This window comes from Tropicimonas sp., assembly GCF_047971885.1.
Classification (GTDB): Bacteria; Pseudomonadota; Alphaproteobacteria; order Rhodobacterales; family Rhodobacteraceae; genus Tropicimonas.
Genome location: NZ_JBKEAE010000027.1, coordinates 1 through 112,912, shown reverse-complemented (window position 1 = coordinate 112,912; position 112,912 = coordinate 1). Strand labels below are relative to the sequence as shown.

Genomic DNA, 112,912 nt, shown 5'->3' with positions numbered 1-112,912 from the left:
GTTGTGACAAATGCATGAGCACCGAGCCGGGCCGAGTGCTGCCAGCCGTTGCGGGAACGACATTCCGCGCGACCGAGCGGCGGAGCGTCCGGATGCCCTTTCCTCAAACCCGCTACAGAAAGGCGTCCGCCATCGACGCCTTTTTCCGTTCCACGAATTCGTCGAGCGCCTGACGTATCGACGGGTCCATTTCCGGCTCGCGATACTCCGCAAGCAGCCGCTGGACACGTGCCGAGGCAAGCGCGGCCGTGTCGCGCGCGCCCTCTTCCTCCCAGGTTTCGTAGGGTTTGTAATCGAGCAGTTCGGTACGCCAGAACGCATCCTTGAAGTTGCGCTGCGTGTGGGCGCAGCCGAGGTAGTGCCCGCCCGGCCCGACCTCGCGCAGCGCATCCATCGCCTGCGCCTCGTCATCGGCGCTCACCCCCGCCGCGAGCCGGTGCAGAACGCCAAGCTGGTCGGCGTCCATGACGAATTTCTCGAACGACGCGACCAGCCCGCCTTCGAGCCAGCCACAGGCGTGCAGCATGAAGTTCACCCCCGACAGCAGGCCGGTGTTGAGCGAGTTGGCCGTTTCATAGGCCGCCTGCGCATCGGGCAGCTTCGAGCCGGTGAACGCCCCGGCCGAGCGATAGGGCAACCCCATCCGCCGTGCAAGCTGCCCCGCGCCATAGGTGATCTGCGCCGCTTCGGGGGTGCCGAAGGTCGGCGCGCCGGAATTCATGTCGATCGAGGTGACGAAGGCGCCGAAGATCACCGGCGCCCCGGGACGGACCAGTTGCGAATAGGCGACGCCGGCCATGACCTCGGCCAGAACCTGCGTCAGCGTGCCGGCCACCGAAACCGGCGCCATCGCACCGCCGACGATGAAGGGCGAGACGATACAGGCCTGATTGGCTGCCGCGTAGACCTCGAGCGCGCCCATCATCGTCGCGTCGAAGGTCAGCGGCGAATTGACGTTGACCAGCGATGTCATGACCGTCCGGTCGTTCAGGCCGCCAAACAGGATTTCGCACATCTCGACCGAATCCGCCGCCCGCGACGGTTCGGTCACCGACCCCATGAACGGCTTGTCGCTGAGCGTCATGTGGGCGTGCAGCATGTCCAGATGGCGCTTGTTCACCGCGATATCGGTGGGCTCGCAAACGGTTCCGCCCGAATGGTGCAGCCATTTCGACATGTAGCCGAGCTTCACGAAGGTCCGGAAATCCTCCATCGTCGCATAGCGGCGGCCGCCCCCCTGCCCGCGCACGAAGGGCGGGCCGTAGACCGGGGCGAGCACCAGCGACCGACCGCCGATCTCGACCGAGCGTTCGGGGTTGCGCGCATGCTGGGTGAAACGCGACGGCGCGGTGGCGCACAGCCGGCGCGCGAGGCCGCGCGGGATGCGCACCCGCTCGCCCTCGATATCGGCCCCGGCCAGCCGCCAGCGTTCCAGCGCGGCGGGATTTTCGACAAAGGCGACACCGATTTCTTCCAGCACGGTTTCGGCGTTGACCTCGACGATATCGAGCACCTCGTCCGACAGCATGTCGACATCGGGGATGTTGCGCTCGATGAAGCGGGCACATTCGATACGCAGCGCCGTCCGCTCCGCCCGGCGAGCCGCACCGCCGCCGCCGCGCCGTCTTGCCGTTGCCTCAGTCATCTCGCGCACTCCATCCGGTCCCGGTTGCTGAACCGGATTAAATCACAGCCTGCGCCGGCCGGCTGCAAATAACGGCCTTCCTTGGTCCAACAGCGACATCGCGCGCCGCCGTGCGAAACCGGCATCCGGCCCATCGCGAACGGCGCGGCGCCCCTTGCGCGCGCCATCGGCCCAACCTATCAGACGGGCATGACAGAACCTTCCCACGATCGCCTTCTCATCATCGACTTCGGCAGCCAGGTCACGCAGCTTATCGCGCGGCGCCTGCGAGAGTTGAACGTCTATTGCGAGATACATCCCTACCAGAACGTGACCGACAGTTTTCTGGCCGGATTCGCGCCCAGGGCGGTGATCTTCTCGGGCGGGCCGGCCTCTGTCATCGACGATGGATCGCCCCGCCCGCCAGCGTCGGTTTTCGACCTCGGCGTTCCAATCCTCGGCATCTGCTACGGCCAGCAGGTGATGATGCAGGAGTTGGGCGGCAAGGTCGAGCGCGGGCATGGCACGGCCGAATTCGGCCGCGCCTATGTGACCTCGACCGGGAAAACGCTCGATCTGCTGGACGGCTGGTTCAGCGACAGGACCGAACAGGTGTGGATGTCGCACGGCGACCATGTGAGCGCGATCGCCCCGGGATTCGAGGTGTTCGGCACCTCGCCCAACGCCCCGTTCGCCATCACCGCCGATCCGGCGCGCCATTTCTACGCGGTGCAGTTCCACCCCGAGGTTCACCACACGCCGAACGGCCCGAAGCTCTACGAGAACTTCGTCAGGCTGGCGGGGTTCCGGGGCGACTGGACGATGGGCGCCTATCGCGATGAGGCCATCGCGCGGATTCGCGAACGGGTCGGCAAGGCCAGGGTGATCTGCGCGCTTTCGGGCGGGGTCGACAGTTCGGTCGCCGCCGTGCTGATTCACGAGGCCATCGGCGATCAGCTGACCTGCGTTTTCGTCGACCACGGGCTGCTGCGCAAGAACGAGGCCGAGGAAGTCGTCGGCATGTTCCGCAAGCATTACAACATGCCGCTGATCCACGCCCGTGAAAGCGATCTGTTCCTGTCCGCGCTCGAAGGCGTTTCCGACCCCGAAACAAAGCGCAAGATCATCGGCAAGCTTTTCATCGACGTTTTCCAGCGCCATGCCGACGAGATTCCGGGGGTGGAATTTCTTGCGCAGGGAACGCTTTACCCCGACGTGATCGAATCGGTCAGCTTCTCGGGCGGCCCGTCGGTCACCATCAAGTCGCACCACAATGTCGGCGGCCTGCCGGAAAAGATGGGGCTGAAGCTGGTCGAGCCGCTGCGCGAACTGTTCAAGGACGAGGTGCGCGCACTGGGGCGCGAACTTGGCCTGCCGCAGAGCTTCATCGGCCGCCACCCCTTCCCCGGGCCGGGCCTCGCCATCCGCTGCCCGGGCGAAGTGACGCGCGACAAGCTGGAAATCCTGCGCGAGGCCGATGCGGTCTATATCGACCAGATCCGCAAGCACGGGCTCTATGACGAGATCTGGCAGGCCTTCGTCGCCATCCTGCCGGTGCGCACGGTCGGCGTGATGGGCGACGGACGGACCTATGATTATGCCTGCGCACTGCGCGCGGTAACCAGCGTCGACGGCATGACCGCCGATTACTACCCGTTCGGCCACGAGTTCCTCGGCGAAACCGCCACCCGGATCATCAACGAGGTCAGGGGGATCAACCGCGTCACCTATGACATCACCTCGAAACCGCCGGGAACCATCGAATGGGAGTGACCCTGCCCCGGCATGCGGCGGAGATCCGGGCGTGAGCGCCGGCACACCGCATTTCGTCTATTTCTTCGACCAGAGCTTTGCCCCCTGCACCCTGGTCTCGGTGAACTCGGTATTGCGCCGCACGCCAGGGCCTCTCCGGATCACCCTGCACCCGACCTTCGAAAGCGACGGGCTCGGCGGTGACGTGGCGGCCTTCTCAAGGGCGTTTCCCGATGCCGATCTGCGGATCCGCATTGTCGACCTGTCGGCCTGGCGCCATCTGCCGCGCGGCCGTCTGCCGCTGGCCGCGCGTTCGCGGCTGCTGATGCCCCGGCTGCACAGCGGCCGGGTGGTCTATCTCGATGGCGACGCTCTGGCGCGGCGCGACCTGACGCCGCTCTGGCAGACCGACCTGCAAGGCAATTGCATCGGCGCGGCGCTGGCCCCCGGCGTTCAGGCCATTCTCGAACGTTACCAGAACACAACCTCGGCCGCAGGACGCAGGGACGGAGAGAAGACCCTGCGCCGGGGCGAACGGCTCGACGGGCTCGACATGCGCGCCTATTTCAACTCCGGCGTGATGGTCCTCGATCTCGACCGCATCCGCACCGGGGGGCTGGCCGGGCAGATGATGGACATCGCGGCAACGGCACAATACACCTCGCGCGATCAGGACTGGCTCAACATGGTGTTTCGCGACGCGACCTTTCGGCTTGACCCGGCGTGGAATTCGGGCTGGGGCAACCCGCGCACCGCGCGACCCTATGTTTCGCCGGCGCTGCGCGCGTATTTCCGCGAAAGCCGCGAGAACCCTGCGATCGTTCATTACACCGGCTTCGAAAAGCCGTGGCAGGCGCCGAGGCCGCCCTTCCGGCTGCACCTGCTGGCAAAACCGCTGGAACGGCGCCAGCGCGCCCGCTTCTGGGCGGAATTCGGGGCGGAGCGCGCTTCCTGCGAGGCCCTGCTCGGGCGCAGGCTCTGGCAGTAAACGCCGGGGCGCGGAAATCGACAGCGACGAGAGGGCAGATCTGTGTTTCAGCGTAACGTCATGCTTGCGGCCTTGTGGATGGCCGGCGCCATCGCCTCGTTCTCGCTGATGGCGGTAGCGGGGCGCGAGGTCTCGTTCGACCACGATACCTTCGAGATCCTGTTCTATCGCTCGCTGGTCAGCTTTTCGATCGTTCTGGTCGTCGCCGGCAGCACCGGCGCGCTGCGTCAGGTCAATTCACGCCAGTTCGGGCTGCATTTCGTGCGCAACCTGTGCCATTTCACCGGCCAGAACCTGTGGTTCTACGCCCTCGCCCTGATACCGCTGGCGCAGGTCATGGCGCTGGAGTTTACCTCGCCGATCTGGGTCGCGCTGCTGGCACCGCTGGTTCTCGGCGAGCGGCTGACCCCGGTGAACGCGATTGCCGCGGTCGTCGGCTTTGCCGGCGTGCTGATGGTGGTGCGCCCCGAAGCTGGCAACATCAGCCCGCCGATGATGGCCGCCGCCGCATCGGCCATCTGTTTCGCCGCATCGGCGCTGTTCACCCGCAAGCTTTCGCGCACGGCAACCATCACCTGCATCATGTTCTGGCTGGCGCTGATGCAGGCCGTCATGGGGTTTCTCGGTGCCGCCGCCGATGGCGATATCGCCCTGCCCGCCGCGCGTTCGGTACCGTGGCTGGTCCTGATCGGGGCGACCGGGCTTTCGGCGCATTTCTGCCTTTCGACCGCGCTGTCGCTCGCCCCGGCGGCCATCGTCATGCCGATGGACTTCCTGCGCCTGCCGGTGCTGGCCATTGTCGGCGCGGTTTTCTACGCCGAACCGATCGACGCGACGATGATTCTCGGCGCGGCGGTAATTTTCCTCGCCAACTGGCTGAATATCCGCGACAGCATGCGAAGCGCGAAACACAGGTCCATCTGACAACTTCCAGTTGCATCCCGGAGCGCCACAAAGCTGTTGCCCTGCTGTGACGGTGCGTCAAAATTGACGCCGCCGCCAAGGAATTCCTAGGGTTTCAGTTGCAAGAGCGGAAACAATCGGCGGAGGGACAGGTGCCGAGTTCTGCATGTCTTCAGGGGAGGGAAAGATGAAACGTCTTGTTGCGAGTGTATCTCTGATTGCGACGGCGGCGACCGGCGCCCTTGCCGGCGGGCTGGACCGGACCGGCCAGCCGATCCAGCCGCTCTTCGAGCCGGGCGGCGCCAACGGCGGCTATCTGGAGCTTGCCTTCGGCCGGACATGGCCGTCAGTGGACGGGTCCGGTGTGGGCATCGCGCCATTTCTTTCGGGCGGTTCGTCCTACGACATCGGCAATGCCTTCAATTCCATCGGTGCCGCGTACAAGGTCGACCTCAACGATCAATGGTCGCTGGCGCTGATCTACGAACAGCCCTATGGCGCGGACGTCGACTATGGCGGCAACGCCTATGCCACCGAACTGGGCGGCACCTCGGCCCTGGCCGATACGCATGCGCTCACCGCATATCTGCGTTACAGGTTCAACGACCGCTGGAGCGTGCATGGCGGCATCCGGGCGCAGCGGATCGATGGCGAGATTTCACTGAGCGGGCTGGCTTATGGCCCCAACCCCGCCGACGCCCCCTATATCCCGGTCGAACTGGGCGGGCCGCGCGGCACGGTGAACGGCTACGACGTCGATCTCGACGGCGATACAGCCTATGGATACGTGATCGGCGGCGCCTTCGAGATCCCCGAAATCGCCGCCCGGATATCGCTGACCTACAATTCCGAGATCACCCACACCATGGACACGACCGAATCCGGCCCGGATGTGCTGATCGGTTTTGCCGGGGCTCCGATAGTCGGGCCTGCACTCAACGGGAAATCGGAAACCGAGGTCAAGACCCCGCAATCGGTCAATCTGGAGTTTCGCACCGGCATTGCCGCCGATACGCTGCTGTTCGGCTCGGTTCGCTGGGTCGACTGGAGCGCATTCAGGATCGACCCCGAACTGTTCACGAACTACACGGGCGATGGTCTGGTCGACCTTGAGGATACGACGACCTATGCGCTTGGCGTGGCGCGGCGCTTCAACGAGCAGTGGGCCGGATCGGTGGCGATGAGCTACGAGGATGCGGGCGACAGGCTGGTCTCGCCGCTGTCGCCGACCACGGGGCATTTCGCGGTCACGCTCGGCGCCTCCTACACGATGGACGCCTTTACCATCAGCGCCGGGGCCCGGCACACCTGGCTTGGCGATGCCTATGCCGAAACCGGAACGCCCGATACCAAACGGGCCGATTTCAGCGACAACACGGCAACCTCGTTCGGCGTGCGGATCGGCTACAACTTCTGATCCGGACAATGCACGACCGGCGGCAGACCCTGCCGCCGGACCGGCTTCGCCGGAGGCGGGGGAAAATGCGCTGGAAGATCGCCCCCGCCGCGGATACGACACGCCCATGAGTTTTGCACCGCTTCTATATCCTGACTCGGAATCGTGGCGCGCCGCCCCCCGCAAGCGGATCCTGCTTTTCGGCATGTCGGGTCTCGGCAAGACGCATGTCTCGAACATGCTGCGGGCGAGCGGCGCGTGGTTTCACTATTCCGCCGACTACCGTATCGGCACGCGCTACATGGGCGAACTGATCTCGGACGAATTCAAGCGCGCCGCGATGAAGGTGCCGCGCCTGCGCGAACTGCTGATGTCGGATTCGATCTACATCGCCTCGAACATCACCTTCAACAACCTCGCGCCGCTGTCGCAATACCTCGGCAAGCCGGGCGATCCGGCAAAGGGCGGCCTGCCGATCGGTGAATATCGCAAGCGGCAGGATCAGCACGCCACCGCCGAGGTTGCCGCCCTGCTCGACGCGCCGCGGTTCATCGAACGCGCACAGGAGCTTTACGGCTATCCCAATTTCGTCTGCGATTCGGGCGGCTCGATCTGCGAGGTGGTCGATCCGGACGATCCCGAAGACGCGCTCATGCGGGCGCTTTCGGACACCATGCTGATGATCTGGATCGAGGGGTCGGAAAATCACCGGCAGGAACTGATCCGGCGCTTCGACAGGGCACCGAAGCCGATGTGTTACCGGGCAGAATTTACCACCGCCTGCTGGGAAGCGTTTCTGGCCGAGACCGGCGTTGCCGGAGATGCGGTGGACCCCGACGCCTTTGTCCGTTTCGCCTATGGCCGGGCGCTGGCGGCGCGCCAGCCCGCCTATGCGGCGATGGCACGCAACTGGGGGGTCAGCATCCATGCCGACGAGATGGCCGCGGCTTCCGGTCCGGAGGCGCTCATCGACCTGATCGGCCGCGCGATAGATCGGCAGAGGTAGCAATCCGGCACCGTCGGCTGCGGCACCGCACCGCTTGAGAAGCGCGGCCGGGTGGCATATCTCTGCGCTCTCATTCACAGGGACAACCCACAAGGACGACGAAAATGCCCATCACCCTGCCCGAAAACCTGCCCGCCTTCGACGTTCTTCAGAACGAAGGCGTGATGGTCATGGGTGAAGGGCGCGCGGAACGGCAGGACATCCGCCCGATCCGCATCGGTCTGCTGAACCTGATGCCGAAGAAGATCCAGACCGAAACGCAATTTGCCCGGCTGATCGGCGCGACGCCGCTTCAGATCGACTTTCAGCTTATCCGCATCTCGTCGCACGAGACCAGAAACACCGCCGCTGAACACATGGAGGAGTTCTATCGCCCGTGGACCGACCTGACGGACGAGAAGTTCGACGGTCTGATCATCACCGGCGCCCCGATCGAACACCTGCCCTATGACGAGGTGACCTACTGGGACGAGTTGAGGCGCATTTTCGACTGGACCCAGAGCAACGTACATTCGACCTTCGGCGTCTGCTGGGGGGGGATGGCGATGCTGTACCACTTCCACGGGGTGCGGAAGTACCTGCTCGACCACAAGGCCTTCGGCTGTATCCGGCACCAGAATCTTGCCCCTGCCTCACCCTATCTGCGTGGGTTTTCCGACGATCTGCTGATGCCGGTCAGCCGCTGGACCGAGGTCCGGCAGGACGAGGTCGAGGCGCAGCCCGGCCTGATCCCGCTGATCTCCTCGGACGAGACCGGCCCGGCACTGATCGAGGACCCGGACCACCGGGCGCTCTACATGTTCAACCACTTCGAATACGACAGCGGCACGCTCAAGGAGGAGTACGACCGCGACGTCGCGGCCGGCAAACCCATCAACGTGCCGGTCAACTATTATCCGCACGACGACCCGCACGAGATACCGACCAACCGCTGGCGCAGCCATGCCCATCTTCTCTACGGCAACTGGCTCAACGAGATCTACCAGTCGACCCCGTTCGACATGGCGGCGATCGGCACCGGGCGGTACTTTCCCGAGCGGTAGCAGGCGGCGGATACCCGGTTACCCTGGCACCGGGGCATCACCCCGCCCCGGATGCAACGGTTGCAGCGATTGGTCGCGCTGCGGAACCGGCCGGATTGCGCTGAACTGCAGCGCCCGACATACTGCGCAGTGGCCGCGAAGAGTGAGGAGGTTCCATGTCGAGTCTGCCGTTCAATGGCGCGATCAGCGCCTTTTACAAGAAAAAGGCCCCCGCTTCGGTCCGCGAGGCGATCAAGGAAGGTAGCGGCAAGCCGATCCTCAACTTCGGCTATCCCTACGATTCGCGGCTGGACAAGGACGAATACGAGGAGACACTGCTCAAGCTGCAGATCGAACTGGTAAAGCTTCAGGCATGGGCGCACCGCGTCGGCGAGCGGATCGCGGTGGTCTTCGAGGGGCGCGACACCGCCGGCAAGGGCGGTGCCATCAAGCGTTTCATGGAGCACATGAACCCCCGTTCGGCGCGGGTGGTCGCCCTGTCGGCACCGACCAACCGCGAGGCGCGGCAATGGTATTTCCAGCGCTATGTCGAGCAGATGCCGGCGGGCGGCGAAATCTGCCTGTTCGACCGTTCGTGGTACAACCGCGGCGTGGTGGAAAAGGTCTTCGGTTTCTGCACCGATACCGAGCGCCAGGCCTTTTTCAAGCAATTGCCCGATTTCGAGAAACTGCTGGTCGAGGACGGCATCCGCCTGTTCAAGATCTGGCTCAACATCAGCCAGGCCGAACAGCTCAACCGCATGCTGTCGCGCGAAAGCGATCCGCTGAAACAGTGGAAGCTGTCGCAGATCGACGTCGACGGCCTGAACTACTGGGAGGAATATTCCGAGGCGATTTCGGAAACGCTGCACCTTTCGCACGAGATCTATGCCCCGTGGACGGTGATCCGCGCCGACGACAAGCGCCGCGCCCGTATCGAGAGCATCAAGCTGGTGCTGAGCCAGATCGAATACGACGGCAAGAAGGAAAAGGTCGTCGGCACGCCCGACACGCAGATCTGCGGAGGTCCTGCCCTGATTCATGCCTAAACGGGGCTACCACCACGGGAACCTCCGGCAGGCGCTGATCGACGCCGCGCTGAAGCTGATCGAGGAGAAGGGCCCGCAGGGTTTCACGCTTTCGGAAGCGGCCAAGGTCGCCGGCGTCACGCCGGCGGCGGTCTACCGGCATTTTCAGGGGCGCGACGACCTGATCGCCGCCATCGCCCTGCAGGGATTCGACATCTTCACCGATCTGATGGATTTCGCCTTCCAGAAGGGCCAGCCCTCGGCGCTGGCGAGCTTCGAGGCGACGGGCCGGGCCTATCTGGCGTTCGCCCGCAAATACCCCGGCTATTATCAGGCGATGTTCGAAAGCGGTCTGTCGCTGCAGGACAGCCCCGAACTCGCCGCCGCCTCGCACCGCGCCACGCAGGTGTTCGAACGCGCGGCCGGGGATCTGCTTCTGCGCCTTCCCCCCGACCGGCGCCCGCCACCGCAGATGGTCTCGGCCCATATCCTGGCGCTGTGCCACGGGGTGGTCGAGCTGTTCGCACGCGGAACCCCGAGCGGACGCAGCCTGTTCCCGCCCGAGGAACTTCTGGAAAGCGGGATCGGTATCTACCTGCGCGGACTGGGCCTGATCCCGCCCGACGAATGACCGGGCGGTTGCATATGTCGTTGCACGCCACCCAACGCACGCCCGGCACATGCGACTGCATGCGGGCCTTCGCCGCACGCAACGAGAATGGTGGCTGTGCGGGGCAAAGCTGCCGTTCGAAGGTCAGCCCCGGCCCGGAACAAGGGGCGTCAGCCCCGCCGGGCCGGCGGCCGACCGCCCGCACGGGCGGCCGCTTCCTCGCAGTAGCGCACCGAACGGGCGTTCGTTGTGACGGCACGACAAAGTGAAGACCGCCGGTCAGGTCAGGGCCGTCACCCAGAGGATCGTGGCGTCCTCCTGGCTGACCGAGACCACGTTGTGGCCCATCGTCGCGTCGTAATAGGCGCTGTCGCCCCGGCGCAGTTCAACGGGGGCGTAGAACTCGGTATAGAGACGGATCACGCCGGTCAGCACCAGCAGGAACTCCTCGCCCTCGTGGCGGACCCAGCCGTCGAACTCCTCCATCGCGCGGGCACGGATTCGCGCCCGGTAGGGCAGCATCTTCTTGCCGGTCAGGTTCCCGGCCAGAAGCTCGTGCTCGTAGGTGGCGGTGGCATGCGCCGCGCCCTCGCCTGCTGTGGTCAGCGAAAGCCGGCCGTTGGCGCCGGACTGCGCGGGCGGCGTGAAAAGCTGCGGCACCGAGATCTTCAGCCCCTCGGCCAGTTTCTTAAGCGCCTCATAGGTGGGCGACATCTGGCCGTTCTCGATCTTCGACAGGGTCGAACGCGCCAGCCCCGCCTGCCCGGCGGCCTGTTCCAGCGTCCAGCCCTTGGCCTTGCGCAGCGCCCGCACCCGTTCGCCGAGATCGAGCGCCTGCACCTCGGCCGGACCGCCGGCCTCGCGGGCGATGCGGATCAGGGATCGGGGGTCGGTCTGCTGGACGTGTTCTGACATGGCGTTCTTCTAGGGCGCGGCAAAGCCTCGTGCAATGGCGCCGCTTGCCAGATGCGCTCCGGTTTCGTACCGGTTGGCATGACCTCGATCCATCGCGATGGCGGCCCGGTTCCGCCGCCCGACAGTTTCAACATGGCCGCCCATGTGCTGGGCCGGGCCGGGCAACTGGCCGACAAGACCGCGCTTGCCATCGTCTCGCCGGCGCGGGCGACGCGCTGGCGCTACGGTGCGCTGGCGCAGGCAGTCGAGGGGATCGCGGCGGGCCTGATGGAATCCGGGCTGCAACCCGGCGACCGGCTGCTGATGCGGCTGGGCAACGAGGTGGAATTTCCGCTCGCCTATCTCGGCGCGATCTGGGCCGGGATCGTCCCCATCCCCGCCTCGGCCGCCCTGACTGTGCCCGAAATCAGCCGCATCGCCGCCGAGACGCGCCCTGCCGCCATCATCGCCGCGCCCGACATCTCGCTGCCCGAAGGGAGCGACGTGCCGGTTCTTCCCGCGCTCGCGCTGCGCGAGATGGAGACCTGCCCGCCGGCGCCGCCGGCGATGGGCGATCCGAACCGGCCTGCCTATATCGTCTACACCTCCGGCACCTCGGGGCAGCCGCGCGGGGTGGTCCACGCGCACCGCGCGATCTGGGCGCGGCAGATGATGTGGCGCGACTGGTACGACCTGCACGAGGACGACCGGCTGCTGCACGCCGGCGCCTTCAACTGGACCTTCACGCTCGGCACCGGGCTGATGGACCCCTGGGCCATCGGCGCGACAGCACTCATCCCCGCCGACGGGGTGAGCCCGGCGCAGCTTCCCCTGCTGCTCAGGCGCCACGACGCGACGCTTTTCGCCGCCGCTCCCGGTGTCTATCGCCAGATGCTGCGCGAACACCCGGCACTCGATCTGCCGAAGCTGCGACACGGGCTTGCCGCCGGCGAACGCCTGCCCGACGCAACCCGCAAGGCCTGGCACGCGGCGACCGGCCGGGTGGTGCACGAGGCGCTCGGCATGTCCGAGGTTTCGACCTACCTGTCAGGCAGCCCCGGCCGCCCCGCTCCCGAGGGGACAAGCGGCTATCCGCAGCGCGGGCGCCGTCTCGCCGTTCTGGACGGCGACGGTGCCCCCGTCGCGCGCGGAACGCCCGGCACGCTGGCGGTGCATCGCAGCGACCCGGGACTGATGCTGGAATACCTCGACGCGCCCGGCGATACCGCCGCGCGCTACCGCGGCGAGTGGTTCGTCACAGGCGATACCGTGGTCATGGCGGCCGACGGCGCCATCTCCTTTCTGGGCCGCGACGACGACATGATGAACGCCGGCGGCTACCGGGTTTCGCCGCTCGAGGTTGAGGCCGTGCTGGCGACCCACCCGGACATTTCCGAAATCGCCTGCGCCGAGATCGAGGTAAAGGCCGATACGCGGGTGATCGGGGCGTTCTATACCAGCGCCGTGCCGCTCGACGCGCAGGCGCTTGAGATCTTCGCCGCCGAACGGCTGGCGCGATACAAATGCCCGCGCATCTTCACCCGCCTGCCCACCCTGCCCCGGGCCGGAAACGGCAAGATCGACCGCAAGTCGCTGCGGCGCGCGCCACCTGCCTGACGGGCGTTTCCCGGCACCGGCGCAGGGGGCCTGTGCGGTATTTGTCCTTGGCTTCGGGGATCAGGCTGCTAGAGGACGGGAATGATCAAGCTCGACATCCTCTCCGATCCGATTTGTCCGTGGTGCTATATCGGCAAGGCAAACCTGTTCCGCGCCCTCGAAACACGGCCGGACCATCCGTTCGCCATCGAATGGCATCCGTTCCAGCTCAACCCCGACATGCCGCCCCAGGGCATGGACCGGCGGGACTATCTGGAAACCAAGTTCGGCGGCAGGGAGCAGGCGGTCGCCGCCTATGCACGTGTCGCCGAGGCCGCCGGGCAGGCGGGGCTCGCCATCGACTTCGGGGCCATCGAGCGGACGCCCAGCACGCTCGACGCGCACCGCCTGATCCACTGGGCCGGAATCGAGGGGCGCCAGACGCCGGCGGTCGGCGCCAGTTCGAGGCCTATTTCGCGCAGGGGCGCGATATCGGCGCGCACGAGGTTCTGGCCGATATCGCCGACAGCATCGGCATGGACGCGGCGATGATCCACCGGCTGCTCGCCTCGGATGCCGATGCCGACGATATCCGCGCCCGCGACGCCAGCGCGCGCGAACGCGGCGTTACCGGCGTTCCGACATTCGTCATCGCCAATCAGCATGTCGTCCCGGGGGCGCAGCCCTCCGACCTCTGGGTGAAACTGATCGACGAGATCAACGACCAGATCGAAAGCCCCCGATGAGCGATACGCTGCTTCATCCCCACCCGGTCAGGCGCCTGCCGATGGCCGAGTTCATCGCGATGATGGCGATGTCCTTTGCGGTGGTCGCCTTCTCGATCGACGCGATGCTGCCGGCCCTGCCCGAGATCGCGGCCGAGATCAGCGCCGCCGATCCGAACCGCGCCCAGCTGATCATCACCAGTTTCGTTCTGGGCATGGGGATTGGCACCCTGTTCACCGGTCCGGTTTCGGACGGTGTCGGGCGCAAGCCGGTGATCGTCTTCGGGGCGGCGCTCTACATGCTGGGCGCGGTGATGGCGTGGCGCGCCGCGACCATCGAGGCCATGTTCGCCGCGCGCATGTTGCAGGGCATCGGCGCGGCGGGCCCTCGCGTCGTCGGCATGGCGATGATCCGCGATCTCTACTCGGGGCGGCAGATGGCGCGGCTGATGTCGTTCATCATGCTGGTCTTCACCATCGTTCCGGCCCTTGCGCCAACCATCGGCGCGGCGATCATCATGGCCGCCGGATGGCGGGCGATCTTTGGCGCCTTCATCCTGTTTTGCGGCATCGCCACGATCTGGCTGGTCACCCGGCAGGCCGAGACCCTGCCCCGGCACGAGCGCCGTTCGTTCCGGCTTGCCGTTCTGTTCGAGGGGATACGCGAGATCTTCACCAACCGGGTGGTTGTCCTTTCGCTGGCAGCCCAGTCGATCGGCTTCGCCATCCTGTTTTCGACCATCTCGTCCACCCAGCAGATATTCGACGAGACCTATGGCCACGGCGCCGACTTCCCTCTCTGGTTCGGCGGCATCGCGCTTTGTTCGGGCACTTCGGGGCTGGTCAACGCCGCGCTCGTCGGGCGGCTGGGGATGCGCTACATGATCACCACCATGTTCGCCATCCAGGTTGTCATCTCGGGCGTGGTGGTGGCGTCGTTTCTCGGCGGCTCTCTCGGCCAGCCGGCCCAGTTCGCCGTCTATGTGGTCTGGACGGCGGGCATCTTCTTCCAGACCGGGCTGACACTGGGAAACCTCAACGCGCTGGCGATGGAACCGATGGGGCATCTGGCCGGACTGACCGCATCGGTCACCGGCTCGGCCGCGACGGTCATTGCGGTGCTGCTCGCCATTCCCATCGGGCTTGCCTTCGACGGCACGCCGCTGCCGCTGATGATCGGGACCTTCCTGCTGACGCTCGCCGCCCTGGCGATCATGCTGGTGATGCGGTGGATGGATCAGCGCGCCCGGCCGGTGCGCTGACGACACCGGCCACAGCGGCGGATCGACAGGCGCTCGGGGCGAATACCGATTCCCGCCGGCGGCGTTTCGGGCGCTTCCAGACTGCGACATGCTGGCGCGTCCATAGCGCTTTGGTATTCAGGAAAACGCGATTTTTCTGTGACTGTGCGCGCTAACGGCCACAGCCGGACTCCCGTTTCCGAAGGCCATCGCGGCGCGAATCGGCGCAAAATACCCGTCTGCGCGCCGGGTAACGCCCGTTGCGGACGGGAAAACACCCCACCCCGGCGGATTCCCGCCTCGCGGTGCCGGGCGTCGCGGCGTCAGTCGCCGGATATCGCGGGACTTGCGCGACAGCACCCACTCGGAAATAACCGGCGCTGACAGATTATGAGTAGCGCGGACCGCCCGCGCACCCCAAAGGATACCGTATGACCTCCGCCGACATGAAATCCGCCATCCTCCATCATCTGGTCTACACGCTCGGCAAGGACGCGGGCCACGCCCAGGTCTATGACTGGCGCATGGCCCTGTCCTATGCCGTTCGCGACAGGATCGTCGATCACTGGTTCGAATCCACCCGCCGCTCCTATGCCGAAAAGTGCAAGCGCGTGTATTACCTGTCGATGGAGTTCCTGATCGGCCGCCTGTTGCAGGACGCCATCATCAACCTGCGTCTGGAAGACATCACGCTCGACGCGCTGAGCGAACTGAAGCTCGACTACAAGGCGCTGCTCGAAGACGAGCCCGACGCTGCGCTCGGCAATGGCGGCCTCGGCCGGCTGGCCGCCTGCTTCATGGAATCGATGGCCACGCTTGGCCTGCCTGCCATGGGCTACGGCATCCGCTACGAAAACGGTCTGTTCCGGCAAAGCTTCGAGGACGGCCGCCAGATCGAGGAGCCCGAGGACTGGCTGAGCCAGACCGACCCGTGGGAATTCGTGCGCCCCGAGGTTTCGATCGACATCGGCTTTGGCGGCCATGTGCAGGAGATGGGCAATCGCGCCAACTGGTACCCGTCGGAACTGCTGATCGCGATGGGGCACGACACGCCGGCAATCGGCTGGAAGGGCCGCTGGGGCAATACGCTGCGTCTGTGGGAGGCCCGTCCGATGCGCGGCTTCGATCTGGCACGGTTCAACCGCGGCGACTATGCCGCCGCCGCCGAGCCCGAGGCACTGGCGCGCACGCTGTCGCGGGTACTCTACCCGGATGACACCACCGAACAGGGCAAGGAACTGCGGCTGAAGCAGGAGTACTTCTTCACCGCCGCGTCGCTGCGCGACATCCTCCGCCGCTTCGAAAGCGAATACAATGATCTGGCCCTGCTGCCCAGGAAGGCCGCGATCCAGATGAACGACACGCACCCAGCCATCGCCGGCCCGGAGCTTGTCCGCCTGCTCCACGACGAGCGCGGCATGGATTTCGACGAGGCTGTCGCCATCGCGCGCAAGACGCTGTCCTACACCAACCACACCCTGCTGCCCGAAGCGCTGGAAACCTGGGGCGAGGCCCGCATGGGCCGGCTGCTGCCGCGCCACATGCAGTTGATCGACCGGATCGACGATCTGGAACGGCGCGAGAACGGCCCCCGGGCGATCGCCTCGCACCGCGACGGCAAGGTGCACATGGGCACGCTGGGCTTTGTCATGTCACACAAGGTCAATGGCGTTTCGGCGCTGCACACCGAACTGATGAAGACCACCGTCTTCAAGGACCTGAACGAGTTGCACCCGGGCAGGATCGTCAACGAGACCAACGGTGTCACGCCGCGCCGCTGGCTGCTGGCAAGCAACCCGCGCCTGTCCGGGCTGATCACCGAAACCATCGGCGAGGGCTGGGTCGACGATCTCGAACAGCTTGCGAAGCTGGAGCCTTTCATCGACGACACCGCCTTTCTCGACCGTTTCGCCGCCGCGAAGCGCGCCAACAAGGACGACCTGGCCCGCTGGTTCGCCAGCGAACTCGAGGTCAGCGTCGATCCCGAAGCGATCTTCGACATTCAGGTCAAACGCATCCACGAATACAAGCGTCAGCACCTGAACCTGCTTGAAACGATCGCGCACTGGCTCGAGATCCGCGACAATCCGAACCATGGCTGGACCCCGCGCGTGAAGATCTTCGGCGGCAAGGCCTTCCCGGGCTATCTCTTCGCCAAGGAGATCGTGCACCTGACCAACGACATCGCGAAGGTGCTCAACAGCGATCCGCTGACCAGCCGCTACCTGAAGGTCGTCTTTCCGCCGAACTACAACGTCAGCCTGGCCGAGCGCCTGATCCCGGCCGCCGACCTGTCCGAGCAGATCTCGACCGCCGGCAAGGAAGCGAGCGGAACCGGCAACATGAAGTTCGCTCTCAACGGCGCGCCCACTGTCGGAACGCTCGACGGCGCGAATGTCGAGATTCGCGAACTGGTGGGGGCCGACAACTTCTTCCTCTTCGGCATGACCGCCGACGAGGTGGAGGAGCGCCGCAAGATAGAGGGCCATGCCGCGCGCGCGATCGCCGCCGATCCGCGGCTTGCCCGTGCCATCGAGACGATCCGCTCGGGCCGGTTCAGCCCCGAGGATCCGGGCCGCTACCGCGGTATCGCCGACAATCTGGAGTACCAGGATTATTTCATGGTCTGCTCCGATTTCACCGATTACTGGCGCGCGCAGCGCGAGATCGACACCGCCTTCCTCGACCGCGCACACTGGTCGCGGATGGCGGCCCTGAATACGGCGCGTTCGGGCTGGTTCTCGTCAGACCGGACGATCCATGGCTATATGGCCGATATCTGGCACGCCGAGGCGGCCCCCCTGGTCGCGGACGCCGCCGAATAGGTGCCGGGTTGCGGAAACGAAGTGAAGGAGTAGCGTGAAGCCATGACAGACACGTTGACAGAAGACCCGAAGTTTCCGCACGACACCGAAACCGCATGGAGAATCGCCGGGGGGAGGCTCTCGGATCCGTTTGCGGTGCTCGGCCCGCATGAGTTCGAAGGCGATGTCTGGGTCACCGCCTTCGATCCGGGGGCAGGTTCCATGGCTGCCGTGATCGGTGGAACGGACTATCCGCTCGCTCCCTATCCGGGCGTTCCGGGTGTCTTCTGCGGCAGGATTCCGCAGCGGACTGCCTATCAGTTGAAAGGGACGAGCGCCGCCGGCGAAACCTGGCTGAATGAAGATCCCTATCGCTTTTCCCCCGTCATCGGCGAGATGGACGAGTACCTTCTCGGCGAGGGTACACACCGGCGGGTGTGGAAGGTTCTCGGCGCCCATGTGATGGAGCACGAGGGCGTGCGCGGCAGCCATTTCGCGGTCTGGGCGCCCAACGCGCAGCGCGTCGCCGTCGTCTGCGACTACAATTCCTGGGACGGGCGGCGCAGCCCGATGCGGCGGCGCGGTGTCACCGGTGTGTGGGAAATCTTCATCCCCGGCATCGGCGACGGCGCCTCCTACAAGTACGAGATCATCGGCGCGCAGGGCCAGTTGATGGCGCTCAAGGCGGATCCGGTCGGCTTTGGCGCCGAACATCCGCCCGCCACCGCCAGCGTCGTGCGCGACATCGCGGGCTATGGCTGGCACGACAAGGCATGGATGGAGGCGCGCCCCGACATCAACCGCCATGACAAGCCGATCTCGATCTACGAGGTGCATCTCGGCTCGTGGAAGCGCATCCGCGCCGAGGGCAACCGCCCCCTTTCCTACAAGGAAGCCGCCGGCGAGCTGGTTGCCTATGTCAAGGAGATGGGCTTCACCCATATCGAGTTCCTGCCGATCAGCGAATACCCCTTCGACGGATCGTGGGGCTATCAGCCCATCGGTCTGTTCGCGCCGACCATCCGCTTCGGCCCGCCGCACGAGTTCCGCGATCTGGTCGATGCCGCGCACCGCGCCGGGCTTGGCGTCATCCTCGACTGGGTTCCCGGCCATTTTCCGACCGACGTGCACGGGCTGATGCAGTTCGACGGAACCGCACTTTACGAGCACGCCGATCCGCGCGAGGGGTTCCATCAGGACTGGAACACCGCGATCTACAACTACGGCCGGACCGAGGTCGCCAATTTCCTGATCTCCAACGCGCTCTACTGGCTTGAGGAATACCATGTAGACGGGCTGCGGGTGGATGCGGTCGCCTCGATGCTCTATCGCGACTACTCGCGCAAGGAGGGCGAGTGGATTCCCAACAAGGATGGCGGGCGCGAGAACTACGAGGCCATCGCCCTGCTGCAACGGACCAACGCCATCTGCTACGGCGAGGTGCCGGGCATCCTGACGGCGGCCGAGGAAAGCACCTCGTTCCCTGGCGTGTCCAAACCCGTCGACGCGGGCGGGCTGGGCTTCGGCTTCAAGTGGAACATGGGCTGGATGAACGACACGCTCGACTATATCGAGCGCGAACCCGTCCATCGCAAGCACCATCACCACCAGATGACCTTCGGCATCCACTACGCTTTCAGCGAGAATTTCATCCTGCCGATCAGCCATGACGAGGTGGTGCACGGCAAGGGTTCGATGCTGACCAAGATGCCGGGGCCGGAGGGCGAGAAATTCGCCAACCTGCGCGCCTATTACGGTTTCATGTGGGGTCATCCGGGCAAGAAGCTGCTCTTCATGGGCTGCGAGATCGCGCAATGGTCCGAGTGGAACTATCAGGAGCAGATCGACTGGCAGGCGGCCGAATACCCCACCCACGCGGGGGTGCAGCGCCTGGTCCGGGATCTCAACACGCTCTACACCACCACACCGGCGCTCTACGTCAAGGATTGCCAGCCCGGCGGTTTCGAATGGCTCGAAGCCAACGACATGGACAATTCGGTCTATGCCTGGATACGCCGCGGCGAGGCCGGCGACCCCGAGGCGGTCGTTGTCTGCAACTTCACCCCGGTGGAACGCAGCGGCTACAGGGTCGGCTTCCCGGCCGGCGGGCGCTGGCGCGAGGCGCTCAACACCGATGCCACCGCCTATGGCGGCGGCGGGCGCGGCAACATGGGATCGGTCACCGCCGAAGAGCGCGACTGGCACGGGCAGGATTTCTCTGCCGCCGTCACCATCCCGCCGCTGACAACACTTGTGTTCGTCCACGAGGGCGACTGAATTGCGTACAACCGGGAGGAGGGATATCCCATGATGAACTCGCACGCGCGGCTTTCGTCGAGAGCCATGGCCTACGTGCTTGCCGGGGGGCGCGGCAGCCGTCTCAAGGAACTGACAGACAACCGCGCAAAACCCGCGGTCTATTTTGGCGGAAAAACCCGGATCGTCGATTTCGCTTTGTCGAACGCGCTCAACTCCGGCATCCGGAAGATGGCGATCGCCACGCAATACAAGGCCCATTCGCTGATCCGTCACTGCCAGCGGGGCTGGGATTTCTTCCGCGCCGAGCGCAACGAGTTTCTCGATATCCTGCCCGCGTCGCAGCGCATGGGTGGCGAGAACTGGTACATGGGCACCGCCGACGCAGTGCGCCAGAACATCGACATCATCGACAGCTACAAGATCGACTACATCCTCGTGCTGGCCGGCGATCACATCTACAAGATGGACTACGAGATGATGTTGCAGCAGCACGTCGACGCCGGCGCCGACGTGACCATCGGCTGCCTGACCGTGCCGCGCGCGGAAGCCAGCGCATTTGGCGTGATGGCGGTGGACCAGACCAGCCGGATCATCGACTTCATCGAAAAGCCGGCCGATCCCCCCGCAACGCCGGACGATCCCGACATGGCGCTGGCCTCGATGGGGATCTACGCGTTTTCGTGGAAGTTCCTGCGCGAAATCCTGCTGCTCGATTCCGAGGATCCCAATTCGAGCCACGACTTCGGCCACGACATCATCCCCAACCTGGTCAGGAACGGCAAGGCGGTTGCCCATCGCTTCACCGACAGCTGCGTCAAGTCCGACCCCTCTGCCCCCGCCTACTGGCGCGATGTCGGAACCGTCGATGCCTTCTGGAAGGCCAATATCGATCTGACCGATTTCACCCCGGAACTGGACCTGTGGGATACCAACTGGCCGATCTGGACCTATTCGGAAAGCGTCCCGCCGGCGAAGTTCATTCACGACGAAAACGACCGGCGCGGTACCGCCATCTCGTCGATGGTTTCGGGCGGCTGCATCATCTCGGGAACCGAGGTGCGCAACTCGCTGATGTTCACCATGGTCAAGACCAATTCCTACTCGGTGCTCGACCATGCGGTGATCCTGCCCTACGTGACCGTCCACCGGCACGCGCGCCTGCGCAACGCGGTGATCGACCGTGGCGTGGTCATCCCCGAGGGGCTGGTGGTCGGCGAGGACCGGGACGAGGATGCAAAGTGGTTCCGCGTGTCGGATAACGGCATCACGCTGATTACCCAGAACATGCTGAACCGGCGGGCCGCGGCTCTGTCATGAAGGTCCTTTCGGTCGCCTCCGAATGCGCCCCCCTGATCAAGACTGGGGGGCTGGCCGACGTTGCGGGCGCCCTGCCTGCGGCGCTGGCGCCGCTCGGGGTCGAGATGCGCACGCTGCTGCCGGGCTATCCGGTGGTGCACGATGCGCTGGAGAATCCGGTTCAGGTCTTTACCGACAGCAACCTCTTCGGCGGGCCGGCCCAGATCCTGCACGGCCGGGCCGGCGGGCTTGACGTTTACGTACTGGACGCCGCCCACCTGTTCTACCGCAACGGCGGCCCCTATGCCGCGCCGGACGGTTTCGACTGGTGGGACAATCCCGAGCGCTTCGCCGCGCTGAGCTGGATGGCGGCCCAGATCTGCACCTATGGCGCGGCGGGGTGGAAGCCGGATATCCTGCACACGCACGACTGGCAGGGCGGTTTCGCGCCGGTCTATCTGCAACGGCTGGGCGGGGCGCATACCGTCGGCTCGCTGATCACCATCCACAATATCGCCTTCACCGGCTCGGTCGGGGCCGACCGGATGGGATGGCTGCGCCTTCCGATCGAAGGCTACAACGCCGGCGGATTCGAGTTCTTCGGCCGCATCTCGGCACTGAAGGCCGGGATCGCCTATTCCGACAGGATCAACACCGTCAGCCCGACCTATGCCGAAGAGCTCATGACGCCCGGGTTCGGCATGGGGTTCGACGGTATCCTGCGGCACCGGTCGGCCGATTTCTCGGGCATCCTGAACGGGATCGACACCGGGGTCTGGAACCCCGCCACCGACGCGAATATCGCAGCCTACAAGGCGCCTCGCGGCAAGGCCAGGGCGCGCGCCGCGCTGGCCGAGGAACTGGGGCTCGCACCCGATGGCGGACCGCTCTGCGTTGTCGTCTCGCGCCTGACCGAACAGAAGGGGCTGGACCTTCTGTTGCAGGCGGTACCGGCACTGCTGGAACGCGGCGGGCAACTGGCACTGCTGGGGTCGGGCGAGCCGTGGATGGAACAGCGGTTCGGCGGCCTGGCGGCGGCGAATCCGGGCCGTGTGGCAGTTCGCATCGGCTATGACGAGAAGCTGTCGCACCGCATGATCGCCGGCGGCGACGCCATTCTGGTACCGTCGCGGTTCGAGCCCTGCGGGCTGACCCAGCTTTACGGCCTGCGCTACGGAACCGTTCCCGTGGTGGCGCATACCGGCGGTCTGGTCGATACGGTGATCCCGTCGACTTACGCGACCGTCTCTGCCGGCGTGTCGACCGGCGTGGTTTTCGCGCCGGTCGAGGCCGATGCATTGCGGCGCGCGCTGGTGCAAATCTGCGACCTTTATGGGCAGCCGGATGTCTGGCAGCGGATTCAGGCCAACGGGATGAAACATCCGGTTGGCTGGGAGCAATCCGCTGCGGCATATGCTGCGCTGTACGAGCAGGCCGCCAGGAAACCGTGAGGCAGTAGTTGTGAGGCATCCGGAATTTGCTATTTCAGCGGGTCGACCTGCCCCGCTGGGAGCTACCTTCGACGGTGACGGCGTCAACTTCGCCGTCTTCTCGCAATATGCGACCGCGATGGAGGTCTGTCTTTTTTCCGAGGACGGACGCACCGAACTGCAACGCATGCGCCTGCCCGAACGCGATGGCGATGTGTGGTACGGCTATGTTTCGGGCCTCCGGCCGGGCCAGTATTACGGGCTGCGCGCACACGGTCCCTACCGGCCCGATGTCGGTCACCGCTTCAATCCCAACAAGCTGCTGCTCGATCCCTATGCCAAGCGCCTGACCGGAATGCCGGTCTGGCACGATGCCCTGATGGGGTACCAGATCGGGTCGAATGCGCGCGATCTGTCGTTCGACACGCGCGACAGCGCCCCCTACATGCCGCGCTGCGTGGTCGAGGACCCGACGTTTTCGTGGGGATACGACCAGCCTCCGCGCACACCCATCGCCCAGAGCATCATCTACGAAGCCCATGTGAAGGGTTTCACCGAACTGCACCCCAAGGTCGCGCCCGAGGGGACGTTTCTCGGCCTCGCCTCCGATCCGATGCTGGACTATCTCACCACCCTCGGCATCACGGCGATCGAACTGCTGCCGGTGCAGGCATTCCTGACCGACCGTTTCCTGCACGACAAGGGCCTGAGCAACTACTGGGGTTACCAGACACTGGGCTTCTTCGCACCGGACCCCCGCTACCTCAGCGAGGGCCGCATCAGCGAGTTCCAGCAGATGGTCGCCCGGCTGCATCGCGCCGGGATCGAGGTGATCCTCGATGTCGTCTACAACCACACCTGCGAGGGCAACGAGCTTGGCCCGACGCTCAGCTTCCGCGGCCTCGACAACCTGAGCTACTACCGGCTGATGCAGGACAGGCGGTATTACATCAACGATACGGGCACCGGGAACACGCTGAACCTTGACCACCCGATGGTGCTGCGCATGGTGATGGACAGCCTGCGCTACTGGGTGCAGGTGATGCATGTCGATGGCTTCCGGTTCGATCTGTGCTCGACGCTCGGGCGCACCGATTACGGCTTCGATCCGGGCGCGAGCTTTTTCGATGCCGTGCGTCAGGACCCGGTGCTGACCCAGGTCAAGCTGATCGCCGAGCCGTGGGACATTGGCCCCGGCGGCTACCGGCTCGGCGGGTTCCCGCCGCCCTTTCACGAATGGAACGACCGTTTCCGCGACGGTGTGCGCCGGTTCTGGCGCGGCGATCCGGGCCGTGCGCCGGATCTGGCCGGGCGTCTCACCGGTTCGGCGGCCGAATTCGACCATTCCGGCCGCCCGGCCACCGCGTCGGTCAACATGATCACCGCGCACGACGGTTTCACGCTTCAGGATGTGGTCAGCTACAACGGCAAGCACAACGACGCCAACGGCGAGGACAACCGCGACGGCCATTCCGAAAACTACTCGGACAATTTCGGCTGGGAGGGTCCAACCGACGATCCGGGCATTATCGCTGCCCGCAACCGCCGCAAGCGCGCCATGATCGCGACGCTGATGCTGAGCCAAGGCACGCCGATGCTGCTGGCCGGCGACGAACTGGGCAACAGCCAGATGGGCAACAACAACGCCTATGCCCAGGACAATCCGATCTCGTGGATCGACTGGGACCACGCGGACATGGACTTCATGAAGTTCACCGCCAGGATGATCCGCTTCCGCCGCGATCATCCCATTCTCAGGCAGCAGGTATTCCTTCATTCGCGCGAACGCCGCATCGACGGGCGCGAGGATCTGTTCTGGTGGCGTGCCGACGGCAAGCCGATGGCAACCCCCGACTGGGTGGATCCGGCCCTGCGCATGGTCTGCGTCGAAATGCGGACGGCTTCGGGCACGCCGGTCTATTCGGCCTCGGAAAACGCGATCTTCGCGGTGTTCAACGCCGGCGGCGACACGACCACCCGCCTGCCGGTTCCGCCGAAGGGGCAGCACTGGGTGCTGTCGATCGACACCGCCGAACCCGAGCGCAAGCCGGTCACGATCCGCAAGCCCGAGGTGCCGATCGCGGCGCAATCCGTAACCGTCTTCGTGCTGGGGCAGACCGAATGACCGGCGCCCTGCGGCAACTGGCGCACCTCTCTGGAATCTACGACGATTACTGGGACCAGCTTGGACACCGCTTCGAGACCGGGGCGGCGACCGACCGCGCGCTGCTTGCCGCGATGGGGTTCGCCGTCGCGACGGACACCGAGGTGGAGGCATCGCTCGCCGCCTTCAGGATGGAATCGGCAGACCGCGCACTGCCGCGCTGGCTGATCCTCGAAAACGACGTTGCCACGCGGCACAACCTCTCACGTCCGGCACATGACGTGCGGCTGAAACTGGAAGATGGCGGCGTACTGATACTTGCCGCAGGCGCGGCGCTCGAGCTGCCGGCGCTGCCGCTGGGCATCCACGTGCTCGACCTCGACGGCAACGAGACGACCCTTCTGGTCGGACCGGCCAGCCTGCCGCTGCCGGAACCCGGCTGGGGAATCACCCTGCCGCTCTACGGGTTGAAGACGGCGAAACAGGGCGGTCTGGGCGACTATGCCGATCTGCGCACCGCCGTTACCGGGCTTGCCGCGCAGGGGGCGCAGTTCGTCGGGCTGAATCCGGTTCACGCTGTCTTTCCGACTGACCCGACAACCGTCAGCCCCTATTCCCCGTCGCACCGGCGCCGGCTGAACACTGTCCATCTGGCGGTCCCGCAGGCGCACAGGATCGGTGGCGAACTGATCGACTATCCGGCCCATGTGGCGGCACAGCGCGCCGCGCTTGACGATGCCTTCGCCGCGTTCGAGGCCGAAGGGGGCTGCGCCGCCTTCGATAGCTGGCGCGAGGCCGAGGGCCCGGCGCTCGAGGCCTTTGCCCTCCATCAGGCACTGTCGGACGAACTCGGACCCTACTGGTGCGACTGGCCCGTCGCCTGTCAGGACAGATCGTCCGCCGAAGTGGCCGCCTTTGCGTCCCGGAATGCCGCCGCCATTCGCTTTCACGCCTGGTCGCAATGGCTTGCCGAAACGCAGCTTCAGGCCGTCGCCGATGCCGCCGGATCCGGGCGCATGCGCTTCGGGCTTTATCTCGACCTTGCCGTCGGCACCCACCCTTTCGGTGCCGAGACCTGGGCCGAGGGCGAGGTGTTCGCCGGGGGCGTATCGCTCGGCGCGCCGCCCGATGCCTTTTCGCCCGATGGACAGGTCTGGGCGCTGGCCCCCTTCAACCCGCGCGCGCTGGCGCGGATGCACTTCCGCCCGTTCGCCGAAACCCTCCGCCGGCAGTTCCGCTATTCGAAGCTGCTGCGGATCGACCATGTGCTCGGGTTCGAGCGCGCCTTCTGGGTACCGATCGAGGCCGATGCGCCGGGAACCTATGTGGTGATGCCGCGCGACGCGCTGCTGGCCGTGGTCCGGATCGAGGCGGCCCGCGCCGGCGCGACGGTGATCGGCGAGGATCTGGGCAACGTTCCCGATGGCCTGCAGGACGCAATGGCCACCTCGGGCGTTCTGGGCTGCCGGCTGGTAATGTTCGAACAGACCGAACACGGCAATTTCCGTCCGGCCGGCGACTATACCGAAGCGGCGCTCGCCTCGTTCGGCACCCACGATGTGCCCACCTGGGCCGGGTGGCGAAACGCAAGCGATATCACGCTTCGCCATGAACTCGGCTATGTCAGCGGCGGGGACCTGCCGAATGCGCTCGACTGGCGCCGCACCGAGGTTGCGGGCTTCGATGCCCTTGCGGGCAGCGACGGGTCCGACCCCGATCCGATGCACGAATTCGTCGGCAGCGTGAAAAGCCGTCTGGTCGCCTTGCAGATTGAGGATATTCTGGAAATCGGGGCGCAGGAAAACCTGCCCGGAACCGTCGATACCTATCCCAACTGGCGCCACCGTCTGCCGGTGACCGCCGCCGCGCTGGCCGAACATCCGGCAGTGGCCCGCGCCGCAGAGATTATGACACTGTCCGGCCGAAGGGAGTGAGCCATGGAACGCATCACCGTCGAGACTGCACCGATCGGGGGCCAGAAGCCCGGCACGTCGGGACTGCGCAAGAAAACCGAGGTTTTCATGCAGCCGAAGTACCTCGAGAACTTCATCCAGTCGATCTTTAGCGGTATCGGCGGCGTGGCCGGCAAGACGCTCGTCCTGGGCGGCGACGGGCGCTATTTCAACGATCGCGCCGCACAGGTGATCCTGCGGATGGCGGCAGCACAGGGCTGCGCACGGGTGATCGTCGGGCAGAACGCGCTGATGTCGACGCCCGCCGCGTCGAACATGATCCGCCTGCGCCAGACCGATGGCGGTATCATCATGTCGGCCAGCCACAACCCGGGCGGGCCGAAAGAGGATTTCGGCGTGAAGTTCAACACGCCAAACGGCGGTCCCGCCCCGGAAGAGGTGACCGGTCGCATCTACGAAGCGACGCGGCAGATCACCAGCTACGACATTCTGGTGTCGGAAGATGTCGATCTTTCGAAGATCGGCGAAACCGGGCTGGGCGACATGGTTGTCGAGGTGGTCGACCCGGTCGCCGACTATGCCGCGCTGATGGAGAAGCTGTTCGATTTCGACGCCATCGCGCGCCTGCTGGCCGGCGGCTTCACCCTCCGGTTCGATGCGATGAACGCGATCACCGGCCCCTATGCCAGGGAAATCCTCGAACGCCGTCTCGGCGCGCCCGCGGGTTCGGTTGTCAACGCCGTGCCGCTGCCCGATTTCGGCGGCATGCACCCCGACCCCAACCCGATCTGGGCCAGCGATCTGATGGACACCATGTTCGCCGCCGACGCCCCCGATTTCGGCGCCGCCTCGGACGGTGACGGAGACCGCAACATGATCGTCGGCCGCGGCGCCTATGTCACCCCGTCCGATTCGCTGGCGGTTCTGGCCGCCAACGCCCATCTCGCGCCGGGTTACGCCGGCGGCCTAGCCGGTATCGCGCGCTCGATGCCAACCTCCGAGGCGGTGGACAGGGTGGCCGCGAAGCTGGGCATCGACTGCTACGAAACCCCGACCGGCTGGAAGTTCTTCGGCAACCTGCTTGACGCAGGCCGCGCCACGATCTGCGGCGAGGAAAGCGCCGGAACCGGCTCGAACCACGTGCGCGAGAAAGACGGGCTCTGGGCGGTTCTTCTGTGGCTCAACATCCTTGCGGTGACGGGCAAGCCGGTGAAACGGATGCTCGCCGACCACTGGGCGGAATACGGACGCAACTATTATTCCCGGCACGATTACGAAGGCGTCGACGCAACCGCCGCCGAAGGGCTGATGGATCACCTGCGGTCACGCTTCGCTTCGCTGCCCGGCGAAACCCATGCCGGCTGCACCGTGCGCCGCGCCGACGAGTTCGCCTATGACGATCCGGTCGACGGATCGCATTCGGCACATCAGGGTATCCGCATCCTGTTCGAGGGTGGCGGCCGCGCGGTATTCCGGCTGTCGGGCACCGGAACGGTGGGTGCCACGCTGCGGGTCTACCTCGAAGATGTCTGCGAAGATCCCGGCGCGATGGACCGCGACCCGCAGGAGGCACTGGCCGACATCATTCGCGCCGCCGGCGAGATTGCCGAAATCGGCGCGCGGACGGGCCGTTCCGAGCCAGACGTGCGCACCTGAAGCGCCTGGATGCGGGAGTACACCGCCGAATACCTACGGAAACAGTCGACTTTTCGGCCGTGCGGGTATAGGCTGATACCGTTCAGGAGAGACTCCCTCGTGAACATATCGGGTCTCGCCCCGAGGCCCCTTCGAACGCCTCGCCAATGGCGGGGCGTTTGCGGTTTCGCTGCTTCCGATTCAACCGCACAGGGACCGACCGTTGGCGACAATCGGCTTTGCGGACATGCGGAGCTTTCCCTTCGCCCGGAACGGCCGCTTCAGCAGGCCCGGGCGGGCGCCGCCCTCCGTTGCATGACAGGATCAATATCGCAGGGGGCGCAACCTATCTTTCGACGGCGAGCACGGTCGGTCGTCAGGACCGTTCGAATCAGTCCTCGTCACCACCGTCGAAATAGCTCCGGTTTTCAGACCGGATGCGGTCGATCTCCTCGATCAGCCGCGACAGGTGCCGGCGCATCCGTGACACGGCCAGATCGCCGTCGCGCGATTCGATCGCCGCAAGTATCCCGCGGTGCTCTTCCAGCGTGTTCGCCTGATTGAACGACAGAGACAGCAGCCGCACGCGGTCGAGATGAGCCTTGCTTTCGCTGATCGTCTTCCAGGCAAACGGATGTCCGGACATGACCGAGATGCCGCGATGGAACTCGTCGTCGAGGTGGTGAAACAGCGCCCTGTCATCCACCATGACAGCTTTCGCCTGCCCGTCGATATTCTCCCGCAGCGGTGCAATACCCTCTTCGGTCGCCCGTTCGCTGGCGATCCGGACAACCTCGGTCTCCAGCGCCGTGCGGACGAACCGCGCCTCCATCACCATGTCGACGGAGATGAGGCTGACGCGGGTTGCGCGCTGCGGACGGATCTCCAGAAACCCCAGTTTCGAGAGCCGGTAGAACGCGTCGCGCACCGGCTGCCGCGAGGTGCCGAGCGCCCTGGCGACGTCGATCTCGGACATGCGGGTATCGGGCGGCAGCGCAAGCGAAACGATTTCGCCATGCAGCTTCTCGAACACCTGATCGGCCACGCTCGGGCGGACGATCGGATCGAGAGACAATTGAGCGAGACGTTTTGTCATGGGTCACAGACGGATTGACTATGTTAGAAAACTAGCATATCAGTTTGCCAATTGGCAACGATACTTTTCGCATCAGATCCGCGAGGAGGCGGTGACACGATGGCCAAACTCGACGAAAACCGGCTGTTTCCGGTCGATCCCTCCACACGCACCATGGCGGCCGACCTCTATGCCAGCGTACGGGATCTGCCGATCGTCAGCCCGCATGGCCACACGGATCCGCGCTGGTATGCCGAAAACGCGCCCTTCCCCGACCCGGCGCAACTGTTCGTGACCCCCGATCACTACGTCTTCCGCATGCTGTTTTCGCAAGGCGTCTCGCTCGATGATCTGGGCGTTCTGCGCGCCGACGGAACCCGGGTGGAAACCGACGGGCGCAAGATCTGGCGCCTGTTCGCCGAAAACTACTATCTGCTGCGCGGCACGCCGTCACGGATGTGGCTGGATCATTCGTTCCAGCAGGTCTTCGGCCTCGACGAGCGTTTCGGCCCCGACACAGCCGACCGATTCTACGACCATATCTCCGAATGCCTCGCCCAACCCGAGTTCCGGCCCCGCGCCCTGTTCGAACGTTTCGGGATCGAGGTGATCACCACCACCGAAAGCCCGCTGGACGATCTGCGCTGGCACCGGATGATTCGCGATAGCGGCTGGCCGGGCCGCGTGATCACCGCCTACCGCCCCGATCCGGTTGTCGACCCTGAATTCGAGGGCTTTGCCGGGAACGTCGAGAAATTCGGCGAGATCGCCGGAACGGATGCGACGACATGGGAGGGGTACCTTCAGGCCCACCGTATTCGCCGCGCCTATTTCAAGGAGTTCGGCGCCACCTCTTCGGATCACGGCCACGCCACGGCGCGGACCGAGAACCTCCCCCTCTCCGAAGCGGTGGCGCTGTTCGAAAAGGCGCTTGCCGGAACCTGCACCCCCAACGAGGCCGATACCTTCCGCGGCCACATGCTGACCGAGATGGCGCGCATGAGCATCGACGACGGTCTGGTGTTGCAAATCCACCCCGGCGCGGCGCGCAATCATTCGGCGCCGATGATGGCACTCCATGGCCGCGACAAGGGGTTCGATATTCCGACCCGCACCGATTACGTCACCGCGCTGAAACCGCTTCTGGACGCGGTTGGCACAGATCCGCGGTTGTCGGTGATTCTCTTTACTCTGGACGAGACCGCATTTTCGCGCGAACTGGCACCTCTGGCCGGGGTTTACCCGTCGCTCAGGCTGGGCCCGGCGTGGTGGTTCTTCGACAGCCCCGAGGGCATGCGCCGCTTCCGCGAAACGACGACCGAGACGGCGGGGTTCTACAACACCGTCGGCTTCAACGACGATACCCGCGCCTTCTGCTCCATTCCCGCCCGTCACGACGTGGCGCGGCGGGTCGACAGCGCCTATCTTGCGACGCTTGTCTCAACCGGCCGTCTGGCCGAGGATGAGGCCTACGAAGTGGCGCAGGACCTCAGCTACCGGCTGGTAAAGAAAGCCTACAAACTCTGAAGAGCGATAAACCCAAGGGAGGAACCCCAACAATGCTCAGAACTGCAACCGCCGCACTTTTCGCCAGCGCGGCCCTCGTCACGGCGGCAACCGCCTGCGAGACCACCTTCAAATCGGCAGACACCCACCCTGACGGATATCCGACCGTCGAGGGCGTCAAGGCGATGGGCAGGATCCTCGAGGAAAAGACCGGCGGTCGGCTCTGCATCGAGGTCTTCCACTCGGCCCAGCTCGGCGAGGAGAAGGACACGATCGAACAGACCCAGTTCGGCGTGATCGACATCAACCGCGTCTCGATGGGCCCGTTCAACAACATCATCGAGGCAACGCAGGCGTTTTCGCTGCCCTATATCTTCCGCTCGCTCGATCATGAGCATGCCGTGCTCGACGGGCCGATCGGCGAGGAGGTTCTGGCCGCCTTCTCCGACCACGACCTGATGGGGCTTGCCTATTACGATTCGGGCGCGCGCAGCTTCTACAACAGCGTCAAGCCGATCACCAAGATCGAGGACCTTCAGGGCATGAAGTTCCGCGTCATCCAGTCCGACCTTTTCGTCGACATGGTGGCGGCCCTTGGCGCCAACGCAACCCCGATGCCCTATGGCGAGGTCTATTCCTCGATCCAGACCGGCGTCATCGACGGGGCCGAGAACAACTGGCCCTCCTACGACAGTTCGGGCCACTACGAGGTCGCCAAGTATTACACGCTCGATCAGCACCTGATGGTGCCCGAGGTCGTCGTCATGTCGAAGGCGACATGGGACAAGCTGTCGCCCGAGGATCAGCAGGCGGTGCAGGAGGCCGCACGGGAATCCGTCGCAATAGAACGCGAGCTCTGGGCCGCCAGCGAGAAGGAATCGGAGGAGAAGGTACGCGCTGCCGGCGTCGAGGTCGTCTCCGAGATCGACAAGACCCCCTTCATCGAAGCGATGGTTCCGGTCTACGAAAAACATGTGAGTTCCGACGCGCTGAAGGATCTGGTCGCCCGCATTCAGGCGACCGAATAGTCACCTCAACCGTCTGCGGCCGCAGGCGCGGCCGCAGGCTCTGTCCGGGGAGGGAACTCGTGCAGGAAACGATGAAGTCCGTGGCGCGCTATACCGGGTGGCTGGGAAGTATCGCCCTCTACCTCTCCGGCGCCGCCCTTGTCCTGATGACGGCGCTGATCGCGGCGCAGGTCTTCTGGCGATATGTGCTGAACGATTCCATCGTCTGGACCGAGCCCGGCTCGGTCATGGTGATGGGCTGGTTCATCTTTCTCGGCGCCGCCGTGGGCGTGCGCGAAGGGTATCACCTGTCCTTCGATGTGCTGCTGCTGGTGCTGCCGATGAATATCAAGAAGATACTCCATTCGATCTCGGACGTGGTGGTCGTCGCGTTCGGCTTCGGCATGATCTACTATGGCGGTCAGCTTTTGTGGAAGACCGCCGGCAACATCATCCCCTCGCTCGGTATTTCGGGCGCCTTCGATTTCGCCCCCCTCGTCGGCGGCGGCTTCCTGCTGGTGGTCTTCGGACTGGAGCGCCTGCTGCGCCGCGCGGCCGGTCTCCCGACCGCCCGCTTCGGCGAGACTCCGCCCGAGGACACGGACACCGGCGAAGTCGAGGACGAGGCGATAGGAACCCCCTGATGGAATACTGGATATTGTTCGGAACCTTCGTGTTCCTGCTGCTCATCGGCACACCGATCGCCTTCTGCCTCGGCGTTGCCAGCTTTGCCACCGTCACCTATCTCGGCCTGCCCCCGGTGGTCGTGTTCCAGCGGCTCAATTCGGGCGTGTCGGTCTTTGCCCTGATGGCGATCCCCTTCTTCATCTACGCGGGCGAGATCATGGTCCGCGGCGATATCGCCCGAAGACTGGTGCGATTGGCGGGCTCTCTGGTCGGGCATTTCCAGGGCGGTCTCGGCCAGGTCAACGTGCTGACATCGGTGATGTTCGGCGGCATCTCGGGCTCGGCCGCGGCCGACGCCTCGGCAGTCGGCGGCATCATGATCAAGCAGATGGAGCGGCGCGGCTACGGTGTCGACTATGCCGTATCGGTCACCGTCACCGCCGCCATCATCGCCCTGATGCTGCCGCCGTCGCACAACCTCATCATCTATTCGATCTCGGGCGGGGGGAAGATCTCGATCGCCGACCTGTTCACCGCCGGCATCGTGCCGGGCCTGATCCTGGCGCTGTCGCTGATGGCCACCGCCTATATCATGGCCAAACGCCGCCACTATCCGACCGAGGAGTTCCCCGGCTGGCGCATGGTCGGCCAGTTGTTCCTCGAAGCCGTGCCGGGGCTTATCCTGATCGCCATCATCTTCGGCGGCGTGCGCTCGGGCATCTTCACCGCGTCGGAAAGCTCGTGCATCGCGGTGGTCTATGCGCTGGCGGTGACGCTCTTCATCTACCGCACCCTGTCGTGGGACGCCTTCGTCGAGGCGACACTGGGCGCGGTGCGCACCACGGCGATGGTGCTTCTGGTGATCGGGTGCGCCGCCGCCTTCGGCTGGCTGCTCGCCTACCTCAAGGTTCCGACGGCGCTGGTCGAATTCATGCAGGGGGTTTCGGACAACCCGATCGTCATCCTGCTGCTGATCAACGTCTCATTGCTGATCCTCGGCACCTTCATGGACATGTCGCCGCTGATCGTCATCACAACCCCGATCTTCCTGCCGGTGGCGCTGGCCTTCGGCATCGATCCGGTCCACTTCGGCATCATCATGATCCTGAACCTCGGCATCGGGCTGTGCACGCCGCCTGTCGGCACCGTTCTCTTCGTCGGTTGCGCGGTGGGCAAGATCTCGATCTGGGAGGTGATGAAGTCGATCTTCCCCTTCTATGGCGCCTGTCTGTTCTCGCTCATGCTGGTGACCTTCATTCCGGCGCTGTCGCTCTGGCTGCCGAACCTGATGCGCTGAGGAACCGGCGATGCCCGCAACCTACCCGATTGTGAATCCGGACCCTGGCGTTACACGCCAGGTCCTGTCCGAAGCGCCCGAACTGATGGTGGTTTCCTTCACCTTCGCACAGGGCGCCGAGGGCACGCTGCACAACCATGTGCATGTCCAGTCGACCTATGTCGAATCCGGCCGGTTCGAATTCACCCTCGGCGAGAAGGTGTTTGAGGTCGCCTCGGGCGACAGCTTCATCATCCCGTCGAACGCGATCCACGGCTGCCGCTGCATCGAGGCGGGCCGGCTGATCGACTGTTTCACTCCACGCCGCGACGATTTTCTCTGAAGGATCCGCCATGCTGACCGTCAAGACGCTCTACGCAACCGACCCCGAATCCGCCAGGGGCCTCGACACCACGGGATTGCGCGAGAAATTTCACGTCGGGGGGGCCTTCGTGCCGGGTGAGGTCCGGCTGACCTATACCCATTACGACAGGATGATCGTCGGCGGCGCGGTGCCCGCCGGGGGCGAACTGGTACTCGACAGGGTTGCCGAATGCGGTACCGAAAGCTGGCTCGATCGGCGCGAGGCCGGCATCCTCAACATCGGCGAGACCGGCACCGTCACGGCCGGCGAGCAGTGCCATACGCTGGAAAAAGGCGATATCCTCTATATCGGCCTCGGCTCCGGTCCCGTCGCTTTCTCGGGTAACGGGCGCTTCTATATCGTCTCGACCCCGGCACACCGCGCCTGCCCCACCCGGCTGATCCGGCCCGCCGATGCCAACGAGGTCAAGCTCGGCGCGGCCGAGACCTCGAACGACCGTACGATCTATCAGTGCATCCATGCCGGCGGCGCCGAAAGCTGCCAGCTTGTCATGGGCTACACCAGGCTCCATGGCGGTTCGGTCTGGAACACGATGCCGGCGCATGTGCACGACCGCCGGATGGAGGCCTATCTCTATTTCGACATTGCAGACGGGCAGCGTGTCTTCCATTTCATGGGCCAGCCGCAGGAAACCCGGCATCTGGTGATGGCGAACGAGGATATCGCCGTTTCGCCACCATGGTCGATCCACGCCGGAGCCGGAACCGGCGCCTATACCTTCTGCTGGGCCATGGCGGGAGACAACATGGCCTTCACCGATATGGACATGGTCGAAATCGGCGCATTACGCTGAAAACACCGCGCGCGGCCCGGTGCGGCCGCGCCCGCCTTCGAGTTTCGCAGCCAGCAGACGGAGAATGCCGCGATGTCCGACGCAGCTTCCACCCGCCCCCCCGCAGATGCGGGCGTGGGGATCGTTCATCTGGGGATCGGTGCGTTTTTCCGCGCTTTCGGCATCCCGTGGATTCGCGAGGCCATGGTGGCGTCCGGCGGCGACTGGGGCGTTGTCGGCGTTTCGCTGCGTTCGCCCGCCGTGCGCGACCAGTTGAAACCGCAGAACTGCGTCTACAATGCGGTCGAGCTTGGCCCCGATGGCGAAACCGCCCGGCAGATCGACATCCTCAGGGACGTGCTTGTCGCACCGGAGGATCCCGACGCATTGCTGTCGGCGATGGTCCATCCGAACGTGCGGATCGTATCGCTGACGATCACGGAAAAGGGCTATTGCCACAATCCCGCCACCGGAAAGCTCGACCTGACCCACCCCGATATCCGGGTCGACCTCGAAGGGTCGTTCCCGAAATCGGCACCCGGCTACATCGTTCGGGCGCTCGAACTGCGCCGCGCGGCCGGCCGCGCCCCCTTTACGGTGCTGACCTGCGACAACCTTCCCGATAACGGCGCGCTCGCCCGCGGCGTCATCCTCGATCTCGCGCACGAGATCGACCCCGGGCTGGCCGACTGGATCAGGGCCAAAGGCCGCTTTCCCGGCACCATGGTCGACCGCATCGTTCCGGCGACAAAACCCGAGGATATCGCGCATGTCGAACAACTGATCGGCCACCACGACGCCGCGCCCGTGATGCACGAACCTTTCCGCCAATGGGTGATCGAGGACGATTTCGTCGGCAGTCAGCGCCCCGACCTCGGCGCGGTTGGCGTGCAACTGGTGGCGGACGTGACACCCTACGAACACATGAAGCTGCGGATGCTGAACGGCACCCACAGTTCCATGGCCTATCTCGGCTACCTCGCCGGCCACGAAACGATTGCCGAAGTGGCCGCCGACCCCGTTTTTGCCGCTTTCGTCAAACGGCTGTGGCGCGAGGAGATCATTCCCGCGCTCGACCCGCCGCCGGGCGTCGATCTGCAAGCCTATGCCGACCAGTTGTTCGCGCGCTACAGCAACCCGGCGATCCGGCACCTGACCTGGCAGATCGCCATGGACGGAAGCCAGAAACTGCCGCAGCGGATCCTCTCGACGCTGGGAGAGAACCTGAACGCAGGCCGCCCGAGCCCGGGCCTCATGCTCGCTGTCGCCGCATGGATGCGCTATGTCGGCGGAACCGACGAACGGGGAAACCCGATCGACGTTCAGGACCCGCTCGCCGCCACGCTGCGCAAACTGTCGGACGGGGCCGAGGGAACCGACAAGGTGCGCGCCCTGCTCACGGTGCGCGAGGTCTTCCCCGCCGAACTCGCCACCCGGCTGGAAGAGGGCGTCACCGAGGCCTATGGCATGCTGCTTGCCGCCGGCGCGCGGCAGGCCGTGGCGGCTGCGGGCGGGGCGTAACCGCCCGGCACCCTGCACGGGAACGGCGATGCGGCGCGCTTTCGTCCCCGCATCCCCGGACCTTCTGCACTACCCGGCGTGCCGCGCGGTCACACCATCCCGAGCGCCGTCATGTAGAGGTCGAGAACCGCCTCCTGCTCGGCCACCTGATCCGGGTCCTGCTTGCGGCGTTTCAGGATGGCGCGGATGGCCGTGGCATCGAAGCCCTCGCCCTTCAGTTCGGCGAAGACTTCCTTGATCTGCTCCGCGACTTCCTTCTTTTCCTCTTCGAGACGCTCGAGGCGCTCGACGAAGGATCTCAGCCGCTCGCCGGTTGCCTGATTGATGCTGCTCGTTTCGTCGTTCATGTCCGCTTCCCGTTTTTGCCGGTGTACCTGCCCCGGTTCGTTCCGCGCGCCCCGCCGGGCGCGCTTCCGGGAGTGTCCTACCGACCGGCAACGCAGCGATCAAGGCCGGTTGCGATTGGCGTTCAAAGCCGCTAGCGCAAGGCACACGGGGCGCGATGGAGGCTATCATGCAGATACTGGTCTGGGTCGGGGTTGCGGTCGCGCTGGCCGGTCTGGCCGGCATCATCGGCTGCGTGGTGGTGGTGGCGCGCGCCAAGCGCCAGGGGCTGGACGACAACGCAATGCGCGCCAGGCTTCAGAAGGTCGTGGTCTGGAACCTTGGCGCGCTTTTCCTGTCGGCGCTGGGGCTGATCATGGTCGCGGTCGGCGCGATCCTCGCCTGACCCGCGCGGCGCTCAGCGCGCGATGCGGTGGGCATCCCGGGCGCAGAAGGGCGTATGGGGGATCAGGTCGAGCCGTGCCTCCTCGATCTGTTCGCCGCAGATCACACATTCGCCATAGGTTCCCTGTTCGATCCGGTCCAGCGCGGCGCGAATCGCAACGATTTCGGTGTTTCCGGCGCGTCCCTCGTCCTCCAGCACCTCGTCGGGTTCGCGCTGGGTGGCGCGGTCTTCCCAGTCTCTGGAATTGTGCGACACCAGTTCGGCCTCGATCTCGTGAAGCCGGATATTGATTTCCTCGATACGAGCCTCGAGCTGTCTTTTTCGTTCCTCGACCGTGGCCATCGCATTCTCCCTTGCACGAATCCCGGCAGACCAGCCCGGATATCCATACCCTGCGGATCCTTGACCCGCATCGACGATATGCTAGTGGATGACTTTCATGGATTGAATACAAGTTTTGATTATTTGGCCGGCGTGCTGCAAACTTGGCGCATGCTCCAACCGACTGATATTGAAGCGCAAGAATCAGATTGATGCGGACCCGGCTGGTGCGCGTGGTTCCGCGATACCACGCCGGTCCGGGAACCGCGCAAGCCAGGAACGTCTTTATGAACTTTCGAAAACTGACCGCCAGATATTCTGTCAGCCCGCAGATTTCGCCCGATCACATGCCCGCGATTGCGGCGGCCGGTTTCCGGACGGTCATCTGCAACCGGCCCGACGACGAAATCCTGCCGCCCCTGCGCGCCATCGAGATCCGCACCGCCTGCGAGGCCGAAGGCATGAATTTCGTCAACAACCCGATCCTCCATTCCGCGTTCACCCGCAGGGAGGTCGATCATCAATACGAGGCGATTGCGGCGTCAGCCGGCGCAACACTGGCCTATTGCGCGTCGGGAACCCGTTCGGCGATGGTCTGGATGTTCGGTGCGGTCAGGGACCTGTCGCCCGAGGAACTGGTGCAGGTAGCCGAGAAGGCGGGATTTCCGCTGCGCTCGCTCCTTCCCCAGCTTCGCGCGGTAAGGCCGCGCTGAACACCCTTCAACCCGATGTCGCGTCGTCGGCCTGATCGGCGGCTTCCGACTTCGCACCATCGGGCATGGCAGCAGATTTCAGACCGTCGGGCACGCCCGACGGGGCGATTTCCACACCGGCAAACGGGATTGCCGGCTGCTCTTTCGTTGCCGTGGAATTGTGCAACCGGACCGCGCGATAGCCGCGACTCTGGCCCAGCCGGCCGCAGCCGAAGCTGTGCCCGTCCGACGTGACGAAACGAACATTGTCGATCGACGAGACCGGCAGCGGAATCTCCTCGCCCGGGATCAGTTGCGCAATCTCGCGGATCGGCATGCGAAAGCGATGCATCACCGCCTCGAGCCGCACGTCGCCCCCCTCGACATTCGTGGCGAGCGCCCGAAGCCAGAAGGCCCGCGCCGGATCGTCGACCGGGCCGGTCGTTGCCCGCGCAGCCGGGCCGCGCCCGATCGCCGGCAGGGCAAGGATCACCGCCCCCGTGCGCGCGCCCTGTTCGAGATCGGCCCGCAGGGTGATAATGCGGTAATCGATATCTTCCAGCACCAGCCCAAGCGGGCGAACGCTTTCGACATGGCCGGAATAGCCGAAGCCCGAGGCCCATTGCGATTCGCCGCGCCCGGCAAGTCCGCCCTCGAACCTGCGCAGAACCGCATCCATGACATCTGCCGCCAGCGCTGCGTCCGTACGTGTCGTGCGGCGCGGAGATGGCGGCGCCGACTGGATTCTGCCGGTTGTCTGTTTCTCGATCAGCGCAGAGAGAAACCCGTGATCGAAGGCGATCAGGCCCTGCGCCTCGGCCGGTCCTTCGAGCAGGCCAAGCAGCCCGTGTTCGGGCAGGCTGTCCAGCAGTTCCGAAAGCGATGCGATCCGCTCGGTGCAATCCTCGACCATGACAGCCAGCGTCGCCTCGGCCTCGGCCGTGCGGCACAGAGCGGTGCCGAAGGCGCGCGCCGGTGATGCGGGCGATGCCACGCCTGCGGAATCGCGCCCCGCCGCCACCATTCGTTTCAGAACAGATTGTTCGCCGGCATCCGCCATTCCACGCCCGTCCCCGCTGGCTCGCCACCACACGGGCAGCCCGTCTTACAGCGGACAGAAAGCCAGAAGTCGGTTGGAAAAGGATTAACTCTTTGTGGCCAAAGCGGGGAATTCATGTGCCGGCAAGGCGCTGCGCCGATTTGGGCGGGGTGACCGGAACCGTCACGCGAAACGATGCGCCACCCTGCCCCGGCAGATATTCGATGCTTCCGCCCAGCCGCAGCATGATCTCGCGGCAGATGGCCAGCCCCAGCCCGGCCCCTCCGGCGGCCGAATGGTCGGACAGGCGCGAGAACTTCTCGAAGATGATCTCCTGGCTGCGGGCGGGAATGCCGGAACCGTTGTCGGTAAAGTCCACCACGGCAAGCCCGTCGCGCCGCTGCGCCCGGATCGTCAGTTCGGGTTCGGCGGCGTCACAGTATTTTTTCGCGTTGGTCACAAGATTGATGAAGACCTGTGTCAGCCTGTCGGAATCGGTGACGATCTCCTGCTTTTCGCTGGCGCGGTCGCGGACGATCCGCATCCCCCCCCTTGGGCCGACCTCGGTCTGCGCGCCCGATGCCGCGATTGCCCGGTCGATCAGGTTGCTCAGGTTGGCCGGGCCGATGCTCAATGTCACCTGCGCATTTTCGAGCACGCTGAGATCGAGCAGGTCGTCGAGCAGCCGCGTCAGGCGGATCGCCTCGTCATGGATGATCCCGGCATAGCGGACGGATTCGTCCCCCTCCAGCCCGCCTTCGCGCAGGATTTCCGAGAAGGCGCGCACCGACGTCATCGGCGTGCGCAACTCGTGGCTGATCTGGCTCAGGAAGGCGTCCTTCTGGATCGACATCTCGGTCAGCTTCTGGTTGGCCTCGCGCAGCTGGCGGGCGGTGCGTTCGAGTTCGGCCGACTGGCTTTCGAGCCGGTTGGAATATTCAAGGATCTGCTGTGCCTCGTCGGCGACGCGGATCAGATCCTCGACCAGAACCGAGGAAGACCCGGCGATCTGCCCCACCATCGCATGCGCCGTCGCCGCGCCGACGCTGGCCGAAAGCTCGCGTTCGAGCTTGTCCAGAAACTCCGGCGTCGTCTCGGGAAGATAGCCCGCCTTGCCCTGCGCTGTGGCTTCGGCATGGAACAGCTCCTGCGCCTCGGCCGGGCCGAGGATGCGCTGCGCCATCACCAGCAGGTCCTCGGCCTCGGCGCTGCCGCGGGTCCAGCCACGCGCGCCCAGCGTGTGTTCGAAGACATTGACTACCTGCGCCCCCTGCAACCGCTCCAGAGGCGTGGGGAAGCTGACGATGGAAAAGACACAATAGGCGGCGGTATTGAGCAGCATCGACCAGAAGACGGCATGGATCAGCGGATCCATCCCCTCGATCCCGAACAGGGCGTTGGGCCGGAGCCAGCTTATGCCGAAGGGGCCGTGCGCGAGAAATCCGGCGCTGAACGGGCCGGCCGGGCCGAGGCTCGGCAGAAACAGCGTATAGGCCCAGAGAACGAACCCGGTGATCAGCCCGGCCGCCGCGCCGACGCGCGTTCCGCCGCGCCAGAACAACCCGCCGACAAGCGCCGGCAGCACCTGGCTGACACCGACGAACGAGATCAGCCCGATCGACGCCAGCGCGGTCGAGCCGCCCGAATAGCGATAATAGAGATAGCCGAGCAGCAGCACCCCGGCGATGGAAAAACGCCGCGCCCGGAGCACCAGCCCGCGCACGTCGCCCGCCATGATCGCCCCGCCGGGCTGGCGCGACAGGTAGAGCGGCATCACGATATGGTTCGAGACCATCGTCGCCAGTGCAAGCGCCGCCACGATCACCATCGAGGTTGCCGAGGAAAATCCGCCGAGCAGGGCAAGGACTGCAAGCCCGTTCTGCCCCTCCTTGAGCGGCAGGCTCAGCACGAACAGGTCGGGATTGGCGCCCTCGGGCAGTTCGGCCAGCCCGATCACCGCGATCGGAATGACAAAAAGGCTCATCAGGAACAGATAAAGCGGAAAGGCCCACGAGGCGACGCCAAGATGCGCCTCGTCCGCGTTCTCGACCACCATGACCTGAAACATCCGCGGCAGGCAGATCAGCGCCGCCGCCGAGGTAAAGATCAGCCCGGCCCAGCGGGACGGAACGATCGGCCATCCGGCCAGCGGCGATTGTTCGATCCGGTGCAGGATATCGGCGGGGCCGTCGGCCATGCCCCAGACGACGAAGACCCCGAGCGCCAGCAGCGCCGCCAGTTTCACCACCGCCTCGACCGCGATCGCCATCACCACGCCGTGGTGGCGCTCGTTGGTGTTGAGGTTCCGGGTGCCGAAGACGACGGTGAACACCGCCAGCCCGGCGGCCACCCAGAGCCCGGTCGAGGCGGGATCGGACGGATCCCAGAACTCGGAGCCGGGCGAGGCGAAAACTCCGAAGGAAAGCGTCACCGACTGAAGCTGGAGCGCGATATAGGGTGTGGTGCCGACAACCGCGAGCAGCGTCACCAGAACGCCGAGCATGTTGGACTTGCCGTAGCGTGACGAAATCATGTCGGCGATCGAGGTGATCCGCTGCGAACGCCCGACGCGCACCAGCTTGCGCAGGATCAGCCACCACCCGGTGACAACCAGCGTCGGCCCGAGGTAGATGGTGACGAACTCCAGCCCCGAGCGGACCGCATAGCCGACCGCACCATAAAACGTCCATGCGGTGCAATAGACCGAAAGCGACAGCGTATAGACCAGCGGCGATCCCAGCCACGCGCGGCCCATGCGGCCGGCACGCCGTTCCGCCAGCGCCGCAACGGCAAACAGGAACCCGACATAAAGCAGCGATATCGCGACAAGCAGGTTGAAGGGCATCGGACTTACGGTTCCTCGCCCTCGTCCGCCTCGGCCTGTCCGTGCTCTTCAAGCGGCTCGGCCAGTCGCACCGAAAGGAAGGCGGCAGCGAGGATCAGGCCCAGCCAGACCGAAAACAGATAGACCACACCGGCCGCCGTACCCCGTTCCACCGCCCAGAGGATCGGCATGAGAAACAGCACCGTTCCGAATACCGGCAACAGGCGCGCCGCATCCATGATGCGGCGGCGGCGGTAGATCTCGCGCCCAAGAAACAGCCGTCGCGACGTGCGCTCCCGCCGTTCGAGCGACGATTCCGCCCATTGGTCCCATTTGTCCTGCGGTCGCGGTGGCATGTCGGTCGTCTCCCGCCGGTGGTGTCAGGCGCCCTCGGTGGCACCCGATTGCAGCGCGTTGACCGCCTGCAGGACCTCGGCGTTCGAAAACGGCTTGGTCATGAAACGGGTGGCGCCGTATCGTTCGGCCAGTTCGCGGTCGCGCCCCTGCCCCTTGGCGGTCAGCATCAGAACCGGCAGGTTGGCGGTTGCCGGCGCCTCGCGCAGTTCCCTGAGGATGTCGAAGCCGGATTTCCCCGGCAGCATCACGTCGAGCACGATGACATCGGGCGCGCGCGCCGATACCGCCTCAACCGCGGTCGCGCCGTTCGAATGAGTGTCCACTGCCCAGCCGTCGCGCGACAGGATGAAGCGGATCGCCTCGATGATGTTCGGCTCGTCCTCTACAAGCAGAACGCGCTTGCGCATGTGTGGTATCCCCCCAAGGCCGGGCGGAGGGTCCTGGTTACCCGCCTTGCCGCCTACTATTGCCCGAAGTCGGGGTACTGTCAAAACACCTCTGCCATGATCGACGGCTCGCGCCGCGCCGCGCAATCGCCGCGCGGGCAGATCCGGCACGACGTGCCGATTTCCTGCACGATTTCCGCGTGCTGTGGCGGTATCGCCTGTTCGGGCAGGATCAGCATGGCGGCCTCCAGCACCTGCGGGCCGTCGAACCCGCCGGGCAGGCCCGGTTCGCAGATCGCATAGGTCAGGAACCTGCGCGGCGCGCGCGACCCTATCTCGACCGTGGCACGCAGCGGCACCATCGGGCGCGACAGCGCCTGATAGAGCGGCCAGAGCGGGCAGGCGCCCGAATAGCGCGGCAACGGAAACCCGTCGACAGGCTTGCGAAAGGTCAGCGTACCGGATCCGTCGCATGCCACCAGCCCGATTTCCGCATCCATATCCCCGGCCGGCAGAGCTGCCAGCCTGCGAAAGACAGCCGCAAGAGTGGCGCCGAACCGGCGCGACAATGCCGCCGGGTCGACCCCGCAGGCAACCGCCGCATCGCGGAACGGGGCAAGCGGCATCTGCACCGCATCCCTGCGGTAGCGTTTCAGATAGCGGTGGGCCATCGCGCGCGCCGCCGCGCTTTGCAACCGGCCGGCCCCGGCAATGATCGCCCCGGGGTCGGCGGCGGGGGCGGTTTCCAGTTCGTCAACGTGAAACCCCCTGTCCCGAAGCCAGCTTTCCACCTCTTCCTGCGGGGTGGTGGCCGAGAATTCGGCCGAACTCGCCTCGTCCAGATAGCGCACCAGCGATTCCGCGCTATCGGCCAGGCGCGCCGATTCCTCGGCCATGTTGCGGTGAAACCGCTCGCGCCATTCGGGATCGAGATCGCGCGTTTCGACAAGGATCGCCGCCGTCGAACGGATTGCCGTCACCGTCGACAGAACCTCGTGCAGCGAAGCCGAGAGCAGCGGATCGTGCGTCATGCGATCGGAAAGAACCTCAATCGAATGTTCGAGGTCCATCGCCCGGCGGCGCAGGTCGGCCAGCAGGCCGGCCCAGCCGGGGAAGCGGCCCACGAACTCCTCGAGCCGGTCGAGTTCCCGCATCGCATCGTCACTTCCCGCCGCGGCTTCGCGCAGGGTGTCGAGCAGGGCGGCCTCCGCCCCTTCGGTCAGCACCGACGGCTCAACCGCCAGCACGCGCGCAATGTCGCGGATCAGCTTGCCGCCGATCCGGCGCCGGTTATGTTCGATGAGGTTGAGGTAGGACGGCGATATTCCGACGGCGCGCGCAAGATCGCCCTGCCTGATGCCCGCCATCAGGCGGCGCTCGCGAATCCGGCTTCCCGTCAGCGCGCTCCGCGGCATCTCCCCTCCAAATCCCGGCATCTTCCCGGTGCCCGGATGGCCGCGATTTACCGGCCGGCCCGGAAGCTATCGAAAACTTGACAAGAATATCATTGAATAGTCGACGATTACCACCGGATTTTCAGTGACACCAGCGTTAACGGGATGTTCACCTGCCGGGCGCAGGCTGTCATACGGTGGGGATTCCGTTCGGGGGATCCGGTCATGATACTGATAGGCAACGGTCAGGTTCCGTTTGCGGTCGCCGGGGCGCAGGCGGGCGACAACGGGTCGGCGCGCGCAGGAAACCGCGTGATCGCGACATCTGAAAGCACGCCGATGGCGATTGCCGCAAGCGGCGGTCAGTCGTCTTCTGCCAGAAACGCAACGCTCCGCACATCGGCGGTAAAGGCCGTCCTCGCCACGGCGGCGACGGCAAACACCACGCTCGATCCGCAGGAAATGCCGCGCGTATCCTTCGCCACGCAGGGCACGGCGCAATCCGCAACCGATGTGCCCGCGGCCTATGTGCGGGCGCCCGTTCCGCCGTTACAGCAATTCGCCGGCATTCCGACCGAACTGACGCAGGAAATCGCGCGGCTTCACGGCGAGGCACTCGAAAGGGAAGAGGCCCTGTCCAACGCGCCCGTAAACAACGATACCGGCAACGCCGGAAAATCGTCCGGGACCGGTGACGACGATCGCAGCCTTCAGGCCGGGACCGCAGAAGCGGCCGGTGGCAACCGGCTTGGCGCACAGGTCAAAGACCTGCGAAAGCTCTTCGACACTGCACCACCGGCGATAGACCTGCAACGCTGAGCTGCGGATGCGCGCCCGAAGGGCGCACAACCGTTTCCCGGTTATATCAGTTCAGCGCCTTGTCCGAGATCTGATGGGTCCAGGCACCCTCGGGCTCCCTGGTGATGACCGGGTCCGAGCCACCGCCAAGCAGGGTCGCGACCGTCCGTTCGTAATCGGCCGGGTCGAGCGCTCCGTTGCTGCCGGCGGTCAGTTTCGCCACCTCGCTCATCATCCGCTTCTGGTGCTTCTCGGTCTGGGCGCCGGTCTCGTCGTTGTCGAGCACGATCATCGCCGCCTCGTCCGGGTTCTCCTCGGCCCATTTCCAGCCCTTCATCGAAGCGCGCACGAAGCGCACCATCCGGTCCTCGAAATCCGGATCGGTCAGATTCTGCTCCAGCACATACATGCCGTCTTCCAGCGTCGCGACGCCCATATCCTCGTACTTGAAGGTGACAAGCTCGTCGGGGCTGACGCCGGCGTCGATCACCTGCCAGTATTCGTTGTAGGTCATCGTCGAGATGCAGTCGGCCTGCCGTTGCAGCAGCGGATCGACGTTGAAGCCCTGTTTCAGCACCGTCACACCGCCTTCGGAGCCGTCGGTCGGGATGCCAAGCTTGCTCATCCAGCTCAGGAACGGATATTCGTTGCCGAAGAACCACACGCCGATGGTCTTGCCCGGAAGGTCGTCGGGGCTGGTGATGCCGGTATCCTTCCAGCAGGTCAGCATCATACCCGACGACTTGTAGGGCTGGGCGATATTGACCAGCGGCAGGCCCTTTTCCCGGCTCGCCAACGCCGAGGGCATCCAGTCGAGCACCACATCCGCGCCGCCCCCGGCGATCACCTGCGCCGGCGCGATGTCGGGGCCGCCGGGCTTGATGGTGACATCGAGCCCCTCTTCCTCGTAATAGCCCTGATCCTGGGCCACATAAAATCCTGCGAACTGGGCCTGCGTGACCCATTTCAGCTGAAGCGTCACCTCGTCGGCCGCCTGTGCCGCCGAGGCAAGCGCTAGTGCCGATACCGCACTGGTCAGAACTGTCTTCATGGTATTACCTCCTGTTGTTTTTTCCTGGTTTCATCTAGGATCGTCGCCGCCTTTGCGAGGGATGCCAGAACGTGACCCGCCGTTCGACCAGGGCGACAAGGCCATAGAAGGCCGAGCCCGCGAGCGCGGCGACAAGGATTTCGGCCCACACCATGTCGAGCGCCAGCCGCCCGACCTCGGTCGAAATGCGAAAGCCCATGCCCCGGATCGGCGAGCCGAAAAACTCGGCGACGATCGCGCCGATCAGCGCCAGCGTGGTGGCGATCTTCAGTCCGTTGAAGATGAAGGGCATCGCCGCCGGCAGACGCAGCCTGGTCAGCGATTGCCGGTAGCTGGCGGCATAGGTCGTCATCAGGTCGCGCTGCATGCGGTCGGTGGCGCGCAGGCCCTCGACCGTGTTCACGAGGATGGGAAAGAACACCATCACCACCACGACAGCGGCCTTGGACTGCCAGTCGAACCCAAACCACATGACAAGGATCGGCGCGATACCGACAATCGGCAGCGCGGCCATGAAATTGCCCACCGGCAGAAGACCGCGGCGGAGGAAATCGCTGCTGTCGACCAGAAGCGCGACGGTGAACGCCGCCAGCGCCCCGATGACATAACCGCTCAAGGCGCCCTTGACGAAGGTCTGGACGAAATCCTGCCACAGGATGCTTCTGCTGGATACGAACCGTTCCCAGATGGCGGTTGGCGCGGGAAGGATCACGCCGGGTACATCGAACCCGCGCGTCACCCCCTCCCACATGACGACAAGGCCGATCCCGAAAAGCGTCGGTACAAGGAAGCGCGCCAGCGGCTGGTCGCGCCCGGCGCCGTTGGCCATGGCGATGTTGAGCGCGGAACTGGCGACCAGAAAGGCAACGGACCAGCCGAAGATATTGCTCATCGGTCCATTCCCATCCGCCCAAGTGTCATCCGCTGCATCAGCCCGATCAGGCCGACCAGCACCGCCGCGAGGATCGCGGCGCCGAACAGCGCCGACCAGATCTGCACCGTCTGCCCGTAATAGCTGCCGGCCAGCAGCCGCGCGCCCAGGCCCGCCACCGCGCCGGTCGGCATCTCGCCCACTATGGCACCAACCAGCGAGGCCGCCATGGCGACCTTCATCGAGGTGAAGAAATACGGCATCGAGGCCGGCAGCCGCAGCTTCCAGAAAATCTCGGACCGGCTGGCGTTATAGGTATGCAACAGGTCGAGTTGCATCGCGCCGGGGCTGCGCAGACCCTTCACCATGCCGACGGCAACCGGAAAAAAGCTGAGATAGGCCGAAATCAGCGCCTTGGGCAGCAGCCCGGTCACACCAACCGAATTCAGCACCACGATGATCATCGGCGCGATGGCAAGGATCGGGATGGTCTGGCTGGCAATGGCCCAGGGCATGACCGCCATGTTCATCACCCGGCTGTGTACGATGCCGATGGCCAGCGCGATCCCGGCCAGCGTGCCGATGACAAAGCCCAGCACCGTCGCGCTGAGCGTGACCCAGGCATGATAGATCAGGCTGCGCTTGGAAAACCCGCGCCCCTTCAGCACCATCTCGCCCGTCGTCTGCCAAAGCTCGGCGCCGACCTGATGCGGCGCCGGCAGGCGCGGACGCTCCTGGTTGAAGGTCGCGCCGGCATGCCCGGGATTGCGCGCCACCAGCGCAACCGCACCGGTATCGCGACGTTCGATGGCCGAGGGCGGATCGACAATTGCGCCAGCACGCTCGGCCTGGGTCAGCGCCTCCTTGATGTTCATCGGCACGACGGCAGCGTACCAGATGGCGAGTATCGCCACCGTCACGCACAGGACCGGCCAGACCGCACGCATCATTGGCGGCCCTCCGCCGGAAACACGATCAGGGCAACGGCGATGACGCCAAGCGCGATGCCCAGCGCCTGTTGCGGTGCCGGGCGTTCTCCGAACCACAGGAACGCCACCGCATTCGCCATCAGCAGTTGCAGCACCGCCGAAACCGAGATCGCCACCCCCATCCCGCCCTCGCGCATCAGCGGCACCATCATCAGGTTGCCAAGGGTATAGAGCGCCAGCGCACCAACCAGCAGCGCCGGCCCCGGCGTATCGACATATGCGCGCAGGGTGGTGGATGCCGCCAGAAAGGTGACCATCGCCGCCCCGAGCCAGAGGGAAAACGTTGTACTCATTCGCAGCCCGCCTCAGTCATCATAGGCATGCCCTGCCCGCAGCCCCTCGCGCACGCGATGGGCGATTTCCAGAAATTCCGGCGTGTCGCGAATATCGAGCGGGCGCGCGCGCGGCAGCGTGCTTTCGATCACGTCGGTAATCCGCCCCGGCCGGGGCGACATCACGACGATACGGGTCGAAAGATAGACCGCCTCGGGGATCGAATGCGTGACAAAGGCAATTGTCTTGCCGGTCCGCGCCCACAACTCGAGGAGTTGTTCGTTCAGATGGTCGCGGACAATTTCGTCGAGCGCACCGAAAGGCTCGTCCATCAGCAGGATATCGGCATCGAAGGCCAGCGCCCGCGCGATCGACGCCCGCTGCTGCATCCCCCCCGAAAGCTGCCAGGGATACTTGTTGCCGAAGCCTTCCAGATCGACCAGCTTCAGCACCCGTTCGACATTCTCGTCCTGCGACTCGCGCGAATAGCCCATGATTTCCAACGGCAGCTTGATGTTGCGCGCGATCGTCCGCCACGGGTAAAGCCCCGCCGCCTGAAAGACATAGCCATAGGCGCGCGCCCGCCGTGCCGCGTCCGGCGTCATGCCGTTGACGGTGACATCCCCGCCGGTGGGCTGTTCGAGCGCCGCAATGACCCGCAGGAACGTGGTCTTGCCGCAGCCTGACGGACCAATGAAACTGACGAAATCGCCCTTGCCGATGGTCAGGTTCACATCGCGCAGGGCCTGGACCGGGCCATCGCCGGTCTGGAAGGTCAGGTCGAGCTTCCGCGCCCTGATGACCGGTTCCGGGGTGGCCTGTCTCGCTGCCTCGGTCGGGTTCATCTATGTTCCGTTCCCGTAATCAACCGATGTCTCCTGTCGTCATTCTATCTGTTCCAAATCCCAGATGCCCGGTTCGGCAAATTCGACGCTGTTGCCCGCCGGATCGCGGACATAGATCGACCGCGCGCCGTTCGGCCAGCGGAAATCGGCCTCGATCGCCACCCCGGCGCCGCTCAGTCGCGCGCGCAGGCGCGGCATCGCCTCTTTCCGCATGGCAAAGCAGATGTGGCCCGGGCCGGTGGCGCCGTGGATCGGCACCGGCAGGGAGCCCGCGCGCGCTGGCAGGCGGCTGGCTTCGGGGATGAATGTCAGTACCATCCCCCGACCGCAGCGAAAAAACGCATGCCGCCCGTCCACCCGGACACGCCGCTCCAGGCCCAGCACCCCGCCATAGAACCCCTCGGCCGCATCCAGATCGTCGACATAGACGGACGATTCCAGAACGCCGGTGATCCCGATGGCCGGGTTCATCGCTTCGCACCGGCGTTCAAACGCCGCTCGCCGGAATGCCGCTGCGCTGCACCGGGCGCGGCGCGGTCAGTTCCTTCCATGTCGAGCGCGCCCGGTTGACCGCCCCGTTGGGCTGACGGGCGACGAATTCGCCGTGACCCTCTCCGGGCCTCACCTCGCCGTCCACAATGGCAACCCGGCCCCGGCTCAGCGTATAGCGCGGCAGGCCCCGCACCTCTTTGCCCTCGAAAACGTTGTAATCGATGGCCGATTGCTGGGAACCGGCCGAAATCGTCTTGGTCTTCGCGGGATCCCAGACCACGATATCGGCATCCGACCCGACAAGAATCGCCCCCTTGCGCGGGTAGCAGTTGAGGATCTTGGCAATATTGGTCGAGGTGACGGCGACGAATTCGTTCGGCGTCAGCCGGCCGGTATTCACGCCATGGGTCCACAGCATAGGCATCCGGTCCTCCAACCCGCCGGTGCCGTTGGGTATTTTGGTGAAATCGCCCACGCCATAGCGCTTCTGCTCGGTGGTGAAGGCGCAGTGGTCGGTGGCGACAACCGAAAGCGTGCCCGATTGCAGCCCGGCCCACAGGCTGTCCTGATGACGCTTGTCGCGGAAGGGCGGCGACATGACGCGGCGCGCGGCGTGATCCCAGTCCTTGTCGAAATACTCGGATTCGTCGAGCGTCAGATGCTGGATCAGCGGCTCGCCCCAGACCCGCTTTCCCTGCTGCCGGGCGCGCCGGATCGCCTCGTGGCTGTCCTCACACGAGGTATGCACCACATAAAGCGGCACCCCCGCCATGTCGGCGATCATGATGGCGCGGTTGGTCGCCTCGCCCTCGACCTGCGGCGGACGGGAATAGGCATGCGCCTCGGGGCCGACATTGCCCTCGGCCAGCAGCCTCGCCGAAAGTTCGGCCACCACGTCGCCGTTTTCGGCGTGCACCAGCGGGATCGCCCCCAGATCGGCGCAACGCCGGAACGAGGCGTACATCTCGTCGTCGTTGACCATCAGCGCACCCTTGTAGGCCATGAAATGCTTGAAGGTGGTGATGCCGCGATCCACCACTTCCTGCATCTCGTCAAAGACCCGCTCGCCCCACCAGGTGATCGCCATGTGGAAGGAATAGTCGCAATGGGCGCGGGTCGACTTGTTGTCCCACATCCTGAGCGCGTCGAGCAGCCCCTGATCGGGGCTGGGCAGGGCGAAATCGACCACCATGGTCGTGCCGCCGGCCAGCGCAGCACGGGTGCCGGATTCGAAATCGTCGGTCGAATAGGTGCCCATGAAAGGCATCTCAAGATGGGTGTGCGGGTCGATCCCGCCGGGCATCACGTAGCATCCGGTTGCATCCAGAACCTCGTCGCCCGTCAGGTCAGGGCCAATTTCGGCAATCTTTCCCCCGTCGATCAGCACATCCGCCCTGCAGGTCAGATCGGCAGTGACGATGGTTCCGTTTTTTATGACTGTGGTCATCAGATTTCTCCCTTTGCGCAGCGAAGATCCTGTTGCCGCCGCTGCCTTATCCCTGCCGTCGCGAGTCAGGTGGTATTTCCCCGGCTCACGCCACAACCTCTGCGCTTTCCAGCACCGCATGCATCAGCACATCGGCGCCGGCGGCGGCCCATTCCGGGGTGATGTCCTCGGCCTCGTTAGGGCTCAACCCGTCGACGCAGGGGCACATGACCATGGTCGCCGGCGCCACCCTGGCGGCCCAGCAGGCATCGTGCCCGGCCCCCGAGACAAGGTTCATGTGGCTGTAACCCAGCTTTTCGGCCGCGTTGCGCACATTTTCAACCAGTTCGGGGGCGAAGGTCACCGGATCGAAATGGCCGACGCGCTCGACCTCGCAGCCCACGCCCAACTCGTCGCAGATGATGGCGGCCTTTGCCTCGATCTCGTCGCGCATTCCGTCCAGCTTCCGCTGATCGACGGTGCGGATATCGACGGTGAACACCACCTTGCCCGGCAGCACGTTGCGCGAATTGGGGCTGAAGGTCACCTGCCCCACCCCGCCCACGGCGTCGGGTTGGGCGGCCATGGCGACGCCCTGCACCATCTCCATGATCCGCGCCATGGCGAGCCCGGCATTGACGCGCATCGCCATCGGGGTCGAGCCGGTATGCGCCTCTTTCCCGGTCAGGGTGAACTCCAGCCACCACAGGCCCTGGCAGTGAGTGACGACACCGATGGTCTTGCCCTCGGCCTCGAGGATCGGCCCCTGTTCGATGTGAAGCTCGTAATAGGCGTGCATCGGGCGCGCACCCACCTCCTCGTCGCCGACCCAGCCGATGCGTGCCAGTTCCTCGCCAAAGGTCTTGCCGGCCAGATCGGTGCGCCCATAGGCGTATTCCAGCGTGTGCACCCCGGCGAAAACGCCCGAGGCCAGCATCGCCGGGGCAAAGCGCGCCCCTTCCTCGTTGGTCCAGTTGGTTACCACGATGGGGTGTTTCGTCCGGATCCCGAGGTCGTTCATCGTGCGCACCGCCTCCAGCGCGCCCAGAACACCCAGCACCCCGTCGTACCTGCCGCCGGTGGGCTGCGTGTCGAGGTGGCTGCCCACATAGACCGGCAGGGCGTCCGGGTCCTCACCGGCGCGGGTGGCGAACATGGTGCCCATCCTGTCGATGCCCATGCTCAGCCCCGCCTCGTCGCACCAGCGCCGGAACAGGGCGCGACCCTCGGCATCGGCGTCGGTCAGCGTCTGACGGTTGTTGCCGCCCGCGATGCCGGGGCCAATCTCGGCCATCTCCATGATCGCATCCCAGAGACGGGTGCCGTTGATCCTGAGGTTCTCACCGGGTGCGGGCATGATATACTCCATTTCTTCCTGCGGCTTTCGCCTGCGGGCCGACCGGGCCGGGCAGCATATGCCGTCCGGGCACGCCCGGCCAGATCGCCGCTTCGATGCACAGGCATGGCATTCCCGCTTCCCTGTCAGCCGGCCCTTCGCGGAGCCTGCGTTATTTTGACCAACCGGCAGAATTATTTGACCAACCGGTCGACATCACGCTACCACGGGATGGAAACCAGTCAATGCAGAGCAATAGCCGGACGCGCTGTGCCCGTTGCGCAACCCCGGTCCGGCAGTCCTGACCGATAATTGGGCGCAAGATGAATCCTCCCGATCCGCAGAACTACGGCGGCGATCAGCCGATGACACGGATTCAGCGCCGGAATCACGAGACGATTCTGGAAGCCGCGCTGGAGGTGTTTTCCGCCAAGGGCTTCTTTGGCGCCACGCTCGACCAGATCGCCGCCGAGGCCGGTCTGTCGAAGCCGAACCTGCTCTATTATTTCCCCAGCAAGGAGGCGATGCACCGGGCGCTGCTCGACGGGTTGCTGGAAAGCTGGATCGAGCCGATGCGCTCGCTCGACGCCAACGGCGACCCGATCCCCGAATTGCTCGCCTATGTCCGTCGCAAGCTCGAGATAAGCCGCGAATCCCCGCGCGAAAGCCGGCTCTTCGCCAATGAAATCCTGCTCGGAGCCCCCCATCTGTCGGAACTGATACCCGACGCGCTGAAGCCGCTGGTCGATGAAAAGGCGGCGGTGATCGCCGGCTGGGCCGCCGAGGGCAGGATAGAAAAGGTTCACCCCTATCACCTGATATTCTCGATGTGGGCGCTGACCCAGCATTATGCCGATTTCGATATCCAGGTGCGCCTCATGCTCGGCCCCGAGGGCGGCGATCCCTTCCCCGAGGCCGAAGCCTATCTGGTGACGCTGTTCACCAAACTGCTGACCCCCTGACGACGCTCTGCTCCGCTCCTTCGGCGGGTTTTCCGATTGCCCAAACCCGTGGCGGCATCTGTCGCGGCGCGATCAGCGAATGACCGCCGGCAATGGTGATGGCTTCCGCCAAACCGAAAGCACGACATAAAGATGACCGTTCAATTCATTGATTTTCATATTGTTTGACACGATGGAAAGCCGGACCGGAAAGCAAAATTTAACCAGACGGTCAAAAAATAAATTTGATTTCGCGCACCAACCCGTGCCAGCGTTGGAAAATAGTCTTTCTCCAGCAGAGGTTGTGCGATGACCAACAGCCAGAGAACGCCGGGTGTGGTCGCGGGGCGACTCGACCAGGCAACCTACAACAGCAATTTCGACGACCTTCACCCGCCGTTCGACGCCCACGAGGCCGCAGTCGCAGCGGACCGGTGCTATTTCTGCTTCGACGCCCCCTGTACCACCGCCTGCCCGACGGAAATCGACGTGCCGATGTTCATCCGGCAGATCCAGTCGGGCGATCCGGACAATGCGGCATTGACTATCTTTTCCCGGAATATCCTTGGCGGCATGTGTGCCCGTGTCTGCCCGACCGAAACGCTGTGCGAGGAGGCCTGCGTTCGCAACGCTGCCGAGGGCGCGCCGGTCGAGATCGGCCAGTTGCAGCGCTATGCGACCGATCACCTGATGGCACAGGGCGTGCAGCCCTTCGGCCGCGCCGCCGCCACCGGCAGGCGGATCGCGGTGGTCGGGGCCGGCCCGGCGGGCCTGTCCTGCGCGCACCGGCTGGCGGTGATGGGGCACGATGTGGCGATCTTTGATGCCCGCGACAAGCCCGGCGGGCTGAACGAATACGGCATCGCCAGCTACAAGACGACCAACGATTACGCCAGTTTCGAGGTCGACTGGCTGATGAAGATCGGCGGGATCACCTTCCACCAGGGCCGGAAACTGGGCGAGAACCTGTCGCTCGACGAATTGCAGGGCGAGTACGACGCGATCTTCCTCGCCATCGGGCTTGCCGGGGTGAACGCCCTGCGCACCGAGGGCGAAAGCAAGGCAAATGTCGGCAATGCGGTCGATTTCATCGCCGGGTTGCGGCAGGCGGCGGATGTCTCGACCATTCCGGTGGGGCGCGACGTGGTGGTGATCGGCGGCGGCATGACGGCGGTCGATGCGGCAATCCAGTCCAGGCTGCTCGGCGCAGAAAATGTCACCATGGTTTACCGGCGCGGGCGCGAAAACCTCTCTGCCTCGACCTACGAGCAGGAACTCGCGGCGTCGAAGGGGGTGCAGATCATTCTCAACGCCCAGCCGGTTGCGTTCAACGGCGACGCGGTGATCGAATCGGTGACCTTCGCCTATACCGACAACGGCCCTGGCGGCCCGCGCCTGTCCGACGAGACCTTCACCCTCAGGGCAGATCAGGTTCTCAAGGCCATCGGCCAGTCGCTTGACGGTGTTCCCGGCGTGATCGAGACAGCGGACGGCAAGATCGTCGTTCACGGGCCGGGGCGGACCTCGCTGCGTGGGGTCTGGGCCGGGGGGGATTGCGCCGCCGGCGGCAACGACCTGACGGTGACCGCCGTCGCCAACGGGCGCGACGCCGCCGAAGACATCAACGCCAGCCTGACGGGCCAGGCCGCCCGGGCAGCCGAATAGGAGGCGGAGCCATGGCAAATCTTGCAAGCGAATTCATCGGCATCAAGTCGCCCAACCCGTTCTGGCTGGCCTCTGCCCCGCCGACGGACAAGGAATACAACGTCCGCCGCGCCTTCGACGCCGGCTGGGGCGGCGTGGTCTGGAAGACGCTGGGTGAAGACGGCCCGCCGGTGGTCAACGTTAACGGCCCGCGCTACGGCGCGGTCTGGGGCGCCGACCGGCGGCTTCTGGGCCTCAACAACATCGAGCTTATCACCGACCGCCCACTGGCGGTGAACCTGCGCGAGATCGCCGCCGTCAAAAAGGACTATCCGGACCGCGCGCTGGTTGTTTCGCTGATGGTGCCCTGCGAGGAGGAGGCGTGGAAGAAAATCCTGCCTCTGGTCGAGGCGACCGGCGCCGACGGGGTGGAACTGAACTTTGGCTGCCCGCACGGCATGGCCGAACGCGGCATGGGCTCGGCGGTGGGTCAGGTGCCGGAATATCTCGAGATGGTCACCCGCTGGTGCAAGGCCGCCACCCGGATGCCGGTGATCGTGAAGCTTACCCCCAACGTGACCAGCATCGTCCCGCCCGCCGAGGCCGCCAAACGCGGTGGCGCCGATGCGGTCAGCCTGATCAACACGGTGAATTCGATCACCTCGGTCAACCTCGACACCATGTCGCCCGAACCGACCATCGACGGCAAGGGCACCCACGGCGGCTACTGCGGCCCGGCGGTGCGGCCGATCGCGCTGAACATGGTGGCCGAGATCGCCCGCAACCCGGAAACCGCCGGCCTGCCGATCAGCGGTATCGGCGGGGTAACCACCTGGCGCGATGCGGCCGAGTTCCTTGCGCTTGGTGCGGGCAACGTCCAGGTCTGCACCGCCGCCATGACCTATGGATTCCGCGTCGTGCAGGAGATGATCGCCGGCCTCTCGGCGTGGATGGACGAAAAGGGCCACGCGACGGTTGCCGACATCACCGGCCGGGCGGTGCCCAATGTCACCGACTGGCAGTATCTGAACCTCAACTACATCACCAAGGCGCAGATAGATCAGGACGCCTGCATCAAGTGCGGCCGCTGTTTCGCTGCCTGCGAGGATACATCGCATCAGGCGATCCTGATGAAAGAGGGCCGTATCTTCGAGGTGGACGATAGCGAATGCGTCGCCTGCAATCTCTGCGTCAATGTCTGCCCCGTCGACGGATGCATCACCATGCGGCAGCTGAAGGCGGGAGAGGTCGATCCACGCACCGGCAGGACGGTGACCGATATTCCCGGCAACTGGACGCAGCATCCGAACAACACGGCGGCGGCCTGTGCGGCGGAATGATCCCCTGGGCAACCGGGCATCGAGAAGCCGGCGCCGCACCCCCATATCCGACCTTCCCTCACCGGGCCGCTTGAGCTAGAGGAACATGCGAAAGCAGATAATAGGGGCAAGGGCCAGATGACCACAAAGAGTCAGGACGCGGATGTCGCCTTCATTCAGGCGCTCGCGGAACTGTTGCGTGCCAACGAGCTGACCGAGCTTGAGGTCAAGCGCGAATACGGCGAGGACGACAGCCTGAACGTCCGGGTGAGCCGGCAGGTTGCGGCACCCGCCGTCATTTCCTATGCACCGCCCCCGGTCGCCCACGCGACGGCGCCCGCCCCGGCGCATGCCGTCGCGGCGCCCGCACCGGCGGCACCGGTCGAAGACCCCGCCCAACTGCCGGGCGCGGTGACCTCGCCCATGGTCGGCACCGCCTATCTGGCCCCCGAGCCGGGTGCGCCCGCCTTCGTCGCCATCGGCGATCAGGTCGCCGAGGGCCAGACGATCCTGATCATCGAGGCGATGAAGACGATGAACCAGATCCCCGCGCCGCATGCCGGGACGATCCGGCGCATTCTGGTGGAAAACGGCGCCCCGGTCGAGTTCGGCGCCCCCCTGATGATCATCGAATAATGTTCGACAAGATTCTGATCGCCAACCGCGGCGAGATCGCGCTGCGAGTCCTCCGCGCCTGCCGCGAAATGGGCATCCGTTCGGTCGCGGTCCATTCCACCGCCGATTCCGATGCCATGCATGTCCGGCTTGCCGACGAATCCGTCTGCATCGGTCCGCCGCCGTCGGCGCAATCCTACCTCAGCTTTCCCGCGATCATTTCGGCCTGCGAGATCACCGGCGCCGACGCGATTCACCCGGGCTACGGCTTCCTGTCCGAAAATGCCGCCTTCGTGCAGGTGGTCGAGGATCACGACCTGACCTTCATCGGCCCGACGGCGGAGCATATCCGCATCATGGGCGACAAGATCACCGCCAAGGAGACAATGAAGAACCTTGGCGTGCCGGTGGTTCCGGGCTCGGACGGCGGCGTGCCGGATTACGAGACCGCCAGGACGGTGGCGGCCGAAATCGGCTATCCGGTCATCATCAAGGCCACCGCCGGCGGCGGCGGGCGCGGCATGAAGCTGGCCAGATCGGCCGCCGAACTGGAAACGGCCTTCCGCACCGCCCGCTCCGAAGCCAAGGCCGCCTTCGGCAACGACGAGGTTTATATCGAGAAATACCTCGGCCGGCCGCGCCATATCGAGGTGCAGGTCTTTGGCGATGGCAAGGGCAACGCGGTGCATCTGGGCGAACGCGACTGTTCGCTGCAACGCCGCCACCAGAAGGTTCTGGAAGAAGCCCCCGGCCCGGCGATCGATGCCGAAACCCGTGCCCGTATCGGCGCGATCTGCGCCGACGCGGTGGCCCGCATCAACTATATCGGGGCCGGCACCATCGAGTTTCTCTTCGAGGACGGCGAATTCTACTTCATCGAGATGAACACCCGCCTTCAGGTTGAGCATCCGGTGACCGAGGCGATCTTCGGCGTCGATCTGGTACGCGAGCAGATCCGGGTCGCCCAGGGTCAGGCGCTGTCATTCACCCAGCAAGATCTGGAGGTGAACGGCCACGCCGTCGAGGTGCGCATCAACGCCGAGAAACTGCCCGGTTTCACCCCCAACCCCGGCACCGTCGGCATGTACCACGCTCCGGGCGGGCTGGGCGTGCGGATGGATTCGGCGCTTTATGGCGGCTACCGGATTCCGCCCTATTACGACAGCCTGATCGGCAAGCTCATCGTGCACGGCCGCGACCGGTCCGAGGCGCTTTCGCGCCTGTCGCGCGCGCTGTCGGAAATCGTGATCGAGGGGGTGGACACCACGCTGCCCCTGTTCGACGCGCTTCTGGCCGAGCCGGACATCGCCACCGGCAACTACGATATCCACTGGCTGGAGAAGTGGCTCGCCGCCCACGAAGCCTGAGCGCCTTTCGCACTACCGGCACCGGATGATGGCCGCTAGAGTGGGCTTGCGGCGCAAGCCCGCGAAGCCAGGAAGGAGTGACAGGCCGTGAAACATCGTGCAATTCGTGAATGCGGGGCAATCCGGAACGCTCCGGCAAAAGCGGGCATCGGGCTGCGGGCCACGGTTCTGCGCATGGCGGGCGCTCTGGCGGCAACGATGATCGTTGCCGGCTGCGACGTACCGCCCGACGCCACGCAGCGGACCTATTCCCTGCCCGCCTCGACCCCGGTGATCAGCGCCAGCGCCGAGCGCGCGCGGCAGCTTACGACCACCAGCGCCGAGGACGACATTCCGGAATACACCGGCGCCCCCGGCCCGAACGGCGAACTGCCCAGCTATGTCCCGCTGACCCGGACCACGGTCTTCGACCGGGCGCAGGTGCGCATCGTCCGCTGATCAGCGGCGCAGGACGGGAAACGAGGCGCGGCGATTGCCGGCACCCGTGCGGCGGCGGTAAGGTTGCGCCATGAGCGGAGAGATCACCCCGAACCTCTTGTTGCGCGCCTATGCGATGGGGATATTTCCCATGGCCGAAGCACGCGCGGCGGCCGAGGTTTTCTGGGTCGATCCCGAGCGGCGCGGCATTTTCCCGCTCGACCGGTTCCACATCTCGCGATCGCTCCGGCGCCGCATCCGGCAGGCACCGTTCGCCGTGAGCGTGGACGAGGATTTCGAGGGTGTTGTCGAAGGTTGCGCCGACCGTGACGAGACCTGGATCAACGACACGATCTTTGCGCTCTATCGCCACCTGCACCGAACGGGGTTCGCCCATTCGATCGAGGTACGCGCCGGCGACGACCTGGTGGGCGGGGTCTACGGGGTGGCGCTTGGCGGGGCGTTCTTCGGCGAAAGCATGTTCTCGCGCCGCACCGACGCCTCGAAACTGGCGCTGGCCTATCTGGTCGACCGGTTGCGCCTCGCACGCTTCACGCTGTTCGACACGCAGTTCCTGACCCCGCATCTGGCGCGCCTCGGCGCTATCGAGATCGACCGCGACAAATATCACATGCTGTTGGCGCGGGCCCTTCAGGTTCATGCCGATTTCGACGCGCCCGGCGCCCTGCCCGTCCCTCAGGAATTGCTGCAGCGCAATACCCAGACATCGTAACGCGCATGATCGAGCCCGTTCAGCGCCGGGGACGAGGCCGTCATCCAGCCGCCGAACACCGGCACGGCAAGCGTGTCGTCGCGAATGTCGAGCCACGCCCAGGCATCGGAATTGGGGTTTCCCACCGGATAGCGGCAATCGCCAAGCACGATTATCAGCCGGCCGATCACCTTTGTCTGACCGCGCGCGATCTCGACATCGGTGATCGCGCCGGTCACCTTGTCAAGCACGCGAATCACCGCGCCTTGCGCGCTCGCGGCCTGAATCTGCACCGTCTGCTCGACCGCCGCCGCCGGCAGTCCGCCGGCGAGCACCAGCGCAAGCCAGGCCGCAAACCGCCACCCGAACATCGGCATCAATCCCCCTCGCCCGAGGACGAGACGAACTTGGCGAGCAGGCCAAGCAGGCTCAGCGCGCCCTGCGTGTCGGTGATCTCGCCGCCGGGTTCGAGGTTGAACGGCGATCCGCCCGGCACCAGTTCGACGAAATTGCCGCCCAGAAGCCCCTCGGACGAGATGGCGATGGAACTGTCTTCGGGCAGTTCCAGCGCTTCCCCGACGCTGATCCTGAGGTCGGCGCGGAAGGTCTTCGGGTTCAGTTCCAGCCCGGTGACTGTGCCGACCTTGACGCCCGCCAGACGCACGTCGGTACCAAGCGCCACCCCTTCGACCGAACGGAACGACGCCGTCAGATCGTAGCCGCCACCCGATGCGGCAACGCCCGCACCCTGCGCGGCGTAAAGCAGGAAACCTGCGGCGATTGCCAGCACCACGCCGCCGGCGATAATCTCTCCGGGGCTTTCAGACATCGGTAACTCCACCGGGCGCGCAGCACCGAAGCACCCCACAGCCACTTGCGCCGGACGTCATTCGGGCGTCCATGCCTCGTAATCGCTCCGCTTCACCGGTTCGAGCCGGTAAAGCGTGCCGGCCGGATGATAGGCCATATCCGTGCCGCTGAGATTCTCCTGCGCCGGCTTTTCCCACGGCAGGCGCTTGGGCGCGCTGACGCTCGGCGGTTCGTCGTACAGCCGGTGCAGCCAGCCGTGCCAACCGGGCGGCACCTTGGTCGCCTCGATCTCGCCGCTGTAGACGACCCAGCGCTTCCTGTCGTCGCCGGTGTGGTAATAGACGTTGCCGTCCGCGTCCTCGCCAACCTTCTCGCCATGGCGCCAGGTGAACAACTGGGTGCCATAGGTCTCCTTGTCCCACCAGGTGACCGCGCGCAGGATAGAATTCAGGATGCCCATGGATGCCTCCGATACGTGTTACCGCACGGTATGGACCAAGCCCGCGCCAAGGTCCAGAGACACGGCGGCGCAGTCCGGGTCAAATACGCCCGCTCAATCGGCGCCGTCCTCGGCATCGGCCTCGACATATTTCTGCAGCGAGAAAATCTGCGCCGAAATGAAGACGAACAGCGCGATCGGAAAGCCGAACGTCTCGATCTTGACCCAGGAATCGGTCGACATCGTGCGCCAGACCACCTCGTTGGCGACGGCAAGCGCGGCAAAGGCAAAGGTCAGCCGCCGCGTCAGCATCATCCAGCCGTCATGGTTCATCGGCATCTTGTCGCCCAGAATCCACGCCAGATAGCTTCTGCCCTGCAAAAGCCCGCCCCCCAGCACCAGCGCAAAAAGCCCGTAGACGATGGTCGTCTTCATCTTGAAGAACGTCTCGTCGTTGAGCCAGACCGTCAGCCCGCCGAAGACGACAACCATGAACGCGGTGAAGGCCTGAAGGCGCGACAGCTTGCCGGTGAGCTTCCACAGCAGCGCCATCGACACCAGAAGGATGGGCACGAACAGGCCGGCGGCGACGATGAAGCCATCATATTCCGTGCCGCCGAGTGTATAGGTCTGATCGCGCATCCGCATGTAGGCGACGAAGAACAGCAGCGGCGGCCCGAGTTCGAGCGTCTGTAAAAGCCAGGGGCTGACCGTCTTTTCCTGCATGCGTCGGTTCCGTTTGTGTCCCGTCCCGCGATGAGCCGTTTTTGCGCCGCGTGTCAACCGCCCGGATGCGTCGGTTCCGGCGAAACACCGGTCTATTCGCAAATGTGACCGCCGTTTCGCTGCAACGTCACAACCGTGCCCCGACAAGCGCCGCGGCGAATTCCTCGGGGTCGAAAGGCGCCAGATCGTCGATCTGCTCGCCCACCCCGATGGCATGGATCGGCAGCCCGAACCGGTCGGCCAGCGCGACCAGTACTCCGCCCCTGGCGGTTCCGTCGAGCTTGGTCATCACCAGCCCGGTGACATCGGCCAGTTTCTGGAACGTCTCGACCTGGCTCAGCGCGTTCTGCCCGGTGGTCGCGTCGAGCACCAGAAGCGTGTTGTGCGGCGCCTCCGGGTCCTTCCTGCGGATGACGCGGACGATCTTGGCCAGTTCCTCCATCAGGTCGGCGCGATTCTGAAGCCTGCCCGCCGTGTCGATCATCAGCAGGTCGGCGCCGTCGGCCTGCGCCTTTTCCATCGCGTCCCAGGCGAGACTGGCCGGGTCCGAACCCTCGGGCGCGGTCAGCACGGGCACGCCCGCCCGGTCGCCCCAGACCTGCAACTGTTCGACAGCGGCGGCGCGAAACGTGTCGCCCGCCGCGATCACCACCGATTTGCCCGCCTCCCGGAACTGGCTGGCCAGCTTGCCGATGGTCGTCGTCTTGCCCGATCCGTTGACGCCGACCACCAGCACCACCTGCGGCTTCCTGCGGTAGAGCGGCATCGGCCTTGCGACCGGCTCCATGATCCGGGCGATCTCCTGCGCAAGCAGGTCCTTGATCTCGTCGGTCGAAAGCCGCCTGCCCAGCCGTCCCTCGGCGAGGTTGGCGGTCACCCGCTGCGCGGTATCGACCCCCATGTCCGATGCGATCAGCAATTCCTCGAGCTGTTCGAGCATGTCGTCGTCAAGCTCGCGGCGGATCACCGTCCTGTTCTCGCCACGGCCCAGCAACCGCCCGAAAACCCCGGGCCGGGTTTCCGCCCCCGGTTCGGGAGCCTCATGAACGACAGGCACCGGATCGACTGGCTGCGGCGCCATCGGTGCGGAAACCTCGGGCACGTCCCGCGGCGCGGGTACCGGCCCGGGTTCGGCGGCCGGTTCCGCTCGGGGCGTCGCTTCGGCCGGCTCTTCCGCCCCGCCATCGGAAACGATGGCGTCCAGCCCCTCTTCCAGCTTCGAAGAGGATTTGAAGAGCCGGTCCCTGAGCTTCGAGAAAAACGCCATCGGCCGCTCCTTCCACCAATTCCACGGGGTCACCTAATCACATGCCCGGGGATTTGAAAGCCCGCAACGGCGGCTGGCCGGGCTGCGACGGGCATGCCGGCGATGTGCGCCGTTAATGATTTCACGCGCAGGGGCTGGGACAAATCCATAAAATATGCGATAATTCTCCTGCATTTGTTTACGGTTTGTATTTGCAGGTTCGATCATGACACGTTTCGCAGCGCTTTCGGCTTTTGCCCTTCTTTTCGCCCCGTCCGCAGCGGACGCGTCGCCGCTCGATGCCGATGCGTTCGACGCCGCCACCCGGGGGCGCACCGTCTACTTCTATGTCGGCGGCGCCGCCTATGGCGTCGAACACTACCTTGGCAACCGGCATGTCGCCTGGTCCTTCCCGGGCGAGGAATGTCTTGAGGGCGCCTGGTTTCCGCAGGGCGAGCAGATCTGTTTCGTCTATCGGGGCAGCGACGAACCCCATTGCTGGGCCTGGTTCGACGATGGCGGCCGCATCCGCGCGATTTTCGAAAACCGCCCCGGCGATCTGGAACTGGTCGAGGGCGCGCCGTTCGGTACCCCGCTATCGTGCACCGGCCCCGAGGTCGGTGCCTGACCCCGGCGAAAAGGACGGTTCAGAACAGGCTGCCCTGTTGTGGCGGTTTGCGGCGGCGGCCTGCGGTCTTGCGCGGTGCGGCTGAACCGCCGTCCGGTGGCGGGGTATCGGTGCGGCCGACCGCCAGCCGGCCATCGTGGAACTGGATCTCCAGCGCCGCCGCCCGTTCGGCGGCGGCCTTGCCGGTGACAATCGCTCCGTCGCCGCGCACCACCGCAAAGCCCCGCTTCAGCGTTTCTTCGTAATTCAGGCTTTGCAGCATCCGGTCGAGCGCCGCCAGCCGCACCCGCCGCCGGTCAAGCTCGGCCAGCAGCGGTCGCGCGCTCAGCCGGCCCGCAACCCGGTCGAACCGGGCGCGCGCGCGTTCCACCGGCCGCCCGAGGGCCAGACTCAGCCTGTCCTCGCGGGTGTTCAGCGCGATGCGCGCCGCCTGCAGACGTGCGGTCAATACCTGCGACCTGAGCGCCGCCGACTGACGCGCCAGCGCGACCTGCTTGCGCTGGACGGCGGCCTTCAGGGCATTCGGCAACCGGACGGATGCGTGATCGAGCCTTTGCCGGGCCTGCGCCAGCAGCGTCTCGGGGCGCGGCAGCGCCCGTGCGAGATCGCGCAACCGCTCCGCGCGGCGCGCCATGCCGCGCGCCACCGCGCCGGCCAGCCGCGCGCCCTGTCCCTCGACCTGCGCCAGCAGATCCAGCCGCACCGGCACCGCCATCTCGGCCGCGGCGGTGGGCGTGGGTGCGCGCCGGTCCGACACATGGTCTATCAGCGTCGTGTCGGTCTCGTGGCCCACGGCCGAGATCAGCGGAATGGCAGAGGCCGCCGCCGCCCGCGCCACGATCTCCTCGTTGAAGCCCCAAAGATCCTCGATCGAGCCGCCGCCGCGCGCCACGATCAGCACATCGGGACGCGGCAGGGCACCACCCGGCGTCAGGCGGTTGAAACCCTCGATGGCGGCGGCGACCTGCGGGGCGCAATCGCGCCCCTGCACCGCCACCGGCCAGATCAGCACCTTGCGCGGGAAACGCTCGCGCAACCGGTGCAGGATGTCGCGGATCACCGCACCCGAAGGCGACGTCACCACCCCGATCACCTCGGGCAGATAAGGCAGCGGGCGCTTGCGTTCGGGTGCGAACAGCCCCTCCGCCTCAAGCTGTTTCTTGCGCTTTTCCAGCATCGCCATCAGCGCCCCGGCGCCGGCGGGCTCTACCTGATCGGCATTGAGATTGTATTTCGACTGCGCCCCGAACACCGTCAGCCGGCCCGAGACGATGACCTCCATCCCCTCCTCCGGCATCACGGTCAGCCCGGCGATCTGCCCCTTCCACGTGGTGCAGGCCAGAACGTTCCGGTCGTCCTTGATGTCGTAATACAGGTGCCCGGAGCGGGCGGAAAACACCCGCCCGACCTCGCCTCGCACACGAACCCGCCCGAACGCGTCTTCAAGCGTCTTCTTTACCGCTCCCGAGATCTCGGAAACGGTGTATTCGGGCGCATTGGAGCCGGGTCCGGGCAAATCGGAATCGTCGTCGAGAAGATCGGACATCGTTACTTCGCAACCGAATCGCGCAATTCGGGCCGGGGGATTCCGCGCAACTCCATCAGCGCGAGAATCGACTTCGGAATTTCCCGGCAGCCACAATGGGCGGCATGATCGAGATGCCACTCCAGCCGCTCCCGGTCGGTCGGGTTCCTGGGCATCGGATGTTTGGCGTGCCAGATCCTGTTGATCGTAGCCATGGTGCGTTTTCTCCCCGCTGCCGCGCGATCACCGGCGGCACCCCCTCTTTTCCACGGATCCCCGGCGGCTTCCAGCGCCCTTGTTCCCCGGTTCCGCATTCGCTATCGGAAAGGCAAAATCCTGCGGGGCATTGATGAACATCCTGATCCTTGGCGGCGGCGGCCGGGAACATGCGCTGGCATGGGCCATTCTGCAAAATCCGAAATGCGACAGGCTGATCGTCGCCCCGGGCAATGCCGGCATCGGCCAGATTGCCGAATGCGCCAGTTTCGACATCTGCGACGGCGGCGCGGTGGTGGAATTCGCCGAGGCCGAATCGATCGATTTCGTGGTGATCGGGCCGGAAGCGCCGCTGGCCGCCGGCGTGGCGGACCGGCTGGGCGAGGCCGGCATCCCGGCATTCGGCCCCTCGGCGGCGGCGGCACGGCTGGAAGCCTCCAAGCGCTTTACCAAGGAGATCTGCGACGCCGCCGGCGCCCCCACCGCCCGCTGGGCGCGGTTCGACACGGCGGAGCCGGCGAAGGAGTATATCCGCCAGCAAGGCGCGCCGATCGTCGTCAAGGCGGACGGGCTGGCCGCCGGCAAGGGCGTGATCGTGGCGATGGACGAGGCGGAGGCGCTGATCGCCATCGACGAGATGTTCGGCGGAACCTTCGGCGCCGCCGGCGCGGAAGTGGTGATCGAGGACTTCATGGAGGGCGAGGAGGCGAGCTTCTTCGTGCTGTGCGACGGTGAAACCGTCCTGCCCATCGGCACCGCGCAGGACCACAAGCGCGTCGGCGAAGGCGACACCGGCCCCAACACCGGCGGTATGGGCGCCTATTCCCCCGCCCCGGTGATGACCGACGCGGTGACCGAGACCGCGCTGGAGCGGATCGTCAGGCCAACCATGGCCGAGATGGCCCGGCGCGGCACGCCCTATCGCGGGGTACTCTATGCCGGGCTGATGATCAGGGACGGGGTGCCGAGACTGGTCGAATACAACGTCCGTTTCGGCGATCCGGAATGCCAGGTGCTGATGATGCGCCTTGGCGCGCAGGCGCTCGACCTGATGCTGGCGGCAGCCGAAGGGCGGCTGGCCGAGCGCAGGGTCAACTGGGCCGAGGACCACGCGCTGACGGTGGTTCTGGCGGCCGATGGCTATCCGGGCGACTACGTGAAAGGCAGCGCGATCCGTGGGCTCGATGCGCTGGCCGAGACCAGCTGGGAAATGATGTTTCACGCCGGCACCGGCGTGGACGGGGGAAACGTCATCGCCACCGGCGGGCGGGTCCTGAACGCCACCGCCCGGGGCCGCACCCTGCGCGAGGCCCGCGACCGCGCCTACGCGCTCGCCGAAGCGGTGGACTGGCCGGCCGGATTTTATCGCGAGGATATCGGCTGGCGTGCGCTGGCGCGCGAGGCCTCCGAATAGCCGCCGGCCCCACGCGCGCCGCAGCAATGGAGAACGCAGCCTCGGACACACCGGGCCGCTTTGGCGCGGCCATTACCGAAGATCAGGCAGACCCTCGCCGAGGTATGGCGCCTGCTTGAGGCCTTCGAGCGGTACAAATGCCAGAAGGCGGTTCTGCTTCACGCACCCTGTAATGGATTCGATTCGCGGACCCGCCCGGAAAACCGCGCTCATCAGTGCTGAGATCAGACGCACGACCACACATCGCCAGAACTCCAAACCGCCATCATGTCAATAACGCCGATCCAGTTCCGGGTGACTAGCGGATGTTCTCGCCGATATCGAGCATGCCGACGTTGCCCATGAGTTGGGCGAGGAAGCCGACGCCCTCGATATTCGATTCGGTGACGCGCCGCGACAGCGCGACGACGTTGCCCTTCTCGAGGCCGAACCGTTCGATATTGGAAACCACGCCGTTCCGGTCGAAGCTGATTGCCACCACCTGCCGTTCGATGATTTCCGGCTCGCGGTAGGCATAGGTCCGCATCCGCTGCGAAACGTAATAGTAGCCCGAATCCTTCAGCGCCCCCATGGTCGTGGGCGGGCCGACGGTTTCGGCGACCGAATTGCGGGTGTCGACGCCCACGTCGATTTCGGCAAGCTGGGAATCGCTCGGCGTATAGCCGTGGTCCTGATAGAGCGAGGTGCAGGCCCCGGTCAGCACTACGGCGCACAGGCCAAGGGCGCGTCCTGCCCGGTTCAGATGCCTGCCGTCTTGCCTGCTCATGGTTCGGTCCCGTTGCCCCTTGTCGACGGATGTTCCATCCGGCTTATATCAGTGGCATCCTTTTGTTCAAGAAAGGAAGACTCCGAATGCCGCAGAACGCACAGTCGCAGGTCATCCGCCTGTCCCGGCTTCCCGTCGGGGCGCCGACACCCTTCGTGCTGGAGCCCGATCCCCGGCAAATACAGGAGTTGAAGGCCGCGCTCGATCTGCTCGACCTGCGCGAGGTCCGGCTGGCCGGGCAGTTGATTCCCGAAGGCCGCGCGGACTGGCGGCTCGAGGCGACGCTCGGCGCCACGGTGGTTCAGCCCTGTTCGGTGACGCTGGAACCGGTCACCACCCGAATCGATACGCCGGTGCTGCGCCGCTATCTGGCCGGGTATACCGCGCCCGACGATGCCGAGGCCGAGATGCCCGAGGACGACAGTATCGAACCCCTGCCCGCGTCGGTCGATCTGGGGCAGGTGCTCGGGGAATCGCTGGCGCTCGCCCTGCCCGATTTTCCGCGCGCTGCGGGGGCGGAACTGGCGCAGGCGGATTTCACCGCGCCCGGAACCGCGCCGATGACCGACGACGACGCCCGGCCCTTTGCCGGGCTTGCCGGCCTGCGCAGGCAACTGGATCCGAAGGGGTGAGGTCGTCCGCCCGCCGCAGGCCGGCCGGGACCCCGGCGGCGACAGAGCACGGCCGCATTGGCGAAGCCGCGCCTCTCCCCTTGCAATCGGCCGGGGATCGCGTATGGTCCCGCACCTTCCGCACACCCTTGATCGGGATGTAAAGCCGGCGTATGACGCGCCGACATACGAAACATATGCCGCCGGGACAGACCCGTCCGGCCAGAGACACCGAGGTTGAGACATGGCCGTCCCTCAGAACCGAGTAACCCCGTCGCGCCGCAACATGCGCCGTTCGCACGATGCGCTGTCGGGTTCCAATCCCAACGAATGCCCGAACTGCGGCGAACTCAAGCGCCCGCATCACGTCTGCGGAGCCTGCGGCCACTACGATGACCGCGAGGTCGTCGCGATGGTCGAGGAAGCCGATCTCGACGAAGACGCGGCCTGAGCGTCGCTCGCGGCGCGGACGCGAAGCGGATGGGCATTGGTGATCAGGATGATCGACCTGCCGGGGCATCGCCGATTCTCGCCGGCAAGACGGTCATTTCGGTCGACGCCATGGGCGGCGATCGCGGGCCGGCGGCGGTTGTCGCCGGTTGTGCCATTTCGGCACGCAAGAATCCGGACATCGGCTTCATCCTGCACGGCCGCAGGGACGAACTGGAACCGCTCGTCGCCAGGCGAAATCTTGGCGACCGCTGCGTGATTCACGACGCCGCCGAGGTGGTGACGATGGATGCCAAGCCGTCCATCGTCATGCGCAGGGGCCAGAACACCTCGATGTGGTCGGCCATCGATTCGGTGCGCAATCGCGAAGCGACCGTTGCCGTAAGTTGCGGCAACACCGGGGCGCTGATGGCGCTGTCGATGGTGCGGCTGCGCAAATTGCCCGGGGTGAACCGGCCGGCTATCGCCTGCCTCTGGCCGTCGCGCAACGCGAACGGCTATGCGGTGATGCTCGATGTCGGCGCCGATGTGCGCGCCGACGATTCCGACCTGCTGCAATATGCGCTGATGGGTGCTTCCTATGCGCGCAACGGGCTCGATATCCGGCGGCCCCGGGTCGGGCTGCTCAATGTCGGCACCGAAGAGCACAAGGGCCACCCCGAGCTGAAATCCGCCCATGCGCTGATCGCCACCGCCGCCGTCGATGCCGAGTTCGATTTCGTCGGCTATGTCGAGGGTGGCGATATCCCCAGGGGCGGTGTCGACGTGATCGTCACCGACGGCTTTACCGGAAACGTTGCGCTCAAGACCGCCGAGGGCATCGCCTCGATGATTCGCGAGTTCCTGCGGCAGGCCTTCCGGCATTCGTTCCTCAGCCGCATCGCCGCGATCCTGGCCTATACCTCGCTTCAGCGGCTTTCGCAGCGAATCGACCCGCGCCGGGTCAATGGCGGTGTTTTCCTCGGATTGAACGGAACGGTGGTGAAATCCCACGGCTCTGCGGACGCAACCGGCGTCTCTGCGGCGATCAAGCTCGCGTTCCAGCTGGCACATGCGGGATTTTCCGACCGGCTGGCGGCCCGGGTGGCCTCGACGGGGCATCCGCAAGGGGATATGTCGTCGTGAATATTGCAATCCGCCGGGTCGGCTGATCGGGCGGACAAGATCAAGAAAGCAGAACAGAGATGACCGTCAGAGCAGTGGTCCGCGGGGTGGGGCATTACCTGCCCGAACGCATCGTCGAAAACGCTGAGTTCGAGGCGACGCTGGACACCACGAGCGACTGGATTGTCAGCCGCAGCGGCATCGAACGGCGGCATTTTGCAGCCCCCGGCGAAAACACCTCGGATCTGGGCGCCAGTGCCGCGCTCGCCGCACTCGCCGATGCCGGGCTCGGCGCCGGGGATATCGACGCCATCGTGCTCGCCACCTCGACCGCCGATCTGACATTTCCCTCGGCCGCAACGATGGTGCAGGCCAAGATCGGCATGACACAGGGCTTTGCCTTCGATGTGCAGGCGGTCTGCGCCGGGTTCGTCTTTGCGCTGGCCAATGCCAATGCGCTGATCCTTTCCGGGCAGGCGCGGCGCATTCTGGTGATCGGCGCCGAAACGTTCAGCCGGATTCTCGACATGAACGATCGCGCCACCTGCGTGCTGTTCGGCGATGGCGCGGGGGCGGTCGTGCTGGAGGCGGCGGAAGGGAACGGCGACACCGGCGACCGCGGCATCCTCGCCGTCGATCTGCATTCCGACGGGCGGCTGCGCGACTCGCTTTATGTCGACGGCGGCGTTTCGACCGGAAAGAGCGGCGTGCTGAAGATGCAGGGCAAGGAGGTCTTCCGCCACGCGGTCGAGAAACTCGCCGATACCGCAAGCGCCGCGCTCGGCAAGGCCGGCCTCGGCCATGCAGACGTCGACTGGATCGTGCCGCATCAGGCCAACCTGCGCATCATCAGATCGACCGCCGCGCGCATGGACATACCGCTCGACCGGGTCGTCGTGACGGTTCAGGACCACGGCAACACCTCGGCAGCATCGATTCCCCTCGCGCTTTCGGTCGGCAAGGCATCGGGAAAAATCCTGCCCGGACAGCTTGTGGTGACCGAGGCGATCGGCGGCGGCCTCGCCTGGGGGGCGGTTGCGCTGCGCTGGTAGCGATAAGGCTGCGACTCAAAGCGCCAGCGAATCCAATCACTTGTTCGTTACAGACACATGATCGCAGCGGATTTCCGCCCTTGCCCGCCGTTTCAAGGTGCCCGCCCAAGCCATTGATATTGACTGAAATCCGCCGCTAACCTAGGCTCGCCGAAAAGCGGGGGTTTATGCATGAGTGACAAGACCTTGACGAGGATGGACCTGAGCGAGGCCGTGTTTCGTGAAGTGGGGCTATCACGGAACGAGTCCGCTCAACTGGTCGAGAGCGTGCTGGGGCATATTTCGGACGCGCTTGTCAGCGGCGAGCAGGTCAAGATCTCGTCGTTCGGGACATTCTCGGTACGCGACAAGGCGGCCCGAGTCGGCCGCAACCCCAAGACCGGCGAAGAGGTTCCAATCCACCCCCGCCGGGTGCTGACCTTCCGTCCATCGCATCTGATGAAGGAACGGGTGGCGGCCGGAAACCGCAACTAGGACCCGCCAGCGCAATGAACGAAAAGGCCCCCAACGCGTTCCGCACCATCAGCGAGGTCGCGGACTGGCTTGGTGTAAATACCCATGTCCTGCGCTTCTGGGAAAGCAAGTTCAGCCAGGTGAAGCCGGTCAAGCGGGCCGGCGGGCGGCGGTATTATCGCCCGGCGGACATGGAACTTCTGGGCGGAATCCGGAAACTGCTGCACGACGATGGCATGACCATCAAGGGCGTGCAGAAGATTTTGCGCGAACAGGGGGTCCGTGCCGTCGCCGCCCTTTCTGCCCCGGTGAACGGGGGGGAAGCCGGCGAGGCAACAGAGACCGAATCGCCGGTCGAAGCGGCCGAAACCCCGGTGCCGGTCCGTTCGGGATCGGCCGCCTTCGCGTTCGTTGCCGGCGCCGCCCCCGAGCCCGACGCGCCGCAGCGTCAGGCACCCGTGACGGCCCGGACCACGAAGGAAGAAACGCCGCCCGGCGAACCCGCGGTTCCGGCGGCTCCGGCACCGGTTGCAAGGGCTGCGCACGACTCGCGCGCACCCGCGCCGGCGATGCCGCTCTTCAGCCATCGCACCGAAGCGGCCGAGATACCCGCCCCCGATGCGGAGGAAATGCCAGCGGAACCCTCCCGGCCCACGCCGCCCTCCGGGCCGCCACCGTCCCACCCGACGCAGGCAGCCAATGCGACGGAACTGGAGCGTGCACTTGCAAGGCTCAGCGCGCTGCGCGCGCGCATGGACCGCTAGGGAGAGGGAGCAATCCCGTCGGTTTGCCGCTTGCCCTCGGCAGAAAATGGAGTATTAAGCCCGGACGTCGGGCTATGGCGCAGCCTGGTAGCGCGTCCGTCTGGGGGACGGAAGGTCGCAGGTTCAAGTCCTGCTAGCCCGACCATCTGCAAAACGCCCGCCCCCTGATGGAGCGGGCGTTTTGCTGACCGCCACCCGGCCGCACCCGAAGGAGGCAGGCGATGAACGGAGTCCTACCCGGCCAGAGCATCGAGGCGCTGATCCTTGCCGGCCAGATCAGTGCCGGCGAACCCTTTGCCGATGGCCAGGTGCAGCCTGCCAGCCTCGATCTGCGGCTCGGCCGCACGGCATTTCGCGTTCGCGCCTCGTTTCTTGCCGGCGGGGGCGCATCCGTCGCCGAACGGCTGGCCCATTTCGAGATGCACAAGATCGACCTGTCGGACGGCGCGGTGCTGGAAAAGAACTGTGTCTACCTTGTTCCGCTGCAGGAAACGCTCGATCTGCCCGATGATGTGAGCGCCGTCGCCAACGCCAAATCCTCGACCGGACGACTCGACCTGCTTACCCGGGTGATCACCGATGGCGGGGTGGAGTTCGACCGGATCGCCCGGGGCTATTGCGGGCCGCTCTACGCCGAGATCTGTCCGCGCTCCTTCTCGGTGCTGGTACGGCCGGGGATGCGGCTCAACCAGATCCGCTTCCGGCGCGGGCGGTCGGTGCTCGACGACGACGACCTGCGCGCCCTGCACGAACGGGCCGGGCTGGTCTCGGGCGAGGCGGTGATCTCCGAGGGGCTGGGCTTCTCGGTCGACCTGCGCCCCGAGGGCACCCGGCTTGTCGGCTGGCGCGCCAAACCCCATGCCGGGGTGATCGACCTCGACCGGATCGGTTTCTATCGCCCGGCCGATTTCTGGGAGCCGGTCGAGGCCGAGGACGGGCGCATCATTCTCGATCCCGGCGCCTTCTATATCCTGGTCAGCCGCGAGGCGGTGCATATCCCTCCGCAATACGCCGCCGAAATGGCGCCTTATGTCGCCATGGTGGGCGAGTTCCGGGTGCATTACGCGGGGTTTTTCGACCCGGGCTTCGGCCATGCCGAGGCTGGCGGCCAGGGCGCGCGCGGCGTGCTGGAGGTGCGTTGCCACGAGGCACCGTTTGTTCTCGAACACGGCCAGATCGTCGGCCGGCTGGTCTACGAACGGATGACCGAGCGGCCCGAAACGCTCTATGGCGCCGGGATCGCTTCCAGTTATCAGGGTCAAGGCCTGAAGCTCAGCAAGCACTTTCGCGCGCCATAGGCGCTCTCAGAGGTAGCGCCCCTGCGGTAATGCCTCAGGGTCCGGGCGGACCGTCTTCGTCATCGTCGAACATGACCGACTGTCCGCCGCCCGGCTCGTCCTCGCTCTCGGGCGCGGTTCCGGGCGGAAGGCGGCTTTCAAGCAGGCCGGCGGCGCGCAATTCGCGCAGCCCCGGCAGGTCGCGTGCGCTTTCGAGGCCGAAATGATCGAGAAATTCGGGCGTGACGACAAAGGTAACCGGGCGGCCCGGTGTCATCCGGCGGCGACCGAACCGGATCCACTCCATTTCGAGCAACTGGTCGATAGTGCCCCGGCTGACCGAAACGCCGCGGATTTCCTCGATTTCGGCCCGGGTGACGGGCTGGTGATAGGCGACGATGGCAAGTGTCTCGATCGCCGCGCGCGAGAGCTTCCGTGTCTCGACGGTCTCCTTGCGCATCAGAAAGCCCAGATCGGGCGCGGTGCGGATCGCCCAGGCATCGCCCACCCCGACCACGTTGACGCCGCGCCCTTCGTAGCGGCGGCGCAGCGCCTCGACCGCGCGGGCGCCATCGGCCCCGTGCGGCATGCGCGCGTTGAGCTCGGCCACCGTGACCGGCTCGGCCGAGGCGAAAAGGATGGCCTCGACCATGCGCTCCTGCTCGACCTCGGGGGGGGCTTCGAACAGGCTTTCGAGGGATGGCGGAATGAGCGGATCGTCAGCCATTGCCCGGACCGGCGGACCTGATCTGGATCGGGGCGAAGGTCCCGGGCTGGCGGATGCGGATCTTGCCCGCTTTCACCAGTTCGAGCGAGGCGGCGAAGGTCGCCGCTGTCGCGGTGCGTCGGCGCACCGGGTCCAGTTCCCAGCCATCGGGCAGATAGGACATCAGATCGGTCCATTCGCCGGCATAGCCCACCAGCGGGCGCAGACGCTCCAGCGCCTGCTCCATGGTAAAGAGGTTCTCGCGATCCAGAACGAAGGGACGGAATTCGTCCTTGGTGCGGATGCGCGCATAGGCATGCATCAGGTCCATCAGGGTAGCGGTAAAGATGATCTGGCGGCGATGTTCGACCTGTTCGATATCGCCGCGCACGAAAAAATCGCGCCCCTTCTGGTCACGCGCCATCAGCTTGGCGGCCACCTCGCGCATGGCCTGAAGCCGTTCGAGCTGGAAGGCCAGATGCGCCGCCAGTTCCTCGCCCGACGGGCCCTCCTCTGCTGGGTCGGGCGGAAGCAACAGGCGGGACTTCAGGAATGCCAGCCATGCGGCCATCACCAGATAGTCGGCGGCAAGCTCTATGCGCAGCGTCTTGGCGCGTTCGACAAAGCCCAGGTATTGTTCGGCCAGCTTCAGGATCGAGATCCGGCGCAGGTCGACCTTCTGCGTGCGCGAGAGTGTCAGCAACAGATCGAGCGGCCCCTCGAACCCATCGACATCGACAATCAGCGCCTCGGCGGCAAGCCGTTCGGCAACGGCTTCGCTGGCAATCCCGTGCTGGATTTCATCCCTGGGCATAGACTTCTCCGTCAAGCAATTCGTCGAGTTCGGCCTCGGCCGCATCCATGTCGAGCGGGCAACGGCGCTGCCGCAGGGCGAGCGCCGCCTCGCCCTTTGCCACGGCCTCTGCCGACATGCCGCCGGCTGCAGCGGCGACGGCCTCCATCTCGGCCAGATCCCCGTTGCAGTGCAGCACCAGATCGCAGCCGGCGGCAACCGACGCGGCGGCGCGTTCGCCGACCGACCCGGCAAGCGCCTGCATCGACAGATCGTCGCTCATCAGCACCCCCTGAAAGCCGATGTCGCGGCGGATCGTCTCGACCATGCGGGGCGACTGGGTTGCCGGCAGGCTGGGGTCGAAAGCAGTAAAGACGATATGCGCCGTCATCGCCAGCGGCAGGTCGGCGAGCGCGCGGAAGGGTTCGAAATCGCTGGCGTTCAATTCGTCCGGTGCGGCATTCACCGCCGGCAGGGAAAAATGGCTGTCGACCCGGGCACGCCCGTGACCCGGCAGATGCTTCACCACCGGCAGCACACCGCCGGCCAGCAGCCCCTCGGCCGCCGCGCGGGCACCGGTAACGACCGAGGCGGTATCCTCGCCAAAACAGCGGTTGCGCAGGAAGGGATGCGTATCGGGGCGGGCCAGATCGGCGGTGGGGGCGCAGTTCACGTCGATACCCACCGCCGTCAGTTCGTCCGCGATCAGCCGGTAGCGCAGGAACATCGCCCGTGCGGCGCGGTCGAGATCGCGCGTCCGCGCCATCTGGTCGAGCGGCGGCAGCCATTGCCGCCAGTGGGGCGCCCACATGCGCTGAACGCGCCCACCCTCCTGATCGATCAGGACCGGCGCATCGCGGCCCACCGCATGGCGCAGATCGCCCGTCAGCCGCGCGAGCTGGGCCGGATCCCCGATGTTCCGGGCAAAAAGGATAAACCCCCAGGGCTGCGCATCGGCGAAAAAGGCCCGCTCGGCCTCACCCAGCCAGGGCCCCGCGCAACCGAATATCGCCGCCCCCGGGCCGCTCACCGGGCAACCACCGGGATGCAGTCGGTCCGTTCGGCCACCAGTGCGGCACAGAAACGGCGCGCCTCGGCAAGATCGGCGAATCCGGCAGCGCGCAAACGCCAGAAGGTGCGGTCGCCCGATTGCGCCTCGACGACCACCTTCTGCTTGTCGGCGACAAGACCGGCAAACTTGCCGGCAATCCCCTGCCAGGCCGCATCGGCCTCGGCCACCGAATCGTAGGCACCGAACTGGACCAGCCGCGTTCCCGCCGGGATCGAGGCGACCGGGGTTTCGCTCGCAAGGTCGGTGCCCAGCACCGCCATGGCGACCGCCTGGTTGATCGCATCGGCGGTTGCCGCGCTCGTTCCGCTGCCGGTGTCGGTTGCCGTGTCCGCGGCCGGGGCCGAGGCCAGAACGACCTGCGCGTCGCCGCGCGGCCGGGCCATCGGGCGCAGCCCGCCACCCGTGGCTGTTGAACCAGTCGTCGCGGCGGGTACGGCCGCCGAAAGCGGCGCAACGCCGGCGGTCAGCGTTTCGGCCGCCGCCAGCGCCTGCGCACCGCCGCTGTCGGGCAGAACCCCGGCCGTCAGCATCGCCGGCTGGGGCGCGACCGGATCGGGCGCCACCAGTTCGGCATCGTCGGCCTCGGCGGTTCCTTCCAGCGCCGCCAGCATCGCGTCGGGGCGCGGCTCGGGCTTGATCCGCAACTCGGGCGCCGGAAGATCCTCGTCGGTCAGGTCGACCGGACCCGGCGCCAGCACGAGCCGCTCTTCCGGGGCCGAGGCCGTTCCCACCGCCTGCACCCGGTTGACCGAGAAGCCGGCGTGGTCGGCCACGTCGCCGCCCGGCGCTTCGGGGGCGACACGAAACGGCCCCTCGAGGGCGCGCACCACAGGCACGCCGTTCACGTCGCGCATGATCTGCTTGTAGCCCCACCAGCCACCGGCGCCGATCAGGGCAATCGAAACCAATGCACCGAGTACGTGAAATATCATCCGCGCGAGGCCTGGCCCCGCAGCCTGATAATCCCCCAGAACCTGGGGGCTGTCGTCTGAAAAATACGCTGCCTGCACAGCGCCTCTGCCCTGACCAAATGCGTGGTCGGTCATGCTCCGCCTCGTTCTTGTGCCGCGCGAGGCACCACCGTGAGGATCAGGGAGGGCTGCGCGGGGTCTTGCCTGCCTTCGACCCCGCCTGCGCCTGTTAATTCAGCGCATTTCTTCGACCGGGGTCACGCCAAGGATACCAAGACCGGTGGAAATGACAACGGAAACGGCCCGTGCAAGGGCGATTTTCGCCTGCGACGTGTCCGGATCGCCCTCTTGCAGGAAACGCAGGCCCGGTTCTTCGTTGCCACGGTTCCATAACGCATGAAGAAGGCCCGACAAGTCATAAAGATAAAAGGCAATCCTGTGTGGCTCGTGGGTGCGCGCCGCAATCTCGAGCAGGCGCGGCCATTCGGCCACCCTGGCGGCGACGGCAAGTTCGGCCTCGTGCGTCATGCCCGAAAGGTCCGCATCGGCGAGCGAGGCATCGTCGACCGCGATCCCTGCCCCGGCGGCCTTGCGCAGCACGGACTTGATGCGCGCATGGGCGTATTGCACGTAGAACACCGGGTTTTCCCGCGATTGTTCCAGCACCTTGTCGAAATCGAAATCGAGCGGCGCATCGTTCTTGCGCGTCAGCATGACAAAGCGCGTCACGTCGGGGCCGACCTGATCGACCACATCGCGCAGGGTGACGAAGGTTCCGGCGCGCTTGGACATCTTGAACGGCTCGCCGTTCTTGAAAAGCTTCACCAGTTGGGTGAGCTTGATGTCGAGCGGCACCCGCCCGTCCGAAAGGGCCGAGACCGCCGCCTTCATCCGCTTGACGTAGCCGCCGTGATCGGCGCCGAAAACGTCGATCAGCGCATCGTAGCCGCGTTCGATCTTGTCATAATGATAGGCAATATCGGGGGCGAAATAGGTCCAGGACCCGTCCGACTTCCTCACCGGGCGATCCACATCGTCGCCATGCGCGGTCGAGCGGAACAGCGTCTGTTCGCGCGGTTCCCAATCCTCGGGCAGTTTGCCCTTGGGCGGTTCGAGCGTTCCGCGATAGAGCAGGCCCTTGTCGTCCAGCGCCCCGAGCGCGGCCTCGATCCGGCCGGTACCATAAAGCGACTTCTCGGAAAAGAACACGTCCATCGTGACGCCGAGCAGCGCCAGATCGGCGCGGATCAGATCCATCATCGCTTCGGTGGCGAAATCGCGGACCGGTTCGAGCCAGACCTCCTCGGGTTCTCCGACATAGGCATCGCCCACCCTGTCCTTCAGCGCCTCGCCGACCGCAACAAGGTAATCGCCGGGATAGGTGCCTTCGGCAAAACCCACCTGCTGCCCGTGCGCTTCGAGATAGCGCAGATAGACCGACCGCGCCAGAACATCGACCTGCGCCCCGCCGTCGTTGATGTAGTATTCGCGCGTCACCTCGTAGCCGGCGAAATCGAGCAGCGAGGACAGCGCGTCGCCAAATACCGCCCCCCGGGTGTGCCCGACATGCAGCGGCCCGGTGGGATTGGCCGAGACGAACTCGACATTCACCCGCTGCCCCTGCCCCAGATCGGAGCGCCCGTAGGCATCGCCGCTTTCCAGCACAGCGCGCACCACCGCGGCCCAGACCGGCCCGGCCAGGCGCAGGTTCAGAAACCCTGGCCCGGCGACATCGACGGCGGAGATGCGCGGGTCGAGGGCCAGCTTCCCGCCGAGCATTTCGGCAATGTCGCGCGGCTTGCGCCCGGCGGGTTTGGCGAGAACCATCGCCGCGTTGGTCGCCATGTCGCCATGCAGCGGGTCGCGCGGCGGTTCGACCGCGACATTGGTGTAATCGAGCCCTGCGGCCAGCAACCCATCGGCAACCGCACTGTCGAGCGCGTCGAGAACAAGGTCCCGTATTTCGGCATAGATGTTCATCGGTCTGGCTCCGCTGGCAATGCCGGGCGGTGTATCATGACAAGCCTTCGCGTCAATGGCCGCTCACGCCGCTGCGGGCGGCACCATGGCGACAAGCTGCGTTCCCGGCGCCGGCTTGAAAACCTCGTCGTCGCGCATCAGCCGCAGGGCGGTCTGTTCGATCCGGCCGATCAGAAAGGCGTCGGGGTTTCTGTCCCGCCAGTCGGTCAGGCCGAATTCCTCGCCTATTCTGGTGACACGGATTTTCCAGCCCTCGCGCAGCAGGCCGTTCATCTCGTAAAAGCCGATACCGCGGCCGATGACATGGCCGCCCAAGGTACTGGGCAGCGCATGGCGCGCGCCGGTTTCCTTTTGCCGGGTCAGTTGAAAGACGTTGTTGCGACCGAATTCCGGGGCAAGGTCGGTGGCGACCAGCGTGTTATAGGCATCGTTATCGGTCGCGGCAAGAAGGATATCGAAGCTGACCAGTTCGACACCGTATTCGGCGCCTTCGGACAGGATATCGCCGAAATAGGTCTGAAGCCCCGCCTCGCGCGGCTGCCGCAGACGGGAATAAATCCGGTCGATCACCAGCACCGGAATATCGTGCGCCTTGCAGACGATGCCGAGTTCGGTGGCGAAGGGCGAGCCGCCGACGATGAGCAGACCCGGTGTCTCGGTTCCGGCAAGACCGAGTCGGCGCGCCAGCGGCGCAAGCGCGAAGCCGTAGAGAACAACCGTCGAGACGACCAGCACAAAGGCGAGCGGCACGATGCGGGCGCCATCCTCCAGACCCATGGCCGAAAGGCGCGCCGCGAAAAAAGCCGCGATCGCGCCCAGCACCACGCCGCGCGGCCCGGTGAAGGCGACAAGCAGCCGCTCGTTCCAGGGCAGGCGCGATCCGGCGAGCGACAGAAGCACCGTCGCCGGGCGCACAACCAGTACCACCACCGCGATAAAGGCCGCCGCCCGCCAGTCGAGCATCGACAGGGTTCCAAGGTCCATCGAGGCTGCCAGCAGGATGAAGACGCCCGAAACCAGCAGGACCGTCGCGTGTTCCTTGAAGCGCCGCAATTCGACGAACGAGGGCAGATCGGAATTGGCGATGACAAGCCCCATCAGCGTCACCGCCAGCAACCCGCCCTCGTGAACGATCTGATCGGTGACGACGAAAATTGCCAGAACGGCAACGAACAGCACCGGCACCTTCATGTATTCGGGCACCAGTTCCCGGCGGAAGGCCAGCGCCACCGCCCGGCCCGCCAGCCCGCCGATGGCGCCGGCAACGGCGAACATCACCAGAAGCCTGAGCAGCGTCATGCCGGTTCCGTGCCCCTGCTGCATGCTGGCGATGACGTAGAACGCCAGCACCGCCGCCAGCGCGCCGAGCGGATCGTTGACGATCGCCTCCCATTGCAGCAGGGTCGCCGGCCGGCGCGACAGCCGCGCCTGGCGCAGCAGCGGCGCGATCACCGTCGGGCCGGTGACGATCATCGCACCGCCGAACACCGAGGATGCGGCCCAGCCCAGCCCGGCCACGTAATGCAGCGCCAGCGCCGACAGCAGCCAGCCCAGCGGCGCCCCGATCACCACAAGCCGCCTCACCCCGGCGGCCGCGTCGCGCAGGGCTTGCAGGCGCAGGGTCAACCCGCCTTCGAACAGGATGATCGCCACCGCGATCGAGATCATCGGCCCGACCAGCCGCCCCAGATCGCGCGCCGGTACCATGATGCCCAGCACCGGCCCGACCAGCAGACCGGCCGCCAGCATCATGACGATACCGGGAATCCTGAGCCGCCATGCAAGCCATTGCGAGCCGACCCCAAGCACACCGATCAGCGCGATTGCGACTTCGGGGTCGAGACCTGCGGTTGCCGTCGTGCTCATTGGGCCCCTCCAGCGGGTTTTGCCGGGGTAAAACACCGCCGGAACATCCGGCTACAAATCGACAGGCTCCGCCGTCGGGGTCAAGCCCCGGTCGCGCGGGGGACGGGTTTCAGCCGAACAGGGCGGCATGCCGCTGCAACGCGAAGCGGTCGGTCATTCCGGCGATGTAATCCGCCACGATCCGCGCCAGCGCCGTTGCGTCGGGTGCCGCCGCAACGTCGGATCGCCAGTCTTCCGGCAGTTCTTCGGGATGGCGCAGGTAATGGGGAAACAGATCGTGGATCACCGTGGTGACACGCGCGCGTTCCTCCATCACCGGCGGGGCGCGGTACATGCGCGCGAAAAGAAACGCGCGGATCGCATCGAGTTGCCGCCGCAGGCCGGGCGAGAAGCCGATGACCGGATGCCCGAGCGCGCGCACCTCCCGGGCACTGGCGGGTGCCGCCTGTTCCAGTGTGTGGCGCGATACCCCGATCACATCGGTGACCATCGCGCCGAACACCCGCCGCAGCGCCTCGTGCCGGCGACGCGCCGGGTCGAGCACCGGCCACAGCGCGTCGACCTCGGCAAAGGCGGGGCCGACGATCGGCAGGTCGGCGATCTCGGCATCGCTGAACAGACAGGCGCGCAACCCGTCGAGCAGATCGTGGTTGTTGTAGGCGATGTCGTCGGCCAGCGCCGCGACCTGGGCCTCGGCGCTGGCATGGGTCGAAAGCTCCAGATCGTGCCGGGCGTTGTATTCGGCCAGCCCGCAGGGCAGCGGGCCGGTGACCGGCCCGTTGTGCTTGGCGATCCCCTCCAGGCTCTCCCATGTCAGGTTCAGCCCGTCGAAGCCGGCATAATGCCGCTCCAGCGAGGTGACGATGCGGATCGCCTGCGCGTTGTGATCGAACCCGCCATACGGCGCCATCAGTTCGTGCAGCGCGTCCTCTCCTGTGTGGCCGAAGGGCGTGTGACCCAGATCGTGGGCCAGCGCCACCGCCTCGGTCAGTTCGCGGTTGAGCCCCAGCGCCCCGGCGATGGTGCGCGCCACCTGCGCGACCTCGATCGAATGGGTCAGGCGCGTGCGATAGTAATCGCCCTCGTGTTCGACAAAAACCTGCGTCTTGTGTTTCAGCCGGCGAAAGGCCGAGGAATGGATGATCCGATCGCGATCGCGCTGAAAAGGCGAGCGAAAGGTGCTCAGCCCTTCGGGATGAAGCCGGCCGCGGCTGTCGGCGGGATCGCAGGCATAGGGGGCGAGGTCCATGAGGCTCCTTGTTGCGCAACTGTTAAGGCCATATATCCTGCCCGTGACCGGAATGCGACGTGCCGAGCGAGAAATCCCATGGACCTGCGCCTGCCCCCGAAAGTAACCGCGCGCGCGTTCGCGCGACTGGCCGAGATCGGCGCCGCCCCCAGGGTGCTGCGTGTCGCCGTCGAGGGCGGCGGATGCTCGGGGTTCCAGTACGACATCTCGCTCGACGAGGCGGGTGCCGACGATCTGGTTCTGGAAGGCCAGGGGCAGAAGGTGGTGGTCGATCCGGTGTCGCTGCCATTTCTCGAAAATGCCACCATCGACTTCTCCGACGAACTGATCGGCGCGCGATTTGTCGTGGAAAACCCCAACGCGACCTCGTCCTGCGGCTGCGGCGTTTCCTTCGCCATGTGACCCGCCCCGTCGCGACCGCTGGACAAGCCCGCCCGCCTGCCCCACCCTGCGCCAACCGGCACCGCGGAGGCAGGAATGAAGATCGCGAGCTTCAACATCAACGGTATCAAGGCGCGGCAGGCGGCGTTGTGCGACTGGCTGGACGAGGCCCGGCCGGACGTGGCGCTGTTGCAGGAGATCAAGTCGGTCGATGCCGGATTCCCGCGCGAGGTTTTCGAGGAGCGCGGCTATAACGTCGAAACGCACGGGCAGAAGGGGTTCAACGGCGTCGCCATCCTGTCCAGGTTGCCGCTGGAGGATGTGCAGCGCGGCCTGCCGGGCGACGAGAACGACGAACAGGCGCGCTGGATCGAGGCGACGGTTGTCGGCGGCAGGGTCGCGGTGCGGCTTTGCGGCCTCTACCTGCCCAACGGAAACCCTGCCCCGGGGCCGAAATTCGATTACAAGCTGGGCTGGATGGCGCGCCTCAGGGCGCGCGCCGCCGACCTGCTGCGACAGGAGGAACCAGCTCTGATGGCGGGCGACTACAACGTGATCCCGCAGGACGAGGACGCCGCCCGCCCCGAGGCATGGCGCGAGGACGCGCTGGCGCTGCCCGAAAGTCGCCGCACCCTGCGCGAGATCGAAAATCTCGGCCTCACCGACGCATTCCGCGCCACCACCCGCGGCCCCGGGCATTACACGTTCTGGGATTATCAGGCCGGCGCCTGGGAGCGGAACAACGGCATCCGCATCGACCATTTCCTGCTGACCCCTCAGGCCGCCGACCTGCTGACCGACTGCCGGATCGACAGGCAGGCCCGCGGCGGCATCAAACCCTCGGATCACGTGCCTATCTGGGTAGAACTCGACGCCTGAGCGAACGGGTTGCGACCGCAAGGATTGCGCATCTGGGCTCGGGGATTGAATTGGGGGCAAAAATCTCGTAACTTTAGCCGAAGCCAAAGCCGTCTTTGAATATTATTTTATCCAGGCGCAGATTGACACAATTCCACGTCTCCTCCGGGAAGCGCCTGATAACCTGAATCGGCCGCGAACAAACGCATGGAGGTTTGTAGATGGAGAACAATTTTTTTACCCGCATTATCATTGCCGCTTTTGGCATGGCTGTCTGCTCTCAAAGCCTGGCGCAAAGCGCGGATGACATGATGTACATGCTTCAGATGCAGGCGCAGCAAAACGACAGAATTATGCAGGCATATCAAAACGGAGATACCGAAACCGCCACTCGAATGATATTGGATATGTATGTAGCGAATCATCGCAGGGCTAACAACGACTACAGCACGCCCGATGAAGTTCTTTACCAGCAATATTATCGATGGCTCAACGACCCCAACACGACCGGACAGCTCCAGGCAGAGCAGAATGCTATCATGAGGCAGCAGCAAGACTGGGAGCGTTCGTCGCAGAACAGCCATGAACGATTCATGGAGTCGCTTAACGGAGGCGGGTATTATCGCAACCCGCTGGATGGCAGCATATATCAGGTGGGGCCAGGTGACGGTGTGCCATTTGTTACAGATCCGATCACAGGGCAGGTGTATGGAATGGAGTATATAGACCCTGAAAATCGATAGTTGGGCCTGAATATTGGAAGATATTGTCAGGTCATTTTCGTCAGTTTGAAAAATTGTTTGAGAACCGCCCGTTCCCGAAAGTGGCGGCACCGGAACATGGTCTTCATGACCCATAAAACCGCTCATCCTGATTGATCGATTCGAAAGGGCTTTGTTGATTAAATCCAGATAAACCATTGCGGCATAGGGCTGAATCCGAGTCCTGATCTGGTATAGTTTTCTTGTTAATTCAGAGTCTTACAGGGATTTATTCAGTAATATCTCGTAACTGGACCAGTTCGTCGTTCGGAACAGGGAAACAGGCTTGCTCATGTGCCCAACGCAAGCCGCCGCCTCATATATGTGAATCCGTCAGACGAAGGGATAGTGCAATAAAGTCATGCTGTGGCAGAAAAGTATATTCCCCGATCTGAAGCCGGCAATTGCATCACAAAAAAACGGGGCGCCCGCGGGCGCCCCAGACTGGCTGATCGGGCTCAATCGTTGGTGACCGCTCGGTTTTTTTGCCTGCGGCCCGATCCGCCCGGGGCGGGCGCACCCGCCCCCGAACCCGCACCGCCCCGGGGAAGCGGGACGGCGTGGAATGTCTCAGCTACACCCGCTGGTCGAACCGCATGTGTTGCACTTCATGCAGGTGCCGTTGCGCACCAGCGTGTAGTTGCCGCACTCGGCGCAGGCCTCGCCCTCGTACCCCTGCATCCGCGCCTTGGTGCGGTTGTCCAGCGTCGCGATCTTGCCCATTGCGGTCTGCGGCGCGGCCGACACCTCGGGCACCAGTGTCTTCAGCGTGGCGACGGGGTCCATCGCACCGTCCAGCGCCGTTCCGCCGGCCATGCCGTCCACCCCGCCCTGCAGCACCACCAGTTCCTGCGGCAGACGCTTGCGCAAGTACCCGGTCGAGGAGATCTGCTTGATGTGGTTGAGCACCTGCATCGACCGGCTGGCGGCCTGTTCGCTCAGTTCCTCGATGTTCGACAGGCCGTCCTGCTGCTCGCCGCCACCGATATCGTCGAAGGTGTGCCCGGCCGGTTTCACATGGGCCAGATCGGTCCGGTCGAGGTAGCTGACCGCCAGTTCACGGAAGATATAGTCGAGGATCGAGGTGGCGTTCTTGATGCTGTCGTTGCCCTGAACGATTCCCGCCGGCTCGAACTTGGTGAAGGTGAAGGCGTCGACGAACTCCTCCAGCGGCACGCCGTATTGCAGGCCGACCGAGACCGCGATGGCGAAGTTGTTCATCATCGCCCGGAAACCCGCACCTTCCTTGTGCATGTCGATGAAGATCTCGCCAAGCGAGCCATCGGCATATTCGCCGGTCCTGAGATAGACCTTGTGACCGCCGACCACCGCCTTCTGGGTATAGCCCTTGCGCCGCTCCGGCATCTTTTCGCGGTTGGAGCGCACGACTTCCTTGATCACGATCTTCTCGACGATCTTTTCGGCCAGCACCGCCGCCTTTTCCTGCGGCGTGCCGCTTTCCAGCACCTCCAGCGCTTCCTCGTCGTCCTCGACCAGCGCCGCGGCGAGCGGCTGGCTGAGCTTGGAGCCGTCGCGGTAGAGCGCATTGGCCTTGGTGCCGAGCGACCACGACAACTCGTAAGCCTTCTGGCAATCCTCGATCGTGGCGTCATTGGGCATGTTGATCGTCTTGGAGATCGCGCCGGAAATGAAGCTCTGCGCCGCCGCCATCATGCGGATGTGACTGTCGACCGACAGGAACCGCCTGCCCTTCTTGCCGCAGGGATTGGCGCAGTCGAAGACGGCGTAATGGGCCGGATCGAGATGCGGCGCGCCCTCCAGCGTCATCGTTCCGCAGACGTGATCGTTGGCCGCCTCGATCTGGGCTTTCGAGAACCCCAGACCGCCGAGCAGATCGTAGGCGGGATCGTTCAGCTTTTCGGCCGGGATACCCAGCACGTCGGTGCAGAATTCGGTGCCCAGCGTCCATTGATTGAAGACGAAGCGGATATCGAAGGCCGAGGGCAGCGCCGCCTCGATCTTGGCGATCTCGGCCTGACCGAACCCTTCGCCGATCAGCGATGTGTGGTTGATGCCGGGCGCGTTACCGAGGCTGCCGTGCCCGACCGCATAGGCGACGATCTCGCCGATCTCGGCCTGGGAATAGCCGAGTTTGGCCAGCGCCGCCGGAACCGAGCGGTTGATGATCTTGAAATAGCCGCCGCCGGCGAGTTTCTTGAACTTGACCAGCGCGAAATCGGGCTCGATCCCGGTCGTGTCGCAATCCATGACGAGCCCGATGGTGCCGGTCGGCGCAATCACGGTTGCCTGCGCGTTGCGGAAGCCGTTCATCTCGCCCAGGCGCAGCGCCTCGTCCCAGGATTGGCGTGCAAGATCGTTCAGCGACTTGTCCGGGTTCGAGATGAGGTCGAGCGGCACCGGCCGGACCGCCAGCGCTTCGTATCCGTCCACGTTGCCATAAGCCGCGTTGCGGTGGTTGCGGATGACGCGCAGCATATGCGCCGCGTTGCGCTCGTATCCGGCGAAGGGACCAAGCTCGCCGGCGATCTCGGCCGAGGTGGCATAGGCCACACCGGTCATGATCGCGGTCAGCGCGCCGCAGAGCGCCCGTCCCTCGTCGGAATCGTAGCTGAACCCCATGTTCATCAGCAGACCGCCGATATTGGCATAGCCAAGCCCGAGCGTGCGGAAATCATAGGAGAGCCGGGCGATTTCCCTGGACGGGAACTGCGCCATGGTGACGGAGATTTCCAACGTCAGCGTCCACAGCCGCGTCGCATGGATATAATCCTCCGCCTGGAACTTCCCGTCCTTCAGGAAGGTCAGCAGGTTCATCGAGGCGAGGTTGCAGGCCGTGTCATCGAGGAACAGGTATTCCGAGCACGGGTTCGATCCACGGATCGCGCCGTCCTCGGGGCAGGTGTGCCAGGCATTCACCGTGTCGTGGAACTGGATGCCGGGATCGGCACAGGCCCAGGCGGCGTGGCCGATCTGCTCCCACAGGTCGCGTGCCTTGATGGTCTTGGCAATCTTGCCGTCAGTGCGGCGGATCAGTTCCCAGTCGCCGTCTTCCTCGACCGCCTTCAGGAAGGCGTCGGTGACACGCACCGAATTGTTCGAGTTCTGCCCCGACACCGTGCTGTAGGCTTCGCTGTCCCAGTCGGTGTCATAGGTCGGAAACTCGATCGACGCATAGCCCTGCCGCGCATATTGCAGCACGCGGTTGATATAGGTCTCGGGGATGGCGACCTTCTTGGCGTCGCGGATCGCCGATTTCAGCGCCTCGTTCTTCTGCGGATCGAAGGCGTCGTCGCCGGCGCCATCCCATTTGGCGATCGCGGCAAAAATCCCGTTCAGCTTTGCCTCGTGCATTTTCGATCCGGCAACGATCGAGGCGACCTTCTGCTCCTCCTTGACCTTCCAGTTGATGAATTCCTCGATATCGGGGTGGTCGGCGTCGCAGATCACCATCTTGGCGGCGCGGCGCGTGGTGCCGCCCGATTTGATCGCGCCCGCCGCGCGGTCCCCGATCTTGAGAAACCCCATCAGGCCGGAGGACTTGCCCCCGCCTGACAGGGCCTCGCCCTCGGCACGCAGGGAGGAGAAATTGGTGCCGGTGCCGGAGCCATATTTGAACAGCCGCGCCTCGCGGACCCACAGATCCATGATCCCGCCCTCGTTCACCAGATCGTCGGAAACCGACTGGATGAAACAGGCATGCGGCTGGGGGTGCTCGTAAGCCGAGTCGGATCTGGTCAGCTTGCCGGTTCTGTAATCCACATAGTGGTGGCCCTGGCTCGGCCCGTCGATGCCATAGGCCCAGTGCAGTCCGGTGTTGAACCACTGGGGCGAGTTGGGCGCGGCACGCTGGGTCGCCAGCATATAGCGCATTTCGTCGAAATAGGCGCGGGCGTCATCTTCAGAGGTGAAATAGCCGCCTTTCCAGCCCCAGTAGGCCCAGGCGCCGGCCAGCCGGTCGAACACCTGCCGGGCCGAGGTCTCGCCGGCGAAACGCGCGTCCTCGGGCAGATCGGCCAGCGCGGCGGTATCGGGCACCGAACGCCACAGAAACTCCGGAACGCCCTTTTCCTTGACCTTCTTCAGGCGCGCCGCAACCCCGGCCTTGCGAAAGTACTTCTGGGCGATCACGTCTGACGCGACCTGGCTCCAGCTGGCGGGAACGTCGATCCCCCTGAGACAGAAGACAATCGTTCCATCCGGATTGCGAATCTCGGAAGTGGTTGTGGCGAAGGCCAGACCGGCATAGGCATCCGTATCAGCAGAAGTGAATTTCCGTTCGATTTTCATTATCTGTCCCGCGTTCTGTCCGCCCCTGCCGAGCGGTGGTTCTGTCTGCTCCGGCACGCAACCTTCCCGTTGCGGCCCTCTTCATCCTGCGGAGTAACGAACGAACGATACCGTCCCCGTCCGGCAAACGGGCGCAACCGGGCCCGGTTCCGGGCCCCTACAATTCACTGATATCTATCTCGCTCGCCAGCCGACCCACTATATCTTGTGACTCATCGGCCCGCCCACACAACCTGACGTGGCGAGTCCAAGAGGTCAACGCCTTTATTCAGACCTCGCCACAAATGTTTTACTTGACCGGATGCGTAAAATCAGTTCCGGCCAAGGTCTCCGATTCACTTCCTTAACATCGAAAATTATACACAGTTTGTGGACAAGAGAGAAAGCAAAACCAGATATGGGGTTTAGCCGATAAGGAACGCCGCAAGGTTCAATTAACCCCGGTAAACATCTGCCGTGGCGTGACAAAATTTGCCGCACCGCAGCGTAAGAACCAGATGTTGTGCTTTCGCCTCAGTCGCGGCACCGAAACCGGCCGGACACACCCTTTCGCTGCGACAAAATGGTCAGGGCGCCACCAGGGCGCCCCGCGAATCCGTTCCCGATGAGTCGCCCGGACGGCGATCAGAGCGCCGAGGCCACGGCGCGTTTGGCCATGACGCCGATCAGATGCGCCCGGTAGTCCGCCGCCGCATGAAGATCGGACAGCAGCCCCTCGGACGGGATCGCGACACCATCGACAGCCTCGGGGGCAAACCGCGCCGCCAGTGCCGCTTCGAGCCCTTCGTGGCGGAAAACGCCATCCTCGCCCGCGCCGGTAACCGCCACGCGAACCGCTCCGCCGCTCCGCGCCACGAAGACCCCGGCCATCGCATAGCGCGAGGCCGGGTTGCGGAACTTGGAGTAGCCCGCCGCTTCGCAGGGCGGGAAGCGGAAGGCGGTGATGATCTCGCCTTCCCCGAGCGCCGTGGCAAACAGGCCGACGAAGAAATCGTCAGCAGCGATCTCGCGCCGGTTGGTGACGATGGTCGCGCCAAGCGCCAGAACGGCAGCCGGGTAATCCGCCGCCGGGTCGTCGTTTGCAACCGAGCCACCGATGGTGCCCACATGGCGCACCGCCGGGTCGCCGATGCCGGTGGCAAGCCGGGCGAGCGCCGGGCAGGCCGCCGCGACCAGCGGGCTCGCGGCCACTTCGGCATGGGTGGTGGCGGCGCCGACAATCAGCGTGCCACCCTCGTCGGCGATTCCGACAAGACCCGGAATGGCGCGGATATCGACCAGATCGCTCGGCGCGGCGAGATGGTTCTTCATCGTCGGCAGAAGCGTATGGCCGCCGGCGAGAATCACCGCCTCGTCGCAGGCGTCGAGCAGTGCCGCCGCCGCTTCCAGCGTTTCGGGCTTGTGGTAGGTCGTTGCATACATTGCCTGTCCTCCCTCACTCGGCCGCCACGGGGGCGGAGACGGCGCGCAGCGCGCGCCAGACCGCCTGCGGGGTTGCGGGCATTTCCAGATCGTTGGTGCCGATGGCATCGGTGATCGCGTTGATGACCGCTGGCGGCGTGCCGATGGCCCCCGCCTCGCCGCAGCCTTTCATCCCCAGCGGGTTGCCGGGGCAGACGGTGGTGTTGTGCTCCAGCGTATAGCTGGGCAGGTCGTCAGCGCGCGGCATGGTGTAATCCATGTAGGAGCCGGTCAGAAGCTGGCCGTCCGAATCATAGACCACATGTTCAAGCATCGCCTGACCGATGCCCTGCGCCACGCCACCATGCACCTGTCCCTCGACGATCATCGGATTGATGATGGTGCCGAAATCGTCGGCGGCGGTGAAGCGGACGATCTCGGTCACGCCGGTATCCGGGTCGATCTCGACCTCGGCAATGTAGACACCTGCCGGGAAGGTGAAGTTGGTCGGGTCGTAGAAGGCGCCCTCCTTGAGCCCCGGCTCCATTCCCTCGGGCAGGTTGTGGGCGAGATAGGCCGCCAGCCCGACCTCGTGCCAGGCCATCTTGCGATCGGTGCCGGCAACCTTGACCTCGCCCGCCTCGATCACGATGTCGCTTTCGCTGGCTTCGAGCTGGTGGGCGGCGATCTTCCTGACCTTGGCCTCGACCTTGTCCATCGCCTTGACAATGGCCGACATGCCCACCGCCCCCGAGCGCGAGCCATAGGTGCCCATGCCGAACTGCACCTTGTCGGTATCGCCGTGGATCACCTGCACGTTGTCGACCGGAATGCCGAAGCGTTCGGCGACAATCTGGGCAAAGGTCGTCTCGTGCCCCTGCCCGTGGCTGTGGCTGCCGGTCAGAACCTCGACCGTGCCGACGGGATTCACCCGCACCTCGGCCGATTCCCACAGGCCTACCCCGGCACCAAGCGATCCGACCGCCGCCGAGGGCGCGATCCCGCAGGCCTCGATATAGGCCGAATAGCCCAGGCCCCGCAGCTTGCCGCGCGCCGCCGCCTCGGCCTTGCGGGCGGCAAAGCCGGCAACGTCGGCGGCGGCCTGGGCCTTGTCCATGTTGCCGCCGAAATCGCCCGCGTCATAGGCCATGATAACGGGCGTCTGGTGCGGAAATTCGGTGATGAAGTTGCGCCGGCGCAGGTCGGCCGGATCCAGCCGCAACTCGCGCGCGGCGGTCTCCATCATCCGCTCGACGACGAAACAGGCCTCGGGCCGGCCGGCGCCGCGATAGGCATCGACCGGCACGGTATTGGTATAGACCGCCCGCACGTTGCAGTGGATATTGGCAATATCGTACTGCCCCGACAGCAGCGTCGCATAGAGATAGGTCGGAACCGAGGACGAGAAGAGCGACATGTAGGCGCCGAAATTGGCGATGGTGTCGATCTTGAAACCGGTGATCCGCCCCTCCGCATCGAAGCCCATCTTCGCGGTGGTAATGTGGTCGCGCCCGTGGGCGTCGGTCATGAAGGCCTCGCCCCGGCCGGCGGTCCATTTCACCGACCGGCCGGTCTTCATCGACGCCCAGAGGCAGGTGATCTCTTCCGGGTAGATGAAGATCTTCGAGCCGAAACCGCCGCCAACATCGGGCGCGATCACCCGCAGCTTGTGCTCGGGCGCGATATTGTAGAAGGCCGACAGGACCAGCCGCGCCACATGCGGGTTCTGGCTGGTGGTATAGAGCGTGTAGTGATCCTCGCCCGAATCGTAGATCGCCACGGCCGAGCGCGGTTCCATCGCGTTCGGGCTGAGCCGGTTGTTGGTGATGCGCATCTCGGTCACGTGGGCCGATCCGGCCAGCGCCGCGTCGGTCGCCGCCGCATCGCCGATTTCCCAGTCGTAGATCAGGTTGCCGGGGGCGTTGTCGTGAATCTGCGCAGCACCTTCCGCCAGCGCGTCGAGGGTCGAGACCAGGACCGGAAGCTCCTCGTATTCGACCTCGACCGCCTCGGCGGCCAGTTGGGCTTCGGCCGGCGAGTCGGCGATGACCACCGCCACCGCATCGCCGACGTAGCGCACCGTATCGGTGGCCAGCGCCGACCATGCGCCCATGTTCATCGGGCTGCCGTCCTTCGAGGTTACCGCCCAGCCGCAGATGATGTTGCCGATCCCGTCGCCGGTAAGCTGCCGGCCGTTCAGCACGGCGACAACCCCGTCCATGCCCTCGGCGGCAGAGGTGTCGATGCCGGCCACGCGCGCATGGGCGTGCGGGCTGCGGACAAAGGCGGCATAGGCCTGATTGTCCATGCGGATATCGTCGGTGTAGCGGCCCTTGCCGGTGATGAACCGTTAGTCTTCCTTGCGCTTCACGCGCGCGCCAATGCCTTCGCTCATGGGTATCCTCCCCTGTCTGCGCGCCATCGCCGGGGCTGGCCCCGGGAGACGCGGCGCTCACATCCGGGATGCGGCGTCCTGAATCGATCTGACGATATTGTGGTAGCCGGTGCAGCGGCAGATATTGCCCTCGAGTTCGTGACGGATCGCCTGTTCGGTCAGTTCGCGGCCCTCGGCCCGGTAGCGGTTCACCATGTCCACTCCGGTCATGATCATGCCCGGCGTACAGAAGCCGCATTGCAGGCCGTGATTGTCGTTGAAGGCCTGCTGCATCGGGTGAAGCCCGCCGTTCGCCAGCCCCTCGATCGTGGTAACGGCGCCGCCCGAGGTGGCGGCGGCCAGCGTGGTGCACGATTTCACCGCCTTGCCGTTCAGGTGGACCACGCAGGCGCCGCACTGGCTGGTGTCGCACCCGACATGGGTGCCGGTCAGCCGCAGTTCCTCGCGCAGGAACTCTGAAAGAAGCGTATTGTCGGGCACCTCGCGGCTGACCTTGCGCCCGTTCACCGTCAGTTTCACACTCGCCATCTATTCCTCCCTTGCAGCGGCGGGCTCGCGCCCGCCCGTTGGCTTGGTCCGGCGGATCAGTCTTGCTGCGCCTCCCCGGCGGGTATCGCGTTTCCGTTCAGATGATTGCTGAAATTGTCGAAGAACTTGCCGGCAAGCTTCTTCGAGGTGGAGTTGATCAGCCGGTTGCCAAGCTGCGCCAGTTTTCCGCCGACCTGCGCATGGACGACATAGGCCAGCACCGTCCCGTCCGAATCCTCGGCCAGGGTGACATCGGCGGCCCCCTTGGCAAAACCGGCCACGCCGCCCTTGCCCTCGCCCTGGATCGTGTAGCTTTCGCTCGGTACGATGTTGAGCAGTTCGACCTCGCCCTTGAAACGGGCCTTGACCGGTCCGATTTTCTGTACCACCTCGGCGGCAAGCGTGGTGTCGCCGGTCCAGGCAAGCTCCTCGCAGCCCGGAATGCACGCCTTCAGCACCCCCGCATCGTTGAGCGCCGCCCAGACCTTATCCCGTGCGGCATCGATCCGGTATTCCCCGGTCATGTCCATGATGTTCGCGCGCTCCTCCCGTTTCGGCTACGAGATTAAGCCGCCCGCCCGACAAAGCAACCGTTTTGACGCATGGCTAACGCAATGGTGCAAAAGGGTTTTCACCCATGCGGCGATGCTGCGACGCGGCATTACCGCGCGCGCAGCAATCGCGCCTTGTCGCCGCTGCCCGACAGCGCGCGCCCGATATCGGCAAGCGAATCGAGCGAGTGGCAGGCATGCAGCGCGTCGACCCGCGGCAACAGCGCGCACACCCCGCCGGCCAGCGGCGCGAAACCGTCGTAGCGCAGCAGCGGGTTGAGCCAGATCAGCCGCCGGCACGACAGCGCGAGCCGCTCCGCCTGCGTCTCGAGCAGGGCGATATCGCCGCGCTCCAGCCCGTCGGTGATCAGCAGCACCACCGCGCCCTGCCCCAGCACCCGGCGCGACCAGTCCTTGTTGAACCGCTCCAGCGCCGCGCCGATCCGGGTGCCGCCCTGCCAGTCGGGCGCCTCGCGGCCCACCGCCTCAAGCGCCAGATCGGGATCCTTGCGATGCAGCGCGCGGGTGACGTTGGAAAGCCGGGTACCGAAGGTGAAGCCGTGCACCCGCCCCCAGTTGCCGTCCTGCACGGTCGCCAAGGTGTGCACGAAGTAAAGCAGCATGCGCGAATAGACCGACATCGAGCCCGATATGTCGCACAGCGCCACCAGCACCGGCGGGCGGCTTCGCGGGCGGCGCAGGCAGAGCCGTTCGATCTCGCCGCCGCGCCGGAACGACCGGCGCAGCGTGGCGCCGAGGTCCGGGGTCCGCCCGGACGGGGCGGCCGTTTTCCGTCGGGTGGGAACCGGCGGCAGGGGCAGGCGCAAGGCGCGGATGACGCGCTTCGCCTCGGCAACTTCGGCGGCGCTCATCTGTTCGAAATCCATCGCGCGCAGCGTTTCCGAAGCCGACCAACTCATCGCCATGTCGATCTCGATCTCCTGCCGCTCCCGGCGCGGCGGACGCGGAACATCCGCCCGGTCTGCCAGCGATTCCGCTGCCCGGCGTTGGGCGGCCTTCTTCGGCTCCGGCGCGTCGTCGCGCCGCAGCGTCGGCGACAGCATGTGGATCAGGTGTTCCAGAAACTCGGGGTCGCGCCAGAACATGACGAAAATCTGGCGGAACACCTCTAGATCGTCGGCCCGGTTGATCAGCGTGGCACGCAGGATGTGGTAGAAATCCGCCTTTCGCGTGAAGCCGGCAGCCTCGACCGCGCGCACCGCGTCCTCGACCTGCGCCGTGCCGACCTTCACCCCGGCCTTTCGCAGCGCGCGGGTGAAATGCACGATGTTCTCGACCAGCCTGCCCTGCGTCCGAACGGGCCGTCGCGATACCGCCATCAGGCGGGCGCGAGGCGCCGGCGGGCCTCGTCGAGAATGCGCGCGGCCTCGCCTCCGGCGATGCGCGCGATGTCGTCCTGATATTTCAGCAGGCCGCCCAGCGTGTCGGATATCACCTCGGGCGACAGGGCAACGGTATCGAGCGCGACGAGGCAGCGCGCCCAGTCTATCGTCTCGGCCACGCCCGGCTTCTTGAACAGGTCCTCGGTCCGCAGGCCCTGCACGAAGGCAACGACCTCGGCCGAAAGCGTCTCGGTCGCCACCGGTACGCGGGCGCGCAGGATCTCCATCTCGCGCCCGAAATCCGGATAATCGACCCAGTGGTACAGGCAGCGGCGCTTGAGCGCGTCGTGCACCTCGCGCGTGCGGTTCGATGTCAGCACGACGATCGGCGGTTCGGCGGCGCGGATGGTGCCCAGTTCGGGGATCGTCACCTGATAATCCGACAGCGCCTCGAGCAGGAATGCCTCGAACGGCTCGTCGGTGCGATCCACCTCGTCGATGAGCAGCACGGGCGGGCCCTCGGCATGGGGTTCCATCGCTTCGAGCAGCGGCCGCCGGATCAGGAAATTGCCCGAGAACAGTTCCTCCTGCAACGATTGCCGGTCGGCCTCGCCACTGGCCTCGGCGGTGCGGATCGCCACCATCTGCGCGGTGAAGTTCCATTCGTAGACGGCCGAGGACGTATCGAGCCCCTCGTAGCATTGCAGGCGGATCAGCCGGCGCCCCAGCGCCGCCGACAGCGCCCTGGCGATCTCGGTCTTGCCGACGCCGGCCTCGCCCTCGAGGAACAGCGGCTTGTTCAGCCTGAGCGCGAGAAAGGCCACGGTGCCGAGCGCCCGGCCGCAGATGTAGTTCTGCGTTTCGAGAAGCGAAATCGTCTCGTCGATGGATGTGGGTATCGCTGTCACGGATGCGTCTCCCTCGTCGTCAGGCAAACCATATGGTGCCGCCGCCGGCCTGTCCACGCCCGGCAGGGGGGCTTGCGGGCGCGGCGCGCCCGGATCATGATCGGTGCCAGAACAGGCGTGAACCCGATGACCCAGCCAACCCCGAAAACCGGCCCGCTGCGCGACCCGATCGAGGCGCTCGTTTCCTGTGCGGACGCCGCCGTTCTGGCGATGATCGTCGGCGTCGAGGGGCCGTCCTATCGCCCGGTCGGCGCGGCGATGACCGTGTTCGCCGATGGCAGCAGGACAGGCACCCTGTCGTCGGGATGCGTCGAGGCCGACATTGCCCGCCACGCGATGGAAACGCTGGCGGCGGGCACGCCGCGCATCATCCGCTACGGCCGCGGCTCGCCCTTCATGGACATCCAGCTTCCCTGCGGCGGCGGGCTGGACATCCTGCTTCTGCCCGAACCGGACCGCGCGGTGCTGGCGAGAGCCGCCGAATGCCGCGCCGAACGGCGGGTCTGCGTGCTTGAAACCGACACGCTGTCGGGGGCGATGCGACTGGTCGAACGAGGCGAAACCGGGCGCGACGGTGCGCTGTTTCGCGCCCGCTACACCCCGCCGCTCAGGTTCCTGATCTTCGGCAAGGGACCCGAGGCCAGCACCTTCGCCGCGCTGGTGCAATCGGCGGGCTATCCGAACATGCTGCTCTCGCCGGACGAGGAGACGCTGGAAATCGGCCGCGCCGCCGGCTGCGAAACCCGCCATCTGGTGCGGCAGACATTTCCCGGCGATCTGGCTGTCGATCCGTGGACGGCGATCGTCCTGTTCTTTCACGATCACGACTGGGAGCCGCCGCTGCTGCACGGGGCGCTGGAAACACCCGCCTTCTACATCGGATCGCAGGGCAGCCAGCGCGCCCGCGACGCCCGCCACATGATGCTCGCGGCGATGGGCGCCGCGCCAGAGGCCATTGCGCGGCTCAAGGGGCCGATCGGGCTGGTGCCCTCGGCGCGCGATGCGGGAACGCTGGCGGTGTCGGTGCTGGCCGAGGTGCTGGACGAAGCGATGCGGACGCAGACATGACGACGGTCGGGCTGCTTCTGGCGGCAGGCCGGTCGCGGCGCTTCGGACCGGAGGACAAGCTGCTGGCCGGGTTTGCCGGCGCGCCGCTGGTCTCGCATGCGGCGCGCGCGCTGGCGGGGTGCGGCTTCGATCATCTGCTCGCCGCGGTTTGTTCGGCACGGGTTGCAGCGCTTCTGGCGGAATACGAATGCGTCCGGCTCGATGCCACGGCGGCGGCGCAATCCGACAGCCTTCGCGCCGGGGTAAGCCGCGCCGCCGAACTGGGTGCCGACCGGCTGGTGATCGTTCTGGGCGACATGCCGAACCTGACCTCGCATCTTATCCGCAGGGTCGCCGACACCTGCGGCGCGGGGCTGGCTTCGGCCGCGACGGACGGCACGTGCCCGATGCCGCCGGCCTGTTTTCCCTCCGGTTCTTTCGCCGCCCTGTCCGCACTTTCCGGCGACCGGGGGGCGGGCAGCCTGCTGCGCGACCTGCCGGCCGGACAACTTGTCCGTGCAACCGCGAACGATCTGCTGGATTTCGACACGCCCGAGGCGCTCGCCCGGGCCGAGGCTAACGCCGCGCGGCGAAGAAATCCCTGAGAAGACGCTCGGATTCCGCCGCCCGGATGCCGTCGTAAACCTCGGGCACGTGATGTGCCTGCGGGTGGGTGAAGATGCGTGGGCCATGTGCCACGCCGCCGGATTTCGGATCGTCCGCACCGTAATAGAGCCGGCCGATCCGGGCGGCGGCGATGATCGCCGCGCAGGCCGGGCAGGGTTCGAGCGTGACGTAGAGCGCATGGCCCGGCAGCCGTTCCGACCCGGCCGCAGAACAGGCGGCGCGAATCGCCAGAACCTCGGCATGGGCCGATGGATCGCACAACTCGCGCGTGCGATTACCGGCACGGGCGACTATCCGGCCTGACGGATCGGCCACAACCGCGCCCACCGGCACCTCGCCCCGGGCGGCGGCGGCGCGTGCCTCGTCGAGGGCGGCGTCCATATGGCTCGAAAACGGGCTCATGGCCTCCCCTGCACGCCTGGCGCGGGCTTGGCAAGCCCGCTTGCGCGGCGTATCGGGAAGCGATGAGCGACAAACCCCAGACCCCCGCCGCCGGCGAACGCATCGCCAAGGTGATCGCCCGCGCCGGCATCGCCTCGCGCCGCGAGGCCGAGCGGATGATCGAGGCCGGCCGCGTCACAGTGAACGGCGCCCGGATTTCCAGCCCGGCGCTGAACGTCACCGCCGCTGATCGCGTGGCGGTGGACGGCACGCCGCTGGAGGCGCCGGAGCCGCCCCGGCTGTGGCTCTACCACAAGCCGGCCGGCCTGGTGACAACCGCGCGTGACGAAAAGGGCCGGCCGACCGTCTTCGATTCGCTGCCGGCGGACATGCCGCGCGTGATGTCGGTGGGCCGGCTCGACCTGAGTTCCGAAGGGCTGCTGCTGCTGACCAACGACGGTGCGATCAAGCGGCGGCTGGAACTGCCCGCGACAGGGTGGCTCAGAAAATACCGCGTGCGGATGAAGGGCACGCCGAACGATGCGACCTTCGGGCCGCTGCGGCGCGGGCTGGAGATCGACGGCGAGCGGTTCCAGCCGATGGAGGTCACGCTCGACCGCCAGCAGGGCGCGAACGCCTGGGTCACGGTCTCGCTGCGCGAGGGGAAGAACCGGGAAATCCGGCGCGCGATGGAAACCGTCGGAATGGCGGTCAACCGCCTGATCCGCGTCTCCTACGGCCCGTTCCGGCTCGGCGACCTGAAACCCGGCGAGGTGGAAGAGATCAAGGGCCGGGTGGTGCGCGACCAGCTTGGGCTCGACAAGGACTTCAGGCCGGCGGCCGAGGCGAAGAAACGGCCACTGCGCCGGCGGCGCCGGACAGACGGTACGAGGTAAGTTCCGGGAGCCTGTATTTTAGGCGGTTTCGTGCCACGCGGCGGGCCCTTGGCGCTGGCGGCAATTATCCCCATGTCATATAACCGAACCAAGGTACGGCAAGAGGGCCATCCCCATGCGACTGTTACTGACTCTGCTACTGGTTGTGACCGCCGCGATCGGTCTCGCCATTGCGTTGTCGGCGGTTACGGGCGCGGTTGCGGGAACGGCCGGAAAGGCATTCGAGGAGGGCCCGATGAAGAGCGGATTCGTTCCCCGCATCGCCTTCGTTCTGCTGTGGGCGCTGATTTTCGGCGTCGCCATCGGCTGGATCGGAGCGAGTTGATGGCAGAGCGCTACGGCGGAAAGTATTCCCCGGACGGACCGGCACCGAAAACGGGCGGGTCGCGCGCCCCGGCGGGCACCGCCCGGCGGGCCTTTGGCGCGGCACGGGTGAACCTGCTCTATCTGGCGCCGGTTCCACTGCTGTTCCGGGCGTTCGGCCAATCGGCGACAGGCATGGCGCGCGACCTGATCGCCGCCGCGATCCTGTTTTTCGCCGCCTACACGCTTTCCGAAGGGCTGAAGGCCGAGGCCGCATTCGACGCGCGCAAGGTGGCGCGCCGCCCCGCCCTGCCACGCAAGATCCTGGCGGCGGTCCTGTCGGGTCTGGGCGTGGCGCTGGCCGCCTATTCCCCCGAGGCGGGCAGCCTGCTCGACCCGCTGCTCTATGGCGCAATCGCCGTGGCGCTGCATCTGGCCGCCTTTGGCATCGACCCGATGGCCGACAAGAACGTCGAGGGGATCGACTCGTTTCAGCAGGATCGTGTCGCGAGGGTGGTGGACGAGGCCGAGGAGCAACTCGGCCGGATGGGCGATGCCATCGGTCGCGCCGGCGATCGCGGTCTGGAACGGCGGGTCGAGGCGTTTCAGGCCACCGCGCGCCAGATGTGCCGCAAGGTCGAGGAAGATCCGCGCGACCTGACAGCGGCGCGCAAGTTCCTGGTGGTCTATCTGAAGGGCGCCGCGGATGCGACGGTCAGATTCGCCGATCTCTATTCGCGCGGGCGCGACGCGCAGGCAAAAGCCGATTACACGGCGCTTCTCGACGATCTGGAGCAGAACTTCAGTGCCAAGACCGAAACCCTGATGGTGAGCGACCGCACGGCGCTCGATGTCGAGATCGGCGTGCTGCGCGACCGGTTGAAGCGCGAAGGCGTGCGGGTGGAATAGAAATAGAAACAAGGAATTGGAGGAAGACATGTCACAGGACATTCAGCAAAAGGCGACCGAGGCGGTTGCCGTGATCGAGGAGGTCACCGCCGTGCAACTGCCCGTTCCGGCGCCGGCCAACGAGATCGTGTCGCTGGCGCAGGCAGCCCCCGGCGTCAGCGCCGAGATACGCCGCCGCATGGACGAAATCGATGTCCGCGACACCAATTCGATCATCTCCTTCGGCTCGGCCGCGCAGGCCGAACTGCAGGAGATCAGCCAGGCAATGCTGGCGGATGTAAAGAACAAGGATGTCGGCCCGGCCGGCGATTCGCTGCGCAACATCGTCACCACCATCCGCGGCTTTTCGGTCAACGAACTGGACGTTCGCCGCAAGCGGAGCTGGTGGGAAAGGCTGATGGGCAGGGCGGCGCCCTTTGCCGGTTTCGTCGCGCGCTATGAAGAGGTCCAGTCGCAGATCGACAGGATTACCGACAACCTGCTCGGCCACGAGCACACGCTGCTGAAGGATATCAAGTCGCTCGACCTGCTATATGAGAAGACGCTCGGCTTCTATGACGAACTGGCGGTCTATATCGCGGCGGGCGAGGCAAAGCTCGACGAGCTTGACACGAGCGTCATCCCGGCCAAGGCGGCCAAGGTCGACGCCGCACCCGAAGAGAAGCAGGTGATGGAAGCGCAGGAACTGCGCGACCTGCGCGCGGCGCGCGACGATCTGGAGCGGCGCGTGCACGACCTGAAACTGACGCGCCAGGTGACGATGCAGTCGCTGCCCTCGATTCGGCTGGTGCAGGAAAACGACAAGAGCCTGGTCACCAAGATCAACTCGACACTGGTCAACACGGTGCCGCTCTGGGAAACGCAGCTTGCCCAGGCGGTTACCATCCAGCGCTCGGCCGAAGCGGCGGGCGCGGTGCGCGAAGCGACCGACCTGACCAACGAACTGCTGACCGCCAACGCGAAGAACCTGCGCGAATCCAACAAGGTCGTCCGCCAGGAGATGGAGCGCGGCGTCTTCGATATCGAGGCGGTGCGCAAGGCGAATGCCGACCTGATCGCCACGATCAACGAAAGCCTCGCGATCGCCGACGAGGGCAAGGCGCGGCGCGCCGCCGCCGAAGAGGATCTGGTGAAGATGGAGCACGAGTTGCGCGATACGCTGGCATCGGCCAAGGCCCGTCAGACCGGGCTCGGCGACAGCGCCGCAACCTCGGTACCGGCCGGCTGACCATGACCGGGCGCGGGGCATCAGACCGGATGCATGCATGGCTGGCGGCCCTCGGGCTGGCCATGCTGGGCGCATGCGAAGCCCCCGTGCCCGACACGCCGGCCGAGCCGCCCGCACCGCCGCAGAAATCCGAACCAGCCGAGGCCCCCGTGCCCGTCGCGCGTTCGGCGCTCAGCTACGAACTGCAGCGCTACTATGCGCGGGTTCAGTCCGATCTGCTGGCGCAGGGGCTGCTCAGAACCGATGGCGGCGGCGCGGATACGCCGTTCAGCCAGCACAATCTGGTCGAAAACTTCGTCCGTATCGCCCTTTACGACGAATATGTCGCGCGCGCCGGTGTGCTGGTGCCGGAACAGACCGAAAGCCAGTTGCGGCGCTGGGGCGGGCCGGTCCGCTTCAGGGCGGTCTTCGGCGAGACCGTCGAGGCCGGGCAACGGGCGCAGGACAGTGCGGCGCTGACCGATTACGCGAGCCGGTTGCGCCGCGCCAGCGGGCATCCGATCGGCGTGACCGGCGGCAACAATGCCAATTTCTACGTTCTCTTCCTGCATGAGGACGAGCGGCGGCAGTTCGGGCCGCAACTCAGGACGATGGTCCCCGGCATCAGCGATACCGTGCTGCGCACGATCGAGACCATGCCGCGCCAGACCTTCTGTCTGGTCTTTGCCTTCTCGCGCGGCAACGATCCGTCCTATTCACAGGCGGTGGCGGTGATCCGGGCCGAACACCCCGACCTGCTGCGGCTGTCGTGCCTGCACGAGGAACTGGCACAGGGGCTGGGGCTGGCCAACGACAGCCCGGTCGCCCGGCCCTCGCTGTTCAACGACGACGAGGAATTCGCCCTGCTGACGACGCAGGACGAGCTTATGCTGAAAATCCTCTACGACAGCCGGCTGTCGCCCGGCATGACCGCCACGCAGGCGCGCCCGATCGTCGACGAGATCGCCGGCGAACTGATGGGCGGCGAAAGCTGAAACGTTTGACGAAGGAGTTAACCTATGGCCATTTTCGATTTCCTGTCGGGCCAGTTCATTGATGTCATCGAATGGACCGACGACACCCACGACACGCTGGTCTGGCGGTTCGAACGTCACGGCCACGAGATCAAGTATGGCGCCAAGCTGACGGTGCGCGAGGGGCAGGCGGCGGTGTTCGTCCACGAGGGGCAGATTGCCGACGTGTTCACCCCCGGTCTCTACATGCTCGAGACCAACAACATGCCGATCATGACCTCACTCCAGCACTGGGACCACGGCTTCAAGAGCCCGTTCAAGTCCGAGATCTATTTCGTCAACACCACCCGTTTCACCGATCTGAAATGGGGCACCAAGAACCCAGTTATGGTGCGCGACCCCGAATTCGGCCCGACGCGCATCCGCGCCTTCGGCACCTATTCGATCCGCGTCACCGATCCGGCGCGTTTCATGACCGAGATCGTCGGCACCGACGGCGAATTCACCACCGACGAGATCACTTTCCAGATCCGCAACATCATCGTGCAGGAAAGCAGCCGCGTGGTCGCCGGTTCGGGCGTTCCGGTGCTCGACATGGCCGCGAACACCGCCGAAATGGGCAAGCTGATCGCCGCCAAGGTCAGCGAGGTTCTGACGGAATACGGCCTCGTGATGCCCGAATTCTATATCGAGAACATCTCGCTGCCGCCCGCGGTCGAGGCGGCGCTCGACAAGCGGACCTCGATGGGTATCGCCGGCGATCTGGGCAGGTTCAGCCAATATTCGGCGGCCGAAGCAATGACGGCGGCGGCGCGCAACCCGTCCGGCGGCGGCGGCATGGGTGCGGGGCTCGGCATGGGGATGGGCATGGCGATGGCCAGCCAGATGGCCCAGCCCGGAATGATGCAGGGGCCGTGGGGGGCCGGCGCGCAGGCACCCGCCGCCACGCCGCATGCCCCGCCGCCCCCGCCGGTGGAGCATGTCTGGCATATCGCGAAGGATGGCCAGACCTCCGGCCCGTTCTCCAGGGCCGACATGGGCCGGATGGCCAGCGACGGCAGCCTGACGCGCGACAGCCATGTCTGGACCGCAGGGCAGGACGGGTGGAAAAGGGCCGAGGATGTGCAGGAGCTTGCCCAGCTTTTCACCGTTCTGCCGCCGCCACCGCCACCGGGAACCTGACCGGGAGGTCCGCGTCCGATGAGCGATATTCCCAGAGTACCGCGTTCCGGCAGCGATGCGGGCGCACCGCCGCCGGCCCCGACCCCGGAAAGCGACGATGACGCCGCGGCCGGAGCGGTCAACGAGGAATACCGCTTTCCCTGCCCCACCTGCGGCTCGGACATGCGGTTTTCGCCCGACACCGGCAATCTGGTCTGCGACCATTGCGGCCATGTGGAGCCGATCAGCGCAATCGGGCGCGCATCCTGGACATCCGCCTTGCAGGAACTCGATTATCAGGCGGCGCTGCGGCAGGAGGTGCCCGCCGCGCAGATCGTTTCGGTGCGCACGCTCAATTGCCAGAGTTGCGGCGCGCAGATCGAGTTCGCCGATGGCGAACAGGCCAAGGAATGCCCGTTCTGCGCCTCGCCGGTTGTCGTCGACAGCGGTGTCCACCGGCAGTTGAAACCGCAGGCCGTGCTGCCCTTTGCACTGGACGAGCGCACCGCGCACGCAGCAATGACAAAATGGCTTGGCCGCCTGTGGTTCGCGCCGAACGGATTGCAGCAATACGCCCGCAAGGGGCGACGGATGAACGGCATGTATGTTCCCTACTGGACATACGACGCCGATACCCGGACCCGCTATTCCGGGCGGCGGGGCGACGATTACTGGACCACCGAAACCCGGATGGTCGATGGCAAGCCCCGGACGACCCAGGTGCGCAGGACCCGCTGGCGCAGCGTCTCGGGCCAGGTGGCGCGCGATTTCGACGACGTTCTGGTGCTGGCCTCCGACAGCCTGCCACGGGATTACACCGACGCCCTGGAGCCTTGGGATCTGGGCGATCTGAAGCCGTTTCTGCCCGAATACCTTGCCGGTTTCGGGGCCGAGGGATATTCGGTCGAACTGGAACCCGGCTTTGCCATCGCCCGGCGCAAGATGGACGCCGTCATCGCCAGCGACATCCGGCGCGACATCGGCGGCGACCACCAGCAGATCACCGGCGCCCGGACCGATATCGGCAATGTCACCTTCAAGCACATCCTGCTGCCGATCTGGGTGGCGGCCTACAGGTACAGCGGCAAGAGCTATCGCTTCGTGGTCAATGCCCGGACCGGCGAAGTCAGGGGCGAGCGGCCCTATTCGGCGTGGAAGATCGCCCTTGCCGTGGTCGCCGCCGTCTTCACGGCTGCCGCGTTCCTCTACCTGAACAACATGCAGGGCGGCTGAGGCGCTGGCCTGCGGGCATCAGCCTGCGTGGGTTTCGGCGGCAATGATCCCCCTGAGTTCGGCAAGCCCCTTCAGACGGCCGATCGAGGGATAGCCGGGCTGCGCCTGCCGGCCGAGATCGTCGAGGATATCCTGTCCGTGATCCGGCCGGAACGGGATCGAGGCATCGGCGCGGCCGGCAACGCGGCGGCGCGCCTCCTCGGCCAGTGCCGCCCGGACCAGCGCCACCATGTCGGTGCCGCCGCCAAGGTGTTCGGCCTCGTGGAAGGAACAGGGAATGCCCGCCGTCTCGCGCCGGACATTGCGCAGGTGCAGAAAATGCACCCGGTCCCCCAACCGCTTCATCATTCCCGGCAGATCGTTGTCGGGCCGCGCCCCGAGCGAGCCCGAACACAGCGTGATGCCGTTGGCCGGAAGATCCACCGCATTGATCAGCCAGGTGTAGTCGGCCTCGGTCGACATGATCCGCGGCAGTCCGAGCAGCGAAAAGGGCGGATCGTCGGGGTGGCAGCAGAGCCGCAGGCCAAGTTCCTGCGCCAGCGGAGCCACTTCTTCCAGAAAAGCCGCCATATTGGCCCGCAGCCCGTCGGCGCCGAGCGGCGCGTATTCGGCAAGGTGCCGGCGTACGTCTTCCAGCGTGAAGCTCTCGGCCGCGCCGGGCAGCCCGAAGACCACGTTGCGCGCAAGCCGTTCCTGACGCGCCCCGTCCATTCCGGCAAGCCGGGCCGAGGCCGCCGCGCGCACCTCTTCGGGAAAATCCGCGTCGGCGCCGGGGCGCTCCAGAATGAAGATGTCGAAGGCAGCAAAATCGGTCAGGTCGAAGCGCATGCAGGTGCCGCCTGTGGGCAGACGCCAGGCCAGATCGGTCCTTGTCCAGTCGAGCACCGGCATGAAATTGTAGCAGATCACCCCGATTCCGGCATCGGAAAGGTTTCGCAGGCTCTGCTTGTAGGCGGCGATATGCGCCCGCCAGTCACCCGACTGTTTCTTGATATCCTCGGAAACCGGCAGGCTTTCCACCACGTCCCATGTCAGTGTGGACGGGCTGCCATCCTTCATCGTGGCGATCTCGCGCTTGCGCTGCTCGATTTCCGCCGGCGACCACACGGTCCCGGTCGGCACATGATGCAGCGCCGTCACGATCCCCTCCGCACCGGCCTGGCGAACGGCATCGATCGAAACAAGGTCTCTGGGACCGAACCATCGCCACGTCTGTCTCATCTCGACTCTCCGGATTGTCGTTGGAATCGCGCTTCTTCTGTGAAGACTCTTTTAGCATCAAAATGCAAGGGTTGACTAGTATGGAAGTATGGTGATTACTGTCGGCGACTCATTGCCGGACCGGGAGGGGGCATTGGAACCGGAACTGGACCCGCTGGCCGCGATCGGGCCGCAACTGGTCACGATCCTGCGCAGGCGGGTCATTCGCAACGAGCTTTTGGCCGGCTCGCGGATTTCCGAGGCCGAAATCGCCCGCCAGTTCAACATCAGCCGGCAACCGGTTCGCGAGGCCTTCATCAAGCTGGCGCAGGAGGGGCTGATCGAGGTGCGCCCCCAGCGCGGCACCGTCGTGCGCACCATTGCCCTGTCCGAAGTTCTGGACGCCCGCTTTGTGCGCGAGGCGGTCGAGGCCGATATCGTGCGCATCGTCGCGGCAAGCGCCGACAAGGCGACCGTGGCGATCCTGCGCGAAGAACTGCGCCAGCAGCAGGTTCTGGCCAGAAGCACCCCCGAAGAGTTCATCCGCGCCGACGAGCGTTTTCACCGCACGCTGGCCGATGCCGCCGGACAGCGCAGCGTCTGGGATATTCTTCAGGGCCTCAAGGCCCAGATGGACCGGGTGCGATTTCTGAGTTTCGAACTCGACACCTGCGATCGGCTGATCGCGCAGCACACCGAAATCGTCGACGGGATAGCAGAGCGGGACAGCGGCGGCGCCGAAGCCGCACTGCGCCGCCACCTGCGGGCGGTTCTGGAAGACCTGCCCGAAATCATGCGCGCTCATCCGGGCGTGTTCGACACCGCCCTGCCGGAGAAGGCGGCGGCATTCAACCCAACCGAGAGGAGGACTCGATGACAATCAAACGCAACCTTACCGGATGGATTGCCGCCGGGCTTGCGGCGGCGCTGATGACCGCCCCGGCGCTGGCCGCCGACATGACGCTGAAGCTCGGCCATCTTGCCAACGAGGAAAACCCCTGGCACCTGGCATCGCTGAAATTCGCCGAAGAGGTCGCGATGCGCACCGGCGGGCGGATCGAGGTTCAGGTATTCCCCAACGAATCGCTGGGCAAGGAGATCGACCTGATCAACGGCATGCAGCTTGGCACCGTGGACATGACGATCACCGGCGAGAGCCTGCAGAACTGGGCGCCCAGGGCAGCGCTGCTTGCCGTGCCCTATGCCTACAAGTCGCTCGAACACATGGACGAGACGGTGAACGGCCCGATCGGCCAGGAGATCGAATACCAGATCATCGAAAAGGCCCAGATCCGGCCGATCGCCTATTTCGCCCGCGGACCGCGCGATCTGACATCGAACCGGCCGATCACCACCCCGGACGATCTTCAGGGTCTGAAGATGCGGGTGCCCAACGTGCCGCTTTTCGTCGATGTCTGGAAGGCGCTTGGTGCACAGCCGACACCGATGGCCTTCTCCGAGGTCTTCACCTCGCTGCAGAACGGCACCATCGACGCGCAGGAAAATCCGCTGGCACTGATCCGTTCGGCCAATTTCAACGAGGTTCAGAGCCATGTGAACAAGACCGAGCATGTGCGCAGCTGGATCTATCTGGTGATCTCGGAGCAGACTTGGAACCGGCTTTCGGTAGAAGACCAGACCGCCGTGCGGGAATCCGCCCTGATCGCGCAGGAATACGAGCGCGGCCTGTTCCTGCAAAGCCTCGCCGAGGATCAGGCCTATCTTGAAGAGCACGGCATGACCTTCGTCGACGTCGATGGCGCAGCCTTTGCCGCAAAGGCCAGGGATGCCGTTCTGGCCAACGTCAGCGACGAGATCAGGCCCGTCGTCGAGCAGCTTTTCGCGGAGTGACCGCCGCGCGGCACGACACCGTCCGGCGCGGAACACCCCGCGCCGGCACACCGGAATGGGAGAAGTATCCATGCGGTTTCTGGAGAAGCTGACCCGCCTCGTCTCGGCCATCTGCATGGTCGGTGTCGGGGTCTCGTTCGCGGTACTGATCGCCGTGGTCCTGATACAGGTGGTCGGCCGTTCGCTCGGGGCCTCGCCGGTCTGGACCGAGGAACTCACACGGTTCGCCCTGCTTTATCTCGCCGCCTTCGGCGTCGGGCTGTCGTTCCGCTCGGGCGATCTGGTGAACGTCGACGTGGTGTGCGAAAGCCTGCCGGCACCGATGCCAAGGGTCCTGCGGATGGTTTCGGCGGTTCTTACCGGCGCGCTGGCGCTGGTGCTGATTCCCTACGCCTGGAAATTCACCGCCATCGGCAAGATGCAGACCTCGCCGGCGCTGGGGGTGCGGATGGACTACATCCATTTCACCGTGGTGCTGCTGCTTGTCACGCTTTTCGTCTTTGCCGCGCTGCGCGTGATCAACATGCTGGCGGGCCGGACCGACGGTCTGCCGGTAAATTCGCTGGAAGAGGACTGAAACCATGGATGTTGCCGTCCTCCTGACCGTCTTCGTGGCCGGGCTTGTCATCGGCATCCCGGTGGCGGTAACGCTGGGGCTGTCGTCGGCGGTCTATCTGGTGATTGCGGGTATCCCGCTGGTGGTGATGCCGCAGAAGATATACGCCGGCATGGATGTCTTCGTGCTGCTCTCGATCCCCGGCTTCATCCTTGCCGGGAACCTGATGAACCGCGGCGGCATTACCAACCGCATCATCCGCTTCGCCAATGCGATTGTCGGCTGGATTCGCGGTGGGCTGGGGCTGACCAATATCGCCGCGTCCATGCTGTTCGGCGGCATCACCGGGACAGCGGTGGCGGATGCGGCCTCGATCGGATCGGTGATGATCCCCGGCATGAAGAAGGCGGGCTACCCGGCCGATTTCTCGGCCGCCGTCACCGCCGCCTCCTCCACCGTCGGGCCGATCATCCCGCCTTCGGTGCCGATGATCATCGTCGGGGCGCTGTCGGGAATATCGGTTGGCAAGATGTTCATGGCCGGCGCCGTGCCCGGCATTCTGATGGGTCGGGCGATGATGGTGACCTGCTACATCATCTCGGTGCGCCGCAATTTCCCGCGTCAGAAATGGCAGGGGTTCGGCGAAGTGGCGCGGTCCTTCGGCAACGCCTTCTGGGCGCTGGCGATGACCGGCCTCATCATCTACGGGCTGCTGAGCGGGCTTGCCACGCCGACCGAAACCGCCGTCGTCGCCTCGGTCTATGCCTTCATCGTCGGCGCCTTCGTCTATCGCGAACTGCCGCTGCGGGCGGTGCCCGGGGTGATTGTCGACAGCGGCGTATCCTCGGCCGCCATTCTGGTTCTGGTCGGGTTCGCCAATGTCTTCGGCTGGATTCTCGTGTCCGAGCGCATTCCGCAGGCCATCGCCGACGCGGTGCTTTCGGTCACCGACAACCGCATTCTGGTGATCCTGATCATCAACGTGCTGCTGCTGTTCGTCGGCATGTTCATGGAGACCATCGCCGCGCTCATCATCCTGTTCGTGCCGCTGCTGTCGCTGGCGCAGGCGGTGGGTATCGAACCGCTGCATTTCGCCACCTTCGCGGTGCTGAACCTGATGATCGGGCTGACGACGCCGCCGGTAGGGGTCTGTCTGTTCGTCTGCGCCGGCATCGCGCGACTGCCGCTCGCACCGGTGATCCGGGCGATCTCACCCTTCCTGCTGACCAATATCCTCGTCCTGCTGGCGGTTTCCTATTTCGCGCCACTGGCCACCTGGCTTCCCTCGATTCTCGCCCCATAGGAGCGCCCCATGCTCACCCGTGTCTGCCGCCTTCATGGCTGCAACGACCTCCGCATCGAAGAAATCCCCGTGTCTCCGCCCGGCCCGGGCGAGGTGCTGGTGGCCATCGGCGCGGGCGGCATCTGCGGATCGGACCTGCATTACTATCAGGACGGCGGGTTCGGCCCGGTCCGGGTACAGGAGCCGATCATCCTCGGCCACGAGGCAGCCGGCACGGTGATCGCGACCGGCCCGGACGCAAGCGGGCTTGCGCAGGGCGATGTCGTGGCGATCAACCCAAGCCGCCCCTGCGGAAACTGCCCCTACTGCGCACAAGGCCTGTTCAATCACTGCCTGGAAATGCGGTTCAACGGTTCGGCCCTGCGGATGCCGCACGAACAGGGGCTGTTCAGGGACCGGGTCGTTGTCGGCGCCGGTCAGTGCGTCAGGGCCGCGCCCGGCATATTGGTGGCCGAAGCCGCCTGTTCCGAACCGCTGGCGGTCTGCATCCATGCGGCGGGCCGTGCGGGCGATCTGGCGGGGCTGAAAGTTCTGGTTACCGGCTCCGGCCCCATCGGCGTGCTTTGCGCGGCCATGGCAGCACTGCGCGGCGCGGCCGAGGTTGTGGTGACCGACCTTGAGGATGCACCGCTGGCGGTTGCCCGCCAGATGGGCGCAACGCGCACCGTCAACGTGGCCCGCGAGCCCGGGGCCCTGGCACCCTATGCCGCGGACAAGGGGTATTTCGACGTCTGCTTCGAATGCACCGCCGCCGCGCCGGCGATCCGCTCGGCGATCGAGAGCCTCCGCCCGCTGGGTACGCTGGTGCAGGTCGGCGTGACGGGCGATGTGGTGATTCCGCTCAACATGCTGGTCGCCAAGGAGATTGCGATAACGGGCACGCACCGCTTCCAGCCGGAATTCGCCGAGGCGGTTGCGCTGATAAACAGCCGCGCCATCGACGTTCGCCCGATGATCAGCCAGAGCTTCCCGCTCGAACGCGCCGAAGAAGCCTTCTCGGCGGCCGGCGACCGGACGCGGGCAGTCAAGGTTCACCTGACATTCGGCTGACAATCGTCCTGCGGCGGGCCTCAGCCCGCCGCAGATCGTCAGATCGCTGCTACCGGACACCGCCGCGTCCGGAAGCCGCCTTACCCTCACATATCGGGGAAGGTCTGGAGATAGGCGATCACGTTGTTGATGTCTTCTTCCTTTTTCAGGCCGGCGAAGGACATCTTGCCCTTGGGAATCAGATCCTTGGGGTTGGTAAGATAGGTGTGCAGGTTCGCGTCGTCCCAGATCAGGCCACCCTCGGCAAGCCCCACCAGATCGTCAGAATACTTGAATCCTTCGCGGGTACCGGCCGCCTTGCCGACGATCCCGTTCAATTCCGGGCCGACCTTGTTCTTGGCACCCTCGCCCACCGCGTGGCAGGCCTTGCACTTGTTGAATACCTTTTCACCTGCCGCAGCGTCGCCCTCGGCCAGTGCGGGCAAAGCAAGCACGGCGGCGGTCACCGCGATCAGGCTGGTCAGTCTGGCTTTCATCTTCAGTCCTTCCGTTCCGGAACAGAGTTAAAATAATGGCTCGGCCCAGACGCTCCCTCCGTCGATCCTGTTCCCGGCGCATGTGGCGGGGACAGGCTACGCGCGCGGAAGGCGGCGCCTGTGGCGTGACCTCTAGCATATCGCAAACGCGAATGGCGCGCACATTTGCGTGCTGCGACATGTCTTCCAAGTAGTCGAATCCGCGCAGGTGCCCCTGTGGCGGACATCCGGGCGTATGGCGACACGGCCCCACCCTATTGCGCGGCCAGCGGCTGCCGCGCCGCCTGGCAGCGGTGCCACAATTCGGACAGCGCGCCGACCAGACGATCGAGATCGGCATCGCTGTGGACCGGTGACGGTGTGATGCGCAGCCGTTCGGTCCCCTTCGGCACGGTCGGATAGTTGATGGGCTGGATATAGATGCCGAATTCGTCCAGCAACATGTCCGACAGGAATTTGCATTTCACCGGGTCGCCCACCATCACGGGAATGATGTGGCTCGGGTTCGGCAGGTGCGGAATGCCCTCGGCATCGAGCCGTGCCCGCAACTGCGCGACGCGCCGCTGCTGCAATTCACGCTCGGCGGAGGATTGCTTGAGATGGCGGATCGAGGCCGCCGCCCCTGCGGCGACCGCCGGCGGCAGCGCAGTGGTGAAGATGAACCCGCTGGCGAAACTGCGCACGAAATCGCAAAGTTCGGCCGAGGCGGCGATATAGCCGCCGACCACGCCGAACGCCTTGCCCAGCGTACCCTCGATGACCGTCAGCCGGTCCATCAGCCCCTCGCGTTCGGCAATGCCGCCACCGCGCGGACCGTAGAGCCCGACCGCGTGCACCTCGTCGAGATAGGTCATCGCGCCGTAGCGCTCGGCGATGTCGCAGATCTCGGCAATCGGGGCGATATCGCCGTCCATCGAATAGACGCTCTCGAAGGCAATCAGCTTGGGCGCTTCCGGGTCGGCGGCGGCAAGCTTCGCTTCGAGATCGGTAATATCGTTATGCCTCCAGATCACCCGTTTCGCGCGCGAATGACGAATGCCCTCGATCATCGAGGCGTGGTTCAGACTGTCGGAAAAGACGATGCAGCCGGGGATCTGCCCGGCCAGCGTGCCGAGCGCCGCCCAGTTCGACACATAGCCCGAGGTAAAGAGAAGCGCCGCCTCCTTGCCGTGCAGGTCGGCCAGTTCCGTTTCGAGCAGCACATGGTCGTGCGTGGTGCCAGAGATGTTCCGCGTCCCGCCTGCACCGGCGCCGGAGCGGTCGATCGCGGCGTGCATCGCGCCGATCACCTCGGGATGCTGGCCCATTCCGAGATAATCGTTCGAGCACCATATCGTCACCCCGTCGCGGCCCCGGGCATGGGTGCGCAGCGCCGAGGGAAAGGCGCCGCGCCGGCGTTCCAGATCGACGAATACCCGATAGTTTCCCTCTTCGCGGAGATCGTCGAGTCTTTCCCGAAAAAACGCCTGAAAATCCATCTCGCCCTCGCTTGCCGTATTTTCGAGACGAAATGTGAGGGATTCGCGGCTGCCGCTACATGACAATAGTCAAGCCCGCCGACGACCGGCCACTGCCGCTGGCGCAAACATGACAACGGCCACCGCAACGCGGTGGCCGTCATGCTGGTTTCGAGATCGCAGCCCCCAGATATCAGGAGAACCAGGCGATGAAATAGCCGGCGACAACCGCCGTGCCGATCACGCCCGCCACGTTGGGGCCCATGGCATGCATCAGCAGGAAATTGCCCGGGTCGGCGCGCTGGCCCTCCACCTGGCTGACCCGCGCCGCCATCGGCACCGCAGAGACGCCGGCCGAACCGATCAGCGGGTTGATCTTGTTGGCGCTGAACAGGTTCATCAGCTTGGCCATCAACACACCGCAGGCGGTGGCGATACCGAAGGCCACGACGCCGAGCGCGAGGATCTTCAGCGTGCCGGCGTTGAGGAACCGCTCGCCCGTCATCGTGATGCCGACCGAGGTGCCGAGGAAGATCGTGACGACGTTGATCAATTCGTTCTGCGCCGCCTTGGTCAGGCGCTCGGCGACAAGGCTCTCGCGCAGGAAGTTGCCCAGCATCAGCATGCCGATCAGCGCCGAGGCGGCCGGAACCAGCAGGATGACGACGATGGTGACCATGCCGGCAAAGATCAGCTTTTCAAGCCGCGACACCTGCCGCAGCGATTTCATGCGGATCTTGCGTTCCTGCTCGGTGGTCAGCGCCCGCATGATCGGCGGCTGCAGCATCGGAACCAGCGCCATGTAGCTGTAGGCCGCCACGGCGATAGGGGCGAGAAGATGCGGCGCCAGCTTGTTGGCAAGGAAGATCGAGGTCGGGCCGTCGGCCCCGCCAATGATCCCGATCGCGCCGGCTTCCATCGCCGTGAAGCCGATCAGCGTCGCGCCGAGGAAGGTGGCGAAAACACCGAACTGCGCCGCAGCCCCCAGTAGCAGCATCCTGGGGTTGGCGATCAGCGGGCCAAAATCGGTCAGCGCGCCAACACCGAGGAAGATCAGGGGCGGAAAGATCTCGTAATCCACCCCCTTGGAGATGTAGTAGTAGAGGCCGCCGGCGTGGTCGCCCACGGGCGGGTTGATCAGCCCTTCGGTCGGCAGGTTGGCCAGCAACGCGCCAAAAGCGATGGGAATGAGCAGCAGCGGCTCGTATTTCTTGTAAACCCCCATGTAGAACAGCACGGCGATAACCACCCACATCACGACCATCTGCAAAGTGACGTCGGATATGGCGGTCAGCTGCCAGAGCTGTTCGAGCTTGGAGGTTTCCGTGGTGGTGCCGTCCATGGAAGGGGCCCCCTGGGTCAGCTAAGGGTTACGAGTACCTGCCCCTCGGTCACGGTCGCGCCGGGGGTCACGTTGACGGCGGCCACGGTGCCTTCCTGCGGCGCGCTGATCGAGGTGTTCATCTTCATCGCCTCAAGGACAAGCAGCGTGTCGCCGGCGGCAACCTTCTGCCCGACCGAAACGTCCACGCTCACCACCGTTCCGGCAAGCGGGCTGGGAACGGCGCCTGCACCAGCGGCCGCGGCGGGCGCC

At 65.5% G+C, this 112,912-nt stretch carries 106 protein-coding genes, 1 tRNA gene and 1 pseudogene; 62 read left to right on the top strand and 46 right to left on the bottom strand.

What is annotated here, in order from left to right; all coding sequences use genetic code 11:
- Positions 1-112: 112 nt before the first annotated feature.
- A complete protein-coding gene (locus ACK5IR_RS03850; protein WP_416926091.1) occupies positions 113-1,645 on the bottom strand; it encodes a trimethylamine methyltransferase family protein in 1,533 nt (510 codons plus the stop codon).
- Between the two features lie 189 nt (positions 1,646-1,834).
- Here ACK5IR_RS03850 and guaA point away from each other — a divergent pair, with 189 nt between their 5' ends.
- The 8 genes from guaA (at position 1,835) to ACK5IR_RS03810 (ending at position 10,350) form a co-directional block, all read left to right on the top strand.
- Entirely contained in the window at positions 1,835-3,397 is a 1,563-nt protein-coding gene (gene guaA, locus ACK5IR_RS03845; RefSeq protein ID WP_416926089.1) for a glutamine-hydrolyzing GMP synthase, read from the top strand.
- A gap of 31 nt (positions 3,398-3,428) precedes the next feature.
- Positions 3,429-4,364 carry a glycosyltransferase family 8 protein gene (locus ACK5IR_RS03840; protein WP_416926087.1) on the top strand — a complete coding sequence of 312 codons (936 nt, stop codon included), beginning with the start codon at positions 3,429-3,431 and terminating at the stop codon, positions 4,362-4,364.
- 42 nt (positions 4,365-4,406) lie between these two features.
- Entirely contained in the window at positions 4,407-5,288 is an 882-nt protein-coding gene (locus ACK5IR_RS03835; RefSeq protein ID WP_416926085.1) for a DMT family transporter, read from the top strand.
- Positions 5,289-5,454: 166 nt separating this feature from the next.
- Positions 5,455-6,684 (top strand): OmpP1/FadL family transporter, encoded by a 1,230-nt coding sequence (locus ACK5IR_RS03830; protein ID WP_416926083.1) that lies wholly within the window; start codon positions 5,455-5,457, stop codon positions 6,682-6,684.
- A 106-nt stretch (positions 6,685-6,790) separates the two neighbouring features.
- Positions 6,791-7,669 carry an ATPase gene (locus tag ACK5IR_RS03825; RefSeq protein WP_416926081.1) on the top strand — a complete coding sequence of 293 codons (879 nt, stop codon included), beginning with the start codon at positions 6,791-6,793 and terminating at the stop codon, positions 7,667-7,669.
- Positions 7,670-7,773: 104 nt separating this feature from the next.
- Positions 7,774-8,712 (top strand): homoserine O-acetyltransferase MetA, encoded by a 939-nt coding sequence (gene metA, locus ACK5IR_RS03820; protein ID WP_416926079.1) that lies wholly within the window; start codon positions 7,774-7,776, stop codon positions 8,710-8,712.
- A gap of 155 nt (positions 8,713-8,867) precedes the next feature.
- Positions 8,868-9,740, top strand: coding sequence for a polyphosphate kinase 2 (ppk2, locus tag ACK5IR_RS03815; protein WP_416926077.1), 873 nt, complete (start codon positions 8,868-8,870; stop codon positions 9,738-9,740).
- Positions 9,733-10,350, top strand: a complete 618-nt coding sequence (locus tag ACK5IR_RS03810; protein WP_416926075.1) for a TetR/AcrR family transcriptional regulator — start codon at positions 9,733-9,735, stop codon at positions 10,348-10,350. The genes ppk2 and ACK5IR_RS03810 overlap by 8 nt, the downstream gene beginning before the upstream one ends.
- A 258-nt stretch (positions 10,351-10,608) precedes the next feature.
- Here the strand turns inward: ACK5IR_RS03810 and ACK5IR_RS03805 are convergent, their stop codons facing one another.
- Positions 10,609-11,244, bottom strand: a complete 636-nt coding sequence (locus tag ACK5IR_RS03805) for a helix-turn-helix domain-containing protein (protein WP_416926073.1) — start codon at positions 11,242-11,244, stop codon at positions 10,609-10,611.
- A 78-nt stretch (positions 11,245-11,322) separates the two neighbouring features.
- On the opposite strand from ACK5IR_RS03805, the gene ACK5IR_RS03800 reads away from it, so the two are divergent.
- From ACK5IR_RS03800 to ACK5IR_RS03755, 10 genes and pseudogenes are all read left to right on the top strand, one after another.
- A complete protein-coding gene (locus tag ACK5IR_RS03800; RefSeq protein WP_416926105.1) occupies positions 11,323-12,840 on the top strand; it encodes an AMP-binding protein in 1,518 nt (505 codons plus the stop codon).
- Between the two features lie 81 nt (positions 12,841-12,921).
- Positions 12,922-13,565 (top strand): annotated as a pseudogene (locus ACK5IR_RS03795) (DsbA family oxidoreductase).
- Complete coding sequence (locus ACK5IR_RS03790) at positions 13,562-14,806, top strand: multidrug effflux MFS transporter (RefSeq protein WP_416926071.1); 1,245 nt, start codon at positions 13,562-13,564, stop codon at positions 14,804-14,806. The pseudogene ACK5IR_RS03795 and the gene ACK5IR_RS03790 overlap by 4 nt, the downstream one beginning before the upstream one ends.
- A gap of 410 nt (positions 14,807-15,216) precedes the next feature.
- Positions 15,217-17,610 carry a glycogen/starch/alpha-glucan phosphorylase gene (locus ACK5IR_RS03785; protein ID WP_416926069.1) on the top strand — a complete coding sequence of 798 codons (2,394 nt, stop codon included), beginning with the start codon at positions 15,217-15,219 and terminating at the stop codon, positions 17,608-17,610.
- A gap of 42 nt (positions 17,611-17,652) precedes the next feature.
- Entirely contained in the window at positions 17,653-19,866 is a 2,214-nt protein-coding gene (glgB, locus tag ACK5IR_RS03780) for a 1,4-alpha-glucan branching protein GlgB (RefSeq protein WP_416926067.1), read from the top strand.
- Positions 19,867-19,896: 30 nt separating this feature from the next.
- Positions 19,897-21,165: a glucose-1-phosphate adenylyltransferase gene (gene glgC / locus ACK5IR_RS03775; protein WP_416926065.1), complete on the top strand. Its 1,269-nt coding sequence runs from the start codon at positions 19,897-19,899 to the stop codon at positions 21,163-21,165.
- Positions 21,162-22,595, top strand: coding sequence for a glycogen synthase GlgA (gene glgA / locus ACK5IR_RS03770; RefSeq protein ID WP_416926063.1), 1,434 nt, complete (start codon positions 21,162-21,164; stop codon positions 22,593-22,595). Before glgC ends, glgA begins: the two co-directional genes overlap by 4 nt.
- Positions 22,558-24,699, top strand: a complete 2,142-nt coding sequence (gene glgX, locus ACK5IR_RS03765; protein WP_416926061.1) for a glycogen debranching protein GlgX — start codon at positions 22,558-22,560, stop codon at positions 24,697-24,699. The genes glgA and glgX overlap by 38 nt, the downstream gene beginning before the upstream one ends.
- Positions 24,696-26,612 (top strand): 4-alpha-glucanotransferase, encoded by a 1,917-nt coding sequence (gene malQ / locus ACK5IR_RS03760; protein ID WP_416926059.1) that lies wholly within the window; start codon positions 24,696-24,698, stop codon positions 26,610-26,612. Before glgX ends, malQ begins: the two co-directional genes overlap by 4 nt.
- Before the next feature lie 3 nt (positions 26,613-26,615).
- Positions 26,616-28,247 carry an alpha-D-glucose phosphate-specific phosphoglucomutase gene (locus tag ACK5IR_RS03755; protein WP_416926057.1) on the top strand — a complete coding sequence of 544 codons (1,632 nt, stop codon included), beginning with the start codon at positions 26,616-26,618 and terminating at the stop codon, positions 28,245-28,247.
- Positions 28,248-28,617: 370 nt separating this feature from the next.
- On the opposite strand, the gene ACK5IR_RS03750 is transcribed toward ACK5IR_RS03755, so the two are convergent.
- Positions 28,618-29,322: a GntR family transcriptional regulator gene (locus ACK5IR_RS03750; RefSeq protein WP_416926055.1), complete on the bottom strand. Its 705-nt coding sequence runs from the start codon at positions 29,320-29,322 to the stop codon at positions 28,618-28,620.
- A gap of 99 nt (positions 29,323-29,421) precedes the next feature.
- On the opposite strand from ACK5IR_RS03750, the gene uxaC reads away from it, so the two are divergent.
- The 7 genes from uxaC (at position 29,422) to ACK5IR_RS03715 (ending at position 36,395) form a co-directional block, all read left to right on the top strand.
- Entirely contained in the window at positions 29,422-30,828 is a 1,407-nt protein-coding gene (gene uxaC, locus ACK5IR_RS03745; RefSeq protein WP_416926053.1) for a glucuronate isomerase, read from the top strand.
- Positions 30,829-30,860: 32 nt separating this feature from the next.
- On the top strand, positions 30,861-31,835 hold the full coding sequence (locus tag ACK5IR_RS03740; protein WP_416926051.1) for a TRAP transporter substrate-binding protein: 975 nt from the start codon (positions 30,861-30,863) through the stop codon (positions 31,833-31,835).
- A gap of 59 nt (positions 31,836-31,894) precedes the next feature.
- Complete coding sequence (locus tag ACK5IR_RS03735) at positions 31,895-32,458, top strand: TRAP transporter small permease (RefSeq protein ID WP_416926049.1); 564 nt, start codon at positions 31,895-31,897, stop codon at positions 32,456-32,458.
- On the top strand, positions 32,458-33,738 hold the full coding sequence (locus ACK5IR_RS03730; RefSeq protein WP_416926047.1) for a TRAP transporter large permease: 1,281 nt from the start codon (positions 32,458-32,460) through the stop codon (positions 33,736-33,738). Before ACK5IR_RS03735 ends, ACK5IR_RS03730 begins: the two co-directional genes overlap by 1 nt.
- Before the next feature lie 10 nt (positions 33,739-33,748).
- A complete protein-coding gene (locus tag ACK5IR_RS03725; RefSeq protein ID WP_416926045.1) occupies positions 33,749-34,060 on the top strand; it encodes a cupin domain-containing protein in 312 nt (103 codons plus the stop codon).
- A gap of 10 nt (positions 34,061-34,070) precedes the next feature.
- Positions 34,071-34,895 carry a 5-dehydro-4-deoxy-D-glucuronate isomerase gene (gene kduI / locus ACK5IR_RS03720; RefSeq protein WP_416926043.1) on the top strand — a complete coding sequence of 275 codons (825 nt, stop codon included), beginning with the start codon at positions 34,071-34,073 and terminating at the stop codon, positions 34,893-34,895.
- A 72-nt stretch (positions 34,896-34,967) separates the two neighbouring features.
- Positions 34,968-36,395, top strand: a complete 1,428-nt coding sequence (locus tag ACK5IR_RS03715; protein WP_416926041.1) for a mannitol dehydrogenase family protein — start codon at positions 34,968-34,970, stop codon at positions 36,393-36,395.
- Positions 36,396-36,484: 89 nt separating this feature from the next.
- Here ACK5IR_RS03715 and ACK5IR_RS03710 read toward each other — a convergent pair whose 3' ends face one another.
- Positions 36,485-36,742 carry a DUF2312 domain-containing protein gene (locus tag ACK5IR_RS03710; protein WP_416926039.1) on the bottom strand — a complete coding sequence of 86 codons (258 nt, stop codon included), beginning with the start codon at positions 36,740-36,742 and terminating at the stop codon, positions 36,485-36,487.
- A 167-nt stretch (positions 36,743-36,909) separates the two neighbouring features.
- Between ACK5IR_RS03710 and ACK5IR_RS03705 the strand changes: the two genes are divergently transcribed.
- Complete coding sequence (locus ACK5IR_RS03705; RefSeq protein WP_416926037.1) at positions 36,910-37,125, top strand: hypothetical protein; 216 nt, start codon at positions 36,910-36,912, stop codon at positions 37,123-37,125.
- 12 nt (positions 37,126-37,137) lie between these two features.
- On the opposite strand, the gene ACK5IR_RS03700 is transcribed toward ACK5IR_RS03705, so the two are convergent.
- Positions 37,138-37,467 (bottom strand): TraR/DksA family transcriptional regulator, encoded by a 330-nt coding sequence (locus ACK5IR_RS03700; RefSeq protein WP_416926035.1) that lies wholly within the window; start codon positions 37,465-37,467, stop codon positions 37,138-37,140.
- A gap of 266 nt (positions 37,468-37,733) precedes the next feature.
- On the opposite strand from ACK5IR_RS03700, the gene ACK5IR_RS03695 reads away from it, so the two are divergent.
- The gene (locus tag ACK5IR_RS03695) at positions 37,734-38,159 is read left to right on the top strand and encodes a TIGR01244 family sulfur transferase (protein ID WP_416926033.1); all 426 of its coding nucleotides are present in this window, start codon (positions 37,734-37,736) and stop codon (positions 38,157-38,159) included.
- 7 nt (positions 38,160-38,166) lie between these two features.
- On the opposite strand, the gene ACK5IR_RS03690 is transcribed toward ACK5IR_RS03695, so the two are convergent.
- The 5 genes from ACK5IR_RS03690 to ACK5IR_RS03670 all read right to left on the bottom strand — a co-directional run bounded on the left by ACK5IR_RS03690 (position 38,167) and on the right by ACK5IR_RS03670 (position 44,159).
- Positions 38,167-39,198 (bottom strand): FliM/FliN family flagellar motor switch protein, encoded by a 1,032-nt coding sequence (locus ACK5IR_RS03690; protein WP_416926031.1) that lies wholly within the window; start codon positions 39,196-39,198, stop codon positions 38,167-38,169.
- A 112-nt stretch (positions 39,199-39,310) separates the two neighbouring features.
- A complete protein-coding gene (locus ACK5IR_RS03685; RefSeq protein ID WP_416926029.1) occupies positions 39,311-42,022 on the bottom strand; it encodes an ATP-binding protein in 2,712 nt (903 codons plus the stop codon).
- Between the two features lie 5 nt (positions 42,023-42,027).
- On the bottom strand, positions 42,028-42,357 hold the full coding sequence (locus ACK5IR_RS03680; RefSeq protein WP_416926027.1) for a hypothetical protein: 330 nt from the start codon (positions 42,355-42,357) through the stop codon (positions 42,028-42,030).
- A 24-nt stretch (positions 42,358-42,381) separates the two neighbouring features.
- On the bottom strand, positions 42,382-42,765 hold the full coding sequence (locus ACK5IR_RS03675) for a response regulator transcription factor (RefSeq protein ID WP_416926025.1): 384 nt from the start codon (positions 42,763-42,765) through the stop codon (positions 42,382-42,384).
- A gap of 80 nt (positions 42,766-42,845) precedes the next feature.
- Positions 42,846-44,159, bottom strand: coding sequence for a short-chain fatty acyl-CoA regulator family protein (locus tag ACK5IR_RS03670; RefSeq protein WP_416926023.1), 1,314 nt, complete (start codon positions 44,157-44,159; stop codon positions 42,846-42,848).
- Between the two features lie 204 nt (positions 44,160-44,363).
- Here ACK5IR_RS03670 and ACK5IR_RS03665 point away from each other — a divergent pair, with 204 nt between their 5' ends.
- Positions 44,364-44,957, top strand: a complete 594-nt coding sequence (locus ACK5IR_RS03665) for a hypothetical protein (protein ID WP_416926021.1) — start codon at positions 44,364-44,366, stop codon at positions 44,955-44,957.
- A 46-nt stretch (positions 44,958-45,003) separates the two neighbouring features.
- Here ACK5IR_RS03665 and ACK5IR_RS03660 read toward each other — a convergent pair whose 3' ends face one another.
- The 8 genes from ACK5IR_RS03660 to ACK5IR_RS03625 form a co-directional block, all read right to left on the bottom strand.
- Positions 45,004-45,987, bottom strand: a complete 984-nt coding sequence (locus tag ACK5IR_RS03660) for an ABC transporter substrate-binding protein (RefSeq protein ID WP_416926019.1) — start codon at positions 45,985-45,987, stop codon at positions 45,004-45,006.
- Between the two features lie 34 nt (positions 45,988-46,021).
- Positions 46,022-46,879, bottom strand: coding sequence for an ABC transporter permease (locus tag ACK5IR_RS03655; protein WP_416926017.1), 858 nt, complete (start codon positions 46,877-46,879; stop codon positions 46,022-46,024).
- Positions 46,876-47,805, bottom strand: coding sequence for an ABC transporter permease (locus ACK5IR_RS03650; protein ID WP_416926103.1), 930 nt, complete (start codon positions 47,803-47,805; stop codon positions 46,876-46,878). Before ACK5IR_RS03650 ends, ACK5IR_RS03655 begins: the two co-directional genes overlap by 4 nt.
- Positions 47,805-48,140: a hypothetical protein gene (locus ACK5IR_RS03645; RefSeq protein WP_416926015.1), complete on the bottom strand. Its 336-nt coding sequence runs from the start codon at positions 48,138-48,140 to the stop codon at positions 47,805-47,807. Before ACK5IR_RS03645 ends, ACK5IR_RS03650 begins: the two co-directional genes overlap by 1 nt.
- A gap of 12 nt (positions 48,141-48,152) precedes the next feature.
- A complete protein-coding gene (locus tag ACK5IR_RS03640) occupies positions 48,153-48,965 on the bottom strand; it encodes an ABC transporter ATP-binding protein (RefSeq protein WP_416926013.1) in 813 nt (270 codons plus the stop codon).
- Positions 48,966-49,004: 39 nt separating this feature from the next.
- The gene (locus ACK5IR_RS03635; protein ID WP_416926011.1) at positions 49,005-49,436 is read right to left on the bottom strand and encodes a VOC family protein; all 432 of its coding nucleotides are present in this window, start codon (positions 49,434-49,436) and stop codon (positions 49,005-49,007) included.
- Between the two features lie 16 nt (positions 49,437-49,452).
- Positions 49,453-50,904, bottom strand: a complete 1,452-nt coding sequence (hydA, locus tag ACK5IR_RS03630; protein WP_416926009.1) for a dihydropyrimidinase — start codon at positions 50,902-50,904, stop codon at positions 49,453-49,455.
- A gap of 85 nt (positions 50,905-50,989) precedes the next feature.
- Positions 50,990-52,240: a Zn-dependent hydrolase gene (locus ACK5IR_RS03625; RefSeq protein WP_416926007.1), complete on the bottom strand. Its 1,251-nt coding sequence runs from the start codon at positions 52,238-52,240 to the stop codon at positions 50,990-50,992.
- Positions 52,241-52,584: 344 nt separating this feature from the next.
- On the opposite strand from ACK5IR_RS03625, the gene ACK5IR_RS03620 reads away from it, so the two are divergent.
- From ACK5IR_RS03620 to aat, 7 genes are all read left to right on the top strand, one after another.
- Complete coding sequence (locus ACK5IR_RS03620; RefSeq protein ID WP_416926005.1) at positions 52,585-53,181, top strand: TetR family transcriptional regulator C-terminal domain-containing protein; 597 nt, start codon at positions 52,585-52,587, stop codon at positions 53,179-53,181.
- Positions 53,182-53,469: 288 nt separating this feature from the next.
- Positions 53,470-54,825: an NAD(P)-dependent oxidoreductase gene (locus ACK5IR_RS03615; protein WP_416926003.1), complete on the top strand. Its 1,356-nt coding sequence runs from the start codon at positions 53,470-53,472 to the stop codon at positions 54,823-54,825.
- Positions 54,826-54,836: 11 nt separating this feature from the next.
- Positions 54,837-56,144: an NAD-dependent dihydropyrimidine dehydrogenase subunit PreA gene (gene preA / locus ACK5IR_RS03610; RefSeq protein WP_416926001.1), complete on the top strand. Its 1,308-nt coding sequence runs from the start codon at positions 54,837-54,839 to the stop codon at positions 56,142-56,144.
- Between the two features lie 117 nt (positions 56,145-56,261).
- The gene (accB, locus tag ACK5IR_RS03605; protein ID WP_416925999.1) at positions 56,262-56,759 is read left to right on the top strand and encodes an acetyl-CoA carboxylase biotin carboxyl carrier protein; all 498 of its coding nucleotides are present in this window, start codon (positions 56,262-56,264) and stop codon (positions 56,757-56,759) included.
- Positions 56,759-58,105, top strand: a complete 1,347-nt coding sequence (gene accC, locus ACK5IR_RS03600) for an acetyl-CoA carboxylase biotin carboxylase subunit (RefSeq protein ID WP_416925997.1) — start codon at positions 56,759-56,761, stop codon at positions 58,103-58,105. Before accB ends, accC begins: the two co-directional genes overlap by 1 nt.
- Positions 58,106-58,192: 87 nt before the next feature.
- The gene (locus tag ACK5IR_RS03595) at positions 58,193-58,543 is read left to right on the top strand and encodes a hypothetical protein (RefSeq protein WP_416925995.1); all 351 of its coding nucleotides are present in this window, start codon (positions 58,193-58,195) and stop codon (positions 58,541-58,543) included.
- Positions 58,544-58,613: 70 nt separating this feature from the next.
- Complete coding sequence (gene aat / locus ACK5IR_RS03590; RefSeq protein WP_416925993.1) at positions 58,614-59,255, top strand: leucyl/phenylalanyl-tRNA--protein transferase; 642 nt, start codon at positions 58,614-58,616, stop codon at positions 59,253-59,255.
- Here the strand turns inward: aat and ACK5IR_RS03585 are convergent.
- The 5 genes from ACK5IR_RS03585 to ftsY form a co-directional block, all read right to left on the bottom strand.
- Entirely contained in the window at positions 59,219-59,611 is a 393-nt protein-coding gene (locus tag ACK5IR_RS03585) for a DUF2155 domain-containing protein (protein WP_416925991.1), read from the bottom strand. The genes aat and ACK5IR_RS03585 overlap by 37 nt on opposite strands.
- Positions 59,611-60,063, bottom strand: a complete 453-nt coding sequence (gene mlaD / locus ACK5IR_RS03580; RefSeq protein ID WP_416925989.1) for an outer membrane lipid asymmetry maintenance protein MlaD — start codon at positions 60,061-60,063, stop codon at positions 59,611-59,613. Before mlaD ends, ACK5IR_RS03585 begins: the two co-directional genes overlap by 1 nt.
- A 57-nt stretch (positions 60,064-60,120) precedes the next feature.
- Positions 60,121-60,504 carry an NADH:ubiquinone oxidoreductase subunit NDUFA12 gene (locus ACK5IR_RS03575; protein ID WP_416925987.1) on the bottom strand — a complete coding sequence of 128 codons (384 nt, stop codon included), beginning with the start codon at positions 60,502-60,504 and terminating at the stop codon, positions 60,121-60,123.
- A gap of 93 nt (positions 60,505-60,597) precedes the next feature.
- Positions 60,598-61,209 carry an inner membrane-spanning protein YciB gene (locus ACK5IR_RS03570; protein WP_416925985.1) on the bottom strand — a complete coding sequence of 204 codons (612 nt, stop codon included), beginning with the start codon at positions 61,207-61,209 and terminating at the stop codon, positions 60,598-60,600.
- Between the two features lie 127 nt (positions 61,210-61,336).
- Positions 61,337-62,476, bottom strand: coding sequence for a signal recognition particle-docking protein FtsY (ftsY, locus tag ACK5IR_RS03565; RefSeq protein ID WP_416925983.1), 1,140 nt, complete (start codon positions 62,474-62,476; stop codon positions 61,337-61,339).
- A gap of 205 nt (positions 62,477-62,681) precedes the next feature.
- Between ftsY and ACK5IR_RS03560 the strand changes: the two genes are divergently transcribed.
- On the top strand, positions 62,682-63,083 hold the full coding sequence (locus tag ACK5IR_RS03560) for a hypothetical protein (RefSeq protein WP_416925982.1): 402 nt from the start codon (positions 62,682-62,684) through the stop codon (positions 63,081-63,083).
- Positions 63,084-63,102: 19 nt separating this feature from the next.
- Here ACK5IR_RS03560 and xseA read toward each other — a convergent pair whose 3' ends face one another.
- On the bottom strand, positions 63,103-64,629 hold the full coding sequence (gene xseA, locus ACK5IR_RS03555; RefSeq protein ID WP_416925980.1) for an exodeoxyribonuclease VII large subunit: 1,527 nt from the start codon (positions 64,627-64,629) through the stop codon (positions 63,103-63,105).
- Between the two features lie 2 nt (positions 64,630-64,631).
- Entirely contained in the window at positions 64,632-64,823 is a 192-nt protein-coding gene (locus ACK5IR_RS03550) for a hypothetical protein (protein WP_416925978.1), read from the bottom strand.
- 134 nt (positions 64,824-64,957) lie between these two features.
- Here ACK5IR_RS03550 and purD point away from each other — a divergent pair, with 134 nt between their 5' ends.
- Entirely contained in the window at positions 64,958-66,238 is a 1,281-nt protein-coding gene (purD, locus tag ACK5IR_RS03545; RefSeq protein ID WP_416925976.1) for a phosphoribosylamine--glycine ligase, read from the top strand.
- A gap of 298 nt (positions 66,239-66,536) precedes the next feature.
- On the opposite strand, the gene ACK5IR_RS03540 is transcribed toward purD, so the two are convergent.
- Positions 66,537-67,004: an outer membrane protein assembly factor BamE gene (locus tag ACK5IR_RS03540; protein ID WP_416925974.1), complete on the bottom strand. Its 468-nt coding sequence runs from the start codon at positions 67,002-67,004 to the stop codon at positions 66,537-66,539.
- A gap of 86 nt (positions 67,005-67,090) precedes the next feature.
- Here ACK5IR_RS03540 and ACK5IR_RS03535 point away from each other — a divergent pair, with 86 nt between their 5' ends.
- The 8 genes from ACK5IR_RS03535 to ACK5IR_RS03500 all read left to right on the top strand — a co-directional run bounded on the left by ACK5IR_RS03535 (position 67,091) and on the right by ACK5IR_RS03500 (position 72,736).
- Complete coding sequence (locus ACK5IR_RS03535) at positions 67,091-67,636, top strand: YceD family protein (protein ID WP_416925972.1); 546 nt, start codon at positions 67,091-67,093, stop codon at positions 67,634-67,636.
- Positions 67,637-67,859: 223 nt separating this feature from the next.
- On the top strand, positions 67,860-68,066 hold the full coding sequence (gene rpmF, locus ACK5IR_RS03530) for a 50S ribosomal protein L32 (RefSeq protein WP_416925970.1): 207 nt from the start codon (positions 67,860-67,862) through the stop codon (positions 68,064-68,066).
- Positions 68,067-68,095: 29 nt separating this feature from the next.
- Positions 68,096-69,190 carry a phosphate acyltransferase PlsX gene (plsX, locus tag ACK5IR_RS03525; RefSeq protein ID WP_416925968.1) on the top strand — a complete coding sequence of 365 codons (1,095 nt, stop codon included), beginning with the start codon at positions 68,096-68,098 and terminating at the stop codon, positions 69,188-69,190.
- A 59-nt stretch (positions 69,191-69,249) separates the two neighbouring features.
- A complete protein-coding gene (locus ACK5IR_RS03520; RefSeq protein WP_416925966.1) occupies positions 69,250-70,221 on the top strand; it encodes a beta-ketoacyl-ACP synthase III in 972 nt (323 codons plus the stop codon).
- A gap of 171 nt (positions 70,222-70,392) precedes the next feature.
- Positions 70,393-70,695 carry an integration host factor subunit alpha gene (gene ihfA, locus ACK5IR_RS03515; RefSeq protein ID WP_416925964.1) on the top strand — a complete coding sequence of 101 codons (303 nt, stop codon included), beginning with the start codon at positions 70,393-70,395 and terminating at the stop codon, positions 70,693-70,695.
- Positions 70,696-70,709: 14 nt separating this feature from the next.
- The gene (locus tag ACK5IR_RS03510; RefSeq protein WP_416925962.1) at positions 70,710-71,438 is read left to right on the top strand and encodes a MerR family transcriptional regulator; all 729 of its coding nucleotides are present in this window, start codon (positions 70,710-70,712) and stop codon (positions 71,436-71,438) included.
- A gap of 68 nt (positions 71,439-71,506) precedes the next feature.
- A tRNA-Pro gene (locus tag ACK5IR_RS03505) sits at positions 71,507-71,583 on the top strand.
- A gap of 76 nt (positions 71,584-71,659) precedes the next feature.
- A complete protein-coding gene (locus ACK5IR_RS03500) occupies positions 71,660-72,736 on the top strand; it encodes a 2'-deoxycytidine 5'-triphosphate deaminase (RefSeq protein ID WP_416925960.1) in 1,077 nt (358 codons plus the stop codon).
- Between the two features lie 34 nt (positions 72,737-72,770).
- On the opposite strand, the gene scpB is transcribed toward ACK5IR_RS03500, so the two are convergent.
- From scpB to ACK5IR_RS03465, 7 genes are all read right to left on the bottom strand, one after another.
- Complete coding sequence (gene scpB / locus ACK5IR_RS03495; protein WP_416925958.1) at positions 72,771-73,442, bottom strand: SMC-Scp complex subunit ScpB; 672 nt, start codon at positions 73,440-73,442, stop codon at positions 72,771-72,773.
- Entirely contained in the window at positions 73,435-74,235 is an 801-nt protein-coding gene (locus ACK5IR_RS03490; protein WP_416925956.1) for a segregation and condensation protein A, read from the bottom strand. The genes scpB and ACK5IR_RS03490 overlap by 8 nt, the downstream gene beginning before the upstream one ends.
- Positions 74,222-75,244, bottom strand: coding sequence for a beta-N-acetylhexosaminidase (gene nagZ / locus ACK5IR_RS03485; RefSeq protein ID WP_416925954.1), 1,023 nt, complete (start codon positions 75,242-75,244; stop codon positions 74,222-74,224). The genes ACK5IR_RS03490 and nagZ overlap by 14 nt, the downstream gene beginning before the upstream one ends.
- On the bottom strand, positions 75,241-76,218 hold the full coding sequence (locus ACK5IR_RS03480; protein ID WP_416925952.1) for an SPOR domain-containing protein: 978 nt from the start codon (positions 76,216-76,218) through the stop codon (positions 75,241-75,243). Before ACK5IR_RS03480 ends, nagZ begins: the two co-directional genes overlap by 4 nt.
- 213 nt (positions 76,219-76,431) lie before the next feature.
- Positions 76,432-78,177, bottom strand: a complete 1,746-nt coding sequence (argS, locus tag ACK5IR_RS03475) for an arginine--tRNA ligase (protein WP_416925950.1) — start codon at positions 78,175-78,177, stop codon at positions 76,432-76,434.
- A 63-nt stretch (positions 78,178-78,240) separates the two neighbouring features.
- Positions 78,241-80,043 carry a cation:proton antiporter gene (locus ACK5IR_RS03470; protein ID WP_416925948.1) on the bottom strand — a complete coding sequence of 601 codons (1,803 nt, stop codon included), beginning with the start codon at positions 80,041-80,043 and terminating at the stop codon, positions 78,241-78,243.
- A gap of 109 nt (positions 80,044-80,152) precedes the next feature.
- Positions 80,153-81,292, bottom strand: a complete 1,140-nt coding sequence (locus ACK5IR_RS03465) for a deoxyguanosinetriphosphate triphosphohydrolase (RefSeq protein WP_416925946.1) — start codon at positions 81,290-81,292, stop codon at positions 80,153-80,155.
- Between the two features lie 84 nt (positions 81,293-81,376).
- Between ACK5IR_RS03465 and ACK5IR_RS03460 the strand changes: the two genes are divergently transcribed.
- The 3 genes from ACK5IR_RS03460 to ACK5IR_RS03450 all read left to right on the top strand — a co-directional run bounded on the left by ACK5IR_RS03460 (position 81,377) and on the right by ACK5IR_RS03450 (position 83,274).
- Positions 81,377-81,694, top strand: coding sequence for a HesB/IscA family protein (locus tag ACK5IR_RS03460; RefSeq protein ID WP_416926101.1), 318 nt, complete (start codon positions 81,377-81,379; stop codon positions 81,692-81,694).
- A 75-nt stretch (positions 81,695-81,769) separates the two neighbouring features.
- Complete coding sequence (gene xth / locus ACK5IR_RS03455; RefSeq protein ID WP_416925944.1) at positions 81,770-82,552, top strand: exodeoxyribonuclease III; 783 nt, start codon at positions 81,770-81,772, stop codon at positions 82,550-82,552.
- 200 nt (positions 82,553-82,752) lie between these two features.
- Positions 82,753-83,274 carry a hypothetical protein gene (locus ACK5IR_RS03450; protein ID WP_416925942.1) on the top strand — a complete coding sequence of 174 codons (522 nt, stop codon included), beginning with the start codon at positions 82,753-82,755 and terminating at the stop codon, positions 83,272-83,274.
- A 588-nt stretch (positions 83,275-83,862) separates the two neighbouring features.
- Here the strand turns inward: ACK5IR_RS03450 and ACK5IR_RS03445 are convergent.
- From ACK5IR_RS03445 to ACK5IR_RS03415, 7 genes are all read right to left on the bottom strand, one after another.
- Positions 83,863-87,561, bottom strand: coding sequence for a vitamin B12-dependent ribonucleotide reductase (locus ACK5IR_RS03445; RefSeq protein ID WP_416925940.1), 3,699 nt, complete (start codon positions 87,559-87,561; stop codon positions 83,863-83,865).
- A 624-nt stretch (positions 87,562-88,185) separates the two neighbouring features.
- On the bottom strand, positions 88,186-88,983 hold the full coding sequence (locus ACK5IR_RS03440) for an FAD binding domain-containing protein (protein WP_416925938.1): 798 nt from the start codon (positions 88,981-88,983) through the stop codon (positions 88,186-88,188).
- 13 nt (positions 88,984-88,996) lie between these two features.
- Positions 88,997-91,306 (bottom strand): xanthine dehydrogenase family protein molybdopterin-binding subunit, encoded by a 2,310-nt coding sequence (locus ACK5IR_RS03435; RefSeq protein ID WP_416926099.1) that lies wholly within the window; start codon positions 91,304-91,306, stop codon positions 88,997-88,999.
- Between the two features lie 108 nt (positions 91,307-91,414).
- Positions 91,415-91,885, bottom strand: coding sequence for a (2Fe-2S)-binding protein (locus ACK5IR_RS03430; protein ID WP_416925936.1), 471 nt, complete (start codon positions 91,883-91,885; stop codon positions 91,415-91,417).
- A 56-nt stretch (positions 91,886-91,941) separates the two neighbouring features.
- Entirely contained in the window at positions 91,942-92,415 is a 474-nt protein-coding gene (locus tag ACK5IR_RS03425; RefSeq protein WP_416925934.1) for a CoxG family protein, read from the bottom strand.
- 131 nt (positions 92,416-92,546) lie between these two features.
- Complete coding sequence (locus ACK5IR_RS03420; RefSeq protein ID WP_416925932.1) at positions 92,547-93,776, bottom strand: vWA domain-containing protein; 1,230 nt, start codon at positions 93,774-93,776, stop codon at positions 92,547-92,549.
- The gene (locus ACK5IR_RS03415) at positions 93,776-94,687 is read right to left on the bottom strand and encodes an AAA family ATPase (RefSeq protein ID WP_416925930.1); all 912 of its coding nucleotides are present in this window, start codon (positions 94,685-94,687) and stop codon (positions 93,776-93,778) included. Before ACK5IR_RS03415 ends, ACK5IR_RS03420 begins: the two co-directional genes overlap by 1 nt.
- Before the next feature lie 126 nt (positions 94,688-94,813).
- On the opposite strand from ACK5IR_RS03415, the gene ACK5IR_RS03410 reads away from it, so the two are divergent.
- Complete coding sequence (locus tag ACK5IR_RS03410) at positions 94,814-95,755, top strand: XdhC family protein (RefSeq protein ID WP_416925928.1); 942 nt, start codon at positions 94,814-94,816, stop codon at positions 95,753-95,755.
- Entirely contained in the window at positions 95,752-96,339 is a 588-nt protein-coding gene (locus tag ACK5IR_RS03405) for a nucleotidyltransferase family protein (RefSeq protein WP_416925926.1), read from the top strand. The genes ACK5IR_RS03410 and ACK5IR_RS03405 overlap by 4 nt, the downstream gene beginning before the upstream one ends.
- Here the strand turns inward: ACK5IR_RS03405 and ACK5IR_RS03400 are convergent.
- Complete coding sequence (locus tag ACK5IR_RS03400) at positions 96,311-96,763, bottom strand: nucleoside deaminase (RefSeq protein WP_416925924.1); 453 nt, start codon at positions 96,761-96,763, stop codon at positions 96,311-96,313. The genes ACK5IR_RS03405 and ACK5IR_RS03400 overlap by 29 nt on opposite strands.
- A gap of 62 nt (positions 96,764-96,825) precedes the next feature.
- Between ACK5IR_RS03400 and ACK5IR_RS03395 the strand changes: the two genes are divergently transcribed.
- From ACK5IR_RS03395 to ACK5IR_RS03365, 7 genes are all read left to right on the top strand, one after another.
- Positions 96,826-97,638 (top strand): pseudouridine synthase, encoded by an 813-nt coding sequence (locus ACK5IR_RS03395; RefSeq protein WP_416925922.1) that lies wholly within the window; start codon positions 96,826-96,828, stop codon positions 97,636-97,638.
- 115 nt (positions 97,639-97,753) lie between these two features.
- Positions 97,754-97,963 (top strand): hypothetical protein, encoded by a 210-nt coding sequence (locus ACK5IR_RS03390; RefSeq protein WP_416925920.1) that lies wholly within the window; start codon positions 97,754-97,756, stop codon positions 97,961-97,963.
- Positions 97,963-98,850, top strand: a complete 888-nt coding sequence (locus ACK5IR_RS03385; RefSeq protein WP_416925918.1) for a 5-bromo-4-chloroindolyl phosphate hydrolysis family protein — start codon at positions 97,963-97,965, stop codon at positions 98,848-98,850. Before ACK5IR_RS03390 ends, ACK5IR_RS03385 begins: the two co-directional genes overlap by 1 nt.
- Before the next feature lie 28 nt (positions 98,851-98,878).
- Complete coding sequence (locus ACK5IR_RS03380) at positions 98,879-100,078, top strand: toxic anion resistance protein (protein WP_416925916.1); 1,200 nt, start codon at positions 98,879-98,881, stop codon at positions 100,076-100,078.
- A gap of 29 nt (positions 100,079-100,107) precedes the next feature.
- On the top strand, positions 100,108-101,052 hold the full coding sequence (locus ACK5IR_RS03375; RefSeq protein WP_416925914.1) for a DUF2927 domain-containing protein: 945 nt from the start codon (positions 100,108-100,110) through the stop codon (positions 101,050-101,052).
- A 24-nt stretch (positions 101,053-101,076) separates the two neighbouring features.
- Positions 101,077-102,213: an SPFH domain-containing protein gene (locus ACK5IR_RS03370; RefSeq protein ID WP_416925912.1), complete on the top strand. Its 1,137-nt coding sequence runs from the start codon at positions 101,077-101,079 to the stop codon at positions 102,211-102,213.
- A gap of 18 nt (positions 102,214-102,231) precedes the next feature.
- The gene (locus ACK5IR_RS03365; protein WP_416925910.1) at positions 102,232-103,425 is read left to right on the top strand and encodes a TFIIB-type zinc finger domain-containing protein; all 1,194 of its coding nucleotides are present in this window, start codon (positions 102,232-102,234) and stop codon (positions 103,423-103,425) included.
- An 18-nt stretch (positions 103,426-103,443) separates the two neighbouring features.
- Here ACK5IR_RS03365 and uxuA read toward each other — a convergent pair whose 3' ends face one another.
- Entirely contained in the window at positions 103,444-104,646 is a 1,203-nt protein-coding gene (gene uxuA / locus ACK5IR_RS03360; RefSeq protein WP_416925908.1) for a mannonate dehydratase, read from the bottom strand.
- Positions 104,647-104,779: 133 nt separating this feature from the next.
- On the opposite strand from uxuA, the gene ACK5IR_RS03355 reads away from it, so the two are divergent.
- The 5 genes from ACK5IR_RS03355 to ACK5IR_RS03335 all read left to right on the top strand — a co-directional run bounded on the left by ACK5IR_RS03355 (position 104,780) and on the right by ACK5IR_RS03335 (position 109,385).
- Positions 104,780-105,502 (top strand): GntR family transcriptional regulator, encoded by a 723-nt coding sequence (locus ACK5IR_RS03355; RefSeq protein ID WP_416925906.1) that lies wholly within the window; start codon positions 104,780-104,782, stop codon positions 105,500-105,502.
- A complete protein-coding gene (locus tag ACK5IR_RS03350; RefSeq protein WP_416925904.1) occupies positions 105,499-106,476 on the top strand; it encodes a TRAP transporter substrate-binding protein in 978 nt (325 codons plus the stop codon). The genes ACK5IR_RS03355 and ACK5IR_RS03350 overlap by 4 nt, the downstream gene beginning before the upstream one ends.
- 70 nt (positions 106,477-106,546) lie before the next feature.
- Positions 106,547-107,053 (top strand): TRAP transporter small permease, encoded by a 507-nt coding sequence (locus tag ACK5IR_RS03345; RefSeq protein WP_416925902.1) that lies wholly within the window; start codon positions 106,547-106,549, stop codon positions 107,051-107,053.
- Positions 107,054-107,057: 4 nt separating this feature from the next.
- Positions 107,058-108,335, top strand: a complete 1,278-nt coding sequence (locus tag ACK5IR_RS03340) for a TRAP transporter large permease (protein ID WP_416925900.1) — start codon at positions 107,058-107,060, stop codon at positions 108,333-108,335.
- Between the two features lie 9 nt (positions 108,336-108,344).
- Positions 108,345-109,385, top strand: coding sequence for an L-idonate 5-dehydrogenase (locus ACK5IR_RS03335; protein ID WP_416925898.1), 1,041 nt, complete (start codon positions 108,345-108,347; stop codon positions 109,383-109,385).
- Between the two features lie 86 nt (positions 109,386-109,471).
- Here ACK5IR_RS03335 and ACK5IR_RS03330 read toward each other — a convergent pair whose 3' ends face one another.
- The 4 genes from ACK5IR_RS03330 to ACK5IR_RS03315 all read right to left on the bottom strand — a co-directional run.
- Complete coding sequence (locus ACK5IR_RS03330) at positions 109,472-109,861, bottom strand: c-type cytochrome (protein WP_416925896.1); 390 nt, start codon at positions 109,859-109,861, stop codon at positions 109,472-109,474.
- A gap of 254 nt (positions 109,862-110,115) precedes the next feature.
- Positions 110,116-111,339: a 5-aminolevulinate synthase gene (gene hemA, locus ACK5IR_RS03325; protein WP_416925894.1), complete on the bottom strand. Its 1,224-nt coding sequence runs from the start codon at positions 111,337-111,339 to the stop codon at positions 110,116-110,118.
- A gap of 172 nt (positions 111,340-111,511) precedes the next feature.
- The gene (locus ACK5IR_RS03320; protein ID WP_416925892.1) at positions 111,512-112,660 is read right to left on the bottom strand and encodes a sodium ion-translocating decarboxylase subunit beta; all 1,149 of its coding nucleotides are present in this window, start codon (positions 112,658-112,660) and stop codon (positions 111,512-111,514) included.
- 17 nt (positions 112,661-112,677) lie between these two features.
- A partial coding sequence (locus ACK5IR_RS03315; protein WP_416925890.1) for a DUF2118 domain-containing protein occupies positions 112,678-112,912 on the bottom strand: 235 nt, incomplete at its 5' end.

What these genes read in the sequence shown, in the direction of transcription:
- ACK5IR_RS03850 (WP_416926091.1), bottom strand. Translation starts at nt 1,645, where the DNA reads ATGACTGAGGCAACGGCAAGACGGCGCGGCGGCGGCGGTGCGGCTCGC.
- guaA (WP_416926089.1), top strand. Translation starts at nt 1,835, where the DNA reads ATGACAGAACCTTCCCACGATCGCCTTCTCATCATCGACTTCGGCAGC.
- ACK5IR_RS03830 (WP_416926083.1), top strand. Translation starts at nt 5,455, where the DNA reads ATGAAACGTCTTGTTGCGAGTGTATCTCTGATTGCGACGGCGGCGACC.
- ACK5IR_RS03825 (WP_416926081.1), top strand. Translation starts at nt 6,791, where the DNA reads ATGAGTTTTGCACCGCTTCTATATCCTGACTCGGAATCGTGGCGCGCC.
- metA (WP_416926079.1), top strand. Translation starts at nt 7,774, where the DNA reads ATGCCCATCACCCTGCCCGAAAACCTGCCCGCCTTCGACGTTCTTCAG.
- ppk2 (WP_416926077.1), top strand. Translation starts at nt 8,868, where the DNA reads ATGTCGAGTCTGCCGTTCAATGGCGCGATCAGCGCCTTTTACAAGAAA.
- ACK5IR_RS03810 (WP_416926075.1), top strand. Translation starts at nt 9,733, where the DNA reads ATGCCTAAACGGGGCTACCACCACGGGAACCTCCGGCAGGCGCTGATC.
- ACK5IR_RS03805 (WP_416926073.1), bottom strand. Translation starts at nt 11,244, where the DNA reads ATGTCAGAACACGTCCAGCAGACCGACCCCCGATCCCTGATCCGCATC.
- ACK5IR_RS03800 (WP_416926105.1), top strand. Translation starts at nt 11,323, where the DNA reads ATGACCTCGATCCATCGCGATGGCGGCCCGGTTCCGCCGCCCGACAGT.
- ACK5IR_RS03790 (WP_416926071.1), top strand. Translation starts at nt 13,562, where the DNA reads ATGAGCGATACGCTGCTTCATCCCCACCCGGTCAGGCGCCTGCCGATG.
- ACK5IR_RS03785 (WP_416926069.1), top strand. Translation starts at nt 15,217, where the DNA reads ATGACCTCCGCCGACATGAAATCCGCCATCCTCCATCATCTGGTCTAC.
- glgB (WP_416926067.1), top strand. Translation starts at nt 17,653, where the DNA reads ATGACAGACACGTTGACAGAAGACCCGAAGTTTCCGCACGACACCGAA.
- glgC (WP_416926065.1), top strand. Translation starts at nt 19,897, where the DNA reads ATGATGAACTCGCACGCGCGGCTTTCGTCGAGAGCCATGGCCTACGTG.
- glgA (WP_416926063.1), top strand. Translation starts at nt 21,162, where the DNA reads ATGAAGGTCCTTTCGGTCGCCTCCGAATGCGCCCCCCTGATCAAGACT.
- glgX (WP_416926061.1), top strand. Translation starts at nt 22,558, where the DNA reads ATGCTGCGCTGTACGAGCAGGCCGCCAGGAAACCGTGAGGCAGTAGTT.
- malQ (WP_416926059.1), top strand. Translation starts at nt 24,696, where the DNA reads ATGACCGGCGCCCTGCGGCAACTGGCGCACCTCTCTGGAATCTACGAC.
- ACK5IR_RS03755 (WP_416926057.1), top strand. Translation starts at nt 26,616, where the DNA reads ATGGAACGCATCACCGTCGAGACTGCACCGATCGGGGGCCAGAAGCCC.
- ACK5IR_RS03750 (WP_416926055.1), bottom strand. Translation starts at nt 29,322, where the DNA reads ATGACAAAACGTCTCGCTCAATTGTCTCTCGATCCGATCGTCCGCCCG.
- uxaC (WP_416926053.1), top strand. Translation starts at nt 29,422, where the DNA reads ATGGCCAAACTCGACGAAAACCGGCTGTTTCCGGTCGATCCCTCCACA.
- ACK5IR_RS03740 (WP_416926051.1), top strand. Translation starts at nt 30,861, where the DNA reads ATGCTCAGAACTGCAACCGCCGCACTTTTCGCCAGCGCGGCCCTCGTC.
- ACK5IR_RS03730 (WP_416926047.1), top strand. Translation starts at nt 32,458, where the DNA reads ATGGAATACTGGATATTGTTCGGAACCTTCGTGTTCCTGCTGCTCATC.
- ACK5IR_RS03725 (WP_416926045.1), top strand. Translation starts at nt 33,749, where the DNA reads ATGCCCGCAACCTACCCGATTGTGAATCCGGACCCTGGCGTTACACGC.
- kduI (WP_416926043.1), top strand. Translation starts at nt 34,071, where the DNA reads ATGCTGACCGTCAAGACGCTCTACGCAACCGACCCCGAATCCGCCAGG.
- ACK5IR_RS03715 (WP_416926041.1), top strand. Translation starts at nt 34,968, where the DNA reads ATGTCCGACGCAGCTTCCACCCGCCCCCCCGCAGATGCGGGCGTGGGG.
- ACK5IR_RS03710 (WP_416926039.1), bottom strand. Translation starts at nt 36,742, where the DNA reads ATGAACGACGAAACGAGCAGCATCAATCAGGCAACCGGCGAGCGGCTG.
- ACK5IR_RS03705 (WP_416926037.1), top strand. Translation starts at nt 36,910, where the DNA reads ATGCAGATACTGGTCTGGGTCGGGGTTGCGGTCGCGCTGGCCGGTCTG.
- ACK5IR_RS03700 (WP_416926035.1), bottom strand. Translation starts at nt 37,467, where the DNA reads ATGGCCACGGTCGAGGAACGAAAAAGACAGCTCGAGGCTCGTATCGAG.
- ACK5IR_RS03695 (WP_416926033.1), top strand. Translation starts at nt 37,734, where the DNA reads ATGAACTTTCGAAAACTGACCGCCAGATATTCTGTCAGCCCGCAGATT.
- ACK5IR_RS03690 (WP_416926031.1), bottom strand. Translation starts at nt 39,198, where the DNA reads ATGGCGGATGCCGGCGAACAATCTGTTCTGAAACGAATGGTGGCGGCG.
- ACK5IR_RS03685 (WP_416926029.1), bottom strand. Translation starts at nt 42,022, where the DNA reads ATGCCCTTCAACCTGCTTGTCGCGATATCGCTGCTTTATGTCGGGTTC.
- ACK5IR_RS03680 (WP_416926027.1), bottom strand. Translation starts at nt 42,357, where the DNA reads ATGCCACCGCGACCGCAGGACAAATGGGACCAATGGGCGGAATCGTCG.
- ACK5IR_RS03675 (WP_416926025.1), bottom strand. Translation starts at nt 42,765, where the DNA reads ATGCGCAAGCGCGTTCTGCTTGTAGAGGACGAGCCGAACATCATCGAG.
- ACK5IR_RS03670 (WP_416926023.1), bottom strand. Translation starts at nt 44,159, where the DNA reads ATGCCGCGGAGCGCGCTGACGGGAAGCCGGATTCGCGAGCGCCGCCTG.
- ACK5IR_RS03665 (WP_416926021.1), top strand. Translation starts at nt 44,364, where the DNA reads ATGATACTGATAGGCAACGGTCAGGTTCCGTTTGCGGTCGCCGGGGCG.
- ACK5IR_RS03660 (WP_416926019.1), bottom strand. Translation starts at nt 45,987, where the DNA reads ATGAAGACAGTTCTGACCAGTGCGGTATCGGCACTAGCGCTTGCCTCG.
- ACK5IR_RS03655 (WP_416926017.1), bottom strand. Translation starts at nt 46,879, where the DNA reads ATGAGCAATATCTTCGGCTGGTCCGTTGCCTTTCTGGTCGCCAGTTCC.
- ACK5IR_RS03650 (WP_416926103.1), bottom strand. Translation starts at nt 47,805, where the DNA reads ATGCGTGCGGTCTGGCCGGTCCTGTGCGTGACGGTGGCGATACTCGCC.
- ACK5IR_RS03645 (WP_416926015.1), bottom strand. Translation starts at nt 48,140, where the DNA reads ATGAGTACAACGTTTTCCCTCTGGCTCGGGGCGGCGATGGTCACCTTT.
- ACK5IR_RS03640 (WP_416926013.1), bottom strand. Translation starts at nt 48,965, where the DNA reads ATGAACCCGACCGAGGCAGCGAGACAGGCCACCCCGGAACCGGTCATC.
- ACK5IR_RS03635 (WP_416926011.1), bottom strand. Translation starts at nt 49,436, where the DNA reads ATGAACCCGGCCATCGGGATCACCGGCGTTCTGGAATCGTCCGTCTAT.
- hydA (WP_416926009.1), bottom strand. Translation starts at nt 50,904, where the DNA reads ATGACCACAGTCATAAAAAACGGAACCATCGTCACTGCCGATCTGACC.
- ACK5IR_RS03625 (WP_416926007.1), bottom strand. Translation starts at nt 52,240, where the DNA reads ATGCCCGCACCCGGTGAGAACCTCAGGATCAACGGCACCCGTCTCTGG.
- ACK5IR_RS03620 (WP_416926005.1), top strand. Translation starts at nt 52,585, where the DNA reads ATGACACGGATTCAGCGCCGGAATCACGAGACGATTCTGGAAGCCGCG.
- ACK5IR_RS03615 (WP_416926003.1), top strand. Translation starts at nt 53,470, where the DNA reads ATGACCAACAGCCAGAGAACGCCGGGTGTGGTCGCGGGGCGACTCGAC.
- preA (WP_416926001.1), top strand. Translation starts at nt 54,837, where the DNA reads ATGGCAAATCTTGCAAGCGAATTCATCGGCATCAAGTCGCCCAACCCG.
- accB (WP_416925999.1), top strand. Translation starts at nt 56,262, where the DNA reads ATGACCACAAAGAGTCAGGACGCGGATGTCGCCTTCATTCAGGCGCTC.
- accC (WP_416925997.1), top strand. Translation starts at nt 56,759, where the DNA reads ATGTTCGACAAGATTCTGATCGCCAACCGCGGCGAGATCGCGCTGCGA.
- aat (WP_416925993.1), top strand. Translation starts at nt 58,614, where the DNA reads ATGAGCGGAGAGATCACCCCGAACCTCTTGTTGCGCGCCTATGCGATG.
- ACK5IR_RS03585 (WP_416925991.1), bottom strand. Translation starts at nt 59,611, where the DNA reads ATGCCGATGTTCGGGTGGCGGTTTGCGGCCTGGCTTGCGCTGGTGCTC.
- mlaD (WP_416925989.1), bottom strand. Translation starts at nt 60,063, where the DNA reads ATGTCTGAAAGCCCCGGAGAGATTATCGCCGGCGGCGTGGTGCTGGCA.
- ACK5IR_RS03575 (WP_416925987.1), bottom strand. Translation starts at nt 60,504, where the DNA reads ATGGGCATCCTGAATTCTATCCTGCGCGCGGTCACCTGGTGGGACAAG.
- ACK5IR_RS03570 (WP_416925985.1), bottom strand. Translation starts at nt 61,209, where the DNA reads ATGCAGGAAAAGACGGTCAGCCCCTGGCTTTTACAGACGCTCGAACTC.
- ftsY (WP_416925983.1), bottom strand. Translation starts at nt 62,476, where the DNA reads ATGGCGTTTTTCTCGAAGCTCAGGGACCGGCTCTTCAAATCCTCTTCG.
- ACK5IR_RS03560 (WP_416925982.1), top strand. Translation starts at nt 62,682, where the DNA reads ATGACACGTTTCGCAGCGCTTTCGGCTTTTGCCCTTCTTTTCGCCCCG.
- xseA (WP_416925980.1), bottom strand. Translation starts at nt 64,629, where the DNA reads ATGTCCGATCTTCTCGACGACGATTCCGATTTGCCCGGACCCGGCTCC.
- ACK5IR_RS03550 (WP_416925978.1), bottom strand. Translation starts at nt 64,823, where the DNA reads ATGGCTACGATCAACAGGATCTGGCACGCCAAACATCCGATGCCCAGG.
- purD (WP_416925976.1), top strand. Translation starts at nt 64,958, where the DNA reads ATGAACATCCTGATCCTTGGCGGCGGCGGCCGGGAACATGCGCTGGCA.
- ACK5IR_RS03540 (WP_416925974.1), bottom strand. Translation starts at nt 67,004, where the DNA reads ATGAGCAGGCAAGACGGCAGGCATCTGAACCGGGCAGGACGCGCCCTT.
- ACK5IR_RS03535 (WP_416925972.1), top strand. Translation starts at nt 67,091, where the DNA reads ATGCCGCAGAACGCACAGTCGCAGGTCATCCGCCTGTCCCGGCTTCCC.
- rpmF (WP_416925970.1), top strand. Translation starts at nt 67,860, where the DNA reads ATGGCCGTCCCTCAGAACCGAGTAACCCCGTCGCGCCGCAACATGCGC.
- plsX (WP_416925968.1), top strand. Translation starts at nt 68,096, where the DNA reads ATGGGCATTGGTGATCAGGATGATCGACCTGCCGGGGCATCGCCGATT.
- ACK5IR_RS03520 (WP_416925966.1), top strand. Translation starts at nt 69,250, where the DNA reads ATGACCGTCAGAGCAGTGGTCCGCGGGGTGGGGCATTACCTGCCCGAA.
- ihfA (WP_416925964.1), top strand. Translation starts at nt 70,393, where the DNA reads ATGAGTGACAAGACCTTGACGAGGATGGACCTGAGCGAGGCCGTGTTT.
- ACK5IR_RS03510 (WP_416925962.1), top strand. Translation starts at nt 70,710, where the DNA reads ATGAACGAAAAGGCCCCCAACGCGTTCCGCACCATCAGCGAGGTCGCG.
- ACK5IR_RS03500 (WP_416925960.1), top strand. Translation starts at nt 71,660, where the DNA reads ATGAACGGAGTCCTACCCGGCCAGAGCATCGAGGCGCTGATCCTTGCC.
- scpB (WP_416925958.1), bottom strand. Translation starts at nt 73,442, where the DNA reads ATGGCTGACGATCCGCTCATTCCGCCATCCCTCGAAAGCCTGTTCGAA.
- ACK5IR_RS03490 (WP_416925956.1), bottom strand. Translation starts at nt 74,235, where the DNA reads ATGCCCAGGGATGAAATCCAGCACGGGATTGCCAGCGAAGCCGTTGCC.
- ACK5IR_RS03480 (WP_416925952.1), bottom strand. Translation starts at nt 76,218, where the DNA reads ATGATATTTCACGTACTCGGTGCATTGGTTTCGATTGCCCTGATCGGC.
- argS (WP_416925950.1), bottom strand. Translation starts at nt 78,177, where the DNA reads ATGAACATCTATGCCGAAATACGGGACCTTGTTCTCGACGCGCTCGAC.
- ACK5IR_RS03470 (WP_416925948.1), bottom strand. Translation starts at nt 80,043, where the DNA reads ATGAGCACGACGGCAACCGCAGGTCTCGACCCCGAAGTCGCAATCGCG.
- ACK5IR_RS03465 (WP_416925946.1), bottom strand. Translation starts at nt 81,292, where the DNA reads ATGGACCTCGCCCCCTATGCCTGCGATCCCGCCGACAGCCGCGGCCGG.
- xth (WP_416925944.1), top strand. Translation starts at nt 81,770, where the DNA reads ATGAAGATCGCGAGCTTCAACATCAACGGTATCAAGGCGCGGCAGGCG.
- ACK5IR_RS03450 (WP_416925942.1), top strand. Translation starts at nt 82,753, where the DNA reads ATGGAGAACAATTTTTTTACCCGCATTATCATTGCCGCTTTTGGCATG.
- ACK5IR_RS03445 (WP_416925940.1), bottom strand. Translation starts at nt 87,561, where the DNA reads ATGAAAATCGAACGGAAATTCACTTCTGCTGATACGGATGCCTATGCC.
- ACK5IR_RS03440 (WP_416925938.1), bottom strand. Translation starts at nt 88,983, where the DNA reads ATGTATGCAACGACCTACCACAAGCCCGAAACGCTGGAAGCGGCGGCG.
- ACK5IR_RS03430 (WP_416925936.1), bottom strand. Translation starts at nt 91,885, where the DNA reads ATGGCGAGTGTGAAACTGACGGTGAACGGGCGCAAGGTCAGCCGCGAG.
- ACK5IR_RS03425 (WP_416925934.1), bottom strand. Translation starts at nt 92,415, where the DNA reads ATGGACATGACCGGGGAATACCGGATCGATGCCGCACGGGATAAGGTC.
- ACK5IR_RS03420 (WP_416925932.1), bottom strand. Translation starts at nt 93,776, where the DNA reads ATGGCGGTATCGCGACGGCCCGTTCGGACGCAGGGCAGGCTGGTCGAG.
- ACK5IR_RS03410 (WP_416925928.1), top strand. Translation starts at nt 94,814, where the DNA reads ATGACCCAGCCAACCCCGAAAACCGGCCCGCTGCGCGACCCGATCGAG.
- ACK5IR_RS03405 (WP_416925926.1), top strand. Translation starts at nt 95,752, where the DNA reads ATGACGACGGTCGGGCTGCTTCTGGCGGCAGGCCGGTCGCGGCGCTTC.
- ACK5IR_RS03400 (WP_416925924.1), bottom strand. Translation starts at nt 96,763, where the DNA reads ATGAGCCCGTTTTCGAGCCATATGGACGCCGCCCTCGACGAGGCACGC.
- ACK5IR_RS03395 (WP_416925922.1), top strand. Translation starts at nt 96,826, where the DNA reads ATGAGCGACAAACCCCAGACCCCCGCCGCCGGCGAACGCATCGCCAAG.
- ACK5IR_RS03390 (WP_416925920.1), top strand. Translation starts at nt 97,754, where the DNA reads ATGCGACTGTTACTGACTCTGCTACTGGTTGTGACCGCCGCGATCGGT.
- ACK5IR_RS03385 (WP_416925918.1), top strand. Translation starts at nt 97,963, where the DNA reads ATGGCAGAGCGCTACGGCGGAAAGTATTCCCCGGACGGACCGGCACCG.
- ACK5IR_RS03380 (WP_416925916.1), top strand. Translation starts at nt 98,879, where the DNA reads ATGTCACAGGACATTCAGCAAAAGGCGACCGAGGCGGTTGCCGTGATC.
- ACK5IR_RS03375 (WP_416925914.1), top strand. Translation starts at nt 100,108, where the DNA reads ATGCATGCATGGCTGGCGGCCCTCGGGCTGGCCATGCTGGGCGCATGC.
- ACK5IR_RS03370 (WP_416925912.1), top strand. Translation starts at nt 101,077, where the DNA reads ATGGCCATTTTCGATTTCCTGTCGGGCCAGTTCATTGATGTCATCGAA.
- ACK5IR_RS03365 (WP_416925910.1), top strand. Translation starts at nt 102,232, where the DNA reads ATGAGCGATATTCCCAGAGTACCGCGTTCCGGCAGCGATGCGGGCGCA.
- uxuA (WP_416925908.1), bottom strand. Translation starts at nt 104,646, where the DNA reads ATGAGACAGACGTGGCGATGGTTCGGTCCCAGAGACCTTGTTTCGATC.
- ACK5IR_RS03350 (WP_416925904.1), top strand. Translation starts at nt 105,499, where the DNA reads ATGACAATCAAACGCAACCTTACCGGATGGATTGCCGCCGGGCTTGCG.
- ACK5IR_RS03345 (WP_416925902.1), top strand. Translation starts at nt 106,547, where the DNA reads ATGCGGTTTCTGGAGAAGCTGACCCGCCTCGTCTCGGCCATCTGCATG.
- ACK5IR_RS03340 (WP_416925900.1), top strand. Translation starts at nt 107,058, where the DNA reads ATGGATGTTGCCGTCCTCCTGACCGTCTTCGTGGCCGGGCTTGTCATC.
- ACK5IR_RS03335 (WP_416925898.1), top strand. Translation starts at nt 108,345, where the DNA reads ATGCTCACCCGTGTCTGCCGCCTTCATGGCTGCAACGACCTCCGCATC.
- ACK5IR_RS03330 (WP_416925896.1), bottom strand. Translation starts at nt 109,861, where the DNA reads ATGAAAGCCAGACTGACCAGCCTGATCGCGGTGACCGCCGCCGTGCTT.
- hemA (WP_416925894.1), bottom strand. Translation starts at nt 111,339, where the DNA reads ATGGATTTTCAGGCGTTTTTTCGGGAAAGACTCGACGATCTCCGCGAA.
- ACK5IR_RS03320 (WP_416925892.1), bottom strand. Translation starts at nt 112,660, where the DNA reads ATGGACGGCACCACCACGGAAACCTCCAAGCTCGAACAGCTCTGGCAG.